The 115,343-nt window shown below is 45.8% G+C and carries 70 protein-coding genes, 2 tRNA genes, 1 pseudogene and 1 other annotated feature (1 of these 74 running past the window's edge); of the genes and pseudogenes, 20 read left to right on the top strand and 53 right to left on the bottom strand.

Annotation, left to right across the window (positions count from 1 at the left end; all coding sequences use genetic code 11):
• On the top strand, positions 1 to 550 hold the 3' portion of the coding sequence (cax, locus tag G9G57_RS08770; protein WP_013371868.1) for a calcium/proton exchanger. 521 nt of this gene lie to the left of the window's left edge; 550 of the gene's 1,071 nt are visible here — the last part of the coding sequence; its start codon lies off the left edge, out of view; its stop codon occupies positions 548 to 550.
• A 228-nt stretch (positions 551 to 778) separates the two neighbouring features.
• On the opposite strand, the gene G9G57_RS08765 is transcribed toward cax, so the two are convergent.
• From G9G57_RS08765 to G9G57_RS08745, 5 genes are all read right to left on the bottom strand, one after another.
• The gene (locus G9G57_RS08765; RefSeq protein ID WP_007431028.1) at positions 779 to 1,069 is read right to left on the bottom strand and encodes a YlaN family protein; all 291 of its coding nucleotides are present in this window, start codon (positions 1,067 to 1,069) and stop codon (positions 779 to 781) included.
• A gap of 140 nt (positions 1,070 to 1,209) precedes the next feature.
• Complete coding sequence (locus G9G57_RS08760) at positions 1,210 to 1,452, bottom strand: HPr family phosphocarrier protein (protein ID WP_013371869.1); 243 nt, start codon at positions 1,450 to 1,452, stop codon at positions 1,210 to 1,212.
• Between the two features lie 91 nt (positions 1,453 to 1,543).
• Positions 1,544 to 2,659, bottom strand: coding sequence for an aminopeptidase (locus tag G9G57_RS08755; RefSeq protein WP_013371870.1), 1,116 nt, complete (start codon positions 2,657 to 2,659; stop codon positions 1,544 to 1,546).
• Positions 2,660 to 2,734: 75 nt separating this feature from the next.
• Positions 2,735 to 3,559, bottom strand: coding sequence for a hypothetical protein (locus G9G57_RS08750; protein ID WP_102999163.1), 825 nt, complete (start codon positions 3,557 to 3,559; stop codon positions 2,735 to 2,737).
• 169 nt (positions 3,560 to 3,728) lie between these two features.
• Positions 3,729 to 5,714 carry a sensor domain-containing diguanylate cyclase gene (locus tag G9G57_RS08745; RefSeq protein ID WP_102999164.1) on the bottom strand — a complete coding sequence of 662 codons (1,986 nt, stop codon included), beginning with the start codon at positions 5,712 to 5,714 and terminating at the stop codon, positions 3,729 to 3,731.
• Positions 5,715 to 6,149: 435 nt separating this feature from the next.
• On the opposite strand from G9G57_RS08745, the gene rpsD reads away from it, so the two are divergent.
• A complete protein-coding gene (rpsD, locus tag G9G57_RS08740; protein ID WP_016822373.1) occupies positions 6,150 to 6,749 on the top strand; it encodes a 30S ribosomal protein S4 in 600 nt (199 codons plus the stop codon).
• A 77-nt stretch (positions 6,750 to 6,826) separates the two neighbouring features.
• Here the strand turns inward: rpsD and G9G57_RS08735 are convergent, their stop codons facing one another.
• Both G9G57_RS08735 and tyrS read right to left on the bottom strand, forming a co-directional pair.
• Positions 6,827 to 7,693, bottom strand: coding sequence for an AraC family transcriptional regulator (locus G9G57_RS08735; protein WP_164964845.1), 867 nt, complete (start codon positions 7,691 to 7,693; stop codon positions 6,827 to 6,829).
• 196 nt (positions 7,694 to 7,889) lie between these two features.
• Positions 7,890 to 9,143, bottom strand: a complete 1,254-nt coding sequence (gene tyrS / locus G9G57_RS08730) for a tyrosine--tRNA ligase (RefSeq protein ID WP_016822375.1) — start codon at positions 9,141 to 9,143, stop codon at positions 7,890 to 7,892.
• A 65-nt stretch (positions 9,144 to 9,208) separates the two neighbouring features.
• Positions 9,209 to 9,475: a binding site (T-box leader), on the bottom strand.
• A 135-nt stretch (positions 9,476 to 9,610) separates the two neighbouring features.
• Here tyrS and G9G57_RS08725 point away from each other — a divergent pair.
• Complete coding sequence (locus G9G57_RS08725) at positions 9,611 to 12,634, top strand: transglycosylase domain-containing protein (RefSeq protein WP_164964844.1); 3,024 nt, start codon at positions 9,611 to 9,613, stop codon at positions 12,632 to 12,634.
• 122 nt (positions 12,635 to 12,756) lie between these two features.
• Here the strand turns inward: G9G57_RS08725 and acsA are convergent, their stop codons facing one another.
• Positions 12,757 to 14,472: an acetate--CoA ligase gene (gene acsA / locus G9G57_RS08720; protein ID WP_164964843.1), complete on the bottom strand. Its 1,716-nt coding sequence runs from the start codon at positions 14,470 to 14,472 to the stop codon at positions 12,757 to 12,759.
• Between the two features lie 246 nt (positions 14,473 to 14,718).
• Here acsA and G9G57_RS08715 point away from each other — a divergent pair, with 246 nt between their 5' ends.
• On the top strand, positions 14,719 to 15,351 hold the full coding sequence (locus tag G9G57_RS08715) for a GNAT family N-acetyltransferase (protein ID WP_016822378.1): 633 nt from the start codon (positions 14,719 to 14,721) through the stop codon (positions 15,349 to 15,351).
• 13 nt (positions 15,352 to 15,364) lie between these two features.
• On the opposite strand, the gene G9G57_RS08710 is transcribed toward G9G57_RS08715, so the two are convergent.
• From G9G57_RS08710 to G9G57_RS08695, 4 genes are all read right to left on the bottom strand, one after another.
• Positions 15,365 to 16,063, bottom strand: coding sequence for a 5'-methylthioadenosine/adenosylhomocysteine nucleosidase (locus G9G57_RS08710; RefSeq protein ID WP_016822379.1), 699 nt, complete (start codon positions 16,061 to 16,063; stop codon positions 15,365 to 15,367).
• Positions 16,064 to 16,176: 113 nt separating this feature from the next.
• Entirely contained in the window at positions 16,177 to 17,184 is a 1,008-nt protein-coding gene (ccpA, locus tag G9G57_RS08705; protein WP_013371881.1) for a catabolite control protein A, read from the bottom strand.
• Between the two features lie 107 nt (positions 17,185 to 17,291).
• The gene (ytxJ, locus tag G9G57_RS08700) at positions 17,292 to 17,633 is read right to left on the bottom strand and encodes a bacillithiol system redox-active protein YtxJ (protein WP_016822380.1); all 342 of its coding nucleotides are present in this window, start codon (positions 17,631 to 17,633) and stop codon (positions 17,292 to 17,294) included.
• Positions 17,634 to 17,734: 101 nt separating this feature from the next.
• Positions 17,735 to 18,181, bottom strand: a complete 447-nt coding sequence (locus G9G57_RS08695; protein ID WP_016822381.1) for a hypothetical protein — start codon at positions 18,179 to 18,181, stop codon at positions 17,735 to 17,737.
• Between the two features lie 337 nt (positions 18,182 to 18,518).
• On the opposite strand from G9G57_RS08695, the gene G9G57_RS08690 reads away from it, so the two are divergent.
• Positions 18,519 to 19,055 (top strand): type 1 glutamine amidotransferase domain-containing protein, encoded by a 537-nt coding sequence (locus tag G9G57_RS08690; protein WP_164964842.1) that lies wholly within the window; start codon positions 18,519 to 18,521, stop codon positions 19,053 to 19,055.
• 139 nt (positions 19,056 to 19,194) lie between these two features.
• Here the strand turns inward: G9G57_RS08690 and ptsP are convergent, their stop codons facing one another.
• The 4 genes from ptsP to aroA form a co-directional block, all read right to left on the bottom strand.
• The gene (ptsP, locus tag G9G57_RS08685; RefSeq protein ID WP_019687966.1) at positions 19,195 to 20,940 is read right to left on the bottom strand and encodes a phosphoenolpyruvate--protein phosphotransferase; all 1,746 of its coding nucleotides are present in this window, start codon (positions 20,938 to 20,940) and stop codon (positions 19,195 to 19,197) included.
• Positions 20,937 to 22,820, bottom strand: coding sequence for a glucose PTS transporter subunit IIA (locus G9G57_RS08680; RefSeq protein ID WP_013371886.1), 1,884 nt, complete (start codon positions 22,818 to 22,820; stop codon positions 20,937 to 20,939). The genes ptsP and G9G57_RS08680 overlap by 4 nt, the downstream gene beginning before the upstream one ends.
• A gap of 303 nt (positions 22,821 to 23,123) precedes the next feature.
• Positions 23,124 to 23,558: a CoA-binding protein gene (locus G9G57_RS08675; protein ID WP_019687968.1), complete on the bottom strand. Its 435-nt coding sequence runs from the start codon at positions 23,556 to 23,558 to the stop codon at positions 23,124 to 23,126.
• A 33-nt stretch (positions 23,559 to 23,591) separates the two neighbouring features.
• A complete protein-coding gene (gene aroA, locus G9G57_RS08670) occupies positions 23,592 to 24,884 on the bottom strand; it encodes a 3-phosphoshikimate 1-carboxyvinyltransferase (RefSeq protein WP_044785281.1) in 1,293 nt (430 codons plus the stop codon).
• 268 nt (positions 24,885 to 25,152) lie between these two features.
• Between aroA and G9G57_RS08665 the strand changes: the two genes are divergently transcribed.
• The gene (locus G9G57_RS08665) at positions 25,153 to 25,458 is read left to right on the top strand and encodes a rhodanese-like domain-containing protein (RefSeq protein ID WP_013371889.1); all 306 of its coding nucleotides are present in this window, start codon (positions 25,153 to 25,155) and stop codon (positions 25,456 to 25,458) included.
• A 245-nt stretch (positions 25,459 to 25,703) separates the two neighbouring features.
• Here G9G57_RS08665 and gndA read toward each other — a convergent pair whose 3' ends face one another.
• Both gndA and G9G57_RS08655 read right to left on the bottom strand, forming a co-directional pair.
• A complete protein-coding gene (gene gndA, locus G9G57_RS08660) occupies positions 25,704 to 27,110 on the bottom strand; it encodes an NADP-dependent phosphogluconate dehydrogenase (RefSeq protein ID WP_013371891.1) in 1,407 nt (468 codons plus the stop codon).
• Positions 27,111 to 27,283: 173 nt separating this feature from the next.
• A complete protein-coding gene (locus tag G9G57_RS08655; protein WP_016822387.1) occupies positions 27,284 to 27,883 on the bottom strand; it encodes a hypothetical protein in 600 nt (199 codons plus the stop codon).
• A 279-nt stretch (positions 27,884 to 28,162) separates the two neighbouring features.
• On the opposite strand from G9G57_RS08655, the gene G9G57_RS08645 reads away from it, so the two are divergent.
• Positions 28,163 to 28,795, top strand: a complete 633-nt coding sequence (locus tag G9G57_RS08645; protein WP_016822389.1) for a YktB family protein — start codon at positions 28,163 to 28,165, stop codon at positions 28,793 to 28,795.
• A gap of 43 nt (positions 28,796 to 28,838) precedes the next feature.
• Here G9G57_RS08645 and G9G57_RS08640 read toward each other — a convergent pair whose 3' ends face one another.
• Positions 28,839 to 30,125 carry an MFS transporter gene (locus tag G9G57_RS08640; RefSeq protein ID WP_044785282.1) on the bottom strand — a complete coding sequence of 429 codons (1,287 nt, stop codon included), beginning with the start codon at positions 30,123 to 30,125 and terminating at the stop codon, positions 28,839 to 28,841.
• 187 nt (positions 30,126 to 30,312) lie between these two features.
• On the opposite strand from G9G57_RS08640, the gene G9G57_RS08635 reads away from it, so the two are divergent.
• Positions 30,313 to 31,788, top strand: coding sequence for an aminotransferase class I/II-fold pyridoxal phosphate-dependent enzyme (locus tag G9G57_RS08635; protein WP_044785283.1), 1,476 nt, complete (start codon positions 30,313 to 30,315; stop codon positions 31,786 to 31,788).
• A gap of 114 nt (positions 31,789 to 31,902) precedes the next feature.
• Here G9G57_RS08635 and G9G57_RS08630 read toward each other — a convergent pair whose 3' ends face one another.
• Together G9G57_RS08630 and G9G57_RS08625 are read right to left on the bottom strand one after the other, a co-directional pair.
• Positions 31,903 to 32,208: a DUF1292 domain-containing protein gene (locus G9G57_RS08630; protein WP_007431055.1), complete on the bottom strand. Its 306-nt coding sequence runs from the start codon at positions 32,206 to 32,208 to the stop codon at positions 31,903 to 31,905.
• 79 nt (positions 32,209 to 32,287) lie between these two features.
• A complete protein-coding gene (locus G9G57_RS08625; RefSeq protein ID WP_013371897.1) occupies positions 32,288 to 32,845 on the bottom strand; it encodes a hypothetical protein in 558 nt (185 codons plus the stop codon).
• A gap of 200 nt (positions 32,846 to 33,045) precedes the next feature.
• Here G9G57_RS08625 and G9G57_RS08620 point away from each other — a divergent pair, with 200 nt between their 5' ends.
• A complete protein-coding gene (locus G9G57_RS08620; protein ID WP_017427816.1) occupies positions 33,046 to 33,804 on the top strand; it encodes an MBL fold metallo-hydrolase in 759 nt (252 codons plus the stop codon).
• A gap of 128 nt (positions 33,805 to 33,932) precedes the next feature.
• Here the strand turns inward: G9G57_RS08620 and G9G57_RS08615 are convergent, their stop codons facing one another.
• Entirely contained in the window at positions 33,933 to 34,169 is a 237-nt protein-coding gene (locus tag G9G57_RS08615; RefSeq protein ID WP_016822393.1) for a DUF3892 domain-containing protein, read from the bottom strand.
• Positions 34,170 to 34,254: 85 nt separating this feature from the next.
• Positions 34,255 to 34,698, bottom strand: coding sequence for a GNAT family N-acetyltransferase (locus tag G9G57_RS08610; protein WP_017427817.1), 444 nt, complete (start codon positions 34,696 to 34,698; stop codon positions 34,255 to 34,257).
• Between the two features lie 140 nt (positions 34,699 to 34,838).
• Here G9G57_RS08610 and G9G57_RS08605 point away from each other — a divergent pair.
• Positions 34,839 to 34,910 (top strand) — tRNA-Val (locus G9G57_RS08605).
• 83 nt (positions 34,911 to 34,993) lie between these two features.
• Here the strand turns inward: G9G57_RS08605 and G9G57_RS08600 are convergent.
• The 3 genes from G9G57_RS08600 to G9G57_RS08590 all read right to left on the bottom strand — a co-directional run bounded on the left by G9G57_RS08600 (position 34,994) and on the right by G9G57_RS08590 (position 36,539).
• Positions 34,994 to 35,236 carry a hypothetical protein gene (locus G9G57_RS08600; RefSeq protein ID WP_016822395.1) on the bottom strand — a complete coding sequence of 81 codons (243 nt, stop codon included), beginning with the start codon at positions 35,234 to 35,236 and terminating at the stop codon, positions 34,994 to 34,996.
• A gap of 551 nt (positions 35,237 to 35,787) precedes the next feature.
• Positions 35,788 to 36,240: a hypothetical protein gene (locus G9G57_RS08595; protein WP_123797368.1), complete on the bottom strand. Its 453-nt coding sequence runs from the start codon at positions 36,238 to 36,240 to the stop codon at positions 35,788 to 35,790.
• 110 nt (positions 36,241 to 36,350) lie between these two features.
• Positions 36,351 to 36,539, bottom strand: coding sequence for a hypothetical protein (locus G9G57_RS08590; RefSeq protein WP_016822397.1), 189 nt, complete (start codon positions 36,537 to 36,539; stop codon positions 36,351 to 36,353).
• Positions 36,540 to 36,633: 94 nt separating this feature from the next.
• On the opposite strand from G9G57_RS08590, the gene G9G57_RS26205 reads away from it, so the two are divergent.
• Positions 36,634 to 36,762, top strand: a complete 129-nt coding sequence (locus G9G57_RS26205) for a hypothetical protein (protein WP_016822398.1) — start codon at positions 36,634 to 36,636, stop codon at positions 36,760 to 36,762.
• Positions 36,763 to 37,187: 425 nt separating this feature from the next.
• Here G9G57_RS26205 and G9G57_RS08585 read toward each other — a convergent pair whose 3' ends face one another.
• From G9G57_RS08585 to nirB (G9G57_RS08560), 6 genes are all read right to left on the bottom strand, one after another.
• Positions 37,188 to 37,472 (bottom strand): hypothetical protein, encoded by a 285-nt coding sequence (locus tag G9G57_RS08585; protein WP_016822400.1) that lies wholly within the window; start codon positions 37,470 to 37,472, stop codon positions 37,188 to 37,190.
• An 82-nt stretch (positions 37,473 to 37,554) separates the two neighbouring features.
• Positions 37,555 to 37,636: transfer RNA gene (locus G9G57_RS08580), tRNA-OTHER, on the bottom strand.
• Positions 37,637 to 37,704: 68 nt separating this feature from the next.
• Complete coding sequence (locus tag G9G57_RS08575; protein ID WP_045244416.1) at positions 37,705 to 38,229, bottom strand: hypothetical protein; 525 nt, start codon at positions 38,227 to 38,229, stop codon at positions 37,705 to 37,707.
• Between the two features lie 237 nt (positions 38,230 to 38,466).
• Complete coding sequence (locus G9G57_RS08570; protein WP_238799276.1) at positions 38,467 to 39,012, bottom strand: hypothetical protein; 546 nt, start codon at positions 39,010 to 39,012, stop codon at positions 38,467 to 38,469.
• Between the two features lie 1,380 nt (positions 39,013 to 40,392).
• Complete coding sequence (gene nirD, locus G9G57_RS08565) at positions 40,393 to 40,722, bottom strand: nitrite reductase small subunit NirD (protein ID WP_019687974.1); 330 nt, start codon at positions 40,720 to 40,722, stop codon at positions 40,393 to 40,395.
• Positions 40,723 to 40,734: 12 nt separating this feature from the next.
• The gene (nirB, locus tag G9G57_RS08560; protein WP_164964841.1) at positions 40,735 to 43,167 is read right to left on the bottom strand and encodes a nitrite reductase large subunit NirB; all 2,433 of its coding nucleotides are present in this window, start codon (positions 43,165 to 43,167) and stop codon (positions 40,735 to 40,737) included.
• A 443-nt stretch (positions 43,168 to 43,610) separates the two neighbouring features.
• Between nirB (G9G57_RS08560) and G9G57_RS08555 the strand changes: the two genes are divergently transcribed.
• The gene (locus G9G57_RS08555; RefSeq protein WP_016822405.1) at positions 43,611 to 44,213 is read left to right on the top strand and encodes an ANTAR domain-containing response regulator; all 603 of its coding nucleotides are present in this window, start codon (positions 43,611 to 43,613) and stop codon (positions 44,211 to 44,213) included.
• A 20-nt stretch (positions 44,214 to 44,233) separates the two neighbouring features.
• The gene (locus G9G57_RS08550; protein WP_044785287.1) at positions 44,234 to 45,307 is read left to right on the top strand and encodes an anthranilate phosphoribosyltransferase; all 1,074 of its coding nucleotides are present in this window, start codon (positions 44,234 to 44,236) and stop codon (positions 45,305 to 45,307) included.
• Between the two features lie 132 nt (positions 45,308 to 45,439).
• Here G9G57_RS08550 and nasC read toward each other — a convergent pair whose 3' ends face one another.
• Positions 45,440 to 47,620: an assimilatory nitrate reductase catalytic subunit NasC gene (gene nasC, locus G9G57_RS08545; RefSeq protein WP_164964840.1), complete on the bottom strand. Its 2,181-nt coding sequence runs from the start codon at positions 47,618 to 47,620 to the stop codon at positions 45,440 to 45,442.
• Positions 47,621 to 47,699: 79 nt separating this feature from the next.
• Positions 47,700 to 49,874 carry a nitrite reductase large subunit NirB gene (gene nirB / locus G9G57_RS08540; protein ID WP_164964839.1) on the bottom strand — a complete coding sequence of 725 codons (2,175 nt, stop codon included), beginning with the start codon at positions 49,872 to 49,874 and terminating at the stop codon, positions 47,700 to 47,702.
• 427 nt (positions 49,875 to 50,301) lie between these two features.
• Here nirB (G9G57_RS08540) and G9G57_RS08535 point away from each other — a divergent pair, with 427 nt between their 5' ends.
• From G9G57_RS08535 to G9G57_RS08520, 4 genes are all read left to right on the top strand, one after another.
• On the top strand, positions 50,302 to 51,543 hold the full coding sequence (locus tag G9G57_RS08535; RefSeq protein ID WP_164964838.1) for a nitrate/nitrite transporter: 1,242 nt from the start codon (positions 50,302 to 50,304) through the stop codon (positions 51,541 to 51,543).
• Between the two features lie 378 nt (positions 51,544 to 51,921).
• A complete protein-coding gene (locus G9G57_RS08530; RefSeq protein ID WP_045244409.1) occupies positions 51,922 to 53,640 on the top strand; it encodes an NAD-dependent malic enzyme in 1,719 nt (572 codons plus the stop codon).
• Between the two features lie 100 nt (positions 53,641 to 53,740).
• On the top strand, positions 53,741 to 54,700 hold the full coding sequence (locus tag G9G57_RS08525; RefSeq protein WP_016822411.1) for an AEC family transporter: 960 nt from the start codon (positions 53,741 to 53,743) through the stop codon (positions 54,698 to 54,700).
• A gap of 324 nt (positions 54,701 to 55,024) precedes the next feature.
• The gene (locus G9G57_RS08520) at positions 55,025 to 56,788 is read left to right on the top strand and encodes a methyl-accepting chemotaxis protein (RefSeq protein WP_019687983.1); all 1,764 of its coding nucleotides are present in this window, start codon (positions 55,025 to 55,027) and stop codon (positions 56,786 to 56,788) included.
• Positions 56,789 to 56,881: 93 nt separating this feature from the next.
• Here the strand turns inward: G9G57_RS08520 and G9G57_RS08515 are convergent, their stop codons facing one another.
• The 7 genes and pseudogenes from G9G57_RS08515 to G9G57_RS08485 form a co-directional block, all read right to left on the bottom strand.
• Complete coding sequence (locus tag G9G57_RS08515) at positions 56,882 to 57,934, bottom strand: glycoside hydrolase family 53 protein (protein ID WP_016822413.1); 1,053 nt, start codon at positions 57,932 to 57,934, stop codon at positions 56,882 to 56,884.
• A 98-nt stretch (positions 57,935 to 58,032) separates the two neighbouring features.
• A complete protein-coding gene (locus G9G57_RS08510) occupies positions 58,033 to 60,120 on the bottom strand; it encodes a beta-galactosidase (RefSeq protein WP_274597697.1) in 2,088 nt (695 codons plus the stop codon).
• A 28-nt stretch (positions 60,121 to 60,148) separates the two neighbouring features.
• Positions 60,149 to 61,027, bottom strand: a complete 879-nt coding sequence (locus G9G57_RS08505; RefSeq protein WP_016822415.1) for a carbohydrate ABC transporter permease — start codon at positions 61,025 to 61,027, stop codon at positions 60,149 to 60,151.
• Between the two features lie 27 nt (positions 61,028 to 61,054).
• Entirely contained in the window at positions 61,055 to 61,945 is an 891-nt protein-coding gene (locus G9G57_RS08500) for an ABC transporter permease (RefSeq protein WP_016822416.1), read from the bottom strand.
• Positions 61,946 to 62,134: 189 nt separating this feature from the next.
• On the bottom strand, positions 62,135 to 63,817 hold the full coding sequence (locus G9G57_RS08495; protein ID WP_025365230.1) for an extracellular solute-binding protein: 1,683 nt from the start codon (positions 63,815 to 63,817) through the stop codon (positions 62,135 to 62,137).
• Between the two features lie 120 nt (positions 63,818 to 63,937).
• The gene (locus G9G57_RS08490) at positions 63,938 to 65,563 is read right to left on the bottom strand and encodes a response regulator transcription factor (protein ID WP_039276118.1); all 1,626 of its coding nucleotides are present in this window, start codon (positions 65,561 to 65,563) and stop codon (positions 63,938 to 63,940) included.
• Positions 65,538 to 67,359 (bottom strand): annotated as a pseudogene (locus G9G57_RS08485) (sensor histidine kinase). Before G9G57_RS08485 ends, G9G57_RS08490 begins: the two are co-directional and overlap by 26 nt.
• Before the next feature lie 114 nt (positions 67,360 to 67,473).
• Between G9G57_RS08485 and G9G57_RS08480 the strand changes: the two are divergent.
• Complete coding sequence (locus G9G57_RS08480) at positions 67,474 to 67,650, top strand: hypothetical protein (RefSeq protein ID WP_016822419.1); 177 nt, start codon at positions 67,474 to 67,476, stop codon at positions 67,648 to 67,650.
• On the opposite strand, the gene G9G57_RS08475 is transcribed toward G9G57_RS08480, so the two are convergent.
• On the bottom strand, positions 67,643 to 68,080 hold the full coding sequence (locus tag G9G57_RS08475; protein WP_102999176.1) for a NucA/NucB deoxyribonuclease domain-containing protein: 438 nt from the start codon (positions 68,078 to 68,080) through the stop codon (positions 67,643 to 67,645). The genes G9G57_RS08480 and G9G57_RS08475 overlap by 8 nt on opposite strands.
• Positions 68,081 to 68,221: 141 nt before the next feature.
• Between G9G57_RS08475 and G9G57_RS08470 the strand changes: the two genes are divergently transcribed.
• Complete coding sequence (locus G9G57_RS08470) at positions 68,222 to 68,416, top strand: hypothetical protein (protein WP_016822421.1); 195 nt, start codon at positions 68,222 to 68,224, stop codon at positions 68,414 to 68,416.
• Positions 68,417 to 68,801: 385 nt separating this feature from the next.
• Entirely contained in the window at positions 68,802 to 69,104 is a 303-nt protein-coding gene (locus G9G57_RS08465) for a hypothetical protein (protein ID WP_013371923.1), read from the top strand.
• A gap of 77 nt (positions 69,105 to 69,181) precedes the next feature.
• Here the strand turns inward: G9G57_RS08465 and G9G57_RS08460 are convergent, their stop codons facing one another.
• The 11 genes from G9G57_RS08460 to G9G57_RS08410 all read right to left on the bottom strand — a co-directional run.
• Positions 69,182 to 71,068: an Ig-like domain-containing protein gene (locus G9G57_RS08460; protein WP_102999177.1), complete on the bottom strand. Its 1,887-nt coding sequence runs from the start codon at positions 71,066 to 71,068 to the stop codon at positions 69,182 to 69,184.
• Positions 71,069 to 71,188: 120 nt separating this feature from the next.
• Positions 71,189 to 71,611: a hypothetical protein gene (locus G9G57_RS08455; RefSeq protein WP_102999178.1), complete on the bottom strand. Its 423-nt coding sequence runs from the start codon at positions 71,609 to 71,611 to the stop codon at positions 71,189 to 71,191.
• A gap of 16 nt (positions 71,612 to 71,627) precedes the next feature.
• Positions 71,628 to 72,296, bottom strand: coding sequence for a uracil-DNA glycosylase (locus tag G9G57_RS08450; RefSeq protein WP_102999179.1), 669 nt, complete (start codon positions 72,294 to 72,296; stop codon positions 71,628 to 71,630).
• A 259-nt stretch (positions 72,297 to 72,555) separates the two neighbouring features.
• A complete protein-coding gene (locus G9G57_RS08445) occupies positions 72,556 to 73,218 on the bottom strand; it encodes an S-layer homology domain-containing protein (RefSeq protein ID WP_102999180.1) in 663 nt (220 codons plus the stop codon).
• Positions 73,219 to 73,443: 225 nt separating this feature from the next.
• Positions 73,444 to 75,213 carry an aspartate--tRNA ligase gene (gene aspS / locus G9G57_RS08440; protein ID WP_164964837.1) on the bottom strand — a complete coding sequence of 590 codons (1,770 nt, stop codon included), beginning with the start codon at positions 75,211 to 75,213 and terminating at the stop codon, positions 73,444 to 73,446.
• Positions 75,214 to 75,378: 165 nt separating this feature from the next.
• Entirely contained in the window at positions 75,379 to 77,733 is a 2,355-nt protein-coding gene (gene fabD / locus G9G57_RS08435; protein WP_102999182.1) for an ACP S-malonyltransferase, read from the bottom strand.
• A gap of 31 nt (positions 77,734 to 77,764) precedes the next feature.
• Positions 77,765 to 78,718 carry an acyltransferase domain-containing protein gene (locus tag G9G57_RS08430; RefSeq protein ID WP_102999183.1) on the bottom strand — a complete coding sequence of 318 codons (954 nt, stop codon included), beginning with the start codon at positions 78,716 to 78,718 and terminating at the stop codon, positions 77,765 to 77,767.
• A gap of 62 nt (positions 78,719 to 78,780) precedes the next feature.
• Positions 78,781 to 79,656, bottom strand: coding sequence for an SDR family NAD(P)-dependent oxidoreductase (locus G9G57_RS08425; RefSeq protein WP_016822429.1), 876 nt, complete (start codon positions 79,654 to 79,656; stop codon positions 78,781 to 78,783).
• Positions 79,657 to 79,715: 59 nt separating this feature from the next.
• On the bottom strand, positions 79,716 to 88,646 hold the full coding sequence (locus tag G9G57_RS08420; RefSeq protein WP_164964836.1) for a hybrid non-ribosomal peptide synthetase/type I polyketide synthase: 8,931 nt from the start codon (positions 88,644 to 88,646) through the stop codon (positions 79,716 to 79,718).
• A gap of 31 nt (positions 88,647 to 88,677) precedes the next feature.
• On the bottom strand, positions 88,678 to 102,084 hold the full coding sequence (locus tag G9G57_RS08415) for an SDR family NAD(P)-dependent oxidoreductase (protein WP_164964835.1): 13,407 nt from the start codon (positions 102,082 to 102,084) through the stop codon (positions 88,678 to 88,680).
• 50 nt (positions 102,085 to 102,134) lie between these two features.
• Positions 102,135 to 115,343 (bottom strand): SDR family NAD(P)-dependent oxidoreductase (locus tag G9G57_RS08410; RefSeq protein WP_164964834.1); only part of this gene is annotated, 13,209 nt, incomplete at its 5' end.

The following is a 115,343-nucleotide window of genomic DNA, read 5'->3' as shown; positions in this document are numbered from 1 at the left end:
GTGGCTTATTTTTTCTATGATTACGCATAAGGACTATTTAGCTGACGTGACCGAACAAAAAGATGAAGAATTGCCGCATGAGCATGCCCCTGTATGGTCTAGAAATAAATCCATTGCCTATTTGGTACTCGCTACCGTTATGGTCGCTTTTGTCAGCGAATGGCTGGTAGGTACACTGGAAGTATTTACGACTCAATTTGGACTCAGCGAATTGTTTGTGGGTGCATTTCTTGTCGCTATTATTGGTAATGCGGCCGAACATAGCGCTGCCATTTTACTAGCCATGAAGAACAAAATCGGTGCATCTGTTGAAATTGCTGTCGGCAGCAGTTTGCAAATTGCCCTATTCGTTGCCCCTGTGCTGATTTTTGTCAGTTACTTTATGGGAAATACGATGAATATCGTTTTCACTACCATTGAATTGGTAGCCATTGCCGTCGCTGTATTTATCGCCAAATCCATCACTCAGGATGGCTCAACCAACTGGTATGAGGGACTCATGCTGCTGGTAGTGTATGTATTGTTGGGGGTATCCTTCTTCCTGGTGTAGCTTCCAAAGTTTAAAATGTAGATTACATTGTAGTGACTTCTTCGCGTTTCATTTATTCTTCTGATCACTAATGCCCTTGAATTTTCAAGACGATATAACCCCTTAAACTGTAAAAATTCAAGGGCAAAGGTGAACGCTATAAGCGACCTCTCGTCCCCTTTTTAAAAAATGGCATCAAAAAAAGCATGCTCTCAAACTTCGCATGCTCTCATCAATTCAACCGTCTTCCTAATTAGCCTTATTATTCATGGCCTCATATAGAATAGCCAGATTGCGTTCCAGCTCACTGACCAGCTGTTTACCTACCATTTCCGGAAGAAGTCCGGCGCGAACCGCAAAATCCACTTCCTTGGAAAATCCGTACATCTGAGTATCCAGCACTTCCTCATAGAGAGGGCAATAACGGGTTGCCAGATTCTCCATCTGTACTTCAATAAGCTTCTTTATTTTATCTGCATCTTCCTGAAGCAGATTAATGGCCTTGATATTCAATTGTTCCTGCAAATCAGATGAAGTCATGGATTCTTCCCCCCTATGTCTCAATGTCGCACAAGACGTCCTAACCTTAATATTAGACCAAATTGCAGGCTAATACAAGAACCTGACAAAAAAAGCATCCCTACAGTTACAGGTAGGGATGCTTTTGCTTCCTCAATAAGTTAGGTGGCTACTGAAATGTGCAGCCCGTGCTTCTGGAACACCTCAATAATCGCTTTTTTGGCTTCCTCGGCGTCAGGCCCGTGAACATGCAGCTCATAACTGTGACTGCTGACCAACGTCGTAAACAAGCCCAGTATACTTTTCACATCAATATACTTATTTTCGGAATGAAGGACGATGGAAGAAGTGAATTTGCTCGCCGTCTGTGCAATTTCAACAACCGCCGCATTATTGTTGGACATAGTAAGATCCCTCGCTTTACTGGATTGTCGTGTATCAATGCTCATTCATTATGATACATTGAAATCGCTTTCTCAGCAAGAACAGATATCGTTATTTCAAGTTTTCAGGATTTAAAGGCTCCAGCTCAGGCAGCACAAAAATGCCATCCTTACGGATTAGAACATCATCAAAATAAATTTCACCGCCACCATATTCTGGACGTTGAATCAATACCAAATCCCAATGAATCGAAGAACGGTTACCGTTATCCGCCGTTTCATAAGCTTGACCTGGTGTAAAGTGCAAGCTGCCTGCAATCTTCTCGTCAAACAGAATATCCTTCATTGGGTGTAAAATGTGTGGGTTAAACCCGATGGCAAACTCGCCAATATAGCGTGCTCCCTCATCGGAATCGAGAATATCATTTAACCGCTTTGTATCGTTGCTTGTCGCTTCCACGATTTTACCATTTTCAAAACGGAATTTAACATTCTCAAAGGTAATTCCATTATACAGGGTTTGTGCATTATAGCTAATAGTTCCGTTAACTGAATCACGTACAGGCGCGCTGTATACTTCGCCATCCGGAATATTGCATTGACCCGAACACTTAATGGCTCCGATTTGCTTGATAGAGAAGCTCAAGTCAGTACCTGGACCGCTGATCCGTACTTTGTCTGTCCGGTTCATCAAGTCTGCCAATGCATCTTGAGCCTTGTCCATTTTTGCGTAATCCAGGTTACATACATCGAAATAAAAATCTTCGAATGCCTCGGTGCTGATATTGGCCAATTGAGCCATGCTGTCATTCGGATAACGCAGCACTACCCATTTTGTGTGTTTCACTCGTTGTTCGCTATGTACCGCATGCTGATAAATTGAATTATACATTTTCATTTTATCTTCCGGTACATCTGACAGATCATTTACATTTTCGCCTGCACGAATTCCGATGTAACAGTGCATTTGTTTCATCCGGTTGAGGTCAATTTCAGCCCAAGTTTCCAGCATTTCCTTTGTCGCATTGCGAAGCATAGCGCTCTGCACCTTACGATCTGTAAGCTGAACAAAAACATTTCCACCCTTTTTACCAACTTCATGAATGATGGCGTTAAGCAAGTCACGCTCTGTACCAATCATTTCGATCAATACATTTTCTCCAGGCTGCACTTCAACAGAGTAACCTACCAGATTTTCCGCCAGCTTAAGTATTCTAGGATCTTTCATGTAGTGTCTCTCCTTCTTTATTCACTCTTTTTGAACAACGGTTAATTCAAATTCCATTGTATCATGCCCGCTCCGTTACTTGTAGTCCTCAAAAACAACTCGGGTGATCAGAGCCTCCTGATGCTGCTCTTCATTCGCAACCTGTCGGGAAATTCGGCATTCCGATGATAGCTTTAAGGGTAAACCCGTTTGGCGATCTATAGTTAAATGGTACACAGTCCGAACATTAGAATGCTCCAGCTGGTTGTTCATATCCTCACAACTCTGCTTCCATACTTGGCTCAGCTTTTGTTGCAGCTCTTGGTTCGTTTCTGTATGCTGCGTTTTTAATATCCTGATTTGAGGATTTAACGTATTCATCTCTTCCATTAAACGTTCTTTTAACCAACGCTTTGCCGAAGCAGGTTCTGGTTCAATCCTCACCACCCAAGTTCCCCGGGCAGCTCCCTTTTCCATACGAATGCTCTTATTCAGTGTATTTAATTCCTCGAGCTCCTGAATCGGATTGAAGCGATTTAACATGCCATTTTGAACCATAGAAGTATCCCCAGATGTAAGCGCAATCCATTTCCCATTTTGACGAAGAAATCGTTCATGTGTAACACCAGGCTCGGACTTATCTTCTTTTAGTGCTACATAGTCGCCTTGCTTACGGAAAGCCTCTGTAGATCCCCAGTGCATGATTAATTCATCGTGATTTCTTAGCTTCCCGCGATATTCAAACTGTTTAGCCGTAGGCAGACCATCGTCAGTTCTGATTCCAGTCTGTCCGCTAAATGTTATCCTCTCTCTGCCAGCCATTCCTGCAACAGCTCTTCTAAAAATCTGCTCAGGAGTATATTGTCGATCCAGTACACAACCGCTTAACACACATATAATTAGAAACACACAGCCCCGCATTACCCATTGCTTTCTCCAATGCATACCATCATCCGTCCTATCCTAAACATGACTATAAATCATGATAAAAATTCTGTTTTAGAACATCCATGTTATAGCTACGCTTAGGATTACCTGTCTACAAACGGTTATGCAAAACAAAAAGAGAACATTCCCTAAGGAATATTCTCTACACATCGCCTATATGATCAATAACTATACGATTACGGCCTTCATTTTTTGCTTCATACAAGGCCATATCAGCCCTATAAAATAAAGATTCGATACTGATCTGCTCGTCCAGCCAGTTCCATTCAGCAATCCCGCAAGAAACAGTCACCTGAGGATTAGTTTCATATTGTACACGGCTACGTATTTTTTCTGCATACCCCAGTGCCTGCTGCACCCCCAGCTGCGGCAAATAAATGGCAAGCTCCTCTCCGCCCCATCTGGCACATACATCCTCATCACGGGTCGCCGAGCGAACAATATTGCTGACGCTTTTCAGAATTTCGTCCCCCGTCTGGTGGCCATACGTATCATTCACCTGCTTGAATTGGTCAATATCGACCAAAATAAGAGAGCCACAGAAATCTTTTTCCTGATGCTCCTGAATGATTCGGTCTACATAATGACGCACATATAAACCTGTTAGCATGTCCATATTAGCGAGACGCCGCACCTCGGCATGCAGCATAGCATTAGTTACGGCCAGTCCGATATGAGGAGCCAGCATTTGCAGCATCTTGTAATTATCGTAAGAAAAAAAGTGTGGAAGCTTGCTCGATAATAATATAACCCCTCTAGGAGTCCCCCTGTTCTTCATAGGCACAGCCATCAAAGACTGAGAGTCCGTCGCATCCATAAACCGAGAGGATATCTTTCCATCCTTCCTATAGTCAGACACAATCACAGGCTCTCCTGTTTTGCATATCAGTCCAGCAAATCCGCCTTCACGAGGGTAACTCTCCAGCTTTAAACTTTCCACATTGCTTGACATCACCCTAAAGCAACTTCCATCCTGATCCAGCTGCACAATACAACAAAAGTCGGCCATGAACATTTTTAATAACTCCTGCACGGCAAACTCAAATATTTCATTTAATTTCAGGCTCTGATTCAAGCGTTGAACCAACTCATTAATGAGCCGCAATTCATGGATAAGTACATTCGATTGCTCCAGCAGCTTCGCATTTTCAAATGCGGTGCCAGCTGTATCTGCCATCATCGCAATCAGCTCTACGTCCACTTTTTCCATACTATCCGCACCTGCCGGAAGAATCATATGGAAAACACCATATACGCCCTGCTTACCACGTAACGGGATACCGATTTCAGTTATTTCATCTTGTGGACCGGAAGGCTCATTCACAGCCATTTGCCCTTTCATAAATGCACGGACACATACATCCTCGTCCCGTTCATGCAGCAACAAAGGCTTGACCTGAGGATTTCGACTGTGCCGATCCTGACTCATATACAACGTGATATCCACATGGGGAAACAAATAGGCGATACTTCCAAATACTTCATCCAGCACGCCTTCCACATCAATCTTGTCATGCATCCGTTTTACAATCTGAAATAAAATAGAGCGGCGTCTGCCCTCACGTTCGCTCCGATTCTGCATCCCTAGGATATCTTCCATAAATATATACTCAAACTTCGAGTAAAAGCAGGATCTAAAATGCAAAGAAGCCACTAACAATGCGTCCTGATTCGAGACAGAATGTTGAGCAGGCCGTGTAAAACGAAGAGCGGCGAAAGGCTCTCTCTTGTAATTGCGGCATAATATGGGGACCATGTATACAAATGCAAGGCTCCCATCTCGAAGTTTACGCTGGCTCACTTCCATCTCTCTAGATATGCAACAACGCTCGACCAACTCTAAATCCTCGTCATCATCCTCTTCCCTACCAGCAACCCGAACACCTGTAAAATTAAAAACAGCAGTATACTCTTCACTGATCCAGGATATACCATTGCTCTGCTGTAACCAATTCCGATATCCTTGGACGAGAAGCTGATTAATATAGGGGTAATCATAGGGTGTCATATCCATGTTCTGGAGCCAGGCAAAAGACGTATATCCTTTATCATCAAACAGCGGAGCACCGCTAGCCTGCACTGTTTTACTGTCAAGCGTTTGCTGATCCGTTGTTGAAAATTCCGACATATTAAGGCGCTCCTTCACAGCAAAATTAGCTGTACCAAGACAGCGGCTATACACCACTATAGCTCATAATATGATCTATTTTACTCTCAACTTTAGAAATTTGCATCCATTTTTCAGAAATTCGTCCCACTTTTTTAGTTCTAAAGCCCTATCGACAAATTTTGACGTTTTCATTCTTTTTCTCTTCTTGACATTGACCCACTATACCATATAATATATATTATTGAAAAAGACTGTACGGCAGAACTATCTACTGTGCGGATCTTAAATTTTGGGCGTAACAGTTTGTGTCACCCTCATCTTATTTGTTGCTGACAGGACAGCGGCTGAACTTTTCTGTCAGTAGTGCGTCTCACCTACTAGGTAGCGCCGAACAAATTGGAGCGCAAAGAGAGCCCCAACTCAAATTTTAATTATGAAGGAGTTAACTCTATAATGGCACGTTACACTGGTCCTAAATTTAAATTGAGCCGTCGTCTCGGTATTTCCCTGAGCGGCACAGGTAAAGAATTGAAACGCCCTTTCCCTCCGGGACAACATGGTGCAAACCAACGGAGAAAAATCAGTAACTACGGTATGCAGCTTCAAGAAAAACAAAAGCTGCGCCACATGTACGGTTTGGGTGAAAAACAATTCCGTACCCTGTTCAACAAAGCTCAACACATGCACGGTATCGCTGGTGAGAACTTCATGTTCTTGCTGGAAAGCCGCCTGGACAACCTTGTATTCCGTCTTGGCTTTGCTAATTCCCGTGCAGGCGCACGTCAATTGGTAGCTCATGGTCACGTTACTGTGAACGGCAAAAAAGTTGACATCGCTTCTTACCAAGTAAGCCTTGGCGACGTGATCGGTCTTCGTGAAAGAAGTCGTTCCCTGTCTTCCATCAAAGAAGCTTTGGAAAACCGTAACCACTTGGCAGCTTACCTGGAGTACAATGACGCAGCTCTGGAAGGTAAATACATTCGTTTGCCTGAGCGTGCTGAATTGTCCCAAGATATCGATGAAAAACAAATCGTCGAATTCTACAACCGCTAATCCTTGCATTAGCACCAAAAAGCACCCGAATTCATTCGGGTGCTTTTTATATTCCCCACACATTAAGCCTGAGAGTTTTATTCAATGGGGATGTACACTTTCATATTCAAATGATCAGGATAGGAATTCATCACGTCCGTAATTTCAAAATCAGGTCCCTCCCTCCGTTCAAAATTAGAATTAGGAAGCCATGTGCCGTAGATAAAATCTCGTATACTCTGAACTCGTCCATTTGAACCTGAAGCGTCAAACTCAGCATACTTGCCTGTTGGAATCTCCATATATATGAAACCCTCAGCCAGTTCTTTTGATTCTTCTTCAACGGCCTCACCCACCACAAATGAAAATGCACCGTTGTCTTCAAATCGACAGGCAATCCCATATGACATTCCCGGTGCGATTTTATTTGGAATACACATAAAATATTCATGTGCGCCAAAGTGTTCATAAAATCCTGGGATTTCTTTATAATGCTGCTCATTATTGAGATTTGTTTTATATTCATATCCTACAATTTTGGTCGTTTCGAGTTGCAGTATCACAGGCTTGTTCACCTCTAATTCCTCCGCTGCGTTTTTTTTGTAATCCAGAAAATTGATTTTACTTTGATCAGAAAGCTCAATATCACAGTTACGATATTTCCCAGGGGTGATCCCAAAACTTTTTTCAAAAGCGCGAGTAAAAGCTTCTTGCGAGTTGTACTGATACTCAATAGCTATGTCCAATACCTTTTGGTTGGATTGCTTTAGCCGTTTTGCCGCCTCGGACAATCTTCTCCTTCTTATATATTGTTGAACTGTAAAACCCGAAATGGCCTGAAAAACCCGCTGGAAATGAAAAGCTGAAAAGTATGCCTGTGAAGCAATCTCGGCAATTTTTAAATCTTCCCGGAGATTCAATTCAATAAACTCAATCGCACACTGAATTCGTTTAAAGTAGTCCATATAATCCTTCCCCACACTTGTTATTTATCTAGCCTTCACCCACATTGGGCAACCCACGTATTCATTATGTAAAACTCTGTATCTATTTGTTTGATTATTTGTGCTAAGTTTACCACGGCTTTTCGCTTGGTAGAAATAAAAAAAGCAGCTCTGAGATACGAGATCAATCTCAATGCTGCTTTTAAATGTATTTTAATTATCCAAGCTTGATTTTAGCAAATTTCCGTTTACCTACCTGTACAATGTCGCCTTCCTGCGGCTTGTATGCTTCGTTCACATCGGTCCACTTCTCTTCATTAATTTTGACCGACCCCTGTTGAATACTACGCTTGGCCTCACCGTTAGATGCTGCAAAGCCTAGATGAGTCAGCAACTGGATCACACGAATGCCACCTTCTTCTAACTGATCTGCTGTTAAGGTGAATTCTTCAATGTCATCAGGAAGCGCGCGTTGTTGGAATACAGTCACAAAATGCTGCTTGGCCGCTTCTGCCGCCTCTTCACCGTGGTACATGCGAACTAATGTTCCGGCCAGTTTCATTTTGGCATCACGTGGATGCACCGAACCCTCCTTAACACCTTTCGCCAGCTCTGCCAGCTCCTCATTGGTAATATCCGTTGCAAGCTCAAAATATTTCAGCATCAACTCATCAGGAACGGACATCGATTTACCATAAATTTCATTTGGCTCCTCATCCACACCAATGTAGTTACCCAAACTTTTACTCATCTTTTGAACGCCATCAAGCCCCTCAAGCAGTGGCAATGTAATGGTTGCCTGCGGTTCTACTCCGTATTCCTTTTGCAGGGTTCTGCCCATCAGCAGATTGAACTTTTGGTCTGTTCCTCCCAATTCTATATCGCTTTGGAGAGCCACAGAGTCCATGCCCTGCATCAGCGGGTAAAAGAACTCATGGATGCTGATCGGCAAGCCGTTTTGGTACCTTTTTGTAAAATCATCCCGCTCCAACATACGGGCAACCGTTACTTTGGCAGACAGAGTTACCACATCCGCAAAAGACATCGGTCCTAACCATTCGGAATTGTAGTATACCTTTGTCTTTTCAGGATCGAGAATCTTAAAAATTTGTTCCTTGTATGTTTGTGCATTACGCTGTACATCTTCCTCAGTCAGTTGCTTGCGGGTCTCCGATTTACCTGTCGGATCACCAATTCTGCCTGTAAAATCTCCGATAATCAGTTGCACTTGATGCCCTAATTCCTGGAACTGGCGCAGTTTGTGCATAACAACCGTATGTCCGATGTGAATATCGGGTGCAGACGGATCTAGACCCAGCTTGATTTTAAGTGGCTCGCCGCTAACAACCGATTTAATAACCTTACGCTTCAGCTCATCCTCAGGTACAATTTCCGCTACTCCACGACGGATCACTTCTAGTTGTCGTTCTACCTCTGCCTGTTGCTCAGGCTTCAATTCTTCCCACTTCATCCTGAATCCCTCCTATTTTCCATCCAATAATTACTATTTAAACAAACCAAAAAGCCCCTTTCATCCCAAGGGACGAGAAGGAGCTACTCGCGTTACCACCCTAATTAAAGAAACGTATGTAAAAAACCAACGTTTCTTTCACTTCATTCCTATAACGGGTTTACACCCGGTACCGGATTACTATGGAGAGCTTCGCAAACCTGCAAAAGCTTCCATTCATCCAGACAGCTCCAGACGGTAATTCAAAGGAGGGACGCTACCGATTCACACCACCCATCGGCTCTCTGCACAACGTGATTCCACCTTCTACTGAAGTCTTTCTCTGCTTTTCACGATATTTACTTTGACCTATTTATAACACACTGTTTTTATGTAGTCAACGACACCAAAAGACAGGCTTTTTAGCATATGGGTTCATTTTGTAATTTTATGCTATAATAATGGCTGTTATAAAGGAGGAAGACTTAATGGTTGAAGAAAAAAACAATGTATCAGAGCCTAAGCCTTCCCGCTTACGGAGAACCATGCGAAGGCTCGGCCGTGTCATAAAGTGGGTCGTCATCATCGGTTTTATGGGGGCACTATTCGCAGGGGGAACCGCCGCTGGCTATGTTGCTTCTATTGTAAAAAACGAGCCCGTGCGTTCCAGATCTACGATTCTACAGGAAGTAGATAAAAATGCAATTACAGGCTTCGCTTATTTTAATGATGGCTCTCCCATCGGGCAGCTTCGGACCGAGGAAGATCGAAGACCTGTTACGTTTAAGGAGATTCCTCAGCTCGTCATTGACGCAGTTATTGCCATTGAAGATAATCATTTTTACGAGCATAAAGGTGTCGATTTGTCGGGAACGCTGCGTGCTGTGAAGCAAAAGGCACTACATGAATCCGTACAAACTGGAGGGAGTACTCTTACCCAGCAGCTTGCACGTCGTGTCTTTTTAAATCTTGATCGTACGGATGACCGCAAGGTCAAAGAAATTTTGCTATCTCTGCGCCTTGAGCGCTTCCTGAGCAAGCAACAAATAATTACAGCCTATCTCAATAAGGTACCTTTCGGTAACGGATCAAGCGGTTACAACGTCTTTGGTATTAAAGCAGCAGCAAAAGGTATTTTTAATGAAAATGATTTGGGCAAGCTTAATGTAGCCCAAGCTGCCTATCTGGCAGGTCTGCCGCAACTCCCTTCTTCTTATTCTGCTTACAACGGTAAAGGTGAGTTTAATGAAGCCGGCTTTAAAAGAGCGATTAACCGCCAGCACCTGGTGCTCAGCCGAATGCTGGAGGAGAGCAAAATCAATAAAGCACAATATGATGAAGCGATGGCTTTTGATATCAAAAAATCTCTAGCACCACGCACTGTTAAGGCTTATAACACCTATCCATATCTTATGATGGAAACAGAGCGGCAAGCTGCTCAGGCACTCATGTCTGTCACCAATCCGAGTCAAGCAGCTAATGCCAGTGCAGATACCAAAACCAAGGATGATAACGACATGCTCAAAGAAGCTGAACAGCAGCTTCGCACAGGCGGCTATATGGTATATACCACCATTGATAAGAGCGTGTACAAATCCATGCGTCAAATTGCAGAAAATAAGGACAACTTCTCTGCTACAAGTAAAACCAAGGGTGACGAGCAAGCGGCGGCCATTCTGATTCAGCATAAAACCGGCGCCATTCTCGGCATGATGGAAGGTCGTGACTTCCAAAAGGAGCAAATGAACTATGCTACCCAGATGGTACGCCAACCGGGTTCAGCCATGAAACCGATTGCTGCTTATCTGCCTGCTTTGGACAGCGGTCTTGTACAGCCTGGCACGATTGTGGATGATGCTCCTATTATTTTGAAAGATGGCAGTAATGGATATCACATCCCGAAAAATGCCAACAACCGCTACCAAGGATTAGTCACAGCGCGTTATGCACTGAATCAATCGCTAAATACGATAGCACTCAAGCTGTTTAACGAAAAGGTAGGGATCAATAAGGCTTGGGCTTTTGCTAAAAAACTGGGTATTACCACCTTGGAACCAAGTGATAACAACGCCCAAACTGGTGTACTCGGCGGCTTGGCCCACGGGGTAACCGTTGAGGAACTAACCAATGCATATGGAGCCATCCCAAATGGCGGTGTGTTTAATGATGCCTACATGATCGAAAAGATCGTGGATTCGCAAGGCAATATTGTATACAAGCATCAGCCTAATCCTGTACAGGCCTTCACACCACAAACCGCCTACCTGATGACAGATATGTTACGTACAGCTGTATCGGAAGGCACAGGCAGACTGGTGAAGCGTAACTTTAATCAATCCGGCAAGATTCCGATCGCCGGCAAGACAGGTACTACGCAATCCTACACCGATGTGTGGTTTGAGGGTTTTACGCCTGACGTCACGCTGGGAGTGTGGGTTGGTTACAAGCAGCCTGTCAATAAGCTTGAAACGAAAGCACAAAAAGAGCGGGCTCGTCGTCTATGGGCTCTAATCATGAATGAAGTAACGGCTAAAGATTCTCAGTTATTCCAAACGGACAGTTTCAAGAGACCTGACGGTATTGTAAGCCGGACAGCGTCCGCCTATGGTTCAGACATTTATAACAGTAAATATTTACCCAAAAACAGTGAAAATGGTGTTACCCGTGCGAAATACATTACCTATCAGGGTGTAAATTACATTCCACGTGATGGTACGCCAGATGATATGTTGTATGAACGGACTGTTAGAAAACGGGAAAAGCCAATCTCAGAATTGATTAAAGAGCTTCAGCAAGCCTTTAGAGTGATGAGACGGCATAATTCGTTGTCCTACTATCTGCCTCAAGATGCAGATAAAGAAGCACCTACTCAGATTGATCCACGCAAGGACGATGGGACAGCTCCTAACGCTCCATCTAGCGTCAGCGTAAGCTATAGTGACGGCAAAGCCATAATTAGCTTTAGCCCAAGCGGAAACAGTGATGTTGTAGGTTACCGTCTATATCGTTCTACAGATGGAGGCAGCTTCCAACGGCTTGGTAAGGTTGTCATGGCTGATGGCTCCAAGGTATTCTCTGATAGCCCTGGTGGAAGCAGCGCAAGTTACTATGTGACCGCCGTTGATGTGGGAGGACATGAATCTGGGCCAAGTACCCAAGCAAGTGCAGCGCCTGTAGTGCCACCTGCAGATTCTGAGTCACCAGATATTCCGGGCGAGGGAGATGGAACAGGTGCGCAGCCTACAGAAGTTCCTACTGCTCCTGGGCAGCCCCAAGCTAAAGCTGCAGGCACGTCCGTAGTCCTCCAATGGAGTGCAGGAAAGCCTGCGGACGCTATAACAGCCTATAACGTATATTACAGTGAAAGCGGTGCGGAGCCTTTTAAAAACATAGGCTCTACCGCAAACACCAGCTTTGAGTATAAACCAGGCCGCAAGCCCAAAGGCTGGTTCCGTGTTACTTCCATGAATACCATGGGGGAATCAGCTCCTTCTGGAGCCGTTCGTCCATAGTTCAAAACAAAAACAAGAAGCGATAGTTTGGGTGAGTGCATGAGTTCACCCTAATAAAAAAGGGAGTCTCCATAGCTATAATAGCTATGGAGACTCCCTTTTTGGTGCAAACATGAATCAATTCAATCCTCAATAGTAGACAAGTCACCTGTAGGAAGGTTAAGCTCCCAAGCTTTCAGCACACGTCTCATAATTTTGCCGGAACGGGTTTTGGGTAACCTTTCCTTAAATTCAATTTCACGCGGAGCAGCATGAGCAGACAGCCCTTCCTTGACGAAGCGGTAAATGTCCTGTTGTAACGCTTCCGACGCGGTATAGCCATCACGCAGGGCGACAAAAGCTTTAATGATCTCTCCTCGTACAGTATCTGGTTTGCCAATGACTCCTGCTTCCGCTACGGCAGGATGCTCCAGAAGCTTGCTCTCCACCTCAAAAGGACCGATGCGCTCTCCAGAGGAGTTAATAACATCATCAATTCTTCCCTGAAACCAGAAATATCCGTCCTCATCCATGTAAGCTGAATCACCGGATACATACCAACCGGAAAAGCGGAAATATTCCTGAAACTTATTGGGGTTGTTCCATATGCGGCTCATCATGGATGGCCATGGTGTACGAATCGCCAAATGTCCCATCCTATTAGGAGGCAACATCTGGCCTCTGTCGTCCAAAATAGCAGCCTGAATACCTGGAAGTGGCTTTCCCATTGAACCCGGCTTAATCGGTAGCTCTGGGTAATTACAGATCAACTGTCCTCCTGTTTCCGTCATCCACCAAGTATCATGAATACGCTGTGTGTATACTTGCCAACCCCATCTCACTACCTCGGGATTCAGTGGCTCTCCAACGGATAATACATGCCGCAAGCTGCTTAGATCATAATTGGCAACTACCTGCTCTCCTGCGCTCATCAACATCCGAAACGCCGTAGGAGCACTATACCAAATAGTCACTTCGTGACGTTCAATCGTGCGGTACCAATCCTCTGGGCTGAAACGTCCTCCACGGATGACATTCGTGGCTCCATTTAGCCAAGGAGCAAAAATACCATATGATGTTCCCGTAACCCAACCAGGGTCCGCAGTACACCAATACACATCATCTTCACGCAGATCCAGTACCACTTTCCCCGTATAGTAATGCTGAATCATTGCATTTTGCACATGATACACGCCTTTGGGCTTGCCCGTTGAGCCTGACGTATAGTGAATAATTAATCCATCTTCACGCCCCAGCCATTCGGGCTCAAGATCTTCTGAGGACGTGAGCATTTCCGTTTCGAAATCAATAATTCCCTGCTCCCGTTCGTCCATATCACCAACCACAAAAATATGACGCAACGCAGGAAGCTCCTCACGTTTCACCCGTGAAAGAAGCGCAGGTGTGGTTACTAGTGCCACCGCCCCGCTATCCTCCAAGCGATCTTTAACCGCCGTTTCCATAAACGCCTCAAATAGTGGACCGACAACAGCCCCTACCTTTAAAACCCCAAGCATGCTAATGACCAGTTCAGGTGAACGCGGCATGAATATAAACACCCGCCCCCCTTTACCAATACCGTATTTGCGCAGCACATTTCCGAACCTGTTGGAGCTGGCACGGAGCTGAGAAAAAGTGTAGGTTTCATGACGGTTTGCGTCGCAATACAAAAGTGCTGCTTTCTCCCCCCGGCCTTCCTCTACATGTCGATCAATCGCCTCATGTGCCATATTCACTTTGCCTGTTTCATACCACGTAAAATGACGTTCTACATCTTCCCACTGAAAGTTGTTGTAAGCTTGTTCATAAGGGCCCATGTTGGATGTGGGAACTACAGCCTGGAGTTCTTCAATCTTCATGCGTTCAGCCTCCTCACAATGGAATAATGAGAATTACACAGAACAAAATAGCGCTTACAAAATTAATGATGCAAATCAAGTCTTTTGATTTGTGGTTTGATTTAAAGCATTTAATTGTGAACAATTCGTGTCTAAATCAGTATATCATAGGTGAGGATGTGACGACCATCCTTTTCATTTATTTGTTTTTTTGTTATAAGTAGGGGATATGAAGAGGTACTGATGGCAAACAAGGAGGTCGCACCCATGCAGCATTTAAAATTGTACCACTTGGACACACTGGATCATAACGGACAAACCATCCATGTAGAAGGACCGGTATCCGCTGATCGATTGCGTTCATTTCAAATGCATACGCAATTGGACGCCTTTCGTAAACCAAAGGAGCAGTTCGACGCGCTGGTGGAAATTTCAGAATTGCCTGAAGGCAGAATCATCATTGCCCATGATGGAGAAACCCTTCTGGGATATGTCACTTTTCACTATCCAGACGAGATGGAACGCTGGTCGGAAGCTGGCATGAAGGATTTACTGGAACTCGGAGCTGTCGAGGTAGCCGATGACTATCGCGGACTGGGCCTGGGTAGCCGAATGATTCGGATTGCCTTTGAAGACGGACAGCTCGAATCCTATATTATTTTTACAACCGAATATTACTGGCACTGGGATTTAAAAGGCAGCGGTCTTTCCGTATGGGAATACCGCCGCATGATGGAACGCCTGATGAAAACCGTAAATATGGTATGGTACGCCACGGATGATCCTGAAATATGCTCACATCCTGCGAACTGTCTGATGGTACGAATGGGAGATGATGTGCCCCTCGAATCACGAGAACAGTTTGACCGTATCCGGTTTGTTCGAAGATTCATGTATTAAAAATATTACACTCTTATCCCAAATGCTTGAGCATGAACTCCACAATACGGTGCGAACGATGTGAGGCTTCTACCGTAAACTCAGCATAATTCACGTGAGCCGATCCATCAGCCTTATCTGACATCGATCGTAGGACAACATAAGGCACAGCGTTCATATGAGCTGTCTGAGCCACTGCGGCGCCTTCCATCTCGGTACAAGCACCGTCCATTTCTTGATGTAATGCTGTTACTATCTCACGATTTGCAACAAATTGATCGCCGGAAAGTACTTTCCCGACAATGTATCGATCGCCAAACGATTTGCAGGCTTGTTCAGCCAGGCGGACAAGCTCGGGATCAGCCGCGAACTCTGAGGTGTCTTGATAAGGAATGACCCCTCTGGCATATCCCAAAGGCGTTACATCCATGTCATGCTGCATACATGTTGATGAGATGACAATGTCCCCAATGTTTAAATCCGGGTGTACCGCCCCTGCCACTCCCGTGAATATAATTTGTTCGACGCCAAAATGATCAATCAAGATTTGTGTTGTTACCGCAGCATTGACTTTACCTACACCGGACTTGCAGACGACTACCCTTTGCCCGTGAATCATTCCGGTAGTGTATGTGATTCCCGTCTTGGTCGTCTTGCTTGCTTCCGTCATTGCCGAGAGCAGCAATTCAATTTCTTCATCCATCGCACCCATTAATCCATATAGTCGGCTCATTACGCATCCCTCGTTTCTTAGTTTGATGATGATGTCACAAGAAGCTATGTATCTACGAAAAAAGCTCCGTCAAAGGAGCTTTCATCGAAGGTGTATCCTATTCGGCACTGTGCCTAGTCTAAATAATTAACTGATAACCGCAAAATAGTCTCGTGCGGCAAAATAACGCGAGAGTTCTCCACGTTTTCCTTCTTCATCAGCTTGGTCAGCAAACGCATGGCTACCGCACCCAAATCGTACATTGGTTGTGCGACGGTTGTCAGCTGAGGACGAACCATGGAGGCCATACGAATGTTGTCAACACTGATTACCGAAAAATCATCAGGGACTTTCAATCCCTCATCCTGAATACTATGAATCGCACCAATTGCCATTTCATCCGTAGCGGCAAAAATAGCACTTGGTTTCTTCTTCAGACCGAGGAAGTATTTCATGGCTTCAACACCGGATTCATAGCGGTAGTTCCCGATTCTCACGAGATCCTCCTGATAATCAATTCCAGCTGTTTCCAATGCTCTCTTGTAACCTTGGAAACGTGCATAGCCGTTTGCAGGGTCTTGAAGCGTACCACTGATCATTGCGATTTGACGGTGTCCATGGCGGATCAACGTGTTAACTGCATCAAAAGCAGCGGCTTCATGGTCAATATCAACTGAAGGATAGCTACCTTTTTCATCACTCGTTGCACATAGAACAATAGGAACTGCAGCTGTATGGAAGGCCTGAATATGCTCGTCCGTTACTGTGCCGCCCATGAACAGCAGTCCATCCACTTGCTTTTCAAGTAATGTGTTGATAACGCGGATCTCTTTTTCTTTACGCTTGTCGGCATTACATAAAATGATGTTATAGTGATACATATTTGCAATATCCTCAATACCGCGTGCAATTTCTGCAAAAATTGAGTTCGATATATCCGGAATAACCACGCCAACAGTCGTTGTCTTCTTGCTGGCCAGACCTCTAGCTACCGCATTCGGGCGATATCCCAATTGTTCAATCGCTTCGTACACCTTCTTGCGGGTCTGAGGTTTTACATTAGGATTATTGTTAACTACGCGGGACACCGTGGCCATTGAGACACCAGCTTCGCGAGCTACATCATAGATCGTTACCGTCACATTCCTTCTCTCCATTGCCAATAAATTTTCAACCGAATCCTAGATCAACTAATTAGAACCATGATACGACAAAATACTACTTTATGCAACGACAGCACTCATTCTATCTATGTGAGATGATCGTGAAGCGCACGGGCTGTAATATTCGAATGGGATGTATGCCAGACAGCCTCCCCGTCCTTGATTAAAATGGCCTGCGGCGATTCATGTTTCACCTGAAGCTTGTCCGCAGCCGCATTGGACACCGGCCGATCTTCTACTACATAAATGATACCGTATTCAATATTTTCGTCGGGAGCACCTTCCAAATAAGACTCCACTTCCTGATATGCACCTGCACTTATCGGACAACGTGTACTGTGCTTAAAGAGGAGTAACGGCTTGTCTGATGACGCTTCCAGAGCCGTATTTAATTGTTGAATAGTAGTCATTTTCGTCATCGTCGCCATTGGATATACATTCCTTTCTGTGTCTTGTCGTATGGCCTATTCTCATCGTAACAAAAAGAACATGTAAAATCCAATGGTGACCATGAAAATTTTCATATTTTTTAGTTTTTCGTATTCGTAAACACCGATTTACTGGTAAAACCGGATAATTGAACCAATCTTTTCTCTACATCATTCATCCAATCTTCATCTCCTAGGCTTCTCGCATAGCGATAAAGATCCAGTAAGAGATTAATTCGAAGCTCCATTCGCTCCTCCAAAGCGGATTGCCAATCCACATTGGGATTATCCGCTTCCTCCAGTACAAGCTTACGAATAATTTCTGCCAGTTCATTGTTGCGTGCAAAAGATATTCGCCGGGGTGCAGGTTTGCTCCCTAGACTTTGTAATAGTTCCTTAATGTCCTTCGTCACATGCTGCAAAACCTCACTGGAAAAGCATGACGGACATGAGAATACAGGGACATGCAAAATTTCAACCTTACTCGCATATATTACCTTTCGCAATTCCAGCCCCATCGGTTCACCACATTGGCATTGCTTATGCATTTTACCACCTCATTACGTAGGATCAAACTTATATGAGGATCTCATCAGAATCCAGATATATCTATTTACTAGTCTATAAAATATTTGTTAACTCAATAAAATCTATCATACCTTTTTTTATTTCGACTTTGGGGCCTCAAATCCTTCCACAGATTGCAGCAATGAACAAATTACCAAAGCTTTGGGGGTCAAAAAATGACGACGATTGTTGTTAAAGAGCGACTCCTAACCCGAGAATCTGCGGAGGAATGGACTTCGGGCGTACTTTTTCTTAAGATGTAAAAGTACAGATTACAAAACAAAGGTGTCATCATGTGACGCACGAAAGGATGGTTGGATGTCAAGACTTACCGGAAAAAAGGTAATTGCCCTGGTAGATGAGGAATTCGAGGATCTGGAATTATGGTACCCGGTGTATCGCGTTCGTGAAGAAGGCGCGGAAGTACATTTAGCCGGTGCTGAAAAGGGTAAAAAGTATATTGGAAAATACGGCGTACCTGCTGAAGCAGAATATGCCTTTGAAGAACTGAATAGCAGCGATTATGACGGAATTCTCGTTCCTGGCGGATGGGCGCCCGATAAACTGCGCCGCTATCCCAAGGTCATTCAACTCGTACAGGAATTTCATGCCGCACATAAACCCATCGGACAAATCTGCCATGCAGGCTGGGTACTGATTTCTGCAAAAATATTGGATGGTGTTACGGTCACCTCCACACCAGGTATTCGTGATGATATGGAAAATGCAGGAGCCATCTGGAAGGATGAAGCTGTGGTGACAGACGGACATATTGTATCCGCTCGTCGACCGCCTGATCTTCCCCCTTACGGAAAAGCGTTCTGCGATGTATTAGCTAATAACGCTCAGAAATAAGATATCCAGTCCGCACATTCAGGACTTGAGTAACCCTTATCTATAGCTATATCGAAAAAGCACCTTCAAAACCACTTTATTCATGGTTTTGAAGGTGCTTTTTTGTACGAGCCTAGCTAAGCTTTCAGATTTTAAAGCATTACTGCCGCCCAGGTCCGGCCGGGGTGCAGCTGATATTAGCTGCAGTCAGCTTGTCTTCGATCGCTGCACCAGTAGACATGCCAAAGCAAGCACGAGCAACTGTCATCGCCTCAGATGCGGTCGTATTCAGCACACGATGCTTGACCCGCAATAAAGATTGGGGGGACATACTGAGCTGATGTATTCCTAGTTCCAGCCAAAGTGGAACGGATCGTTCATCTCCAGCCATCTCACCGCAGACACTCACATCAATTCCGGCTTGATGTGCCGCCTGTGCAGTCATGCGCAGCATTCGAAGTACAGCCGGGTGGTATGGATGGTACATATGCGCAATCTGCTCATTCATACGGTCCACAGCCAGCACATACTGAACTAGATCATTTGTTCCGATACTAAAAAAATCGGTTTCAGCTGCTAATAGATCCGCGATCATCGCCGCAGCCGGAACCTCAATCATAATTCCTCGCTGTATTTTGGGATTATAGGCAAGCCCTCTTGCATCCAGATCCGCCATAGCCTCCTTCAAAAGAACATCTGCCTGACGGACTTCCTCCACGGATGAGATCATCGGGTACATGACCTTGATATTCCCCGTTGCACTGGCTCGCAAAATTGCAGTCAATTGAGTTTTAAACATTTCCTTCCAATCTAAACTAATCCGTATAGCACGATAACCTAGAAAAGGATTTTCTTCCTCTGGGAGTTCAAGATAATCCAACGGCTTGTCGCCGCCGATATCCAATGTACGGATGACTACGGAGTGATTGCCTGCCTTTTCCGCTATTAGCCGATATACTTCATACTGTTCCTCTTCATCAGGAGCAGATTTGCGATCCATATATAAAAATTCCGTGCGGAACAGCCCCACACCTTGAGCTCCATGCTTCAAAGCGGCCTCCAGCTCTTTAACGGAGCTAATATTGGCCGCCAGCCTCAGCGTGGTTCCATCCTTGGTCACAGCTTCTACCGAAGCGAGTACCTGAAGCTGCTCTTTTCTGCGTCGCTGCTCGTCACGCAAAACGATATAGTGGTCTGTTACTGATTTTTCCGGATTTACATACACCCTGCCCAGATCTCCGTCCACAACCATCATATCTCCGGTTTGAACGGGCAAATTCAAATTGCTCTCCAATCCTGAAACGAGTGGGATACCAAGCGCACGGGCCATAATCGCGGAATGCGATGTTTTACCACCATTCATAGTCACAATCCCCAACACGTAGCTGGGATTCAGGTGTGCCGATTGGGATGGCGAAAGCTCCTTGGCTACCAGAATATAGGGCTGTGTGTCGTTGGGAAGAGTCACTTCCGGTGCGCCCAGCAAATGCTTGAGCAGTCGGTTCCCCACATCCTTAATGTCGATTGCCCGCTCCTTCATATATTCATCATCCAGCAAATCAAACATGGTCACAAAATGATCAATAGCTTCCTTCACAGCCACCTCGGCCGCCTTATACTGACGCTGAATAATTCCGCTAATTTCATTCATGAATTCCGGATCTTCCAATATCGCAAGATGAGCATCAAAAATGCTGGATTCCTCCGGTCCCACCATCTCTCGAAACTCATCCTTAATAAACTGGATTTCACTTTTGGATGTACGTATCCCTTCATACAATCGTTCAAATTCCTTCGCTAGATCTACCGTATCCATTTTTTGATCTGGTAAATCCCATTCCCAGCTCGGCAGGACAAATGCCTTCCCGATGGCCACACCTGCTGCGGCGCCGATGCCTTCTATCATGTTTCTACCCCTCCAACATTCCTGTCATGCAGCACAACGGACATTACCGAGGCCTGACCTTTTTTCACTGTTTTAAACGGAGCAAAGCTCCACGACTTGACGCGATCCGGATTCGTGATGACCATAGGAGTCACCAGCGATGGAGCTTGCTCTCGTAGCGCCTGCAAATCAAATTTGATCAGCAATTGCCCCGGTTCCACCGTATCGCCTGCTTCTACCATAGCAGTAAAATTCCCTTTTAGCTGTGAAGTATCAATCCCGATGTGAAGCAGAACCTCAAGTCCTTCTCGTGTGGAGATGCCTAAAGCGTGCATGGTCGGATACAAATGCATCACAGTACCATACACCGGAGACACAAGTTCACCGCGTTCAGGAACAAAAGCAACACCGTCCCCAACCAGCTTCGTTGCAAAAATTTTGTCAGGCACTTCATGAATCGGTAGCATTTTTCCATGTACAGGAGCATTGAACAAAATTTGAGGAAGATCACGTTCCATCAACTTCGCAATTTCCTCACGGATCAGTTCTGAATATGTTCCAAATACGACTTGTAAATTACCCCCGCCCAGATTAATAAGCCCGGCCGATCCCAAAGCCTTCATTGCTCCGGTATCAATCAGCCTGTCATTGTGAACGGTCAGCCGTAAACGGGTAATGCAGGCCTCTACCTGCACAATATTCTCCTTCCCACCGAGTGCTTCCAAAATAAGTGGAGCACTGTAAGGAATATTACCGGCCCAATCCTCCAGAACCGAGCCTTCCTCACGGCCAGGAGTTGGAATCCGGAACCGACGGATCGCCCATCGAAACAGTACATAATACACAAGCCCATATGCCACTCCAACTGGAATTAGTAACCAGGCGTTATGTGACAGGTGGAAATTAAGGACATAATCTATAAAACCCGCCGAATATGAAAAGCCATGATGAATGTCCAGCTCAAAGGTAAGCCACATGGCCAGACCGGACATAACCGCATGAACGAGGAACAAATAAGGAGCAGCAAACAAAAAGGCAAACTCAATCTGTTCCGACACTCCGGTAAAAAAGCAGACCAATGCGGCCGTCAGAAACGTTTTCTGCACCTTTGGCTTCAAATCTTCACGAGCTTCCTGAATGATCGCTAACGCAATCGCAGGGATCGCAAACATCATAATGGGAAACAACCCAGACATGAAATAGCCCGCTGTCGGATCGCCAGCAAAAAACCGGGGCAAATCCCCCTGCACAACGTTGCCAGACGGCGTTTTATATGTACCCAGTTGAAACCAAAATATATTATTAAGCAGATGATGAAGACCAAAAGCTGCCAATAATCGGTATAGAATACCGTAAATAAGCAGTCCAAAACCGCCCAAGCTCGATTCCAGGCCTACTATAAATTCCAGGCCTCGCTGGATCAGCGGAGCAATAATCAACATAAGCCCTGCAAATACAGCAGAGAACAGGCCAATAAGCAGCAGAACAAATCGGGTTCCCCCAAAAAACTGAAGCACTTCGGGCAACTTAATGCTTTTGAAGCGATTATAAGCCAAGCCTGAAATAATCCCCAAAATGATACCAATGAGCGTCGCTGGCTGAATGAGTCCGTTTCCAAATCTCAATGTGACCTGATCATATATAGCCATACCAGCTAATGCAGCCAGTCCCGCCTGACCTGCTTGATTCGACATGCCCAGTGCAACACCCACCGCAAACAAATACGGCAAAAAATAAAAAATCCCGTGTCCCGCCGCATTTGCCATATCAGACACCATAGGAAATCCCCACGTGGCCCAAGGAAGGCTGCCGAGACTTAGCAATATTGCAGCTGCTGGTAGCACCATCGTCGGGAGCATGACAGCACGACCAAGCTGTTGTAAGGATCCGAGCCAATTCATGGCATTCCTCTCCCTTCTATCCCTGATGGTAAGCCGAATAAATACTTTTGTCAAAGCAATGGTTCCGTCAGCCAAAAATATTTATTTACGCTTTTACAGGTCATATAACTTATTACTCAGCGATAACCCTATGAATTTAACTAGACCCTATCATATTCCAAGCATACATACATACATTATATGGATTCCTGAAAGTATAATATACTGTATCATAGTTCTGATTTCACACCAAAAACCTTCAACCCTATGAAATAAGGGAAGAAGGTTTTTTTCATGCTCATATAGCATGATTCAGCGATGTGATTATCCTTTACGTACAGCTTGGGTCACTGAATCCTCCACCTTAATGCAACGATCCATAATAACCGTCATTCCATGCTCCTGCGCAATGTCAGCGGCTTCCTGGCTTATAATTCCCTGTTGCAGCCACAATATCTTAGCTCCAATAGCAGCTGCTTCACGCGCAACCTCTGCGCAGTATTCGCTACGCCGGAATACATTAACCAATTCAACGGGCTCTGGTACTTCAGCAAGACTGGCATAGCAAGTCTCTCCAAGAATCGTTTGTCCTGCGGCCGCAGGGTTTACCGGAATAATCCGGTATCCCCGCTGTTGCATAGCATAAGAAACCATGTATGAGGTGCGGTCTGATTTATCAGACAAACCAACAACCGCAATATTGCCTACTTGTTCCAAAATATTCTTAATCTCTTCTCTGGACGGATTTTCAAAAGCCATTTTTTCTCCTCCTGTCTGCATCTTAACTTACCTTTATTTTACCCATTCTACAGAAGCACCAAGCGTCGTCAGATGGTCGAAATACTGTGGATACGATTTGGCGACATGATGCGCATCCTTGATCACTAGCGGCTTCTGCGCACGCAAACCTACAACCGTCAATGCCATAATGACACGGTGATCAAAATGCGCGTTGATTTCCACACCACCTTCGACACCCTCCGGTCTACCATGCACAATGATTTCCGCTTGACGTTCTTCCACCCGAGCTCCAGCCTTGCTCAATTCATTCAAATAATCGGTAATACGGTCACATTCCTTATACCGTAGATTTTCCACGTTATAGAAACGGGACGTACCTTCGGCAAATACAGCCGCAGCTACCATGGCAAGCACAGCGTCTGTCGCAGCATCACCGTCAAACTCGATGGCTTTCAATCGACCGTTCCCCTTTACGACAACGGTATCGTTCTCATGTGTCAGTGGCACTTCCATCATACGCAGCACGTCTACAATAGCACGTTCTCCCTGTTTGCTCTGTTCTTTAAGACGATGGATGGTTACATCGGAATTCGTTACTGCAGCCGCCGCCAGCACCGCAGCACTCCCTGGATAATCCCCCTGTACAGTATACGTACGTGGCTGATAAGATTGCCGACCCGGTACGCGGAAAGACATGTAGTCATCACTTGCATGAATGGTAATACCAGCCTCTTGCAATACCTCCAGCGTCTGCCCAATGACCACTTTGGATTTCAAATCATGCAGCACTTCAATTTCACTATCTTTCTCCAAAAGAGGTGTAAGGAACAACAGAGCGCTTAAATACTGTGAGCTAACCGAGCCGGACACCTGGATTTTACCGCCCTTCGCCTGACCACCCTGAATACGTATTGGCAACTTGCCTTCACGATGATCTACTTTAATCCCCAGTTGGCCCAGTGCATCAATTAGATCATCATGGGGTCTTTTCCCCAAGGAGTCGGGATATGTATTCACAAATGTAACATCCGGACATAGGGACGCAATTCCCATCAAAAAACGGAGCACTGCTCCTGCATTGCCCACGTTCAGTTCCTTCACAGCTTGAGGATGGCTACCAAAACCTGTAATCACGATTTTTTCATCATCCTCTTCCAGCACTGCTCCCAGATCGGTGATACAACGACGCATAGCATCACTGTCTTCACTATGAGCTGGATAGTAAATAGTACTTTGCCCATCAGCTAGTGCAGCCGTTAGCAGATAACGAGTAGTGTAGTTTTTGGAGGACAAAGCCCCAATCTCTCCTTGCAGGGAAGGGGTAGGTCTAACGATAACATCCATATTATACATGCTCCTTTTCGATTCAAACCATCCTAGTTTACGTTAATTATACAAGTTGTAACGTTCATTTCTCCACCTAAAAAATAAGGAATATTCATCTAGGTCTGTCGAGGTTTAGCAACCTGGTTGACCAATCTTTATTTGATTTTTAGATTTAGGCTAATTGACAGCTTAGAGATCGCTTCGCTATCATACATAGGGAGTGTGACGTTTCTCACACGTCAACAATACAAATAGTACCCATTTACATTAGAAAAGAGGTCCAGCCATGACGCAAATCGCTCTGATTGAACCTTCTGAGCTTCGCGCACGCCTGCAAGCAGGAGAGCAATTGCAATTGATCGACGTCCGTGAAGCGGAAGAAGTAGCGGAAGGTATGATTGAAGGTGCCAAGCACATTCCGCTCGGACAGATTCCGGGCCGCCTTGAGGAAATTGAACGCACCGGTGAAATCATCTTTATTTGCCGGAGCGGTTATCGCAGTGAACGTGCCTGCGAATATTTGCAGCAGTTAGGTTACGAGGGTTGCACCAATATGACTGGTGGCATGCTGCAATGGTCACAGGAGCAGTAAAACAGCTAGTCTATAAAAGAGGCGGGAATCTTCCGTCTCTTTTATTTAAACTCAAAGCTTAGACGCGGTAAAGCATTAAAATTTTGTGTTTCTATCATACCATAGCGTCAAAAGATTATACAATCCTTTAGCGAATTCAACATTGTATCTAAAATACCAAATCAAAAACGGAAGCTTTTTCTACCCAGAGGGCAAAAAAGCTTCCGTTGTGTTACATACTGCATTCTTACATATTCGTCAGTTCATTAGAACCATTGATGATGGAATACGCCTTCTTTGTCCACGCGCTTGAACGTGTGTGCACCAAAGTAGTCACGTTGCGCTTGCAGCAGGTTTGCTGGCAAACGCTCCGTGCGATAGCTGTCATAGTAAGCAAGCGCGCTGGAGAAGCCAGGCACTGGAATACCTTGAGATACAGCCACGGAAATCACTTGACGCCATGCATCTTGATACGTTTCTACTACATTTTTGAAATAAGAGTCCAGCAATAGGTTTTTCAGAGCAGGATCACGGTCATACGCATCCTTGATGTTTTGCAGGAATTGCGAACGGATAATGCAACCACCGCGGAAGATCATTGCAATTTTTCCGTATTTCAAATCCCAATCATATTCATCGGAAGCTGCACGCATTTGAGCGAAACCTTGAGCATAAGACACAATTTTACTTGCGAACAGGGCTTTACGTACGCTTTCGATAAATTCTTTTTTGTCGCCGCTGAAGGATTCAGCTTTAGGACCGCTCAGCACTTTGCTTGCCGCAATACGCTCATCTTTCATAGCAGACAAGAAACGGGAGAATACGGACTCGGTAATCATAGACAATGGCACACCCAGATCCAGCGCGCTTTGGCTTGTCCATTTACCAGTACCTTTTTGACCTGCAGCATCCAAGATCACATCTACCATAGGCTTGCCTGTTTCAGCATCATACTGGGAGAAGATATCAGCTGTAATTTCGATCAGATAGCTGTCCAGTTCACCTTTATTCCATTCAGTAAAGATTTCATGAAGTTCTTCCGCACTCACATTCAGGACTGATTTCAGCAAGTGATATGCTTCACCAATCAATTGCATGTCGCCGTACTCGATACCATTATGCACCATTTTTACATAGTGACCAGCACCGTCGGGACCGATATATGTACAGCATGGGTCGCCGTCCACTTTTGCAGAGATTGCAGTCAGAATCGGCTCTACCAGTTTGTAGGCACTTTCTTGTCCACCTGGCATAATGGCAGGACCATTCAAGGCACCTTCTTCACCACCGGATACGCCTGTACCAATAAAGCGAAGTCCTTTTTCCTCCAGCTCCTTGCTGCGGCGCTGTGTATCAGGGAAGTAGGCATTGCCTCCGTCTATAATAATGTCGCCCTTGTCCAGATGAGGCACAAGCTGTTCAATCGTGGCATCTGTAGCTTTACCAGCTTGAACCATGATCAGGATTTTACGGGGTGATTCCAGTGAGTTCACAAATTCTTCAATGGAGAAAGTACCCGTCAGTTTCTTACCTTCTGCTTCTTTGATAAGATCGTGCGTTTTTTCTGGAGAGCGGTTAAAAACCGAAACGGTGAAGCCTCTGCTCTCAATATTAAGGGCCAAGTTTTTACCCATTACCGCCAGGCCGATCACACCAATTTGCTGTTTTGCCATCTGGTTCCTCATCCTTTGCAACATATTTTGTATTCTATATCGCCGCTTTACCGCATTACACTTTATGTGAATCGGAACACGTGCACTTCTATTTTAACGTTTTTAGTGTCAGAAGTGAACCCCTGTCTAATCACAGATCAAAACACCCCATTTACATGAGGTGTTCCGATGTACTACGCTTCCATCATCAGCAGTTGGTGAGATAGCGTTTGCAGGCGTTTGTGGCAATTCTCGATTTTAATCGTATCTTCCTCGGTCATGGCTGTGAACAGTTTCTCCAATTCATCGTCCACTTCCATTTTGAGCAGCAGCAGCCGGGTTTCCCCTTCATTGGAAGCGTACATATCTTCCATTTCCTGAGCGGACAGCACGGGTCCTTTCTGATAAATAACACGCTGCTTAAAGCCAGTAACCTCGACCAGACGAATGACCTCGCCGAACAAAATATTTTCTACCAAGATATGATGATCCTTGACTCTTTTGACAATGGCATGACCTCGAGTACTTCCAATTAGCTTCTCCAACCACTCAGCCAGCTTGGCATCGCGGATTACATAATCTCCGGCCAGCTTATAGTGTCCTGTGCGCAGTTGTTGAAAACGGAGCTTCACCAGCTTGCGCCCGGTTCTCACCGACAAAACCAGATACGACTCATCCTCGCTCCAGTACAGCGAATACCCTTCCGATATCAAATCCTTGATCAGATTATGGATATGCCGACGGCTAAACCGGAGCTCTAGATTGCAATATTCTACCTCACAGCCCTTGTTCACGGCATTCCCTCCTTTTTCAAGTCCGATTCAAGAAGTCCGGCTACAGCAAGCCTGCGGCTTTCCCGCTTGATCTTCCCTTGCTCTATTTTATACTTCATTTTATGTAAGGGTACTTGGTTATTTGACCTATTTTTATGAGTAACAGCGCACAATCCTACTTTTGCCTTATGTGCTTGTACCGAGCCTGGTCTAAAGACGGTCAAGCCCGCTGACATTATGCTATAATCGGACATAATACGCCACACGATATGGCTTAGCCTAGTTACAGGAGGAATAGGAATGACATTTAGTGGATTTACTGCAAAGGACTTTGATGTTTTTGAGATACCAGGATTGGAACCTCGCATGGAGGTGCTGATTCAGCAGGTTCGGCCCAAGTTGGAGGCGATTGGTGAGGAGATAGCCCCCTTCCTGACGGACTTATGCGGGGAGCCTATGCACGTTCACGTTGCCAAGCATGCACGACGCAAGGTCAATCCCCCGATCGATACATGGGTAGCCTGGGCGGCAAATAAACGCGGGTATAAGGCGTTGCCGCATTTTGAGGTAGGTATGTTCGCTTCCCATATATTCGTCATATTCGCAGTCATTTATGAAAGTCCGAATAAAATCACATTTGCCCAGGCGCTTGAAACCAACCTGAGCGATGTGCGATCTAACATACCAGGTCACTTTTACTGGTCCATGGATCATATGGCTCCACAAGGTACAGAACAGCAGCAAATGGACACTGAAGAGTTTCAAACCATCATTAACAAGCTGCAGCAGGTGAAAAAAGCCGAGGTCATGTGCGGGCTCCGCATTGATCGTAATGATCCTCTCGCTAGTGACGGAGCTGCGCTACTGCAGACAGTGCGTTCCACTTTTGAGCATTTGCTGCCACTGTACCGGATGTCTTTTCCAAAGGAATAGCTTCAGAATAAATGCAGCCCTGACCCGCTTTTGATAGTACCTTTCAAGCCTTAACAACGATTTTTCTCCGTGGATTGCGCGCCAAAGCCAGATGGCAGCCAAACATGAGCAGCATCACGATCCCACTGATGATAAATGGAGCTGTGTGTCCAGCGCGGTCCCATAGCACTCCTGAAACGAGCGGACCAATAACCATGCCAGAGCCTTGGAGTGTTAAAAAAAAGCCCCATACTGTTGCACGCTCGCTTTCCGGAATCAGTTGGGCAAGAAACGTGTTCCATGCAGGCAAAATGAGCGCATATCCCAAGCCAATGATTGCTACGGATACAAACACAAGTGGGATGGTCTGTACTGTTGAAAAGAAAAATAGCGTGGTCCCGGCAAGCAAAAATCCGATGTGCAAAAAGTACTTGGTTCCAAGGCGATCCACCAGCTTGCCACAAGGGATCAATGCCAGCACAGTCACCCCACCGCCGGCAATCAGAAGCACGCTATACAAGTTCGGTGAAATTCCGAGATCCGTCCGCGCGTACAGCGTTAGCACAGGGCTGATCAAACCGATGACAAAGGACTGCAAAAACAGCGCAGGGTAAATTAACGGATTCACATTAAGCTTGGTTTTGAGCGTGCTGATCGTCTCCTGGATACCACTCAGCACTTGCCGCTTCTGCTTGGACTTCCCATCAGAAGATATGAGAGCGCTCTGTTCGAGGTCACCTTTGCCAGCAGACCTGTTCGTTCCAGGCAGCATAAGAGCAACCAGTAGTAATACAATACTGCATCCTATCAAAATCATGAACACCATACCGTAAGAGTGTCCGTAGTGGGATATGGCGAAGTTCATAACGAGTGGACCCAAGCCCGTTCCGCCCATGGACGCAATTTCCAGTGTTCCCATCGCTGCACCATTATTGTTATTAGGTCCGGACATTTCGGTCGTTCCAGTCATCACACAAGGCCAGAGCGGAGATGTCCCCAGTCCTAGTAACAGACACGCGATGACGAGCCACACAGGTTCCGTCAGTGCGCTTAGCATAATGATCGCTACAAGTGTAAACAACAACGCGGTTGACATCGTGCCACGGTAACCGAGCCGTTCAGCCATCCAGCCCGCCGGTGCCCGGAATGCATTGTCTCCGAAATACTGAAGCGAAAAGGCTAAACCGATAATTCCGGCCGACAGCCCCAACGTTTCTCCCATATATACCGGCAGGATCGATACCAGAAGAGATCCCTTCATAAATTCGACCAGAAACACCAGTATCCATAATTTGGCGAAAAAAGGAGTCCACAGCCGCTGCGAAGCTTTTTTTCGTCTAATTTGCTTCATCTATCCCACATCCTCCGCCTTTGTTTTTTGTCTATACATTCGGGGTTCTCCGCCTACTCCACTCTTTCGCAAATAAATGCGCCCTCAATCGCTTGCATTCCTACTTCAAACTGCTATACTCAATTTTGTTCTATTATCAATTGCACAGGATTGTCGAAATCCTGCATGAAAGGTTGTGACAACACTAATGAATCAAAGCAACACCCCGCTTTTTACTGCTTTGAAAAAGCATGCTCAGAGCAACCCGGTTCAATTTCACATCCCAGGTCATAAAAAGGGAGTGGGGGCAGATCGGGAATTTCGCGAATTTATGGGGGATAATGCTTTTTCCATAGATATGATCAATATCGCTCCATTGGACGATCTGCATCAGCCATCAGGCGTCATTGAAGAAGCTCAAAAGCTTGCAGCAGAAGCCTTCGGAGCTGATTATACTTATTACAGTGTACAGGGGACAAGCGGAGCCATTATCACCATGATTATGTCCATTTGTATGCCAGGTGATAAAATTATTGTACCCCGAAATATACACAAATCCATAATGTCTGCCATCATCTTCGCTGGTGCGAAGCCGGTATTCATTTCTCCGGTCAGTGATGAGAATCTCGGTATTCACCACGGGGTTACAACCAAGTCCGTACGCCGGGCATTGGAACGTCACCCTGACGCCAAGGGCGTCCTTGTCATCAACCCGACATATTACGGTGTGTGCGCCGATTTGAAGGAAATTGTAGATCTCGCTCACAGCTATAATGTGCCGGTCCTGGTCGATGAGGCTCACGGAGTACTGATTCATTTTCACGCTGATTTGCCGATGTCCGCCATGGAAGCGGGGGCAGACATGTCAGCTACAAGCGTTCACAAGCTGGGTGGTTCTTTGACTCAAAGCTCGATACTAAATGTAAATACAAAAAACGGATTCGTTAATCCGCAGCGTGTACAAACTATTTTCAGTATGCTGACAACGACGTCCACTTCGTATATTCTGCTGGCTTCGTTGGACACATCCCGACGCAATTTGGCCCTTAATGGCCATGAAATCGCACAACGTGCTCTGAAATTAGCTGAATATTGCCGCGCAGAGGTCAACAAAATCGAAGGGCTATATTGCTTTGGCAGTGAAATTCTTGGCACGGAAGCTACCTATGATTATGATCCGACCAAAGTGACGGTTCATATTCGCCATTTAGGCCTTACCGGATATGATGTGGAAAATTGGCTGAGAGATCACTACAATATCGAAGTTGAGCTTAGCGATATGTATAATATTCTCTGTTTGGTGACCCCTGGTGATACCAAAGAGGAAATTGACATTTTATTAAAAGCATTGCGCGAACTGGCTTCACTGCACTATTCCACAGGTCAGCAGCATGAGCTGGTTGTAAAGATACCGGATATACCGCAGCTCTCCCTCATTCCGAGAGACGCTTTTTACGGAGATACGGAAATCGTACCCTTCAAGGAATCTGCTGGCCGTATCATTGCAGAATTCATTTATGTATATCCACCAGGCATCCCAATCCTATTGCCGGGCGAAGTTATTTCGCAGGACAATATTGATTATATTGTAGATCATGTGGAAGTAGGCCTGCCTGTTAAAGGACCTGAGGATCGAACGGTACATCAGGTGAAGGTAATCGTTGAAACTGACGCTATTTCTTAAACAATGATCTGTTAGCATCTGCATGCAAAAAAATGTTGATGGTCAACAAAAAAAGCCCCCATTTGGGGGCTTTTCTAGTGTTTTGAAGAGCAAGAGCAGTTGCTGTATCCAATCTTATTCGTATTGGGCAACAAGCTCGCTATAAGCTGCTTCTACACGCTTCCACTCATCTTCGTCCTCAATATTGTAAAGCACCATTTCTTCGTTTTCTTCTTCCATACGAAGAATGATACCATCCGCTTCGGGATTGCCACGCTCAAGCAACAGAGCATACACGTGATCTTCTACGTCAAAGGTCTCTACCAGCACCATTTCTACATCTTTGCCATTTTCATCAGTTAGCGTAAGAACCATTTCTTCATGTTCGTGGTCATGATCGTGGTTGCAGGCTTCACCGTGTTCATGTTTGTGATCACTCATGGAAATACCTACCTTCAAATTGTTTTATTTTCCCTCGTATCGTAACATGATCAAGAGTGCAGGTCAATTTGTGGTATGCCTAATTTATCGCTGTAATGACTTTTTCGGATACCAGTGTATAACTACCGTCTTTACTTTCTTTAATGTAGAAACCGACTCGATAGTTCCCTGCTGTTTTGAAATCATACGTAAAGTCGTTCGTACGGAACCAGAAGTTATCCTTTTGCGCTCCTTTGATATCTTGGGACTGAATATCCTTTACATTGCCCGAAGGGTCGGTAATCGCTACTTTCACTCCGGAGATATCTGTTTTCAGGGTATCAATTTGGCTGAAAACATTAAACTTCACTTTGTTACCTTTATTCACGTTACCAAACACAGTATCTCCCTTGAACAGGAACATATGCACGTTTGGCTGGTCGAAGACAACTTTTCCACCAGAGGGATCAAAATTTACAAGCCCGTTAAAGTCACGGATAGGCACATAAGTTTTCCCATCAATGACAACTGCGCCATCTTTTGACACTTCTCCGTTAATAATCAACTGCACTTGGTCCTTGGCGGACTCCGCCGAAATGACGGTCCCTCCCATTATTGAAAAGGCCATCACTAGGGCCATCACTTTTCTCCATTTCATACTACATATCCCTCCATCGTTATCTGTTAAAAACCATCTGTCGTACATTTATACCTAGCTCAGCCGCACAAGTTGCGCTGTGTTTCACAAATTGTCCAAAGTTTTTACATAAGGAGCCAAATCTTTAGTTCCTGCAGCCTAGATGTTAAAATACGATTGTAGAGTGTCTTATAACACATCGTCTGGAGGGTGAATCCATAATGGGCCTAACGATACAGATGCTTGGTACAGGTAGCGCCTTTGCCAAGCATTATTACAACAACAACGCGCTGCTGGATAGCGGGGAAGGCAAGCTGCTGATCGATTGCGGTACAACCGCATCTCTAGCATTACACCAGATGGGTGTCCCTTTGCCTGATATTGACGCTATTTTAATCACACATATTCACGCAGATCATGTCGGAGGCCTAGAGGAATTTGGTTTTCAAATGAATATCCTCCATCGTCGCAAACCTCTGCTTTATATCGCCGAACCATTAATCCACCCTTTATGGGAGCATACGCTCAAGGGCGGCATGTCACAGCAAGGTATGATTGACAAGCTTGAGGATGTATTCGAGGTAAATGTCATAACCCCTGGCGTACCCACCACCTTAGTACCGGGTATCCAGGTAGAGCTGATCCCTACACGGCATATTCCTGGTAAAAACAGTTACTCTTTGTTCATTAATGATCGTCTTTTTTATAGTGCGGACATGGTTTTTGATCCCGATTTACTTCATCATCTGGTGCATGAACGGGGATGTCGAAGCATTTTACATGAGGTTCAATTACAAGGTGCCGGAGAAGTCCATACAACGTTAGATGAGCTGCTAAGCTTGCCAACACCTCTTCAAGAGCAAATTCATCTGATGCACTATAGTGACGATATGGAACAATTTAGAGATAAGGCAGGGATTATGTCCTTTCTGGAGCAGCAACGAGTATATCCGCTAGTAGAATTGGAACGTGCAGAGTAACCGAGCTAAAGGGAGTATTAACAATTAACAAAAAGCCGCCCGACTTTCCTACAAAGGATAGCTAGGCGGCTTGCTGCATATTTTTTGTAAACAATGATAAGCTTGGACGTTAATGTTGCGAGTCAAGGTCAGAACAACGGCAGTTGATCCAGGTTATTAGAAGGATCTCCATCGGCATCCCCTCGAATTCGTTTGCTTCCATCCTTGGCCTTGAACACGTTGACGCCTGCAATTGAACCTGCTTCAATCTCGTTCAACGCTTGGCTATAATCCAAAATCCGTCCAGTAGACGTCTGAAATGACGCAAGATCGCCATCCCCGTTTTTACGTACTGCCGTAATTTGTTCTCGTTCTGTATTAGCCATGCTGCATCGCTCCTTATCCATAGTATAGTGGAGGAACTTTTACTAGCATGCGCATTGTACAGCTTTGTATACACCTGTGCCTCGACTACAACTTTTTACGCATACGTACATGCGGTATTCCCGCATCGTCAAAAGGTTCATCGGAGATCGTTTCATAGCCAAGCTTTTCGTAAAACTTCTCAGCTTGACATTGAGCATCTAACAACGAGTATCTCAGCCCAAGTTCACGTGCACGTTCCTCCAGTGCTAGCAGTAATACACGTCCATAACCTGCTGCACGATGCTCCTTGAGAACGGCAATACGTTGCATTTTAGCTGTCTCTTCATCGTAATATGTCAGCCGACCAGTAGCCACCATTTCCCCATGTTCACAAATTAGCAAATGATGGGCGGTATCTCCCAGCTTGTCATAATGATCAATTTCAAGATCCAGAGGAACCTTCTGCTCTTCGACAAACACTTTGGTACGGATCAATATTGCCTTCTGCAGTTGCTCTTCTGTTGTTACAGTTATAATTTCTGCGGCCATCATCTGTTCCTCCTATCCTTAATTTCAAATGTAAACTCACTAAATTTGAATTATATATATAAATAGTCATGAAGTACAGGCTGATTTCTATTTTTTCACTTTACATATATGGTTAATACATGATATTATCTAGTAACTACAGGACGGTAGCTCAGCGGGAGAGCATTATCTTGACAGGGTAAGGGTCATGGGTTCGATCCCCATCCGTCCTATACCGAACCCCCCTTGATTCATAAGGGGGTTTTCTTATTTTTATAAACTCATATCCGATACGAAATATGGCTCTGATACGAATTTAATACGAATCACTTTTTGATACGAAGAAGCAGCGGCCAAGATCAGCTGCTTTCGTTGTTTTGAAAACATCAAAATTAGCACCATCAAGCCAGTTAAAAAAATACCAATTTGCTAATATATATTTCCCTGCCAGAAACTCGTAGGTCTTTTTTGGGCTCATCTTCATTATTTCCTCAACATGCTTGGGGCGCAGAGTCATAGGGTATTGCGCCCAATCATTAGCCACTTTAATTTCGTTCATTTTCCCACTCTTTCTCTACTCCTTCTCAACAAGAAGGTTCATAATAGAAGCAAACTTATTATATATCTTGTATTTCTCAAGAACTGCCTCTACAGCAGCCTGTGTCCGTTTCCGGTCGATCTCAGGAGAGAGGCTGCGCAGAACAATGGCGGAAAGAGTTTCAGAGCGAATCGAAAATGACGAGCAGTATTCATAAGGTCCAATTCCAAAGCAATACGCGTATCAAATCCACCAAGCTTTTATAATCCAATCTGCTCAACTCCGCTTCTATATTGTTTGGGTACGAGAGATACTAAAATACTTTGTTATTTTCAGTACCAATAATGCTCAATTCCTTCTTGGCTCGACCAAGTTATTCACATCAACCACCAACTCCCGGATCTCTTCCACTTGCATGAGCGGTTCAAGAAACTCCGGTATGTCTCCGACAAAACTACCAAACTGAAATAACCCGCGCGATGGGATCGGCGGGCCAATGTAAATTAATATGCTCTCTTTTATTGTTAACACCTCCTTCCTGGTGGAATAAGGGCAAAGAAAAAAGCTACCTCTCAGCGACCATATAAACTAGAACTCGGTATTTTTAAAACTTGAAAATGAGCCTTGAATATTTCCAATTTTAGACGAACCAATTCATTGTAATTTATTGTTTCAGAAGCGGTTAAATAATCCTCTAATTCACGTAAGAGCAAGTTCAAAGTTATAACATCATTAACAAATAACTCCTTGTTGTGAACCTCAGAAAGTGAACTGAATCTCGGAGCAGTCTTAAGAACTCTCAATAAGTTTGTTTTATCGTAGTTACTGTTGTCTTTAAACAAATCTATTTCGAAATATACTTGCCTTAGAAAGTAAGACATTATCTGTTTCTCTTCTTCAAATTGTTTTATCCAACTTGTCCTTTTATCCTTCTCTCTATAGTATTCTGTCATAACCCACCCTGTACCGATCCCTGTTATAATGGCTATCACAACATCTTTTAAAATATCAAGTATAATCCCCATTGCTTCCTCCTAAGACATCTAAAAAAGCACCACTTAAGGTGCTTATCTTCAAAATTCAAATTTTGCTGGCAAACTTAGCTTGTTCCCCTTCACTTTCTCGTGCTCAACCTTTACCCCATATACTCAGCGGCGAGATCTTCTTTAAAGGGAGTATGAACAATCAGTTCTACTTGATACCACGGTGAATCAGACGATAATGCGAAGAATTCACCTTCAACAGGGACTCTACTAAAGTCAAAATATTGATTCTCCCAGTTGGCTTTCCCCATGTCATGAGTATGAACAAAAACTTTGGGCACTTCAAACACCTCCTTCCTTCGACACAACAATTCGACACATAGGAAGAATATCCCTTTTTATGCGCCGAAAGTAATAGTACGAAAGGAGGTGTTTATGTTGCATATACTTGAAGATATCTGGGACGGTGTCTATGAACGAATAGTTAAGCCCCTTTTACAGAACGTTGCTGCGGTAGCCATTGCACTAACACTTTTAACAGCCGTATCCTACTATTTTTCATAAGGGAGAATAACTATGACAACATACTACGTTACTGGTACAAAGCAATTTACCAGTGAATTGCAAACAAAGCTCATGGAGTTGTCAAATAATGAGTTGAAAACTCCACATCCGTACACTCAGGAACTGGAACTTTTAATGTTCGCAATTACTCGGAGCAGCACTCCTGGCAAAAAAGACTTAGATTCGCGTTTCGGCGAATAATACCAGTTTATTCTGTTGAACGAACATGCGAAGAATTTACTGATAGACTACAAAGTCCCTTTTGAAATACTTGGAACTGTAGAATATGAAGATCCGATCAATGAAGGATTTAGTCTCTTGATCAGAAATACAAGATTCGTTTAAATAAATGGCACCTTGCGGACTCGAACCGCACATTTTCCTTTAGGCGCTTAAAGTCCCCGGAGTTGATCCGGGGATAAACACTATTGCAGCTCTTTGACTACCTTGGCTATATGGACCGGAATCGTAAGGCCCTCGCTCTCAGTCAATGAACCATCTACATGCAGCTTGATAGCCAATTGGTCGTATTCTCCCGTGCCTGTAGGGACTACAGAGTTACCATATGCGTGTGGACCTGCAAAGCTTACTACTCTACCAGTGGGGCTATACTTACGAGCTTCAGCCTCGGTATTTACCACCTTAAAGATATTATCCGAACCAAGATACCCAAATCCGCCGTTACGTACTGCGCTTGCCTCTGTACTCATTACAAAACACTTCCTTTTCTATTATTGTGAAAACAAAAAGAGCGACGCATATATGCCACTCTCATTAGGTCTTTTAATTAGGTGCACGGTGTGGGAATTGAACCCACGCCTTTAGGTCTGTTTTACTCGGGCCCGCCTGTGCTCTACCATTGAGCTAACCGTGCATAATAGTGATATTGAAGAAACTAAAAAGGTCGGCACGATAGCCGACCTCCTCACTGCATTTAAATTATTATTGCAATTCCTCTCTTGTGTTACCTATGCGAACCGACATACCACCCTCCATAGGACCGCCTGGTGAAGTAAGGTTTACATAGAAACTACCAACAGTCCAAGCACTTGAGTTGATTTCATCAAATGTTTCACCTTTCGCTATTCTTCCCTTCATCTTAACCGGACCACTAGCTGACCCCTGAGTTACTGTTATATTAATCGGGGCTTTCCCATCATTATGCACATACACTCTAGCATATCCGTAGTGCGGATCAATGTAGAAACGCTCTGACATGTCAGTGTTCGCAAGAGACTTGTTCAGCACCTTATTTGTGTCTTGAGGAGTAATAACATGATCTCCCGCTTTTGGTGTATTCACATCGGTCGATGTGTTTGCAGATTGGGAAACTGCTGTTGAGCCAGTTGTAGCTGGTGTAGAATCAGTTACAGCATTTGAATCTGCAAAAATCGCATTGGGTACGGCAATAGCTCCCCCAATTAGTCCTAGTGCCAAGGCTGGTGCAATAAAATGTTTTTTCTTCAAAGCTTATTCCTCCTATATTTGTATATTTAACTACCACCTCAGTCTACTAAAAGATTCCATGTTTTTTAATTTTTCTTACAATAAGATCATATTAAGGTAAAGCAAAGAGGGCAGACCATGACGGTTTGCCCTGTGTTTGTGTTGAGTTGGTTTCTGCATACGCACGTATGAAAATAGAGCCGTACAATGAAGCTACGGCTCTTCTCACGTATTTTATGTGTGTATCCTTATAGCTTATTAAAGTTCAGATGTATTATCTGTTGTAAAACCACTAAATGTTACATCTACTGGTTTAGTTCCATCTCCATTCTTTCCACCTCTGAAGGTCACTGTATAGTCACCAGATCGCACACCTTGCTTAACTCCGGGATAACTCTTCCAACTGTCCGAACTTTTTCCGCTCAAGACTTCTTCATAATAATTTTTATTAGTGTCATTATGTGTCACAATTATTTTTACTGGATCACTAGAATTGTTCTTAAAGTTAATTTTAACATACCCATATCCACCAGTCACTTTAAAGGGAGCTGTCGCACTACCTTCGCCAGGTAAGCTTTTCACAGTACTCCCGAATTTATCCTGCTGGTGTTGAGGAGTAATAACATGATCTCCCGCTTTTGGTGTATTCACATCGGTCGATGTGTTTGCAGATTGGGAAACTGCTGTAAAGTCAGTTGTAGCTGGTGCAACATCCGTAGCTGCCGCAGAAGCAGATAAGGGAATTGCAAGAGCTAATGATAAAACAGATACTGCAGAAGCTTTTTTAAGGTTTTTCATACTCATAAGCCTACTTTCTTTGATTTTTTTATCCTGCCAACTCTATCAACCAGCACAGTATGTAAGAAACTATTAGAGCATTCATGATTGATAAAGTTTTTACAGGTATTTATGAACATTTACATTATAAGTCTTTTGTTGTAATTATTCAACAAAAAATGGGTTTTGATTCCATGTTAGCAGAAGCCCGGATTTGAACCAGGACCAGCCAGAAATGAATCCAGTAGCACACCAAGTATTCTGCATGAAACCGCTGGCGGATTCGAACCACCGACACACCCACCCGTTCTTTTTCGCGAGAGGAATCGAACCTTCGTGGATATACCCCACTGCAGTTATGATAATAGATGTGGACATGGCACTTTCACCCTTGCATGCAGCCTTTTTCTAGGTACTTTCTTACGCGACCAGTTGCGCTCCTGATCCACTCTTTAGTGGCTAGGATCACTGTCATGAGGAGTGCGCTTGTCAGACGCACATTAGCAAGAGTGGAGTAGTGAAAACAGAAAGAGCAACATGCCCACTTATCCTACCCTTGCGGCTCTCTGTAGGTCTTATAGCAAGGGGATAACTGGTACCGCTCGTTTTACACCTACCACCGTCAAACAGGCATGTGTTTGTGTGGGGTGCTGCTCTCTCTTTGTTTTCCATGTTACTAATTTACCATGTGTAAAACCTAAAAGATCACAAATATTTTCATTTTACGATCAATTTTTTCGTAATATTTTTTCAATTCAATAGTTTGCTAGAATTACTATTATTGAAAGAGATATAAACAAAGAGGATTTGCGGCTTCAACAGGGAATATCTGCTGCTGCAATGGAAAAGATGAAAATATATCGTTCGAAGTGTTGAATAAGATATGTACGCATTTCGGCGTTAGCAGCATCACACCACGCCACATTCAAGACTTTTATAAGATCAGCAATAACCCTGTTTCGTTAGTCGAACGGCTAAAGCTCGAAAAAAAGGAAATGCAGGTATGGACCTTGGAACAGGCACACGCCTTCCTAGAAGCTTCAAAAGACGATATGTATTATATTGTGCTCCTTCTTACTCTAACTACCGGAGTGCGGAGATATTAGGAATTCGGTAGAAGGACGTGGATTTCGATAAGAAAACTATATCAATCACTCAGATTATGAGTAGTGATGGTAAAGATTTTTAAGTTGGTGCCGAGACGAGAAACTGGCCGTCGTTCAAGATTTAGGCGAAAAAAAAGCCAACCAGAAGTAAGGTTGACTTTTTATATACACCACGCTTAAGCAGCAATGTCTCTTTTTTCAGCAAGATTGAATTCTAGAGAATTGTTCGGCAATACGTATCTCTTCTATTATATAGAAGAACAACTAAGCCCAGCACCCCAAGCAAATAAACCTAATGCCCCTAGATTACGATGTAAACTGCTCCACTCTCACTGTCAATCTCCGTCGGATAAGTGGTCACACATCCAGTATCCGGCTCTTGCACCTGACCAGTGGACAGGTCGACTTTCCAATCATGGAGCGGACAATGGACCACCGATCCACATATCATTCCTTCGGATAGCCGTCCCCCTTTGTGTGGACAACGGTTCTCAAGCGCACGCACGCTGCCGTCACTAAGGCGAAATACGGCTATCTCTGCATTATGAATGCGAACTGTTCTTGCTCCACGTCGGTCAATTTCGTTCAGATCTGCTATCCTGATTCTGCTGGTTATCGTATTGCTCTCCATTTGGTCAGCCTCCTATTCCATTACTGCCTTAAGCTCAGGCAGCTGTACAAAGTTTTTGCGCAGCTCTTCGTCATGAATGATTTCGTGCCACGGATCAGTCGTTGTGCTTAACGTCTCCTCAATTTTGCTTACCAGTTGCTGCCTCGTCTCCGCATTTACCAATACCTGTTTGATCGACTCTACGCCTACCCGCTCTACCCAATGTGCTGTTCGCTCGTTCCAATTCGCCTGCTCACGGTAATACTGTAAATAGGCACCAGTCCATTCCATCACTTCATCCTCGGTTTTTACAGTACACAGCAGTTCTGCTGCCCGCACTTTAATCCCGCCGTTACCTCCAATATAGATCCCCCAGCCACCGTCAATAGCGACAACACCCAAGTCCTTGATCGTCGCTTCTGCGCAGTTACGCGGACAGCCCGACACAGCCAGTTTGACTTTGGATGGCGCATTCAGACGTTCAAATGCCTTTTCCAACCGGATGCCCATGCCCATAGCGTTCTGTGTGCCGAAGCGACAAAAAGTGTTACCGACACACGTCTTGACCGTTCGCAATGTCTTTCCATATGCATATCCAGATGGCATATCCAATTCGGACCAGATTCCCGGTAGATCTTCTTTTTTTACACCAAGCAGGTCAAGACGTTGGCCACCCGTAAATTTAACCAATGGCACATTGTATTTCTCCGCGACAGCAGCAATCTTCTTCAGGTCGGCAGGTGAAGTAACTCCTCCATAAATGCGGGGCACCACAGAGTAGGTGCCATCTTTCTGAATATTGGCATGGAACCTTTCATTCGTAAATCTGGATTCCTTCTCATCCTCATAATCCAGTGGCCACAGCATACCTAGATAATAATTGAGGGCCGGCCGACATTTGGTGCATCCTTCAGCTTCGTTCCAGCCCAGCACGTTCATCACTTCTTTGACGCTCTTCAACCCCATTTCTCGGATACCAGCAATAATCGCTTCCCGATCAAGTGTCGTACAGCCACATATCCCCTCTTTAATCGATTCTCCGGCTTCTGCACCTGCGTACAGCTGTAAGAGCCCCTCCACTAATGGCTTGCAGCCGCCGCATGATGCCGATGCCTTCGTGCAGGCCTTAATTTCCCCAAGACTCTTACAGCCAGCCGCAACCGCCTCTCCAATGTCACCCTTGGATACACCATTACATCCGCATACAATTTCGTCTTCAGGCATCTGCTCCAGCATCATGGTGCCACTACCTTCTGATTGACCAGGATTAAAGCCAAGTAACAACTCTTTCTCTCGACCAACCACCGACTCCCCACTTTTAATCAGAGAAAACAACTTGGCTCCATCAGAGGTATCCCCAAACAGAACGGCACCGATCAGTTTTTCTTCCTTAATGACGATTTTTTTGTAGACGCCATCAATATCATCCTGATACCGCAGTGATCGCGTTCCCGACTCATCCTTGTAATTTCCTGCTGAAAATACATCGACGCCCGATACCTTCAATCTTGTAGAAGTAACGGAACCACTGTAGCCAGGAGTCTCCATTCCCGCGAGTCGCTGAGCCAGGACTCCCCCCTGCTCAAATAATGGGGCAACCAGACCGTAAGTGATTCCCCGGTGTTCTGCACATTCTCCAACGGCATATATGCCAGGAATATTCGTTTCCATGTGATCATTTACGATGACACCGCGGTTTACGGGGATTCCCGCTGACACCGCCAGTTCAATGTCTGGTTTGATACCTACCGCCATAACGATCAAATCCGCTTCCAGTTCGCTGCCATCAGCAAACTTTAGCCCTTCCACGCGACGACGCCCGGTGATAGCCGCCGTCCGCTTATTGACCAGAAAAGTCATTCCCTGTTCCTCCAGCTCGCGCCGTAACATAAGGGAAGCAGCCTCATCCAGCTGCCGATCCATAATATAACCGTTAATATGAATAACTGTAACATCCATTCCCAAATTGAGTAGCCCCCTGGCTGCCTCTAGCCCAAGCAATCCGCCGCCGATAACGGCCGCTTTTTTGTGCGTCTTCGCCGTCTCCATCATCGTCTCGCAGTCACGAATATCCCGGAATCCAATCACACCATCCTTGTCGGCTCCTGGAAGCGGCAAGATGAAGGCTTTAGAACCTGTTGCCAACAACAGTAAATCATAAGAGACGCATACACCGGATCGTGAAGTCACCTGCCGCTTTTCCGTATCGATCGCTGTGACAGGATCATCGGTATACAATCGGATATTATTGTCTTCATACCAATTCCAATCGTTGATGATAATATCCTGCAAACCTGCTCCACCGGCCAGAACAGAGGACAGCATGATCCGATTATAGTTTGGATGGGGCTCGGCCCCAAATACCGTAATCTCATAGGCACCTGGTGCGATCTTCAGCAAATGTTCGAGAGTGCGTATCCCCGCCATTCCGTTGCCGACCAGCACTAATTTTTGGATGTAGTTCATTAGGTCACTCCCTCTCCATTTCTATCCTTAAAACATAAAAAGCCTGCTTCACATACGGGGATGCAAAACATCCCTCCACATGTGAAAACAGGCTCCATTGCCGTTTCATCGAATACGCCGTTGTATCCATCAGAGTATGAATTTAAAGTACTGTAGCCAATATATAACGATTCAAATCACATGTCAATATTCCTTACGCAAAATCTCGTAAAAATAATATTTTATCACTAAGTAACATATTGATGACGTATAAAATATCACTCTTCTACAAAATTAGGATTGATTTTCAGTCCAAAACACGCCAAAATGGTTTAAAAGTCCGTTTCCACTTCATTATGATGGAAAAGCAAACCCATCTCATCAAGTTATATGTCATATTTCTTATCAAGACATATAATCCTCATGCTTATTTACCCTTCATGTTAAAGAGAGGAGGAGCCCGCTTGCGTTCCTTGTTGGTAATTCACTCACATGCTGACCCTGCATCCGAGCAGGCAGACACCATTCCCTCATGGCAGGCAGAACCTGAGCACCTTTTAGAATCCAACGGATACCTGCCTTTGCCCTGCCGCCATGAATCTGAAATCAAACAGCTCATCCATAATGCAGATGCGGCCGTACTAAACATACCTGTCGGCACAATCAGCATGTGGAGTAGCAGGTTGGAGCAAACCAAAGCAATTCCGTTGCTCTGGTGGTGCAGCGCGACATCAGCGCTGTCATCGACGGAGGCTTGTGAAGCAGACGTGACTGTCGACGGTATTCTAACCCCTTCCATGGCAGCCCATGAGCTGAATTGGGCTCTTCATTTTAGCGCCAAACGCTTTTTTGAACGCCAGCATTGGCAAAGTGAACGCAAACAACTGACCGCTCGGCTGGAAGAACGCAAATGGATTGATATGGCGAAGGGGATACTTGGCGAAGTAAACGGCATCCCGGAAGCGGAGGCATATGATCTGCTGCGTAAAAAAGCGATGAATGAGCGCAAACGAATCGTTGATGTGGCCATCTCCATTGTGAAAGCACAGCAAATGCTAAAAGCATAAATCTGAAAGGGGCCTTGAACATGAATATCATTGAAATATTAAAAGAAGTTGGGCGCGGCAAAAGAGGCGCTCGTGATCTGAACTATGCCGAAGCCGAAGCTGCCGCCGAACTGATTATGACCCGGTCAGCAACCCCAGCTCAAATCGGTGCCTTCTTTGCCGCGGAACGCATCAAAATGGAGAGTGTTGCCGAGCTGGAAGCATTCGTTAATGTCTGTCGCAAATATTCCCACCGCTTTCCCATGCAGGAAGGCATTGATTTCGCCGGTCCGTACGACGGTAGGAAGTCATCATTTATTGCTACCTTCGCAACTGCCTTTCTACTTGCCTCATACGGATTACCTGTAACGATGCATGGGAGTGCACCCCTCCCTCCCAAATGGGGGGTTACACTCCCACTTTTGTTGCAGGAGATGGGGGTAGCGACTGCGGACATGTCACACGAAACCGCCATTCATGCTGCGAAGCAGACAGGCGTGCTTTTCGTTGTTTCCGAACAATGGTGCACGCCCCTGCGGGATCTGCGCTCTATTCGCGAAGAGTTGGGGCTTCGCACAGTACTGAACACAGCCGAGAAACTGGTTGATTACGGTTCCTCCCCGTACATTGTATTTGGTGTTTTCCACAACACCGTATTCGACAAGACGGCGAAGGTCATGCAAAATCTGAGTTATCGCAGGGCTTTGATCGTCCAGGGGAGCGAAGGATCGGAGGACCTATTCATCGACCGACCGACCCGGACTTACCTGTTTGCTAATGGTAAGGTGTCCCTCCAGGTTATAGATCCCGAAATGTACGGGCTGGATTCGGTAGTACCAGAACACCACTGGACCCCTGCTGAACAGCTACGCATATCAGAGGAAGTGCTGCAAGGCACAGCTCCTACTGCCTTCTCGAATCAAGTGTTGCTCAACGGCGCGGTACGACTGTTCATTGCAGGGCGAGTCGACTCCATTGAGGAAGGCTTGTACACCTGCAAGCCGCTGCTTGAAAACGGGAACGCCTGGGAGTTGTACTGCCGCTGGCGTGAAGCTATGTTGAGAAAAGAAATAAAAACGGGTGCCAACACATCCGAACCCCATTTTCATTTATAAAACTCGTCTCCTACAGTCCAGCATTTATCGGGACATAAACTGAACTACTCAAAAAGGTCCGCCCCCATGCTCATGCAAAGGGGGCGGGCCTTTTATGCAAGGAAAAAGAAAATGCACTCACACCTTCCTGTTCTAGAACTGTGACCACTCCCCGTTATGTCCACTGGTTGCAGCTACAGCTAGGCGGAGGGGACGGATGCATACAGCTGCCGTCTTGAAGCCGGGCATCCGGCAGAACGGATCAAGGTCTGGACGGGTCGCCCGATTTACATTTTGCGTCCCGCCCCAATGCATGGGCACGAAAAGCGTGTCTTCGCGAATATGTGGCCTGATCCGGCTGCGGACGGTGAAGCTGCCGCGCTGGGATGTTATTTCCACCCACTCCCCGTCCCTGATATACCAGCGCTGCGCAGTACGCGGATGAATTTCTACATAATTCTCAATCTCACGCGCGGCCAGCGAAGGACTTCTGCGTGTTTGCGCGCCAGTCAAATAGTGAGCCAGCACGCGGCCATTCGTCAAAGTAAGCGGATATTCCTCGGATATTTCCTCTCCTGCTCCACAGCTTTCAACCACTGTAAAAACAGCCCTTCGGTTGGAAAGAGCAAAACTTTCCCGAAACATCGTATCCGTACCAGCTTCATCCATAGATGGGCATGGCCAATACACCCCTTCCTCGCGACGCAGCCTGTCATAAGTGATCCCGTAATAATCAGCAAGTCCCCCTCGGCTAGCGAGACGCAGTTCTTCAAAGATATCCTCTGCATCTTTATATGCGAAGTACCTCCCCTTGTTCAACCTTGCAGCTATTTGGCATAAAATGCTCCAGTCATCTCTAGCTTCGCCCGGTGCAAGGCGCACCGCTTCCCGCAGCAAAACGCGGCCTTCCAGATTAGTCATCGTTCCCGTATTCTCCAAATAAGACGTCACAGGCAAAACAACGTCGGCCATTCGTGCCGTTTCAGTGAGAAACATATCCGCCACAATCAACAAATCCAGCTTTTCCAGCGCGTCCTCAACCAACCGTGCATTCGGGTTAGACACAACAGGATTAGAGCCCATCACGAACAGCGCTTGAATTTCTCCCTGATTCACAAGCTCCATCATTTCATAGGCCGATACTCCTTTTCCCGGCAAGCTGCTTGGTTCAACTCCCCACACGGACGCAACATAGGCTCGGTCTGCTTCATTCTCAATCGATCTGTAACCAGGAAGCTGATCAGCCTTTTGACCGTGCTCTCGCCCCCCTTGCCCGTTCCCCTGACCTGTGATGGCACCATACCCACACCCTTCTCTTCCAATCTTTCCGGTGGCCAGCACGAGATTAAGAAATGCACGCACCGCCATATGCCCATCTGTCTGCTGTTCGACACCCCTGGCTGTAAAAACGATGCCAGTCTCCACGCCACCAAAGGCACGTGCTGCCTGCCGGATCATTTCTGCCTCAATTCCGCACAACGCAGCCGATTCGTTCAGATTCACCCCATTCAAATGAGTCAACAACTGGTCATACCCGTTGGTCCGCTTGCGGATAAATTCTTCATTTATCAATCCCTCATCCACGACGACCTTTAGCATGGCATTGGCCAGTACAGCATCCGTACCTGGTCTGATTTGCAGGTGCAGATCGGCTATTGCCGCTGTGGGAGTCGTGCGCGGGTCAATTACGATGATAAACGCGCCATTTTCCTTCGCTTGGTGAAAATAAGGCATTAACGTCGGCTGACATTCAGCGATATTCGTGCCTGCTAGCACAATACAACGAGCCAACGGAATATCAGCCAGCCTACAGGTCAGTCCGCGGTCAACACCAAACACTTTGCTGCCAGCAGATGCTGCCGCCGACATGCAGAAGCGCCCGTTATAATCAATATAGCGCGTACCTATAGCCACTCTGGAAAATTTCCCAAGTAAATAAGCCGTTTCATTCGATAGCGAGCCTCCGCCGTAAATGCCGATTCCGTCAGGGCCCTGCGTGGACAGCAGCGAAGAGAAACTGCTACCTACAGCATCCATCGCTTCCCCCCATTGAACGGGAACAAGCTTGCCCTCTTTGCGCAGTAGGGGCTGTGTCAGCCTTTCTGCATGAGTTGCATGCTGATGCGCATTCATACCCTTGATGCATAACCTACCTTGTGAGGCTGCGTTAGATTTGCCTTCCGCTTTATACACCGTTCGAATGATACCCGCGAGTGTCTCCGTTTCCGTACTAACGGTCATCTTACATTGCACGCTGCAAAATGGGCATTGTGTCTCCACCACAGGGAGGATGAATTGACCGGCTTCCAGTTTGTTTTCTCCTGACTGACACATAAAAGTCACCTTCTCTCTCCATTCGCTGCAATGTTACTGTCCTCGCACACGTATCTATCATTACAACTCCCACAATCCGTTAACCTGTCAGCATGGTGGACCGCAGACTACCGGTCAGTTCACTTCGCAGAGTAGCGTCGAGCACACTTTCCCGCAGCGCCAGAACGCCAGTCCGTTCAATCCATTCCCACATTTTCTCCCCATACCTAGCACTATGCCTGTATATTTGCAAGCAGGTTACAGCCATCAGCACCACTTCTTCTGGATTCTCCTCCAATCCAAGCAGCAACCCCTGACGAACCGGGTGCCCTGCATGCCCACCGGCATAAACCTCCCAACCTGCTGGTGATCGGGATATTCCAATGTCATGGACAAGCACGCCACCGGGATACTCTGAACCCGGACTGACAGCAACCGCAACTGGTGACGGTAATGAAAGACTGCCCCATACTGCCGCCAGCCGCTCTCTTAGCCAGATCACTCCACCACAAGCCTGATCGATCGGGGCAGGATCAACACAATCCCGACGTTCAGCATTCAAATTTGTAAAACTCAGGCCCACAGAACCCACTTCCCCTTCGTACGGTAGGGTGGACTGAACCGCAACGTCTATTCCCAGTTGGTTTGTTGCAGATCCGTTCCGCAAACCTAGAGATTCCAGATAATAAAGTACAGCTGGACGACATAATTCACACCCCTGCTGTCTGGTCCAACCAAGACGGGATACTACTTCCTCTGGAGTTCGACAAACTGCGTCCACCATCGCTGTCTTAAGCGAATCATGATCATAATGCGTACAACCACACACAGAAACAACTTCTTGAGCAGTCGGAGTTACCACAGGTCCAGAAGCTGTTTCTCGGGACAAACCATTTTTGACCAGTGCAGCCACTAGCGGCCGGCAGCCTCCGCAGGAACCGGACGCTTTGGTACGGCTCTTCACCTCTTCGACTGTTTTCAACTTATCCGTGGCAATCGCTCGCAAAATATCCCCCTTGCTCACACCATTGCATGCGCATACCGTCTCTCCTTCGGGCAATGCTTCCGCAGCATCCTCCGCTTTGCTTTTGCTATTATTCTGGGATGTAAGCTCTGTAGTTGGCGCGCCGCGCCGTACCATTCCAAGCAGCGAGGTGCTTTCCGCCGTATCTCCAAACAAAATTGCTCCAGTGATATTGCCGGCGCGCATCATCACTTTTTTGTAAATCTCCTGCATACCGTTATATTCCATGATCGCGATCTCGCTGCCCTCTTCACGAATGTCTCCTGCCGAAAACACATGAATTCCCGCCACCTTGAGCTGTGCATACGGGACCGTCCCTTCATAGGGAGCCGTTTCACGACCACAAATCACCTTTGCCAGCACTTTGGCCTGCTCATATAGCGGCGCCACCAGCCCATATGAAATCCCGCGGTGCTCAGCACATTCGCCAACTGCGTAAATACTAGGAATACTCGTGCGCATATAATCGTCCACGACAATGGCACGGTTTACTGTCAGACCACTGTCCTGAGCCAAACCAATATTCGGCCGGATACCAACCGCCAGCACAACCAAGTCCGTTTCCAATCTGTTCCCGTCCGCAAACATCAATCCTTGTGCCCGGTTGCGACCTATAATGTTGACTGTATCCTTCGCCAAATGAAACCGCATGCCCTGTTGCTCCAACCGTCGTTGTAAAAGTACAGCCGCAGTACGGTCAAGCTGACGATTCATCAGATACTGCGCATTATGAACAACGTCAGTTTCCATCCCCAGATTCAGCAAGCCTTGAGCAGCCTCAAGCCCCAATAACCCTCCTCCGATGACAGTGGCTTTGCGGTACGTCTTAGCATATCTCGCCATGGTTTCACAGTCATTTACATCACGAAAAGCAATTACTCCCTCTTTTCGAACTCCGGGAATGGGTGGCATGAAAGGCAATGAGCCAGTTGCCAGTACGAGAATGTCATAGGGCTCTTGAATACCGGATTCCGTTTCCACCATACCAGTTGCCACATCAATACGACACACACGTTCACCAGCTTGCAACTTTACCCCATTTTCTTCGTACCAGTCCCAGCTATGGGTAACGATATGTTGGAACGTACTCTCCTCCTGAAGCATTTTGGACAGGAGCACACGGTTGTATCCGGGCCGCGGTTCAGCACCAAATATTGTGATTTGGAACCGTTCCGGCTCCAGACTGAGAATTTCCTCCACACATTTGATGCCTGCCATACCATTACCGATGACGACCAGTCTTTTTATCATAATGAATCCAGCCCCATTCTCCGTACTAAAATAAGACAGAAAAAGCCCTTCTCCATTCGATGGAAAAGGGCACCGTTGCCGTAAATGTCGGCACATCGTTGTACCGATATGTACTTAAGATTACTGAATTGTGAGCGTCATGTCAATATTCAATACATGAAACCTGTATTTAAACCTTATTTTAAATTTATTATAATTTTAATGTTATGTATATTGACATATATAGAATGTCTTTTTATAATTTGAATTAAAATCACTACGATGTGATCATATCAAAGCGATGCACAATGAGGTGTGTCAAACACGGCAATGAAGCCGCAAAGCGTTTCCCAGATACGATGTCGGGACGATTTGCGGTTTTTTTATGTTCAACAGAAGATTGAGGACTGAGCTCTACAAACCACAATAAGAAGAGGAGAGATCGAGAATGAAGAAAAAAAGTTTCTGGCAAAGCGGACACAAGCCCACCCTATTGGGCTCCTTTCTGTATTTTGATATTAGCTTTATGATATGGGGAATGATCGGACCGTTGGTCGTTGTCATTGCTAATGACTATCCAATGGACCCTGTACAAAAAGCCAACCTTGTCGCTCTCCCAATACTTAGTGGTTCCCTGCTGCGACTCGTGCTTGGATTCATGTCAGATTATTTCGGTCCGAAGCTCACGGGACAGATCGGTATGCTTGTCACAATCATTCCTCTCCTGCTTGGCTGGCTGTGGGTTGATTCGCTGGAGCAGTTATACGCTGTCGCCCTGCTTCTGGGTGTGGCCGGAGCCTCATTTGCAGCTGCACTGCCGTTGGCTGGCCAATGGTACCCCAAAGAGCATCAAGGGCTGGCCATGGGAATTGCTGGTGCCGGCAACAGTGGGACCGTCCTCGCAACTTTGTTTGCCAACCGCATTGCCCAACATTTTGGCAGTTGGGAGGTCGTGTTTGGATTGGCCATTATCCCAATTTTCATCGTCTTTGTTCTGTTCAGTATTTTTGCCCGCAACAGCCCTCATCGCCCAGTACCAAAAAGTCTGGCGCAATATGCTTCGGTGCTCAAACAGAGGGATGCCTGGGTGTTCTGTGCCTTTTATTGCGTGACGTTCGGTGGGTTCGTCGGCCTTTCTAATTATTTGACCATTTTCTTCAATACCCAATACGGCCTCTCTGCGGTGCATGCCGCTGATTTTGCAACCGTTTGTGTGATTGCCGGAAGCTTCTTTCGTCCTGTAGGTGGCTTTTTGTCTGACCGGATTGGTGGTTCTCGCATGTTAATGTATTTGTATGCCGGGGCCGGGATGATGCTCGCCAGCATTGCATTTTTGCCACCACTTGCCGTAGTCGTAGTTCTGCTGTTCGTAGGCATGATGTGCCTTGGGGCTGGCAACGGCTCCGTATTCCAGCTTGTGCCGCAGCGATTCGGCAACGAAATCGGGCTTATGACCGGCATCGTCGGGGCTGCTGGTGGCATAGGCGGATACTGTCTTCCTCTTATTCTGGGCCATCTGTACAAATTAACGGGTTCTTACATGCCTGGCTTCATCTGTCTAAGTCTGATCACATTCTGTGCTTTTGTCCTCGTCATTATCATGCAATTGAAATGGCGCAACAGCTGGATGCAACGCTCTGCTCCAGGCGCTAATGAAGCCGTTAACCGAATCGGAGAATTAAATATCTGACTATCCACTAAATAGACAGCCACCAAACGTTTAGATTTTAAGCCTCAATTATCCCTTATAATAAAAAATAGCTTAACTTCATTTATAGAAAAATGAAGTTGAGCTATTCCTCTATACACATTCAATCAAATTATAAGAGCTATGAAAAAAGTCACATTTATTGAATATTTACCGAAAATATTATGAAAATTCAATGAATTTTTCATTTGAAAATCATTGAAAACCGCTTTCATTTTCATATTTTTTCTTATGTAAACACTTATATAACCATTTTTCACACAACATACTTGTTCACTTGGTTTAAAATAAGGCGTATACTTGTTCACGAATTGTTCAAGGATTAACCGAATGTATTTTTTTAGAAAGAAGGAATTGGAAATGCGTGCTTTTCATGTTACGGAAAATGGAACTATCGAAACCAAATTAACCGGAAAAGATCTTCTTGCCAACCCACTGCTGAACAAAGGAGTGGCTTTTACGCTAGAAGAACGTCAGCAACTTGGACTTGACGGCCTCCTTCCTCCTACCATACTCACGATTGAGGAACAGGTTCAACGGGTGTATGAGCAATTTCAAAGCCAACCGGATAATTTACGTAAAAACGTTGCATTAAATGATCTTTTTAATCGGAATACTGTCCTTTATTATCGTTTGCTTTCCGAGCACTTGAGCGAGATGCTTCCGATTGTCTATACACCAACAGTCGGTCAGGCTATTCAGGAATACAGTCATGAATATCATAAACCGGGCGGTATGTATCTATCTATTGATAATCTTGCTGGCATCAAAGAAGCTTTTAAAAATTTGAACTTGGGTCCTGATGATATCGATCTGATCGTAGCCACAGATTCTGAAAGTATTTTGGGAATTGGGGACTGGGGAGTTGGCGGTATTAACATCTCTATTGGTAAGCTTGCTGTATATACAGCCGCTGCTGGTATTGATCCTAGCCGGGTACTGGCCGTTGTGCTGGATGCAGGTACAAACAATGAAAAGCTGTTAGAAGATCCTTTATACATGGGGAATCGTCATAAGCGTGTACGTGGAGAACAATATGATCAATTTATTGATACTTATGTTCAAGCTGCACTTTCTTCTTTCCCGAACGCACTGCTGCACTGGGAAGATCTAGGTAACGTCAATGCTCGGAATATTATTAATAAGTACGGAAATAATATCTTAACGTTTAATGATGACATTCAAGGTACCGGTGCAGTTACACTTGCAGGTGTGATGTCTGGTGTCCAATTGTCCGGAATCCCTCTGAGCAAGCATCGGGTTCTAGTGTTTGGTCCAGGAGCTGCCGGAATCGGCAATGCAGACCAAATTAGTGCGGCCATGATGCTGGAAGGATTGTCAGAAGCTGAAGCAAGACGTAACTTCTGGGCATATGATTACCGTGGCCTGCTTACCAATGAAACGGAAGGACTTTTGCCATTCCAGGTCCCTTATGTGCGTGATGCTGCCGAATGCCGTGACTGGGAGCATGCTGAAGATGGCAAAATCCCTCTGCTTGAAGTTATTCGCCGCGTGAAACCGACGATTATGATCGGAACTTCCGGTGTTACTGGAGCATTTAGTGAGGAAATCGTGAAAGAGATGGCCAAGCATACAGAACGCCCTATTATTATGCCAATGTCCAATCCGACTCCTCTGGCGGAGGCAACTCCTGAAGACCTGATCCACTGGACTGAAGGAAAAGCGCTTATTGCAACAGGAAGCCCTTTTGAGCCAGTAATCTACAACAATATTACGTTTGAAATTGGGCAATCCAACAATGCTTTTGTATTCCCGGGTCTTGGTCTTGGAGCAATCGTAGTAAAATCCAAAATTATAACAGATAGTATGTTTGCAGCAGCTGCCCATGCAGTAGCTCAAATGGTTGATTTGTCACAGCCTGGTGCTTCCCTGCTGCCAAAAATCAACGAACTGCGAGAAGTATCTGAAGCTGTAGCAGTGGCTGTCGCCAAGGCAGCCGTTCAAGATGGAGTAGCGCGTCATCAGCCGGATGATATCGTACAAGCGGTTCGGGAATCCATGTGGGAATGCAAATATAAACCCATCAAACAGTATGGACAGGAAGCCGTTCTGGTTTAAAAATAGCGAACAACATCAAAATTTATACATGCTGTAAGCAAAGTGATTATTTAACTGATGTCCGCCATTTTTGGCGGACATCTTTATTGGAGGCGACATCATGGCTACAGGTCATATTTTTATTATTTTAATTCCTATTTTCTTTGTCATTTTAATTGGTTATTTTGCAGGTTTTTTTAAGGCCTTTAACCCAGCTTCTTCTAAGGGACTAAATACACTGGTAACCAAATTTGCTTTACCTGCACACTTGTTTATTGGTATTACGACGACACCACGAGAGACGTTAATCCAAAAGTGGCCCTTTCTTGTTGCTTTGCTGCTTGGGGTGATTGGCTTTTATATTGTATTGCTCATCTTATATCGCTTGATTGCAAAAAAAGGCCTGACAGAATCCTCCATGTTCGCATTGAATTCGACACAGCCCTCTTTTGCATTCATGGGGATTCCCGTTTTGGGAAGCTTGTTCGGAAGTGCGGCAGTCGCCATTCCTATTGCGATTACCGGCATCGTTGTTAATGCGATTCTTGATCCACTTGCAAGTATTTTGGGAACGGTCGGCCAGCGCAAATCAACACAATCTGACGACACAAAAGGCAATTTATTTAAAGTCACTATAAAATCTGTCCTTCATGGACTCAGTGAACCGCTGGCTTGCGTACCCTTGATTGGTGTTGTATTGACTTTATGCGGATTCCAAGCTCCAAAACTTTTGCAATCTATGTTTGACCAAATCGGCAATATTACTGCGGGTACGGCTCTATTTGCTATTGGGGTAACTATTGGCATTAAAAAGATTACGTTCAGTCCAAAAGCACTTAGTATCGCTGTGCTGAAAGCGATCGTAATGCCTATGGTTATGCTCGGTATTGCTGTTCTGATCGGACTGTCCCCTGAGGATGTAACCAAAGCCGTACTGCTTGTCGCATTTCCCGGCTCTGCTGTAGCCGCTATGATCGCGACCCGCTATGAATCACTGGAAACAGAAGCGGCATCTGCATTTGTTATAAGCTCAGTATTATCGCTTATTTCGCTCCCTCTGCTCATTTCACTACTTGTATAATGACAGAAAGCTTTCAACGTTCAGCGAAAGACTGTTATATATAATGATTAAGGGCATTCGTTCGCCCGCATTTATCTTATTTTTTAAATATTGTTCAAACAATAAAGTAATTTAGTTGTATTTGAGTTGAAACCAGCTATCCTGTCTTGCTAGCAAGCGGCGACCTACATTTATTGCATGTGGGTTGCCGCTTTTGTTTTTAGTGAAACCAGTAAGTATATCCCAATTGTAATAATTCGCTAACATTTATAAAGGAAATTGACGAAATATATAAGGGATAGCTGTACTGTAGCATTAAATTAAAATTTAAAGGAGAAGAAACTTGTGAAAAACTTGAAGTGGAGCACTATGTCCTTTTTTGGTAAAAATCTATTAATATCTTTTCTTAACATCGTATTAATAGGTGCTATTCTTATCACATCTAGCTATATACTTCAAAAGAACATTCTCACCACGCAGCTGCAAGATCAGGTTAAAGTGCTGACCAAAAAATGGGCAGAAGATGTTGACAAAACAAAAGTACAACAAGCATTAAGCGAAAAAGATTATAACGGTTCTGTTCAACAGGAATTACGTAAATTTCTAGATTCTATTCACACATTTTATCCTAATGTCGCCCAAGCTTACATATTTGGGACAGAACTAAAAGAAGGAAATCAAACCTCCATTATTGGCGTTCCCACTAATTTGGTTCAAGCTTTCCAAGACTCGAAGATGAACATTGGGGATATGTACACTCTGCCTGACGAAAATGCAGAAGCCGTAAATAAAGTACTTCAATCCAATGAATCAGCATTGAGCAGCTTTTATACGGACGAATATGGCACATGGACTACGATTGTTTACCCGATTACAGATGCAAGTGGTAAAGTCACAAGTGCAATTTACTTTGACGTAGATGCGAGCTCTGTACCTACGGGTCTTCATAAGCTGCTTGTATATGGTGTTTCACTGCTCATTCTGTTTCTTGCTATCTTCTTGACGATTCAATACTTGCTGGTAAAACGCACGCTCTCCCCAATTCGTTCCTTGATGAAGGGAATTGAAGAAGTCAGCGAGGGTAATCTGAATGTAAAAATTAAGACAGGACTAGACGACCTTGGTATTATTAATCAAAAATTTAATTCTATGATCAAGCGCCTTAACGATACAATGGTGAAAGTACAGGATACGACGCAAGAAGTAACGGGATCAGCCCAGGAATTGTTAAGCATCAGCGAGAAAAACAGTACGAATACAAACGTCATTAACAGCAATATCCGGGAAATAACCCAGGGGCTTGAGGCTCAGGATCACGCAGCACTTGAAAGCTCCAGGGCTATGAATGAAATGTCTACAGTGATCCAAACCATCGCTGAAAGCTCCTCTTCTGTTGCGGATCAAGCTTATTCCATGGAAAAGCGCTCCGTTGAAGGCAATCAGGTAGCTCAAAAGCTATCCACTCAGATGGACTCTATCTCCACTACAATGGAAAGTACAGTTGATTCCGTTAATGCATTGCAGAACCGTTCTAACGAAATCAGTAATATTGTAAGCATCATTACCGGTATTGCCAGCCAAACGAATCTGCTTGCCCTCAACGCTTCGATTGAAGCTGCCAGAGTCGGCGAAGAAGGCAAAGGTTTTGCAGTAGTAGCTGGAGAAGTGCGTAATTTGGCTGAACAGTCTCAAGAATCCGCCAAACAAATTGCAGAGCTTATTGAAGAAATTCAAAAAGAGATTGAACAAACTGTAAAAGGCATTAGCCTGGGTACAAAAGAAGTTCACGTCGGACTGGAAGTTACGAAGCAGACAGGCGAAATGTTCTCTGAAATTTTAGAAGCGTCCAACAAAGTGTCGTCACAAATCCAGGAGGTATCCAGTGCAACTGAGCAAATCTCGGCCAGCACGCAGGAAATGTCAGCTACCTCGGACGAGTTGTCTTCCACAGTTAGCAAAACAGTCAACAGCAGCAAACAAATTGAACAAACCATTGGGGAACAGACAGAGTCTATGGCTTCGATTGTCCAAGCTTCGGACAAGCTTACATTGATGTCCGGGGAGCTGGAAGAGCTTATTTCATTCTTCAAGGTAAACCGGGAAGTCTAAACATTATAACTACCCAATCATCATAAAACAAAGAACCTCTAATCTGCATAGAATGCGCATTAGAGGTTCTTTGATATGCTCTTACATCGTTCTTTAGTTTAAAAAGCCTTCCAACGCTGAGGTTGGCTTACCGTCAGCCTGCCAAGCACCTTTGTTATAGCCTTGATTATAACCTGGGGTTGCAGCTGGCTCCCAATAAAATACGCCCACGCCTTTACCGCCTCCGATACTCCGCACCTTCGTTTTGATTGCGGAAATAAATGCCTTGGAAGCAGCAGGTTCATTATATTCCATCCCGATTTCACTGATAACAATGCCTTTACCATATTTCGCAATGAGGCTATTGGCATTGGTAATCGTCTGATCCACCTTACCCTGCCAGTCAGAGGAAGACGGATATAGAGACAGTCCAATAAGGTCAAACTGAGCTCCATTATCAATCAGTCCACCAATGTTCCAGTTTAAAACGGAACTGTTATCCCCGTTAGCTAAATGTACGATCGTCTTGGTGCTGCTGCTTACGGATTTAACAGCGTTATTCCCTGTATTGACGAGCCACGCATAGTTTTTCATATTCACTGAGGCTTTGCCGTCATCCCAGAGCATGCCATTGTTCGTTTCATTGCCGATTTGCACCCAATCCGGTGTCACACCCTTGCTCTTCATCGTGTTCATAACATAGACGGTATGGGACCAGACCGCATCCATAAGTTGTGTAAATGTAAAATTGCGCCATGCGTAAGGCTTATTCTGCTGTCCTGGGTCAGCCCATGAATCGCTATAATGCAGGGTCAGCATAACGCTCATGCCTAACTTTTGAGCTCGCTGCGCAAGTTCTGCTGCCTTCTCGGCATTCATGTATCCGCTTGCATAATCCTTCATGTCAGGATTTACCCACACTCGAATACGAACCGAATTGATCTGATAATCGTCCCGTAAAATTTGCAGCACATCCCGGCGAACCCCTTTTTTATCCTTCCAGGTCATACCTTGGGCTTCCATCCCTGCGACCCAGCTTATATCTGCTCCTTTGGCGAAAGCAGGGGCGGCCGAAGCCGCACCCACTCCCACAGAGCCCAATGGGTACAAAAAGCTGGATAACAAGATCAACATCGCAAATACCATAGTACGTTTACCTGTTTTCATAAGTCATCCCCTATCTAAATTGTATACTCACATTGCCTCTGGCCAATCCACCTGCTCCCTCACTCGGGAATCAGCGGCGATCACATGTATAACGTGTTCTAATTATTGCGCTCTGTCTTTAGAACCTTAACAGCATAGGCACCCATTTGAACGCTGCTGTCTGCTATCACATGATTTTCAAGCATATCCGTATAAGTTCTTCCATCCAGTGTAATCTCTTGCGGCTCATGCGTAAAATTCATTACAAAAATATAATCATGAACTCCATCGGTACGAATCGCTGTGTTCACTCCATGTGGCAACTGCACATCGAGTGCTTTACTGAGACCTGCCTCATCAATTAAACTCTTGTAAAAATGACTATGGAATAGTCCGGTGTTGCGTGATGCGATGTAATAAGCTTTTCCCTGTCCCAAACGGTTCACCGTCAAAGCTGGACGTCCTGCATAAAAGTCTGCCCCGTACTTAGCCAGTACCTCTGCACCCTCCGTATGAATGAGATCACACAATTCAACAGCTTCATATTCCCCTTGTAGATCCAGCTCATTGCCTTCAATCGGTATAATGTAGTTACGATCGTGATCATGTAATCCATCAATTTCTTCCGACCAGATGCCCAGCGTTTTACGAAGCGGCCCTGGAAAGCCTCCAAGGAAACACAAATCATGTTCATCCACAATGCCAGACCAATAGGTTGCTACGAAAATGCCGCCATTTTCGACAAACCTCTGTATGCGCTCCCCTACACCGCTGCGGACCATATACAACATCGGAGCGACCAAAAGTTTATATTTGGAGAAATCTGCATCCATATGAATGACATCTACCGGCACTCCCTGCTCCCACAATGCCAAATAATGTGCTTCAGCTGTCTCCTCATATTTCACGCCTTTGTTCCGCGGTCCCTGTGAATCGTTGATTCCCCAACGGTTCTCCCAGTCAAAAATGACTGCGGCCTCAGCCGGTACGGATGTACCAATCACCTCCTCCAGTTTTTCCAGCGCATGACCGACATCTGTCACATCCCCGAATACCCGAGTATGCTCATGACCAACATGATCGACGACCGCACCATGCAGCTTTTCACTCGAACCGCGACTTTTCCGCCATTGAAAATATTGAACAGTGTCTGAACCGTGCGCCACAGCCTGTAAAGATGATAGCAGATGCATGCCCGGTCGCTTTAGCTTGCTAACGTCTTGCCAGTTTGTCAAACTTGGCGTACTTTCCATGAGCATCCAAGGCTTCCCACCTTTAATGGAGCGAATAATATCGTGCATCATTGCCACTCTTGCAGCCTGCCGGCTATCATCTCCTTCACGGTCATGCCAGGTCGGATAACTATCCCAGGATACAACATCGAGCAGATCAGCAAACTTCCAGTAATTCAATCCTTCGAAAAACTCCATTAAATTGGTTGTGACTGGAATGTCCGGATTTGCAGCCTTAAGCGGCACAATCTCATGCTTGATAAAATCTGCGGTCTGTTCGGTTACAAATCGTCTCCAGTCCAAATTCATGGCATGAACCTGCGTTTCACCATGAGGTGCTGGAGATTCGACTTGGCTCCAATCTGTAACTGTATGACTCCAAAATGTTGTCCACCATGAATGATTAAGCTGATCCAGCGTACCATATTTATCCTGCACCCAAGTGCGAAAAGCCTCCTGACAATAATCACAGTGACAGTCTCCACCAAATTCATTGGAAATGTGCCAGCCAATAACAGCAGGATGATTAGCATATCGCTCAGCCAGCTTCGTATTCATGATACGTACTTTTTCCCGGTATACAGGCGACGTATAACAGTGGTTATGTCGAAACCCGTGCAAGTTACGGACACGGTTAACCCCTACACGCAGCACCTCGGGATATTTTTGCGACATCCAGGCTGGTCTTGCTCCGCTCGGAGTGGCCAAAAACGCATAGATTCCGTTCTCAGCAAACGAATCCAGAATACGATCCAGCCATTCAAACGTAAATACACCTTCCTCAGGCTCCAAGGATACCCATGAGAAAATGCCGACAGACATTACGTTGCATTTGGCTAGTTTCATCAAGCGGATATCCTCCGCTAACACCTCGGGATATTGCTGCCATTGCTCCGGGTTATAGTCTGCTCCATGCAGCATACGCGGAACTCGCTCACTAATGGGAGGGTACTTGGTTATGTTTGGATATGTCACTGTAAATCATCTCCTTGTATTAGTTCTGTTACTCTTTGACGGAACCTAACGTCATACCTTTAACAAAATACTTTTGTAAAAATGGATATACAATAAGAATAGGCGCTGCACCAATGAAAATTTGTGCTGCATTAACCGTCGTCTGAGACAGTAATTCCATCTCTTTGGGACTCATGCTCATGGAGCTCATATCCTTCTGTATAATTACAGTTTGCAGGAACGTCGCCAGCGGATAATCCTTTGCATTGCTCAAATAGAGCAGACCATCAAACCATGAGTTCCAATGAAATACCATACTGAACAGCGCAATCGTCGCAATGGAAGGCATGGATATCGGTAAGAAAATACTAAACAATGTCCGAAAATGCCCTGCTCCGTCGATCAATGCCGCCTCTTCCATCTCTTTGGGGATACCTCTGAAAAAGTTCAGCATAAGAATGACCAGAAATGTATTGACCGCTCCTGGCAATACAAGTACCCAGAAGCTGTCCATAAGATGAATCTTTTGAATAACCATATAAAATGGAACCAGACCACCGTTAAAAATCATACTAAATACAAACAGCCATGAATAAATGTTGCGACTACGGAACACCGTGGTTTCCTTCGAAAGCGGATAAGCAGCTAAAAAGGTAATCAGCAGCGTCAAGCCGGTTCCCAAGACAGTTCGGCAGACGGAAATCCAGATGGAGTGCAGAAAAATTGGGTTATTCATCGTCTTCTTATAGGCTTCTAAAGAAAATTGCACTGGCCACAGTCCAACCAGATTGGCATCTGCTGCTGATTTAGCACTAAACGATACCGCCAACACATGGATCAGTGGAACGATACACATGATAGACAATATCACAAGCAAGCAAATGTTGAACACATTAAAAATGCGGTATGGCGTTGTTTTATGATACATGACTCTCCCTCTTTCAGCCTCGTGGAATCAGAATATGCGGTAACCTGCCCATTTGTAAGCAAGCCGATAAGATATCAGAATGAGAATCATACTGATAACGGATTTGAACAATCCAATGGCGGTAGCAAAGCCCATCTCCCCATTGATCAATGCTGTCCGGTAGACGAATGTGTCAATAATATCGCCTTTTTGGTATACCAGCGGATTATAAAGGTTGAAAATCTGGTCAAAACCAGCATTCAGAACATTACCAAGGGCAAGCGTCCCAACAACGACCACCATCGGAATCAATGATGGTACAGTAATGTGCAGCGTCTGTCTCCATCGGCTCGCTCCATCCATTTCAGAAGCCTCATACAACGAAGGATTGATACCCGCCAGTGCAGCGAGGAATACGATGGTATTGTAGCCAAACTCTTTCCATATGTCCGATACAATGACGGTAAAACGAAACCAGTTGTTATCTCCCAGAAAGAAGATAGGCTGGATTCCTATACTTCCAAGAATCCGGTTCATAAATCCGTCAGTAGCCAACAGATCAATCAGAATGCCACCCAAGATTACCCAGGACAGAAAGTGTGGCAGATACACCAATGTCTGAATGGAGCGCTGAAGTCCGACCTTGCGAATTTCATTCAGCAGGATAGCAAAAACAAACGGAACCAGCAGATTGAAAAACATCTTTAACACAGCAATAATCAGCGTATTCCATACGACCTGAAGACTGTCCTCCCGTTGGAACAAAAAGCGGAAATTATCCAGTCCAACCCATTCAGAACCAGTTATGCCTAGCCAAGGTTTGTAATTTTGAAAGGCCATCACGATGCCGCCCATTGGAATGTAGCTGAATACAATTAAGAAAATGATGGCTGGCAGCAGCATGATATGAAATGGCCACGTACGTTGCAGACTTCTCATTGCAGTTCCTCCTGTAATTCTCATGGTATACCTCAATTATAAAAGCGTTTTCGCAGTCCCAACAGTTCAAAAAACCAACATACATGGCACAAAAGCAATCATTTTTATTTAATCCATATGAAGCTGAAGTAAAAAGGCTGTCCACCTTGGGACAGCCTTTTTCAATCTGTTTTACACCATCGACAACTTTTACTTTTCGACGCTCTTATACCATTCGTTTACTTCCTTTGTAATTTGTTCGCCACCAGCGGCTTTCCACGTCTGTACAAAGGTATCAAAAGCGGAAATCGGCTGTTTGCCATAAATAATTTCATTGAACGTCTGGCTTTCAATCTTATCGAGATAATCCTTTTTAGCCTTCATCGTTGGCGTGGTTGGTCCTGTAAACTGATCTTTCATAGAGATATCCTTTTGTTCCATAAGCACTTTGGCCGCTGCGGGAGTGTCTTTCCCGTAATTCACCATTACATCTTTCTCCAGTCTGGTTTTCGGTTCTGCACCGTCAGCCAAGCTTAACAAAGCCTTCATTTGGGCATCAGGGATACGTGCACCATCACGAACCAGCAAATAACGAATAGAGTTTACATAACCACCCGGTATTTTATCAATAGACACCAGCTTTCCATTGGCATCTAAATCATAATCGTAGCCCTTAAACAGCCCATTCGACAAATCACCGTCCGGTTTGGCATTTGCATAATGATCAAACAAGTAATTTTGATATGTGAAGAAGGCTTCAGGATGCTGCATTTGTTTGTTGATGAGTACGACACCATTGGTGTACTGCGTTCCATGGCGCATAGCTTTGTTGTCAGGTCCGGCTGGAATCTTGATCGGCTTCCATACAGCACTCGGCGCATTTTTAACCGTATCTTGAAGCGGCCATCCGCTCATCCAATATGGCCCAGGAATCATCCCGGCTGTCCCTGCAACTGTAGGTTCTGTCGTTTTATTTTCATCCCATAATGCTGCTTCCTGAGGGATATATCCTTTTTTGAGCCACTCGCTCAGTTTTTGCAGACCCGGCTTCATGCCAGGCTGGACAGAGCCATATTCCAAGCTGCCGTTTGCACCTTTGTTCCACTGCTGGGGTAGTGTGCCATAAGCCCCGAAAATCCAGGATGGGTCACCCATCCAAGTGTTCATGGATGTTTTGAAACCGATGCTGAGCGGGGTCACTTTGTCCGGAGCCAATCCGTCCGGATTTTTATTTTTAAAGGCATCCATCACTTTTTCTAGATCTTCCATCGTCTCAGGAGCCTTCATCCCCAACTTATCCAACCAATCTTGTCGTACCCACAATACATAATCATGGTTATAGGCGAAATCAAGCACAGGGATACCCATTTTTTTACCATCCCGGCTATACTGATTCCATACGTTCGTGTCCTGACTCATGGCCTGCTTCCAAGAATCCGAAGCATATTTATCAAACAACGGGCCAACTTCAGCGAACATACCGGAATCGATCATATCCTGGGCCAGCTGCTCATTCTCCGTCCCCAGTACAACGACATCAGGCATCTCCTGACCGGAGGACATCGCTAACCGCAGCTTGGTAGCAAACGCACCGTTGGTATCCGTGACAGACCAGAGTGATTTTATATTAATACCAAATTTCTCTTTGGCCCATTTCGTCGCAACGTTATTTTCGATAGATTCGCCATTTTTAAATTTTAAGGCGGGATCTACACCCCATACCGTGGATATTGTAACTTCTGGGTTGTATTTTTCTTTGTATACGTTTTCAGTTTTAGCTGTGCTGTCCGCATTCCCATCATTTCCTGCACCTGAGCAGCCCACAAGGCCAACCCCTAATACCATAGTTGCGGCGAGCAACGACAATAGCTTTTTCTTCGAATGAACTCGCATCTTGTTCCCCCTCTAAAAATCATTTTCTACTCTTTTATTATAAGAGGGCTTTTCTTAGCAGCCTATGTCACAAAATAAATATTTCTGCACCTTTCCCAACTGATCTTTACTCATTCGTCTTTACTGGTCCCGAAATTCATGCGGAGTCATTCCATAATGTTTTTTGAACATCTTGCTGAAATATTGGGGATTCTGATAACCGAGTTCAGTTGTTATTTCATATATTTTTTTGTTGGAATATTTGAGCAAATAAAGAGCCCGTTCCATTCTCATTCGGATAATATAATCTCCCAGGCCTTCCCCAGTTTCGGCTTTATAGATTTTGGACAAATAGACGGGATGAAGATAGACCTGATCGGCAATCGTCTTAACAGACAGCTCCTGTCCTTTATCTTGAGCGATCAACTCCTGAACCTGCTTGACCACATAGCTTTTGGCGCTTTGCTCGCTTGCGGACCACTCGGCTTTAAGCTTGTTCATCATGGAAAATATCCACTCTTTGAGGTGGGGAAACGAATGAACCAATTTCTGCGCATGTAACGGATCGAAGCCTACCTGGTCCATTTGTGTAATGAAGCGTCCTTGTTTGTGAGCTGTATACATAAAGGCGCTCGTTACCGAAATAAACAGTTCATACAAATGCTCGCGTGTATAACCTGCCTCTTCCATTTTGCCAAATACACGGCTTACTTTTGCTTCGGCCTCTTCCCATTGCCTGGACTCTAGCAGATGAGTAAGCGTAGGGTGCGTATAAAGCCCTTCCAGCGACTTCACTGAGCTATGTGACTGTTCTGTCTGCTCTTCTATGAATAGCAGTGGATTCGTTTCCTCCTGTTGGTTCCAATATAAGGATCTGATTGCTGTCTGATATAGCTTAGGCAGCTCATCCGGGAAATGAAACCAATTCGTTAATGTGACGTAAATTTCACCTTTCAAGTAATTGCTCACATTTTTTCGAAAGGTCTCAATCGCTGCACGCAAAAAATGATTCTGTTCATCCACAGTCCTTTCAGCAAATAAATCCCAATTCCCTTCAATTAACACGATTAGGCAATCATGTGGCGCTTTGCAATGCCAAACATGAAAATCAGGAGCAAACACTTCTTCTGCAATATTTCCAATCGCATACTCAATTAAGGACACTGAGTGATAATCCATATCAGAAAAATGCTTGCCCAACTGAATAAGCAGCATACTGGCAGGATGTTCTGTACGTAGCTTGATTTCATATTCGGACATTTTGTCCGTTATTTTCTGTACAGTCAAATCACGCCCGAGTAACAAATCGTGCATCAAATGAGTGCGCAGCACACCGAAATCGTTCCTGCGACTGTATTGTAATTGATGAACCTTGTCGAATGCTTCCCATTCTTCCTTTAGCGAATCCATAGCAGCTGACACACATTTGATAAACTCATCATCATCTACCGGCTTTAATATGTAATCAAAAGCCTTAAGCTGGAGCGCTTTTTTAGCGTATTCAAAATCAGCATAGCCTGTCAGTAATAAACTTCGGATGTGCGGCCAACGTTCGTTTACTTCAACAATCAGCTCTAATCCCGTCATGCCAGGCATACGAATGTCCGTAACCAGAATATCAATATCATGCGCTTCCAGCACATCTACTGCTGCCAAGGCTGAAGCTGCTTGATGTACCCTCTCAATTCCCAATGACTCCCACGGTATGGTAGCCGCCAGGCTTTCAGTAACATAACTCTCATCATCGACTAGTAATATCTGAACCATCAGTATCCTCCAATTTAACTATTTCTTGAATTTGATGAAGAATGGATCAACCTGTCTTCCTGCCCTTCTTCAATTGACAGTGGCCATTTTAAAATCACTCTTAATCCTCCCAACGGAGACAACGAGAATTCCAGCCCGGCGTTTTCACCAAAATGTAATCGCATTCGTTGATGCACATTCCATAAACCATAGCCACTTTTCTCCTCTACAGGCTTCTCAAGTGCTAAAGTGAGGGATGTTATATCCTCTTCACTCAAACCGAGTCCGTTATCGTCTACAATCAAGTACATGGATGAGCCGATGCACTCAGTCATAATACGGATGATCCCCTCCTCCGCCTGAGGTTCTATTCCGTGCAGCACTGCATTTTCCACCAGGGGTTGCAATACAAGCGGTGGAACCAGCAGACTATGAGCCTGTGAAGAAATGTCAATAGTGAACGTTAACCGTGGCATACGCATCTGCTGAATTTTCAAATAATATTGCACAAACTCGACTTCATCCGATAAAGGAACCAAATCTCTTTCCTGTCTTGTCGTATAGCGATAATATTTGGACAAATTATGAGCCATAGCCACGACCGCCTCATGATTGCGCAGCTTTGCCATACTCGTAATAAAGGAAAAACAATTATAAAAAAAATGGGGATTGATTTGAGACTGGAGCTGCTTTAGACGAGCTTCCTTTACATGCAGCTTCTCAACGTAAACCTTCTCAAACAGCTCTTGAATCTGTTCGACCATCAGGTTGAATTGACGTGACAGAAATGCAAATTCATGACTACCCTTAGGACTCAAACGAACAGCATAGTCTCCATCCTTTAATCTCCGAAACGCCCGCACAAGCTGGAGAATCGGAACTTGTACCTGTGAGTGAAGAAGATAAGCACCAATGATCCCCACCAGTAGCGAGCCAACAACGGTTATATAAAATAGTCGGTTAGATGAATAAATCGGAGACATCATATCGGACAAGGGCATGTAGTCAATCAAATACCAACCTGTTGTTTGCGAAAGAACGGCGTGAACAAGGTAACTCTCTTCTCCAATTTTCACGGTCAAATTATCAACTTCATGTAATCCCAATTTCTCCAGTTTCGCAATCAGCTGGCTTGACAATTCTTCGTTTGCAGAGCGATTGTAAATCACGCCTACACCTTTTTTATAATAAAAAGGCTCCTTTCGTCCGTCGCCTTTAAAGCGGTCAAGCATGTCCTGAATGTTGCTGCTATCGAATTCCACTTTAATAATCGTGTTAGCGGTTTCTGGATTGGCTAGTGAGGAAAACGGGGATAAGGTATACAATGAAAATATAAATTGATCCTTACCGTACACTCTTTTTTTAGATACCTGCCAGCCGTTTGTAATCGATTGGCTTAATTTCTTCTGATCATAATAACTGGCTCCATTCTCCGATACAACTCGTCCAAGCGAAGGAGAATATATACTCAGCCCTGTTCTCCAGTTCGAAGAGCTTTCCTGAAGCCCAAGCTTGGTTTGAATCCGCTTGACAAGGTTAATTCCATCCAGGTTGAGAGTCTTATCCTTTAAAAAAATTGCTTGGAAACTGGCTACATCAGGATCATGAATCAGCAGATGCGGCCAGGAGGAAATCATTTCAATATTCGTATTCACCTGGTTTTGAAAAAAAGTCAGCTGGTTATAATTGGATTGATTCAGTTCTTCACGTAATACGCCTGTCGTTGTCTGATTAGAGTAGACATACAGAAGCAGCACAGGTATCAGCAATACGATAACGATGGAAACGATTTTAGTATAAAAATTAAATTTAAACATGAGTTTTACACATCCTCTGCACAAAAAACAGGCATACTTAAAAGGTATGCCAGAGCCCTGACCTTCGTTGCCGCCACTACATACTATACATTATTAAGGGTTGGCGGTGATAATATGTTTGACGCTAAGCAAATGGAATGGTTAGATCAACTATCTGCTGAAGACCTGGCCATATTAGGTGCCGGCTTCAATACACTAGGTGATTTTTTTGATTTTTTGGCGCTGATTAAAGCCAAACAGGAAACATCTAAGGAGCTAAAAGGTAAAAACACTAAATCAAAAACTATTTAATAACGAATTTTACACGAGTCCCATCCTCGTACTGATCTAGCTGGTGACTGACCCATGATCCTGCCCCACGATTATCCTTAGGAGCTATGTATTTGATATTTGCACCCTTGCCCCCTTCTGAGCACATAGCCATCGGCCATTCATCACGATCAAACCCTTTACGAGTAGGAACACCCGCAAGTGAATGCTTACGATTTTGCTCGGCTCCTTCCCGGTCAATTGTGCATACTGGTGATTTTCCCGCTTGAATGGCTTCCTTAATATGCTGCGCCGTTTCAGGATAACGACCTGACGGAAATTGCAGCGTTACCTGAGCTGATGAAGGCGGGTTCTCTCCTGTTATTTTCGTAAAAAGATTGTCTCCTTCAAACCAGTACGCTCCCACAGCTAGCAACACTAAGGCTATAAAACTTAGCAACTTTTTCTTCAATTTCCCTCTTCCTTTCAAGCTATTCCAGTAAATGACCTTCAGCTAAGGTAATCCCCAGATTTTATTTTTTGTAACCCCTTACCGACTATAAAAAAAGGTTAAATATCCGACGACAAATAGTATAGAGAGGAGGTTGTACGAATGAACGATGAGATCAAACTGGCCGTGAGCCAAATGCAAGCTGTTGTAATCCGGTTACTGAATGGAAATACCGTAATTGGCTGGCCTAAGCTCCTATCTGACCAAGAAACTCAGCAATTCAAGCTCTACGATGATGAACACGTATATACGATTTCCGTTAATGACGTGGATACAGTCGCAAGAGTTATTGTATAAGATACAGAGAACGACTTAATGAGTCATCCAGCGGACAAGCCCAAACAAGGCGCACCACAGGAGAAGACTAATCAGAATTCCCCAAAATAAACCTTTAAAAAGCTTCATACCATACTGACAACCTTTCCGACTGGGCTTTTTCCCCATTATAGCATGTCAGAAAGACAGCTGTCGCAGCTTGCTCTTACATTGTCTTCGTATCATATATTTTAAATTTTGAAATCACGATACCAAGAAAAAAGCACAAAATTCCGAGATTAGGACTGATCACCATTGAAAATGCAATCATGACATAATAAAAGTCACAATTTAACCGAAATTTAATGAAATTTTTCCGAAAATGATGTATAATTATTGACATAACAAAACGCACGAGGTGATCATCATGGCATTATTAAACAGAGTTAAGGAATTAAAATTACAACTGCCTAACGAGCATCATAGCATTTCACAATACGTGGAGCATGCATTGCATTCGATTGACAGTTTTGTAGAACAACATCGTCAATTTGTAGCTGCTCAAGCTTTATATGGTGAAAAAATCAACGGTACGGAAGAAAGATTATTTCGTGACACAATCGCTGAGATTAAAGCCCAACTAGTAGCTACTCTGGAGAAAACAGTTGAAGATTTCGCGCACAAAGGCGATAAGCACTGGAAAAATCATTATCAGGACGGCGTAGAATAAGCTGAAAATAAAACCCCCGGTCTTTGGACCGGGGGTTTATTTGTTTGGTATACGCCAGATTTGGCAATGTACGTAGACTATTTTAACACTTTGGCAGACGTCGTTACCTTCTTACCACCATAGACTACTTTAATACTGGAGCTTCCGCTATCCAAGGCCTTCACCTGACCAGCTGTAACCTGTACGATCGACGGTTTGGAGGATGTCCACACCGCTGAATTGGTCACATTCGCAGTCGCGCCTGAATCATAAACTGCACTCACGCTAAGCACTTGAGATGAGCCCTTAGGCAGCTTCAGGTTTTTATTGCTCAATACCAGCTTAAGCAACTTAGGTGTAACCTTAATCTCCACGTTAAACGACTTATCCTGGTACGTACCCGTAATGGTTGCTGTTCCAATTCCAACAGCTTTAATGGAAGACCCTTTTACGACCACTACAGAAGCATTCGATGTTGTCCATTTCACTTTACTGCTCAGGGTAACTTTTTTACCATCTGTATAATTGCCGACGACTTTGATGGACTTACTTCCCTTCAAATTCATCTCTGCATTCGAAAAACTTGGTGTCAATGTAGAAATGGCTCCCTCCACAATGACAGGCACTTTCACGTATTTATTCATATACATTGCCTTGATTCCCGAGTTTCCACCACTCACCGCTTTTACTTTGCCATTTCCCACTGTAACTGCGGCTGTTGTAGCTACCCAGCTTACCTGGTTGGTCACATCCAGTACTCCGCCACCAGCCATGTGTGCTTTTACAGTCGGAATACTCGTTTCTTGGCCTGCAACCAATACATATTTTTTCTCAGAAGCCGTCAGCTTAAGAACCTTATATTGTACGGTCACTGGAATGTCCAGCTTGAGCGCACCTACTGTCGCTGTCAATGTTGCACTACCTGGGTTTACTGCTACCAGTTTACCATTTGCAATTTTGACTGCACTCTCACTGCTTAAGCTCCATTTTACATCGGATTGAACTGCTTTTTTGGCTCCATTGACCAAATAAGCAGATATACTCGGAAGAGATGTTTTGCTGCCAGTTTCAAGAGCCAGACTGGCTTTGCTTGAGACCAGTTTTTCGACAGTTGGAAGTACATTAATCTTCAGAGTCTTACTCAAACCATGATAGGAAGCTGTAATCGTCGAATTCCCTACATCCATCGGTGTGATTTTCCCTTGCTCTACAGTGGCAACCAGCGAATTAGAGGAAGTCCATTCTGCTGTGTTGGTCACATCTGTTTTGCCGCCAGTCAGGTTCACATCGGTTGCAGTAACCTGAATGGGGGAGCTACCCATATAGACCGATTTGGAGCCAGTCTCACTCAGTACCAGTGCCTGGGATGAAGAACGAACATACACGATCAATTGTGCATTCAGTCCATCTTTGGCGGCTTTTATATAAGTCACGCCTTTGGCAAGAGGACGTACAAGTCCATTTTCTACGGTAGCAACAGCTTCATTCGTGGATGTCCATTCCACGCCGGACACATTTTCCGTGCCACCTCCGCTAAGCACACCTTGAGCAGTCAGTTGCTTCGATTCTCCGCCAATAGTCAGATTCAGTGGACCCGTCGGATTGAATTGCAGCTTGCTGTAAGGTGATTTTACCGTAATCGTCGTACTTACCGTTTTCTGACCATATGTGGCAACAATCTTAATCTGCCCTTTGGACACTGGGGTAATGAGTCCCTTTTCTACCTTTAAAATACTTGAGTCCCCGGAGATCCATTCAGCTTCTTTGGTTACATCCGTTTTACCAGTCTCCGTCACAGACCACACTTTTAATTGAGCGGGGCTTCCACCCAGATTGATTGTGGTTGGATTTTGACTGTCCCACTGTACTGTGGAGGTCGTTTTCTCCTCAGCCCGGATCAAACCTGCTGGCCATGCTGCGAATACAAACATCAGCAAAGCAAGTAAGAAGGTACTCCGTTTGCTCATACGTTTCATACGCTCCATTCGTTTCTCTCCCTTGGTTTCATTCTATAAAACAGGATATTATTAACAATCCCATTATCTTTTATCGGTAAGCAGCTAACTAAATTGAACCCTTCATCAAAAAAAGGTGAATTATAACAGTTAAAGTTCGCCACGCAGTGACCTCACTACAAATAAATGCTCTGCCTTGGATAAGGTTTGTCCATCCTCAAGAGTCACATGGTCTGCCGAGTGACTAACCAGCTTTACATTATAAGCAATCAGTTGATCATCTCTCCAAATCGTCACCGCCGACTGAAAATGAATGGCATTATCAAACTGTAACGGAACATTCATTACATAACCGAAAGCGTTCAGCCTCGCTGGCTGGCGGCTTTTACGCTCACGTCCCGGAGGAAGCATGGTAATATGCGTAATATTTTCAAAAGGAATAGCCAGCATTTTCGGGCCCAAAATAACGCATTTTCGTACATCATCCCATTTTTCAAGTGTGCCGCGCACCTTCTGGGTATGACCGTTGTTGCCGTGATATAAAATGACCTGACGTCCCTTCCATTGACGCATGTCCTCACCTCCCGTGCTAGCGGTTAGGAATCTCCCACCGAATCGGTTCCATTCCATGCTCTTGCAAAAATGCATTGGTACGTGAAAAAGGCTTGCTGCCAAAAAAACCTCTATGAGCCGCCAATGGACTCGGATGAGCAGATTTCAGCACCAAATGTTTGCTGGTATTCACGAAGCTTGCTTTTTTCTGAGCATGGCTCCCCCACAAAATGAACACTGCCGGCTGTTCACGTTCATTAATCGCTTCAATGACAGCATCCGTGAAACGTTCCCAACCTATTCCCTGATGAGATTGCGGTTGTCCTTCGCGCACGGTCAACACGTTGTTCAGCAGCAGCACACCTTGCTCCGCCCAAGGAACGAGGTATCCCTGATTCGGAATGGGAGTGCCGACATCATCGCGCAGCTCCTTGTATATATTTTGTAGAGACGGCGGTGTACGCACACCGGGTCTAACCGAAAAGCTCAAGCCGTGAGCTTGTCCCTCTCCATGATATGGGTCCTGCCCTAATATAACCGCTTTGGTCAGATGATATGGCGTTAATTTGAGTGCTGAAAACAAATCTTCCTTTGGAGGATATACCTTATGTAACTTGTACTCTCGAGCTAACGTATACCTTAATTCATCAAAGTAAGGCTTTTTGACCTCTTCCCGTAGTACATCATCCCAGTCATTCCCAAACATACTGCTGTCTCCTCTCAATATGTAAATCTGTGAAAGCTGTTAACTTTTGTACAAACAAATAAAGCTGACCCCTCATCCGGAGCCAGCTTATTTATTCGTTACTTGTGTTTCTATGCCGAAGGACCAGAAAAGTATTCTTACGATAGTCAACTACCGCGGGGTCTAAATTCGATTTCCTTATTATAGCATTCACGGTATTGATGTCAAGTAACTGAATGCTTAAATTCCTCAGAAGTAAAGCTCTTTATTGCTGTATTGGTTACGACTTTGGATGAGCATTCAGGTATTCCAATGCATTGTATAACATAACAGCAGCTTCGGCACGTGTAATCGCACTTTTGGGATGGAAATTTCCTTTCCCATCCAGGGCATTGACCTTGTACACTAGCGAGCGTTGAATGCTGCCTTGGTAAGAAGGCTCCAGCTCGCTGTCATCCGCAATATTTGCAGGTGCGATTTTAATCATGGGAAGAGCACCTGCTTTTTCCATGCCCTGAATCAACATGTGAGTGAACTCTTCTTTGGTTAGTGCTTTGGCAGGATTGATTTCTTTTGGAATGTCTACACCGTTATAATACGCGTTAATAAAAGCTTCGGCGTACCAGGCGGTATCCCTAACCTGGGTAAACAGTCCACTCGCCTGCGGCGCCTGGTTCAAATCAATGGCGGCCAAACTAAGCTGAAGTCCGCCCGAGATCAACTGAATGCCTTGGGCAGCGGTTACTTTAGATGAGGGGAGAAACTGCGTGTCAGAGGCACCTTTAAGTAACCCCCGCTCTTTAAGGGATATGATTTTTTCTTTGCCATTTACATGGCCCAAATCCTTGAATTGACTGTCTGCCGCAGACAAATGACCTCCAATCGAGAAGGACAGCAGAGCTATAGTCGTAAGGGCTGCGATTGCACTATTTCTCATGCTCATGTTAAGTTCCACCTTGTAGTTGAATTAGGCCGCTTGGCCGTTAACAACTTCTTGACGTGGTTCACGATAGAAAGGTTGCAGCAGTTGCTACTAACCTAAATTGAACAATCTAAGCTACATAAAAAAACTCTCCTCTGCTTCTAGCAGGGAGAGTTTTTAGCTCACTCAATCGGATTTAATTGCGTGCTGGATTCAGCTTTGCTTGCAGTATCTTGTTGAATCCGTTCATTCTGTTTGTGGCTTGGCATTTGCCAATTTTATATGAACATCTCTCAATTGTTTGTCAGTAACCTCTGAAGGGGCTCCCATTAATACATCCTGTGCTTTACTGTTCATTGGAAAAGCAATAACCTCTCGAATATTCGATTCATTTGCAAGGATCATTACAATCCTATCAATTCCAGGTGCTATACCTGCGTGAGGGGGTGCCCCAAATTGAAAAGCATTAAAGAGTGCAGGAAATTTACTCTTGATCTCTTCATATGTATAACCTGCAATCTCAAAGGCTTTTACCATAATCTCTGTATCGTGGTTACGGACAGCCCCCGAGGACAATTCAATTCCATTACATACAATATCATATTGGTACGCCAGGATATCCAGAGGGTTCATATTTAGCAGCGCCTCCATACCGCCTTGCGGCATTGAAAACGGATTATGGCTAAACTCTATTTTTTGAGTATCAGGGTCCAATTCAAACATGGGGAAATCAACGATCCAGCAAAACCTAAACGTATCCTTTTCCAATAAATCCAGCCTTTTGCCTAATTGGTTTCGGACAGCGCCAGCTATTTTTTCGACATTTTTAAGCTCATCGGCAGCAAAAAACAGTGCATATCCCGGACCAGCTTGCGTTACATTGATCAGTTCGTTCTTTACCTTCTCCGGTATAAACTTTGCAATCGAGCCGCTGAGAGACATATCATCATTAAACTTAATCCATGAAAGACCTTTCGCTCCAGCTTCAGCAGCAAAGTTTACCATGTCGTCGTAAAAGCTTCTTGGCTGCCCTCCACAATCAGGAACAGCAATAACCCTTATCGTCTTATTGTTAAACACTTTAAAATCACTCTCTGCAAAAAGCTCTGTAACATCATGGACAATTAATGGATTCCTTAAATCAGGTTTATCGCTCCCATATTTAAGCATGGCTTCTTGATAGGGAATTCTACTAAAAGGCTTTGAAATTTTAAAATGTGTAAATTCTGAAAAAACTTCATACAGCATATTTTCAACTACATTAAAAACATCTTCCTGTGTAGCAAAAGCCATTTCCAAATCCAGCTGATAAAACTCACCGGGTGATCTGTCTGCTCTTGCATCCTCATCTCTAAAGCACGGAGCAATTTGAAAATATTTATCAAAGCCGGAGACCATTAATAGTTGTTTGAATTGTTGAGGTGCCTGAGGCAAGGCATAAAATTGACCTGGATGCACTCTACTAGGAACTAAATAGTCTCTGGCGCCCTCTGGAGATGAACTTGTCAGAATCGGTGTCTGAATCTCTAAAAAATCCAAATCAATCATCTTTTTTCGGATACTTTGAATGACTTTAGAGCGAAGTACAATATTATCATGTAGATTTTCATTGCGCAGATCCAGGAAACGATACTTTAATCTTAAATCTTCCCGGGCTTCATGTGCTGAAGATACTTCAAAAGGCAATGGGTTCATGACCTTCCCTAACACTTCTATCTCCTTGGCAACGACTTCAATATATCCGGTTTTCATTTGGGGACTGATCGTGCTTGCGGACCTGTGACATACAGTTCCTACGACAGAAATGGTTGATTCCCTGCTGATCTTGGATACGAAATCCTTTAATTCATTAGGATCAGAGACAACGATTTGCGTAACCCCATAATGATCCCTAAGGTCAATAAAAACAATCCCACCGAGGTTACGAATATTTTTAACCCAGCCTGCAATTCTCACGATTTCCCCGACATGCGTCTGATTCAGCTCTCCACAGTTATGAGTTCTATATCTATGCACGAAAACACCCTCTTTCTTTTACCCTAATATCTAAATGGTTTCAATGATGTAACCCATGGTCTGTTGCAGGTATTGTCATTCAATTTTGTATGAATCCCGCCATGGGCTTATTCGGTTAGAACATGCTAACTTTATTATTAGCTTCCCGCCATTACTTGATTTCAACTAGACTGTAAGGAGACTAGCAGTTAATGCTGTAAATCTTTCATTCAGGTGCTCTGCAGTCTCAACCATTATTTTTTGTCCTATATCGTCAACATGTCTATTCTTCCAATTCTCAAGATCTGTCCCCTTAACCCATTGATTAAAAGCGCCGAGGGCTGGCCCGCAGTGTACTTGAAAATCGACCCTATTGTTTTTGTCGCCATTAATGGCAAGTCGAGTAGAATAAGTAAAGTACCATCTAAATATCAAGGCCATCTTCCGTTTCGGGATTCTTTCAGCTTTTTCAATGATTTCAGGCGGGTAATAAGCTTTAATATCTTCGTAGACTTGTTCAATACTCTTCTTAAAATATTTTTCTTCAATATATTGTTTTGTTTCTCTATCAATTTCATCTATGGAATTATAATTACGGTAAAGGTCATATAATTTATTCGCCCTGGCTGGGAAAAACACTCCTTTTTTCATAACCTGAACTTTTGCGCCCATTTCAAACATATCCCCTGCTGGAGCGTAGTCCGTATCCTGAATGTTTAACTGCTGAAGCAAATCTTTTACTTCATCACTCGTCCCTGCTTCAACTGTGCACTGATTGATTGAACCCGTCATGATAAAATCAGCACCCAGTATAAACGCCGCCGCTGCAGCTTGTGGAGTCCCTATTCCCCCGGCTGCCCCTACCCTTATACTTTTATTGTATTTATACTTTCGAATCGCTTCATCCCTCATCTGAAGCATCAGCGGGACCAATACATAAGCAACTGCATGGTCAGTATGCCCACCTGAGTCAGCCTCGACGCACAAATCATCTACCATGGGAATTTCCATCCCCATCATCGCTTCTTCCCGGCTGATCCTATTTTCCGCCAGCAGCTTATTGATAATATTCTGAGGCGCAGGACTCAGGAAGGCTTCAACAACCTCTGGCCTGGATACTTTCGCAATAATTCTGTTCTGTGGCGTAACATTTCCCTGTGCATTCCGTCTCAGCCCCTTCAGCCTGTACCTAACCAAAGAAGGTGTGATACTCATAAACGCAGAGGCTTCAATATTTCTAACACCGTATTTTATGTACAAATCAACGATGTTATTTTCTATGTCTGGGTGGTCCGGCACATGAATCAGATTCATTCCATAGGCTTCGCCATGGTTCAATTGCTTCTGAATATACTTTATGGTTTCCTCCAGAGCATCCATCTTCACTCCCCCAGCTCCAAAAAATGCCATCATTCCTGCCTTTCCTGCTGTTACGACCATCTCTTTTGAAGAGATTCCCTTGTACATAGAGCCTATAAGATACGCATACTTAATTCCGTAATCTTGTTTAAATTCGCTATGCCCAAGAGACTCTGCCGTAAATCGTTTGCTGGATTCCAGTACGTCATGACCGGATTTTGTTCTGGGAGCCAGTCGCTTTTCGAATATCGATTCATCATTTCTCAACGTATCCTTCGACATCCTCTTCTGTACCTGTTCGTTTCGGTCTTCAACCTCTGTCACGATCAATGGCTCGGCTTCTCGTTGTATGGCATTAACCAATCCTGCCACAACATTTCCAGGCCCGATTTGGATAAACTGGGTTACACTTTTACCCATCAGATACCGTATACTCTCCGACCACTTGACCGGGCTTACAATCTGGTTGATCAGCGTGCTTCTTAAGTCCTGCTGCTTGTAGGGTCTGGCATGGACATTGGAAATAACGGGTATTTTGATGTTCGAGAATTCAAATGGCGCCGCATAGGCCTCAAATTTCTGTTTGGCATTTTCCATATACCTGGAGTGAAATGCTCCACTTACATTCAAAACCACATAATTTCGGGCTCCTGCATCTTCAAAAATCGGTTTCGCCTGCTCAATCAGTTCCTTTGGCCCTGAAATGACAATCTGGCTGGGCGAATTATAGTTGGCAACATCGAGCTCTATTAATTTATTTTTCTCCATTACTTCCCGAAACACTTCTTCTTTCAAGCCTAAAACTGCCGCCATTCCGCCACCAGTAGCCCGAGCCATCAGCTCTCCTCTTTTTTGGACCAGCTTCAAGCCGGTTTCAAAATCAAACGCTTCCGCGGCAAATAAAGCATTATATTCACCCAAGCTATGTCCTGCAACATAATCGGGTTTTCTTCCGGTCTCTCTTATTTTTTTCAGATAGCTTAAAGCGTTTACGACGAATAGGGCTGGCTGGGTAAAATCCGTTTGCCCGAGCTGGTTGGCAGGGTCTTCAAGGCACAGCTTCTGGATAGAATAACCAAGAACTGCATCCGCTTTGGCAACCAATTCTGGAAATTCATCAAACAGTCCTTCGCCCATACCTTTTACTTGAGCTCCTTGTCCAGGGAACAGATATGCGATCATTGATTTCCTCCTTGTTAGTAATGGATGCATATTAGGCAAATATTTCGAACAGACGATCCAAATTTTTTATGTCCTGTTGAAAAGGGGAGAGAATAGAACAGACGCTTGCCTTTTTCTTGGGGCCAAAATTATACTGTACAAAATTAGCAAGCGTGCCCGAGGGACCGAGATCAATATAGACAACCCCGTCCCTGTCTCCCAGACACTTTAGAGCGCTCTGAAATTGCATAGGCTTTCTAGTAACATCCCAAAGAAAACGGTTGTCAAGCCATGTCGTCTTCCCGCCGTACATAGATGAAACCATATTTATTTTAGGGCTTCTTATGGTCATGAGCTTTAAAAATTCCGTATATTCCAATGCGATTGGGTCCATTAAGGAAGCATGAAAAGCATAGTGTACTGGCAGTCTTTGACAGATCATCTCATTTGCCTTCAAATAGTGTTCAATCTCTGACAGACCCTCGCAGCTGCCTGAAATAACAAAATGCGAGTCAAAGTTGATGGATGCCAGCTCTGAGTTGGTATTCAATATGGGTACTTCATCATACAGACCGGGATCGCCAATGACGGCCATCATGCCCCCTTTCGGACAGTACGTCTCCACCAGCTGTGCTTGCTTGATAATGCATTGAAGTGTGTCCTCATAGCTCATGCAGTCAGCCACAGCAACAGAAACAGACTCACCCAGGCTAGAGCCTAAAACATAATCAGGGTAAATTCCCTTTACCAATAACACCTGTGTGAGCGCATATTCAACCATAAAAATGGCAGGATGAGTATATAGCAGGTTGTCAAACTCTTCTCCCCTGCGACGCGTGTCATCGTACAGCGTTTTTAATACAGACCTGCCTGTAACATCCATATGAATCTCATCCAACCTGGTCATCCATGTTCGGAAAACCGGGTTGGACATATATAATTCCTTTCCCATACCGTAGTATTGCGAACCTTGACCTGAAAACATAAAAACCACTGATCTGTCCATCCGAGTAACCCCCACAACGTATTGATCAGACTCGCCTAAGCAGTTCCTCTATCATTCACAGTTCATAACAAATTGCGCACTAATTGCATTTGGGATGCCGTAGGATTACTTTCATTAAGGACATTCTCCATATGCTGCCTGATTGCAGGTTTGAATTTCGGTTCTGTGATGATATATAGCTGCCCTTTTCGGATGCCCTCAAAAATTTGATGGGCCACATCCTCTGGAAGTATGCCATTTTGGACAGCCTTGCGAGCCAATTCGGTAATGACTTGTCTTTCGGGCGGAAGATTTCCACTCCCATCTGGCTTACGCAGCTCTGTCGGGCGGTTTCGCTCTGCGTCCATAATTTGAGTACGGACGAATCCCGGACACACAACCGACACTCCCACATTAGAACCGATCAATCTTAGCTCTTGGTATAGCGTTTCAGACAGGCTTAAAACGGCATGCTTTGACGCGCTGTATATTCCATTTCCAGGACCGGACAGCAGACCAGCAATCGATGCTGTATTTACAATATGGCATGGAGTTTTTTGTTTCACCATAATAGGAACAAAAATTTCGGTAGCAAACAGAATTCCCCAAATGTTTACGTTAATTACCCACTGCCAATCTGCCACAGTATTCTCCCATAATAAGCGGCCTGTGCCGGCATCCACACCTGCATTATTGAACAAAAGATGCACAGCACCAAAGGTCTGAACTGTTTTTTGCGCTAATAAACGAATATCAGCTTCTTTGGAAATATCGGTCACAACAGATAGTGTAGCTGCGCCCATTTCTTGCAATTCTCGTTCAGTCCTTAGAAGAGCCCCCTCCTCAATATCCGCCAGAACAACCTTCATCCCTTCATTGACACATCGGTCTGCAATAGCTCGGCCAATTCCGCTGGCAGCTCCCGTAATCACAGCTACCTTATCTTTAAACTCCCTCATGTTTACCTCCGGAATATTCGTATTTTTCGTTAGACAGGGTTTTGTTCCCCAATGTGTGCTCAGAAAGGAGAAGTCGGTAAGGGAATTCTACGAACAGTGTGTCCCTCATGGAGCGCCTCCCACGTAATCCTGCCTCCCTGGGTCCAATACATCGCAATATTTTCCAGATTTCTCTCCTCTAGAAGTATTTGAGAAACTTTCTCGCCTACTTTTCCTGACAGAAGTGCACTTGTATTTGAATCTTCTCCGCCTTCTCCGATAAATACTGGAATAGATGCTCTCTCCGGCTCGTTGCCCTGGCCGACTGACTCGATAAGCTCTCTAAGACCAGTTCGCAATTCCTCCCGTGAGCTCGCTACGATTGCCGCCCGGCACTTCATCGCTTCACGGCCTGTCTGAAGGGTGAAAGCAATATCATGTAAGGAAAGCTCGTGCTGCTGCTCTACATATTCAAGTAATTGACTCGCAAGCGCATTTAGTCGCTCCCAGTTTATGTCTGAGAGAATCACTACTTCTGTCTGATCTGCCCCTTGCAACTGGACAGCTTCTTTTGGCGAAGGGATGTATTCTTCCAGAATAAAATGAACATTCGATCCCCCAGCACCGAAGGAGCTTACTGTTGCCCGTAGCGGAAATTCCCGCTCTTCTCCCTCCAGCTCTATTACAGGCCGCTTCCATTCCTGAAGCTCCCGCTGCAAATAAAATGGAGTATTGCTGAACGTAAGATTAGGATTCAGCTTTTCCGCTTTAATGGTGGGAACCAGCTTTCGATGCCACAATTGCAATATGGTCTTGGTAAGCTGCGATATCCCTGAGGCCGCTTCTGCATGGCCTATATTGGATTTAACCGAACCCATGGCACAAAAGTGCTGCTCATCCGTAAATTTCTGGAAAGATTTTTTCAAGGCGACTAGCTCAATTGGGTCTCCCAATGTAGATCCATTGGCTGCTGCCTCTACATAGCTGACTGTCCGAGGATGAATGCCAGCTTTCAAAAAGTTCTCTTCAACAAGTTGTGCCTGTGCATTGGGATTGGGGACCGTGTACCCATTGCTGTGTCCTCCATGATTAGTGGCCGTAGATTTGATGACTGCTAAAATGCAGTCTCCATCCTCCTCTGCCTTATGAAGCGGCTTTAAGAGAACTGCCCCAACACCTTCAGCAGGAAGATATCCGTCTCCATCCGCAAAGCTTCGACTTTCTTCATGGCTTCCGATCAATTGGTTCTGGCTGGATTCAATATACTTTTTGGGGCTTGTCAACAGATTCCCACCGCCAGCTACTGCGATTTGACACTCACCTCTGATCAGGCTTTCACATGCCATATGGACAGCCACAGCAGAGGAAGAGCTCATCGTATCAATGGATATGCTCGGTCCCTGGAAATTGAAATAATGCGACATGGGGTTGGCGACGGCAACAGAACCAAAGGATGTGATCCGAGGGGCATCCGTATTTGTATCACAGGTGCAGTATTTATGATACGTAGCACCAACGTAGACCCCAACCTTGGATTGGTGTTTTTTCTGTAGCATCTCTCGCGTATATCCCGCACTTTCCAGCAGGCTCCATATCATTTCCAGGAAAAGCTGTTCCATAGGGTCCATCAAACTCACCTCATAAGGAGTGAGGTGAAAGAAAGAAGAATCCAACGGATTTATTCTGTTTAGGAAGCCCCCCCACTTGCAGTAGGTTTTTCCCGGTTTATTTCTTTCTTTATCAAAGTAAAGATCGTGATCCCAGCGATCTTTGGGAACTTCGGTAATGCAGTCCTTGCCCTCTTGGAGATTTCTCCAGAATTCTTGAATATTTTCCGCTCCAGGATATTTTCCAGACATCCCGATGACAGCAATGTCCATCGCTCCTGTTTCTGTTTTTGTTTCTATTTTTGTTTCTATTTTTGTTTCCGTTTCTTTTGCCTCCTCCTTAGGCTCTACTCGCACTGACGAAATAGGTGAGTGCCGAAATAAAGGAGAGGGCGCTTTTGCATGTTCTACGATGCCGATGGATTTCGTGCTAGCTGCCGCGACTAGCTCTTGCTCAGCACCAAACAAAGCGTTCAATTCGTCCCGATGAGATTCCAAGAAGTAATCCGTTAAACTCTGGATATTCGGATATTCAAACAGTAAGGTTCTGGACAGTGATCCAAACGTTTCTTCCAACTGATCGGTTATTTCCATAGACTTTATGGAGTCAACCCCATAGTTTTCTAAGTTTTTATCCTCTTCAATGCGCTGTTCCGGCAGTCCAGTGGATGAGGAAAGTAAGCCCTTTAGATAACCTGTTATCTGATCACGCAACCGCTCTTCTCCAACCAGGGATTTTGTCTCATTGGCTACGGAAGCCGTGTCAGCTATTGCACTTACAGTCGCTACCTGATCCAGACCAAACAAAGTGCTTAATTCGTCTCGGTGAGATTCTAGAAAATATTCGGTTAAGCTTCGGATATTCGGATATTCAAACAGTAAGGTTCTGGACAGCGATCCAAACGTTTCTTCCAGCTGATCGGTTATTTCCATAGACTTTATGGAGTCAACTCCATAGTTTTCCAGATTTTTATCCTCTTCAATGCGCTGTTCCGGCAGTCCGGTAGACGAAGAAAGCAAGCCTTTTAGATAACTTGTCACCTGATCACGCAACTGTTCTTCTCCTGGTCGAAGTTCTGTATCCATTGCTGTCGTAGCGGTGGTGGCTTTTACACCTACAGTTACTGCCTGCTCCAGACCAAACAGAGCGATTAATTCGTCTCGATGAGATTCCAGAAAATACTCGGTTAAGCTCCGGATATTCGGATATTCAAAAAATATCGTCTTCGACACCTGATCGAACGTTTTCTCCAACTGGTCAGTCAGTTCCATGGACTTGATAGAATCCACCCCGTAATTTTCCAACGGCGCATCCTCTTCAATTCGATATGCAGGCAGTTCGATTGACGAAGACAACAAAGTCTTCAAGTAATGGGCCGTCTTTTCACGCAGCAGATGTTCATCTTGGACGGACACTGTCTTATTTTCTGAGAAAGGAGCGATGTTGTCTTCTGATCCGAGTCTCTGATCTCGGGCTGCTTCTCCGCTGTCTTCAAGCTGTCCTTCCATAACCATCATTCTGCTGATCAGTTCAATGTCTCCTTCTACCACCATCGCTTGATTCGATATGCAGGCTATACTTTGATACAACGCACGAATACCAGTCTCTGTCCTCATCGCATACATGCCTACATTCTGCAAAGCTTTTTCCGTCTCCTGGTCAGGTCGCATTCCGCCGTCTTTCCATAACGGCCAATTGATCGACAGCGTTTTGCCCATACGCTCCCAGGAGGATACCAAAGTATTACGATACCAAGCATAGGCATCCATGAACGCATTCGCGGTGGCATAGTCAGACTGACCCGCATTTCCGCCCACTCCGGCAGCTGATGAGAAAAGAATAAAGAAATCTAGGGGCATGTCCTTACTGGCCTGATCCAAATTGGCTAGTCCGACCACCTTCGGTGCCAGAACTTCCCTGAATTCTGCGCTCGTCTTTTTGATAATATAGTTATCTTTGTTGATTCCAGCACTGTGCAGAATGCCGTTAATTCCGCCGTATGCCATTTGGATGTCCTCAATCAGGCCAACCACCGCTGCCTTCTGCGTGACATCCACCTGTCTGTATTCCACCTTGGCGCCCAAAGCCTTCAATTCTTCCAATTGGGCCAGCTTGTCCTCGGTCAGCAGGGACCGCCCAGTCAGAATCAAGGTTGCTTCCCTGGTCTGGCGCGCAATTTCTTTGGCAAAAATTAGACCCAGGCCCTTGGCACCTCCAGTAAGCAGGTAAACCCCATGATCTTTCCATGGAATTTGTGGTGTCGCTGGCATTTCAACCTTGTTCCAGGCAGGAATCCAACGTTTACCTTCTACAAAACGGATGCGGCTGTCCTCTGGACGCTGACTGCTCGACCTTAATATTTCAATGAGTCCTTCATTTTTTTCCGTTTCCCCTACTTCAATCAGTTGCCCATAGAACTTTGGATTTTCCTTATGAGCCGTTTTGAGTATGCCGCACAGCCCGGAGAAAAGTAGCTTCTCATTTCCAGACATCGTTACCATTTGTACCAGCACTTTGCCTTTAGGCTTGTCAATTAGGATGCCTTGTATTTTCTCAAAAACCTGAACGGCATATGTTTCAAAGCGTCGGTCGACCTCTTCCATGCGGGCCTGTAGGGTGATGCATTCCACGCCTGTCAAGGAGGCCTCGACATGTACCGCAGCTATGGCATCTGTCTCACAAAGTATGACCACATGCCGTTCGTAGTCGGTTGCTATGGTTTCCTTATTAGCCGCCTGTTCTTTCCAGAATGGCTGTAGCATCATTGCACCGAGCGGTTGCTCACAAGTCTCCGCTTCCTTATAGGAGACCCCTTTTATGCGCACACAGATTCTGCCTGCCTCGTCGCACAAATCAATATCATACTTGTGCATCTTATGATTAATCTGATTTCCTCTTCCATGCCTTACTAACGCCCACATTTTGCTCGGACATTCCTGAAATATTTGAAGCTTATCTATCGCAGTCGGCAGTATTTTTTTCCGAGAATCAATGCCATTGAACTGCATAACATTTTCATTATTCGAAAGCAGGTATAACGGCAATTGCAGGGCAGCACTTGTCATGAAGGGATGCACAACAAATAGGCCCCCAGTATTCGCAATACCGGAAGGCAGTGATAGCTTGGCCAACACCAAACCCTGACCTATATAAACTTGCTCAGCGGACTGGAATTCCGAATCGTAGTTGGCTCCAGTCGTGCGCAGTGCTTCATCGTCTCTCCTAAGTGAAATATGATCAATGCACTCCATCTGCAAAGCCTGAATATCTAATGTTTCCGTTCTATTTAAAGCCTCCAGCTCGGCACTTCCCTCGCTGTGTAAGACAGGATCTCCTGCTTCGGTTCGTATGCTGTAAATTTTGAAGCCAATTCCACCTTGATCTCCCGGAAAGAGTCCTATATGTATTTCCGGCTGATCTCCTATGACAGGAGCATGTGTCCATACCATGTCTGTGAGTGTGATGCCTGCCTGACCCTTCTCCTGAACTGTTAACGATTGTTCAACCGCTGCCCGCGCCATTTCAAGACATGCTCCATCCGACAGGACAAGTCTTCCATCAACGCCGGAGTTATTCAGATAAAACTCCTGACCGTTGAAGATTGAGCTGAATCTTTGCTCAGAAAGAACGGAGGTATTGTGATGCAGTAAGGGGTGCAGATATGCCGGAGTGACGCCAGCGGGCTTTTCTTCATCTACTGATATCCAGTAGCGTTCCCTAGCAAAGGGATACGTGGGCAAACTGATGCGGAAAGGCTGGACATCACTGTAAAGTCTGTTCCAGTCAATGTGCACACCCTTGACCCACAATTCCGAAAGCCTGCCGTATTTCTCTGCTAGATTCCAGGCATCAGAGGATTCATCCAGCGCTTCTTCCTGCTTAACGACATCTAAACTCTCCTTATCTCGTTTAGCCTGTCCCCGATAAAGCTGTACAATATTCTGCCTTCCCCCAATAAATTCCTGCAGCTTGTTTCTAAGTTCCTCCACTGACTGAACGACCACGGCAAGGCGCTCTTCCATCGCCTCACGCCCTATCTGCAAGGTGTAAGCCACATTTATCAGGTCATTATCCGCGAAGTCATTTTTATCCATTGCAGCAGTCAATTGAACAGCCTGCTCTTTCAATGCTTCATTACTTTTTGCCGACAATACGATGACAACTGGCCTTTGTCGAGTAGAGGCAGCCTGTTCTGCTGGAATGTATTCTTCAAGAACGATATGGGCATTAGATCCTCCGGCTCCAAAGGAAGATATTCCTGCAATTCTCGGGTATTCCCGTTGCTCGCCGTTTTCCTCCAGAATCGGACGTTTCCATTCAGCAAGTCCCTGCTGAACTGTAAATGGCGTTTTGGAAAAATTTATATTGGGATTCAATACTTTGGCATGCAGACTTGGGACAATTTTCTGATTTTTCATTTGCAGAATAATTTTAGCGACACCCGCAATCCCTGCGGCCGCCTCCAAATGGCCTATGTTTGATTTTACCGAGCCAATCGCACAGAACCCTGTATCCTGTGTATCCTTCTTGAAAGCCTGGGTAAGTCCGGTAATTTCAATAGGATCACCAAGCTCTGTCCCTGTTCCGTGGGCTTCAATATAACTGACTGTTCGAGCATTAACGCCTGCTTTATCCAAAGCCTCTCGGATCAATTCTCCTTGTGCTACCGGATTAGGAACGGTATACCCGTTTGTTTTTCCGCCATGATTGATACTAGTTGCGCGAATAACTGCATAAATATGGTCCTTGTCGGCAATGGCCCGAGATAAAGGTTTGAGCAGCACAACGCCCGCACCTTCACCAGGGACAAATCCATTCCCCCCTTCGCCAAAGCTCTTGCACCGTCCCTCTGGCGATAGCATTCGCATTGTGCTTAGAAAAACATAGTTGGAAGGATGAAGATATAAGTTAACTCCACCTGCAATGGCAATCTCGCATTCTCCGTTATGAATATGCTCACAGGCCTCATGGATTGCAGTTAATGACGAGGAGCACATGGTATCGACCGAAAAGCTCGGCCCCTTCAAATTCAAGAGATACGATATTCGATTGGCTACCGAACTGAACGATGTGCGAGGAAAGATCGGTTTGCCTTGCTCCCACAGCTTGGGCCCGTATAAATTGAAGCCTGTTGCGGTAATGCCTGCAAAGACGCCGATTCGCCCATTGTATTGCACTGCAAGCTGATCTCTGCTATATCCAGCATCCTCGAAGGTCTTCCAGCATTCTTCCAGGAATATCCGTTCCTGAGGGTCCATACTCATCGCTTCCCGGGGCGATATATTGAAGAAAAGAGGATCAAAATCTGCGAAATCCTCTACAAATCCCCCATATTTGCTATAGCTTTTGCCCTTCTCCACAGCTTCCTTGATGTCAGGAGAATAAAATCCTTCCCTCTTCCAGCGATCCGCAGGGACCTCTGTAATACAATCTTTGCCCTGTTGTAAATTGCTCCAGTATTCTTCCATATTTTTTGCTTGTGGAAATCGTCCGCTCATGCCAATAATGGCTATTTGCTCGTGTTTCGCACTGCCTGTGTCTATAGCTGCGCTGCTGATACGTTGGTTTTCTTCCTTTGGCAGAGTCGGCAATGATAATTCGCTATTAACATGCAAGGATGCAGGGACGAAGTTTTCTTCCGGCTCCAGCCGTCTGCCAAGTCCTGTCCACCGTACGCATTCCTCATAGTAGTCAGCAATAAAATATTTCGCTACCGCTTCCAACGTCTGATATTCAAAAAACAGGGTCATCGAGATTTCACCAAAAACTCCCTGAAGCTTTTGATTGAGCCTTGTAATCATGATGGAGTCTATGCCGTAGCTCTCCAAAGGCTCACTGACATCAATCTTTTCAATGCTCAGCTTAGTCACTTCTCCAAACAACACTTTAAGCTGGTACAAGGTTTTTTCCAGAAGTAGCTCAGGCTTTATTGGTGAAGAAGCTATTTCTTCAACGTATACTTTCTCCTGTGGCTGAGGCTCCAATAGATGCTTCCGCAATCTGGACAAATCCCCCTCTATCACCAGCACCTGCTTCTGGCCAGAGGCCAAACTGTCATATAAAGCCTTAACGCCGTTTGAAGTTTGCATGGCCACCATGCCAATACTTTGCCAAACCCTCTCCGTTTCAGCATCCGCATGCATTCCTCCCTCCTTCCAGAGAGGCCAATTGACAGACAGCGTCTGCCCTTTGCGCTCCTTGGAAGAGACGAGGCTGTTTCGATATAAGGCATAGGCATCCATAAACGCATTTGCTGCGGCATAGTCGGCCTGACCAGGATTGCCCATAATCCCTGCGATGGAAGAGAAGAAAATGAAGAAATCAAGATCTAGCTCCTTCGTCGCCTGATCCAAGTTGACCACCCCGGCTACTTTGGGCGCCATTACTTCCTTGAACTCTTCCTGTGTCTTATGAATCATAAAACGATCCTGTATCACCCCTGCGCTATGGAGGATGCCATCAAGCCCCCCGTGCTCCTCTCGGATCTTTAGGAGCAGTTGCGAGACCTCTTCCTTTCGGGATACATCCGCTCGTTTGTACTCTACGCGGGCTCCCAGCGCCTTCAACTCCTCCAGTATGACCTGCTTGCCTTCATCAAGCATGGAACGTCCTACAAGGACTAGCGTAGCTTCTCGGACTCGCCGGGCGATATCTCTCGCCAAAACAAGCCCTAAACCTCCTGCACCGCCCGTAATCAAATAAATCCCCTGATCCTTCCAGGGCACTCTTCCCGGAGTTTCAGGGGCTTTCATTTCATTCCAGCTGAGAATCAGACGTTTACCGTTCTCATACCGTATCCTTTTGTCTTTGGGGTATTGACTGTTCTCTTTCAATTTCTCAACGATCTCTTCCAAACCTGTAGCTTCCAATTCAACAAATTGCCCTACGATTTTTGGATTTTCTTTTTCGGCTGTTTGCAGCAATCCCAAAAGCCCAGCAAAGAGCTGCTGCCCGGTTTGTGAAGAAGCAGCAATCTGTACCAACACGCTGTCTCTCAAGTTCTCTTTGAGGAGCATTTGCACTTCTGCAAGCAGTTGAAGGGCATAGCCCTGAAAGCGTTCATCCATGCCGGTCAAACCGGCATGGAGCTTGATGCATCGGGTTCCTTTCATGAGCGCTTCAATACTTCGCTCTGAGATATGATCAAGTTCACAAAGCACCACCAGGTGCTGGCTACATTCATGAAGAGTCGCTTTTTGGAGCGCAGCTTGCTCTTTCCATGAAGGCTCAAGCATAAGGACTCCTGTATCGGCCAGAGCCCCCTCCGTGTTCCCTGCTCTGCTGTGCAGAGTTCCATCTGAAGCCATTTGAGCTTGTATTTGGCGTATTCTGAGGAGAGCCTCCTCTTTCTGCATCCGTCCGCTTTTTACCTCACCCAGAATAGTTTGAAAAAAGTCCTTCATCTTCGATTGCCTCCCAGCATGTAGAAACTTCTCATTTACGTATGAATATATTGAAGATTTCATTGGCGGCCTCATCAACAGACATGGCGTCGTTCATCATTTCATCCAAGAGTCTGCCGCACAATTGATCATCAAAATCTACATTGCTTTCATTTTGCGACAGTAATGCGTGGGCTTTTAATTGATCCTTGCTATCCGAAGTCCAATAATGCTCTTTTGCAAATGGGTAGGTTGGCAGGCTGATACGGTGAGGTACCTTCCCCGTATAAACTTTTTCCCAATCCAAATTTAGCCCTTTGGCCCACAGCTCCAGAAGCTTTGTATATTTCCTTTTGGAAATCCAATGTTCAATCAGTTGTTGCAGGTCTTCGTCCCCCGTAAAAATGGACAACGCTTCTTTGTTTCGTTTTACTTGACCTCTATACAGGTTGAGCATGCTGTGGCGTCCGTCCACAAATTCCTTTAATTTCTCCTCAAGATCTGTGATCGAATCCACGAGCATGGCTAGACGCTCCTCCATCGGTTCGCGTCCCACCTGGAGCGTATAGGCAATATCCAATATGCTGGCCGAGGATAGCTGACCCTGAAGAGCCTCAAGCAGCTGTCGTCCTTTTTCCTTAAGCTGCTCCTCACTCTTGGCTGATAGCACGATCATCGCAGGTCCCTGAGAAGCAGGTTCTATTCCTGATGGCCCCTGAACCTCGGGAATATACTCTTCAATCACGATATGAGCGTTGGCCCCACCTGCACCGAAAGACGATATTCCAGCCCGTCTCGGACACTCCTGAGTGATTCCATCGGTTGTAATTACCGGTCTCTTCCATTCTTCTAGATTCTGCTGGACGACAAAAGGAGTATTGCTGAAATGAATTTCAGGATTCAACTTCCTAGAATGTAAGGACGGTACTAACTGGCGATGCTTAAGCTGCAGCAATATTTTAGTTACTCCTGCAATGCCTGCTGCGCTCTCGGTGTGACCAATATTGGATTTGACCGAACCTATGGCGCAGAACTGCTTGTCTTGTGTGAATTTCTCAAAAGCCCTGGTCAATCCGGCAATTTCAATAGGGTCTCCCAAAGCCGTGCCGGTTCCATGGGCTTCAATATAACTGATGGTTCTTGCATCAACATTCGAACGCCGTAGCGCATCCTCAATCAGTTGAGATTGAGCTTGAGGGCTAGGCACGGTATAACCACTGGTTTTACCTGAAGCATTGAGCATGCTCCCTTTGATGACACCATAAATATGGTCACCGTCTGCAATAGCCTTCTCCAGCGGCTTTAACACGATAGCGCCGACGCCCTCCCCATCAACGAATCCATCTGCTTGGTCTCCAAACGACTTACATTCGCCAGTTTTCGAAAGCATCGTCATTGCCGACAGCTTGATATAGTGGATTGGGTCTACGATCAAATTGACCCCTCCGACAATAGCGCACTCGCTGATACCGCTATACAGACTTTCCAAAGCTAGATGGATAGCCGTCAATGAGGAGGAACAAGCGGTATCGATGGTCATACTTGGACCTTGGAAATCCAAATGATAGGATATCCGATTGGAAATGGAATTGTATTGAGGTCCCAAACCGTAATTTCCATTCATCACGCCTGCGAATACGCCCACTTTACGACTCTCACAAAGATTGGCAGGGGTATATCCGGCATCCTCTATACTTGCGTATGCAGCTTCCAGAAAGAGCCGTTCCTGCGGGTCCATAGTTTCGGCTTCTGCAGGAGAAATCTTGAAAAATAGCGGATCAAATAAATCGATTCCCTCGATAAAGCCGCCTGATTTCGTATAGATGGTACCTCGTTTTCCTTTTTCTTCGTCAAAGTAGGTCTTCCAATCCCAACGATCTTTCGGAATTTCAGTGATGCAGTTTTTACCCTTTTTTAGGTTGTTCCAATATTCCTCTACATTACGAGCTCCTGGATAGCGCCCGGACAAGCCCACAATCGCAATATCTCTGATATTAGAGGAGTGCTCCTGCGGCTTCTCACCTTTACTGGCAGACGGCTTAAGAAAGCGTCCTTCCTGTGCAAACCTCATCGGGGCAATATCGACTACCTGTGGAGCAGGGACTTCTTCCACTCTGGAAGTTTCTTCGCTCATCTCTGTCTCCTTCATACCTACCAGCTTCTTCAACGAATCCTTTTGCGTTTGAAGCAGGTACGCTACCAGATCATCTATGGTGTTGTACTCAAAAAACAGGGTGCTGGCAAAATCCTCGATCACTTCACGCAAAACATTGGTGATTTGCACAACCAATATCGAGTCGATCCCGTACTCTTCCAGGGCAACCGTAGAGTCGATGCTTCCCGGTTCCATTTTTAGGGTTTCGCCAAGTAAATTTTTAAAGTAGGCCGTACTTTTGCTGCGCAGCACATTTTCTGATTCCGCTGATTCCGCCTGTACTGCCTCTCTTTTGGGCTGAGCTGATTGTTTTATTGATCCTGCTTCAACGGTTCTATTCTCTACCGATAGGGATTTCTGCTTTGGCTGTCGCTTTTGCCGAACCAAGCCATCGCTTTGGGCTGCAACGATCTGCTGGCCCCAATCATGCGCCTCCTGCGCCGGGAAAAACGCTGTGTGAAAGCCTTCTTTGGCCAATACGCTTTTCCATACGTGAGGATAAAGTCCAGGGCAGCCGGGAATACGCAATTCCGAATCCTCATAAGCCCACCAGCCATCCAGCAATCCGAAGGTAAGGTGGGTAAACACGCTGCTGCCCATGAGTTCATTTAATAGAAGCAGGCCGTTGCTTTTCAAAGCCGCTTTCGCATTACGCAATGCCTGACGAATATCTTTTGCCGTATGAAGTACATTGGCAGCAATGACAACGTCATATTTACCCGCATCAATACCTTGTCCAGCAATAGGTTCTTCCACATTAAAGATTCGATAACTAAGATACGGATTGTCTGGCCCGTACTCTTTTTCCGCATGCATCAAAAAGGCCTTCGAAATATCGGTATAACAATATTCCTGAATGTGTTTGCGATATGGCCGTAATTTGAGGAATACGGTGTTGCTGGTTCCTCCGGTGCCTGCTCCGATTTCGAGAATTCTGATTTCTGCAGCGGAGTTGCTCATAATTCTCTGCTGAACATAGGCGGCGATCGTATCGGAAAGAACTTCATTAAAATAGTCAGCTACCAGACTGTCTTTATAAATCCCTTCCACTAATTCCATCGAGGAATTGGGGAACATGATTTCCGTTGCAGGACATTGGCCGGTAATAATTTCAGGCAACGCCCGCAGCGTTGTCTCAGCCAAATGTACCCTCGCCCGCATCTGCGGATATTTTTGCCATGTATGCTTGTGCTCTTCCCATTCCTGCCAGACATCCTCTCGATAAGTCGAGCTGGAGCCATTTCCATCTGTAAGGGCATCATTCAGCCGTGCCAAAATCTTTACACTCTCACCTAGCCATTTGCCGTATAACTCAGGCAGTCCATGCTTATGTTTGAACTCGTCAACAGACTGACGATCTGTCCCTGACAGCCCCATGGACCAAAGCTGCTCCTGCAACAGCTTGCCCAGAAGGTGTTCCAATTCCTCTTCCTGGAGGCTACCAGCATCCTCTGCCGCATAGTCCTCGGCAAACTGGTCTTTTGATTTGATTACTGCAGCCATACTTTCTTGTATATCCCGAAGATCGGGATCCGTGTTGTGCGGATATAGGCCAATGGCTTCCGCCGGATTAGTCCCTTCCAAATCTAAATGTTTTGTTGTCTTCATCAGCCCTACTTGATTCAATGGTGAAGCAAGCAACGTCTCAAGTGCCTCCATCCCCTCTTGAGGCTCAATAAGTCCGACGCCGATCTGCGCTAGTCTTGAGTAATTTTCCACCTCTTGCTGCCTGTCTTGGGAAGCATTGTTCTCGTCGTTCCCCCAGTATCCCCAGTTCATGACTTTCACCGGGCAATGCCATTCCTGTGAAAGCCGCTGCGCAAACGCATCCTTAAAGGTACATCCGGCAGCATAGCTGCTTTGTCCCGGATTTTTTACATAGGCAATAATGGAAGAGAAAAACAACACGAAATCCAGCGGTTCATTTTGAAAAACCTGAGCCATACGCACACTGACATTGACCTTTGCCGAAAGCCCGGACCGGAGCTCTTCCTCCGTCAAATCTTCCAAACCCTTCTCCAAAAAGGCAATGGCAGAGTGGACTACGCCGTTGATCTTGGAGTAGCGCTGCTTTATCTCCTCATATGCCCCCTGCAGCGACCTTTCATCTGCTGCATCTGCCGTAATATAGTATGGAACAGGTCCGTGGCCTTTAAATTCGTCCAATTTAGCCTGGATGGACGCGTCCTTTGGCCTTCTGCCTATCCACACCATCTGGGCCTGATAGGTCGAAGCCATATACTTGCTCCACGCCACTCCGATGTTGCCTGCACCACCGATAACCACATAGATGCCTCCGGTTTTGTACAGCGTCTGTCCTTTTGAGCCTGGAGTCTGCTTAAACGGAATCAGCTGCTGGCGATACCACTGACCGCCTCTGAAAACCCACATCCGTCCCTGACGGTCTGAAGGCAGAGTAAATAGTTCGGATAACGGCCAGTCATAGTCGGATTGCAGGTCTATGATACGAACCTTCCAGTTCGGATATTCTTTGGCCATCGTGCCTACCAACCCATGGAAACTTGCGTGGGCCGGGTGGACTGTATCGTCCTGATCGATCGACTGAGCCTGGGTGGTTATGGTTGTCCAGCCTAGCTTTTTCGTCCCATACCCCAGCAGGAGCAGCGCCTTGACCATTCTAAAGAAGAGCAAGACTCCGGGCTCCTGTTCCTCAATCAAGGATTCAGCAGTGACCGATCCGACAGAAATCGTAGGTGCAATCCACAGTATATGGTCAACGGCTCCATATTCTTCAACCTTTGAGGCAACCGTTTCTATGGAATCCTGCGCCTGCAGCTCCAAAAAATGCGCCTTCGGATAATATTCCCAGATGGCCTGTCTATCTTTGTCCGTACCACCTGCAATGACCATTCGGTCTGTCGACGATGGGAAAGCTGATTCTTTTTTAAGCGTAACCGGGTCCCATTTGGGGATGAGCATAACGGCTCCTACAAGCGGATCTGCGGCATGATCTCCTGCAACTACGCCTTGTGCATGCTCAGTGCGGATATCTCCGTCCAGCGCTCGGGTGGATAGTCCCGTTATTCTGACACAAACGTTCCCTTCCTCATCACATAAGTCGATATTGAGCTTCTGTACCTTGTCCTCTCTCTTGCTGCCCTCGCTGTATTGAATCAACGACCACATATTCTGGGTGCATGCCCCATGGATTTCGATCTCTTGAAGGGCGAATGGCATAGAAGGCGTATTGGGTACTGTGCTGTCCGGCAGCTCTCCATCTTGACCCATGATTAATCCAATGGATGCATGCAAGGCCGCATCCATTAGGCTAGGGTGAAGAACAAAGCTGTCAGCCGAATCGGAGAGCACGGAGGGCAATGCCAGCTTGGCCAGCACCTTTCCCAGACGTGTATACACTTTCTCCACACACCTGAAGGCTGGGCCGTAATCCATGCCAATTTTTTGGAAGATATCGTAGCAACGCTCCCCCTCAAATCCGTGTAGATCAAATTCTGCCTGTAATGCCTCTAGGTTAAGCACTGGCTTTTGTTCCACGTTAAACTGCACCGCATTGCCCTGGCTGTGCACGGTATGTCCGATATCGCTTCCTGCTTGCTTACTATATACCTCAAAGCTGATTTTTCCCGCGTCTTCCAAAAATAGGCCTGTGTGTACTGGGAATGGCTGATCTTCGACCACAATTGGCCGAATCCAGTTTACATTTTTCAACCGGATTCCTGTTGTGCAGTTGTCCTCATCTCCTATAGAGCGTTCCACAGCCGCCCGCACCATCTCAAGATAAGCGACGCCTGGTAGAATCCGTTGGCCTTTTACCGTATGATCTCTGAGGAAAAATTCCTCGCCTGTAAACGTTGAGCTGAACCGCTGCTTCAAGAAGTTTGAAGTGTTGTGGTGCAGTAAAGGCGACAAAAATGCAGACTGGCCTAGGGTGGCTGTCATACCATCGTTCTTTACCTGGTTTACGGGCACCCAATAGCTTTCTCTGGCAAAAGGATAGGTTGGCAAACTAATCCTGCGAGGCTTCTTTTCCCCATAAAGCCTATTCCAGTCCAACAGCAGTCCTGTCACCCAAAGCTCGGCGAGCTTTGCATATTTACCTTTGCTCACCCATGCACCCACCATTTTAGCCATATCCTCATCGATTTCCTGAGTGACCAATACTCCTTTGTTGCGCTTTACCTGTCCTCTATACAGTTCTTCTATACCTTCCTTTTCCAGCAGGAAGCTTTCCAATTTCCATTCCAGCTCTTGGATGGATGTGGCGATGATCGCAAGCCGTTCTTCCATCGCTTCTCGTCCGATCTGCAGCGTGTAGGCGATATCTGCGAGACCTCTACGCGGGTCATTCAGCTCTCTAATGGCAGATAGCAATCTTTGCGCCTGCTCGTTCAGCCTTTCCCTGTTCTTGGCCGATAGCACAATCATGGCAGGATGAAGAGACGCAGGAGCAGCTTGCAGCTGACCAGTCTCTGCTGGAATGTACTCTTCAATTACCACATGCGCGTTAGACCCACCTGCCCCGAAGGCCGAGACTCCTGCCAACCTTGGATATTCCTTCATTTCACCATCCATGGATACGACAGGTCTTTTCCATTCCTCTAATGTCTGCTGTACTTTAAAAGGACTATCACTAAAATCGATGTTGGGATTTAACTTGCTTGAATGCAGTGAAGGCACCAATTGTTTATATTTCAACTGCAACAGCACCTTTGTCACCGCAGCAATACCGGCTGCGCTCTCACAATGTCCGATATTAGACTTGGCAGACCCAATTGAACAGAACTGCTTGTCTCTGGTATATTCCCGGAACACCTTTTGTAAGCCCGCAATTTCAATCGGATCACCCAGAGGAGTTCCTGTCCCATGCGCCTCTATATAGCTAATGGTTCTAGGGTTGATTCCCGCCTCCTGAATAGCCTGCCCAATCACGCTAGCCTGTGCGTTGGGGTTGGGTACGGTATATCCATTGGTTTTTCCTCCGTGATTCACTGCAGTACCTTTTATGACGCCATATATCCGGTCTCCATCTGCTATAGCTTTGGCCAGCGGCTTGAGCAGCAAAGCCCCGACTCCTTCTCCTGGCACATATCCGTCACCCTGTCCGAAGCTTTCACACCGCCCATTGCTTGATGCAAAGCTTCCCTGTCCGAGTAATAGATATTTGTTAGGATGGACGGAAACGTTGACTCCCCCTGCAACCGCCAGTTCACATTCTCCATGCTGCAGTCCGTGACAGGCCATATGGATTGCTGTCAGTGACGAAGAGCACATCGTATCCACAGCGATACTTGGTCCATGAAAATTACAAAAATACGATACACGGTTGGCAACCGCCGAAGCATTCCCGAGAAGCCCGAGCATATTCCCTTTGGCTTGTTCCTGGGCTCCATAAAGCTGATATTCGTGATACATTACTCCGACATAAACGCCAACATTGCCTTCCATGCCGCCAAGTCCCCGGTCTGCACCAAGAGTTTCGCGCGTATAGCCCGCATCCTCTATGGTTTCATACACACATTCCAGGAATAGGCGCTCTTGAGGGTCCATCGTTTCCGCTTCTCTTGGCGAAATGTTGAAAAACAACGGGTCAAACCAGTCCACCCCATCGATGAACCCTCCCCACTTGCTGTAGGTTTTCCCGGGCTTCCCTTTAGTTTCATTAAAGTACAGGCTGTGGTCCCAACGCTCCTTGGGAATCTCAGTGATGGAGTCCTTCCCATCCCTTAGATTTTTCCAGAACTCCTGGATACCTGCTGCCCCCGGATATCTTCCCGATATCCCTATAATGGCAATGTCCAAGCCCTTCTCTTCCTGATGGGGCTGCGTACCTGTCGGGAAAGGCCATGGACGTCTGCGACTCGCAGCGATCGGAGCCAAAGGCTCTATTGCTGCTTTTGCAGGTTCGTTCGCCACTTTATGAGGAGCCGCATTCTTCTCCTGCGCTTTTAAAACGTCTACCAGCCGGCCATGGTGCGATTCAAGGAAATATCCAGTTAATGAGCGGAGATTATGATATTCAAAAAATAATGTCTTCGGCAGTGAGCCAAACGTTTTTTCCAATTCATTTGTGAGCTGCATGACCAATATGGAATCAATCCCATACCTGTCCATAGGCGCATTTACATTTATACTTTCAGCTGGCAGCTTGATTACAGCCGAAAGCAATGTTTTCAAATAGTCTTCAGCTTTTTCTCTTAGCCATTCTTCGCCGATAATCGAGGCTTCCCCATCTTCCATTCTGGAACGGCCTGAAATCTCTGTTCCTGAAGGCTGTCCCAGAATGACCGTCTTAATCGTTTGAGGATACCCTTCGATAACCATAACCTGGCTTTTACCGGAAGATAAGCTTTGATACAAAGCCTTTATTCCACTCTCTGTTTCCATGGCAATCATGCCCAGACCTTGCATTGCCTTTTCCGTTTCCCCATCGACATGCATCCCACCGTCCTTCCACAACGGCCAGTTGATCGACAGCGTGTGCCCCTGGTGTTGCTTGCCTGCCGCCAAAGCATTTCGATAAGAAGCATAAGCATCCATAAAGCCATTGGCAGCAGAGTAGTCAACCTGTCCTACATTGCCAACACTTCCGGCGCCGGAAGAAAACAGGATAAAGAAATCCAGAGGCAGGGAGTTGCTGGCCTGATCCAGATGGATCAACCCTGAGACTTTGGGAGTCAGCACTTCTCTAACTTCTTCTATCGTCTTTTTGATGATGAAGTTGTCCCGTATCACTCCTGCTGTGTGTAAAATACCGTTAAGACCGCCATATTGCTCGACGATGCCATGAATTAACTCGGTGACCGCTTCCTTTTGACCCACGTCCACCTGTCTGTACTCTATATGACCTTCCAGCGCTTCCAATTCGCTTAACAAGGTCTGTTTATCCGCTGACAGAGGTGATCGTCCTACCAGTACGACGGTGGAGTTTTTCACTTTGCACAGGATGTCTCTGGCAAAAATCAGTCCCAGGCCGCCTAGACCGCCAGTGATGAGATAGGTCCCTCCATCTTTCCATGGCTGGGCTGCATCTTCATGCAAGGTTTCAATTTCTTGCCACTTTAAAGCCTGTCGCTTGTCGCCATGATATCGTATTCGTTCGCCGTACTGGCCGTAACGGTTCTCTTGTAATTTTGCAATAATCCCCTCAGGGCCATCCTTGGCATCAAGCTCTAGCAGTTGACCCATGACATTCGGGTTTTCTTTCTGGGCGGTTTGCAACATGGCAAAGAACCCGGAATAAACCTGTTGGTCATTTCGGGCAGGGACTGCAATTTGCAGCAAAGTTTTTTGTTTGTGTATATCCAGCATTATATTTTGCAATTCTTCAAATATCTGAATAGTGTAGTCTTCAAACCGCGCATCCAAGTCATTACTCGATGACTGTAAAACAATGCAGCGAGTACCATCCATACGAGCTGCAATATCCTTTCTGGAAATACCTTCAAATTCGCACAGGATCACAATATGCCGTATATCTTTGAACGCGTTCTCTCCTGCAAGGACTGCCTCCTCCTCCCAGACCGGCTCCAGCATGAGTGTGCCCACATTCTCGACGAAATCTGCTTGCCCTGCTCCTTTTTCCAGTTCTCTGGATGAGAGCCCTTTGAGCTGCACACAAATCTTTCCGGTCTCGTCGCAGAGATCGATATGTACTATGCTCAATCCATTTAGTGTCTCCTCACTCGCTTGTCTGGAAATCCGTGCCCACATCACAGAAGTGCATTTTTCGAATATTTTCAGTTCCTGCAAGGCAAAGGGTACCGAGAGGTTGCCTTCAGACACATGTTCCTCCCGATCCATCACCAAGCCGATTGTGGCCTGCAAGGCTGAATCCATTACAGCCGGATGCAATACAAATTCACTTTGGGTATGAGATACATTGGATGGAAGGGACAGCTTTGCCAGCACGAAATCCTTTCCCCGTAAGATGGTCTCGATCCCCTGGTGTCCCGGGCCATAGTCTATTCCCATAGCTCTGAAAGCTTCATAGCATTGGCTTGAAGATAGTGAACTGTGAATACATTCTGCCTGTAAAACATTCAGGTCCAGGTACTGCGGCTCACTGTTTCTCTCCAACACAGCTATCCCCTGGCTGTGTATAATATCTTCGGCGTTTTCTTCCACGCCGCTGTATATTTCAAACGCAATCGCTCCATCGTCCTGAGGATATAGGCTGGTGTGTACCCTGATCGGATTGTTAGCTACAACGATGGGCTGAGCCCATACTACATTTCTCAGTTGAATACGGGTCTCACCCTCCATGACATCTCCTGCTGCTTCTTCTACGGCCGCTCGCACCATTTCAAGGTAAGCCACCCCAGGTAATGTCGGTTGGCCCATGACTCGGTGATCTGCTAGGAAAAATTCCCGGCCTGTAAAGGTGGAGTCGTAGCGCTGCCCGGAGAGATCGGAAGTATTTTGATGCAACAAAGGGTGAATTTGGGCGGTCATAGCCGGGTTTATATTCTCCTGCTCCATGTCTGTCTCAGACAACCAATAGTGTTCCCTCTCGAAAGGATAGGTCGGCAGACTGATTCGCTGGGGCTTGGTTGCTCCATAAAGTGCATCCCATTCAACAGTTGCGCCATTAGTCCATAATTTGGCTACTTTATCAAGTCTTTTATTTTGAAGCCAGGTCCGAACGAGGGTTCCAGTATCTTCGTCAGAATCAAAAAGTTCAATTTCGCCTCTAGCATCGTCCACTTGTCCAATTAACACCTTGTCCGATGAGTTGCCATTCACAAAATGTTCCAGCTCATGGATCAGATTTTCTCTTGAATCTGTCAAAAACGCGAGGCGCCAGTTCATAGCCTCTCTGCCCACTTGCAGGGTATAAGTCAGGTCTGACAGTTTAGTGCTTTCGTGCAATTTAACAAATTCCATCATGTCGGCGGCATAGGATTTCAGGGCTTGTTCACTTTTGGCAGAAAGTACAAATAGCACTGGGTTATCTTGATCGACTGGGTTCAGCTTCACCTCAGAGGCTACAGGCACATATTCTTCAATAACCATATGCGCATTAGTACCGCTAAACCCGAAAGCACTGACGCTTGCACGTCGAGGTATCCCCGGTTTGGACTCCCACTTTTGTAGCCCAGTGTTAATGTAAAACGGGCTTTCCTCCAAAGAAATATGTTCATTTAGGGATTCAAAATTGATGGTTGGCGGCAATTGCCGATGTTTCATGGCGAGGAGCACTTTCATTATGCCAGCTACTCCGGCCGCTGTTAGCATATGTCCCATATTGCTTTTCAGCGATCCCAGCGCGCAATAGCCCTTTTTGTTCGTATAGGATCGGAAAGCTTCGGTAAGCCCTTCCACTTCGATCGGATCGCCCAGTTTGGTACCTGTCCCATGGGCCTCTACCATAGAGATCGTTTCAGGATTAATATTGAACCGCTGGTAAACCTCACTTTCAAGCGAAATCTGTGAATTTACACTTGGAGCAGTAATGCCGTTGGTTTTCCCATCCTGGTTCATTCCCCATCCCCGGATAACTCCATAGATGGAGTCCTTGTCCCTGATTGCATCAGAGAGCCGTTTTAATAAAATAACGCCAACCCCTTCTCCAGGGACAAACCCGTTTGCACGGGCGTCAAAAGTAAAGCATCGTCCATCCTTGGACAGCATTCCTGCTTTGCTGGTCATGACATGCATCCCTGGCCCTGCCATGATCATTACTCCGCCCGCCAAAGCAAGATCGCTTGTTTCTAAAACAAGGCTGTTGCAAGCTTCAGCTATAGCTACCAGAGAGGAAGAGCATGCGGTATCAATCGCCAGAGAAGGGCCCTTCAAATTCAGCAAATACGAAATCCGAGCCGATAAAATGGAAGGCGCTCCTCCCATAAGAACCTGCGCATTCAATCCCTGTCCGCTCATGGACCTTCCATAATCACTAGCTGCACAACCTACAAAAACACCGCAACGGCTCCCTGACAGTGAGGCTGGATTCAATCCAGCATCTTCAATGCATTTCCAGCTACTTTCCAGAAATAGACGCTGTTGAGGGTCCATCATCTCTGCTTCCGCAGGAGATATATTAAAGAACAACGGGTCAAATCGATCTATATCCTCTAGCACACCCATCCACTTGCTATAGGTTTTCCCCTCAGCCTTGGGATCAGTATCATAATATTCGTCAATGGACCAGCGTGTTGAAGGAATTTCCGATATACAATCCCTGCCCTGAGCCAGGTTATCCCAGAACTCAGCCAATGTCTTGGATTTGGGAAACTGCCCCGCCATGCCAATAACTGCGATAGAATCCTTCTCCTGACCATGCGGCATACTGGGCACAGATTTTTTCATATCCGCCTGCTTGAGCGGTTTGTGCGTACCATCGCTATTCGGAAGTTGTCCGTAGGCCGTCTGAATCCGTTCCTTGACCTCTTGCTGATTCACAAACGTTTTGTCCTGCATTTTTATTTCTTTCTCAATCGTAGCCGCCAGCTTTTCTCTAATCGGCTGAGCCATATGGTTTTTCAGCTCAATCAATGACTCTCTTGGCGACTCGGACAGTTTCCTTGCCAGCTGCATTGCGTACGGCACCACTTCATTTCTCGGCAGAACAGGAAAAGGAGTCCCTTTGGACTCCAGTTCTGAACCGCTATATCTAGTACCAGTGAATAAAATTTCTTGCGCCATGCTAACTCCGAATTTTTCAGGAAAAATGAGGGTTGAGCCCGCACCGGGAGTAAAGCCGTATTTCATAAAATTAGTGGTGTAGATGCTTTCTCTACTCATCACGATAAAATCGCAAAACATCCCCATGCACCAGCCTGCGCCAATTCCATGTCCCTGCATAGCAGCAATGACTGGCAGCTTGCAATCCAGTGCAATCTTGTAAACATTGGTATCGCTATATTTCGCCTTTCCCTCATGAATGGCTAGCAATCCCTCCTGCGTACCCCCTGTGGCAAAATAGGTGTCATATCCCGTCAGAATCACGACTTTATAGTTCTCGTTAGCCTGCACCGTAGCGAACGCCTGGTTCAGGCCCACAATCAGTTCATCGGAAAATGTATTTTTGTGCACGGTATCCTTCATTGTTAACAGGACAATGCCATGCTCAAATTCCTGCAATTGAACCACAGGCGGCACTTCCGTTTCGCCGTTGCTCTCCTTCTCCGGTCCGTGAAAGCTGTCCAATGGCTGTAGCGAAAGAGACAATTCCTCTGAAGTTGATTCCTGTGACCGGACTTCCAATGATTCTTCCAAAGATTCATCCGAAAGCCCGCCCATCAATTGGCGCAATCGTGCTTCGGCATCTTCAGAATTTATTTCCCCTGTTTGTACCGCACGAAAAATATCTTTTGGATCCATAAAAATGCCCTCCTAGCCGTATGAAATAGGACGAATATCGTGTCGGCAATTTACGAGTGTAATTGCTTGAACAACTGATCGGCCTGCTCAACATTTAATTCACCTTGCAGCACCTTCTGGATCAACGCTTGCATGGGCTGCGTAGAAGTTGACTCTACAGGTACTTGGTTTGAGGCTCCCGCCGATTTGCTTAATTCCTTTGCTAAATATTTGGAAAATTCTTTGATGTTAGGATAGTCATATACTCTGGTTGCTGAAATAGCCGTTCCAAACCGTTTATTCACGTCCTGTACCCACTCTACGCCTATAATAGAATCCAGTCCCATATCGATAAATTTATCGTCTCGGCCAATATCCTTTTCATCCATACTCAAGGATTTAGCGAGACTTTTAATTAGTTCCTTCTCCAATGCATCCACCCGTACAGCCGTAGGTCCGTTAGCAGGTCGCTTGGCCTCATCCCTGACAGCGGGCTGCGGTGTAGAATTGATAGGTTTAGGCTGCGGGGGAGCAGGCTTCAATTCTGCAGGCTTAGCTGCCTTTTTGGGTGCGTCGGCTACCTTCTCGATATCAGAGACTGAGCGCAGCAAAATACCCTGCGGCTTTTCAGGTACCTTTGCCAATGTCTGTACCTGCACATTAGCGTTGGCAGTAGGAGGGCTGAAAACAACGGGCTCTTGTTTTTGTGCTGGAATATCAACTACAGGGAGCTCCGTCTTGACTTCCTTGGACTGGCTTCCAAACGTAGAGATCCAATAGCTTTCCTTGGCAAATGGATAGGTTGGCAGACTCATCCGATGAGGTCTAACCTTTCCGTAAAGCCTGTTCCAATCGATTAGTAGTCCCTGAACCCACAGCTCTGCCAGCTTTGTATACTTGCTCTTGCTTATCCAGATATCCACCAATTGTTCCATGTCCTCGTCTGCTTCAAGAACCATCAGAATATCTTTATTTTTCTTTGCCTGACCCGAATAGAGTCCGTCGATTTCCTCGTTCCCCGCTAGGAAGCTCTCCAGCTTTCCTTCAAGCTCCGCCGTAGACTTAGCTATGACTGCTAACCGTTCCTCCATAGCTTCCCGTCCCACCTGAAGGGTAAATGCTATATCCTCCAAACTGGCCTCCGCGTATTCCGGTGTTCTGAGTGCAGAAAGCAATCTTTGCACCTGCTCGTACAATCGCTCCTGATTTTTGGCTGACAGCACGACTATGGCCGGGTTTTGCAATATCATAGGAGCTTGTCTAGTCTCCTGTACCTCAGGGATGTATTCCTCAATAAGCACATGGGCGTTGGAGCCTCCGGCGCCGAAAGAGGAAATACCTGCAATTCTCGGGTATTCAACGGTCTTCCCATTTATCGTGACGACCGGTCTTTTCCACTCTTCAAGCTCCTGCTGAACTAAAAAAGGACTATTGCTAAAGTCGATATTCGGGTTGAGTGTGCTTGAATGCAGCGAAGGTGCGATCTGTCCGTATTTGAGCTGCAGGAGCACCTTAGTCACTCCTGCAATCCCTGCTGCACTCTCGCAATGCCCTATATTGGATTTTGCCGAACCAATGGCGCAGAACTGGGTGTCTTCCGTGTATTCCTGGAAAACCTTTTGCAATCCAGCGATTTCAATGGGATCACCTAAAGATGTCCCGGTGCCGTGTGCTTCAATGTAACTGATTGTTCTGGGGTTTATACCAGCTTTCTTAAAGACCCTTCCAATTACACTAGCCTGCGCCTTAGGATTTGGAACTGAAAAGCCATTGGTCTTCCCGCCGTGATTCACAGCGGTTCCCTTGATGACCCCGTATATGTGATCGCCGTCTGCTATTGCTTTGGTCAGCGGTTTGAGCAACACGGCCCCTACGCCTTCACCCGGCACATACCCATCTCCGCCTTCTCCGAAGCTTTCGCATCGTCCCTTGCTTGATACGAATCTTCCCTGCCCAAGCATCAGGTATTTGTTCGGATGAATGGAGACATTGACACCGCCAGCAACGGCAAGCTCACACTCGTCTTGCTGTAAGCTCTGGCAGGCAAGATGTATGGTCGTCAATGAGGATGAGCACATCGTATCCACAGCCATGCTTGGTCCGTGGAAATTACAGAAATAAGAAACACGGTTTGCAATGGAGGCCGGATTCCCCGGAACGGCAATCATTTTGCCTCTAGCCTGCTCCTGCGCCCCGTAAAGCTGATATTCTTCGTACATAACGCCGACAAAAACGCCTACATTCCTTTCCAGTCCAAGCCCTTCCCGTGTATAACCTGCATCCTCGATCGTTTCATAGACGCATTTCAGAAACAAGCGCTCCTGTGGATCGATGATTTCTGCTTCCCTAGGAGAAATGTTGAAAAACTTCGGATCAAATTGATCCACGCCTTTGATAAAGCCTCCCCACTTGCTGTAAGCTTTTCCAGACTTGCTCCCTTCCTCGTCAAAGTATATGCTGTGATCCCAGCGCTGATTGGGAATTTCCGTAATGCAGTCCTTTCCATTACGCAGATTGTTCCAGAATTCCTCAACATTCTCGGCCTCAGGATACATGCCTGACAAGCCGATAATAGCAATATCCCCCGTACCACCTGCTGCTTCCGGCTGCGGTTGGAGTTTTTTCTGATCCAGCAATTTTGCCTGAGCCGGCATTTCACGAGCTTGTCTTCGGCTGCTGGAAAGCGGCCTTTCCGAGTTCTCTTTCACAGTGGAAGACGTAAACGCTTGGACGGCGTTGACCTCTTCCTCCATTCCAAGCAGTTGAATCAGCTGCTTCTGGTGAACTTCAAGAAAATATTGGGTCAGCTCCCGGATACTCTGGTATTCAAAAAACAACGTTTTGGGTAATGTGCCGAATGTTTTCTCCAATTCACGTGTCAGCTGTCTGATCATAATAGAGTCAATTCCATACTTCTCCATAGGGGCATCGGCTTCAATCTGCCTTGCTGGCAGTCTGATGGATGTTGCGAGCAATTGCTTTAAATAATTTGCAGCTTTTTCGACAAGCAGGTCTTGAGCGATTTCAGGCTCCTTTCTGCTCTCCATGATCATAGAGGAGGCATCTTCAACCTGATTCAGGGATGGCTGCTGCAGGAGCGTTTCTCTAAGCTGGCTGGCATGCCCTTCCAATACCATGACTTGATCTTTTCCAGAAGCCAGACTCTGGTATAAAGCCCGCATTCCTGTGTCGGTCCCCATAGCGAACATCCCCATTTCCTCCATGATTTGTTCCGTTTCACTATCAATACGCATTCCGCCTTCCTTCCAGAGCGGCCAGTTGATTGAAAGCGTCTGCCCATAACGTTGCTTCTGTTCTACAAGTGTATTGCGATATCTGGCATAGGCATCCATAAAGGCATTGGCAGCAGCATAGTCAGCCTGTCCTATATTCCCAAGACTGCCTGCAACAGATGAAAACAGAATGAAAAAGTCCAGCGGAATATCCTTGCAGGCCTGGTCCAGATTCGTTAACCCTGTAACCTTTGGCGCCAATACTTTCTGCAATTCCTCTTCTGTTTTTTTAATCATAAAATTATCGCTGGTTACTCCTGCACCGTGAATAATCCCGTCCAGTTTCCCAAACTCTTCCCGAATATCCCGAACCAAATCCTCAACCGCTCTGTTATCGTCGACATCGGCCTGTCGAAATACGACTCTTGCTCCTAGAGCCTCTATTTCCTCAATCCTTGCTTTGATGTGACCACGGAGTATAGATCGTCCGACGAGAATTAACGCGACATCTTTAGCCTGTCGTGCCATTTCTTCAGCCAGAATCAAACCAAGGCTGCCGGTTCCGCCAGTAATCAAATAAACCCCTTTGTCCTTCCAAGGAATACGGTTCACTTCCTGCGAGGATTTGATTTCCGTCCATGCGGCAGCATATCGTCTGCCCCACTGGTAGCGGATATGTGAACTCATGAAGTTGCGGCTATTTTCTTGCAGGATATTTATAATACCTGCTGCATCTTCCTCCATATCCACTTCGATCAGTTGGCCCACTAGTGTGGGATTCTCAAGCTGTGCTGTTTGTAAGAGTCCGTAAAGTCCAGAGAATACCTGTCTGTGATCCTGTACCGGAATGATAAGTTGAATCAATGTTTTGTGTTTGGATTGGGTTTTAAGCACCTGTTGAATTTGCTCAAACACTTGTGCTGCATAAGTTCTAAAGCGTGCATCCATGCTTTCCTCGTCGGATTGCAGGATAAGACAATGCACCCCGTTCATCTGTGATTCAATCATTTCCCCGGAAATATGAGCTGGTTCACATAAAATGACCAAATGCTGCCGATATTCAGGTGCTGTTCCTCCCGGGACAAGGGCTTGTTCCTCCCATACAGGCTCAAGCATCAAAGTCTCAGGTATCGTCCATTCATCTGATCCCCCTGTTCCTCCTTCTGCAATTCGTGATGAGAAGCACTTCATGCTTACACAAACATTCCCCTGCATGTCGCACAAATCAATATCCAGTTTTTGCACTGGACCATCCTGTCTGCTACCTTCACGATTACGGACCCAAGCCCACATCTCTGATGTGCATCCACTAAACACCTCAAGCTCTTCCACAGCAAACGGTAAAGCCGGCTTTATTAAAACTTTACCGTCAGACATGGCAGCGCCGTATGTGTCCATCATCAGGCCTATGGACGCCTGCAAAGCGGAATCCATCAAGCTAGGATGCATCACAAACTGTCCCATGGTCTGGTAAACAGAGGTAGGCAAGGACAATTTGGCAAGTACCTGGTCCACGCCAGTGTAGATCTTTTCAATTGCTTGATGCCCTGGCCCATAGGAAACCTGCATGGCTGCAAACGCCTCATAACACTGCTGGGATGAATAGGTACCCAGATTGCACTGCTCCAGCAGAGCTTCAATATCTATGGCAGGAATCTCAGCCAACGGAGCAATTGCTGCGCTGCCTTCGCTATGCACAACTATCTCTGTATCCACTGATTCAGACTTGCTGTAGATTTCATAGGCAATTTCTCCGCCGTCTTGCGGGTAGAGCCCGATATTTATAGCAATCGGCCGCTCCCCAGCTACCACAGGTCGGAGCCATAATACATCTTTTAAACGAACACAAATCCGACTTTCTTCCGAAGATGTAGCGACTTGCTCTACTGCCGCTCGCGCCATTTCAAGGTAGACCACTCCAGGCAAAAGCTTCTGTCCCTTGATCACATGGTCAGCGAGGAAAAATTCTCTTCCCGTAAATGTGGAGCTGAACTGAAGTCCATAAATATCGGACGTATTGCGCTGAAGCAAAGGATGAATGATGGCTGACTTCTCCTGCTTTGGCCCAATATCGTTTGCTCCACTCAGGTTATTGGTATCGGTTACGCAATATCGTTCTTTGGCAAAAGGATAGGTAGGCAGGCTGATACGGTTTGGCTTATGCTTTTCGTACAGCACGTCCCAGTCAAAAAATGCGCCTTTTACCCAAAGATGTGCGATTTGGGCGTAGTCGCTTTCACTAGCCAGCGACTCAATCGTCTCGGCCGCGCCCGCTCTTGTTTCCTGTTCTCTATAGCGTTTTGCCTGCCCTACATATAAGCTAGGGATGCCTTCTCGCCCTTCAACAAATCCCTTTAGCTTCTCCTCTAACTCAGAGAGAGACACCGCAGTGAAGGCCAAACGTTCTTCCATCGCTTCGCGCCCCATCTGCAGGGTATATGCTATATCTCCCAGACTGCCGTCTGTGAACTGGCGTTCCTGGATTGCAGCCAGCAATTGCCGTGCCTGATCTTGCAGCTGTCCTTCAGTCTTGGCTGACAGTACGACAATAGCCGGCTTTTCGGTTGCGAAGGTTACCGGATCTTTCTCCTGATTTTCCGGAACATATTCCTCGATGATCAAATGAGCATTGACGCCGCCGAATCCAAAAGAGCTGACACCTGCTCTCCGAGGAATATTGTGCCCAGAAGCATCTTGCTGCTGCTTCCATTCACTCGTCTCCTGGACGATATAGAAAGGACTGTCTTCAAGTTTGATATAGGGATTAATGGCATCGCAATGAAGGCTTTTAACAAGCTTTTTATGCTTCAACTGAAGCAGAACTTTGATGACACCAGCGATTCCGGCAGCCAGCTCCAGATGTCCAACATTGGTCTTCACCGAACCTAGGCCACAATGGGGCTCTTTGATCCCGGGTCCCTTTGTACTCTCATATAGCTCTTTAAAGGCTGCTTTCAGTCCGTTGATTTCAATAGGATCACCCAACTCGGTGCCTGTCCCATGGGCCTCAATGTAAGAGACTGTTCTTGGGTCGATACCAGCCTTTGTATATGCATTTACCAGTAAATCCGCCTGTGCCCTCGGATTAGGTGCTGTCAGGGAATTAGCCCGGCCACCATGATTGACAGCTGTGCCTCGGATTACGCCGTAAATATGGTCTCCAGCCTTTTCTGCGTCCTTCAGCTTTTTCAGGAAAACCATGCCTGCCCCTTCACCACGCACATAACCGTTGGCTTGATCAGAGAAGGTTTTGCACCGGCCATCCTCACACAGCATCCCTGCTTTATTGAAACTGATATGAAGCTCAGGTGTGATAATCACATTGACACCACCTGCAATGGCCATTTCGCAGCTTCCATCTTCTATAGCCTTTACGGCCCGGTGAATGGCCACCAGCGAACTGGAGCAGGCAGTTTCGACAGGCTCGCTCGGACCATGAATATTAAGGAAATAGCTCATACGATTGGGTCCTACCGACGGCGCCATTCCGCTAGAGGAATACGCCTCCACACCCACATCTCCCTGATAGATCATTCCGCTGTAGCCGCTGTTTGCGGTTCCTGCAAAGATACCTGTATGGGTTCCAGATAACCCTGCTGCCGGAATCCCAGCATCTTCAATTGCCTTCCAAATATAAGTCATCAACAGACGCTGCTGCGGGTCCATGAGTGCAGCTTCCCTCGGTGAAATTCCAAAAAATAAAGGGTCAAACTCATAGATCCCGTCAATAAACCCGCCCCACTTGATGTTTGTTTTATTGGTCTCTTCCGCAGGGTCACCGTAATACGCCTTCCAATCCCAGCGATCTTCAGGTATTTCAGTGATACAATCCCTGCCTTCCTCAAGATTTTTCCAAAACTCATCTACATCCCGGGCCATGGGAAAGACACCGCTTATGCCTACAATTGCAATAGGTTCAGAACCAGCCTGGGTCTGTTGCGGCATAGCTAGCACATTCTCGTTTGCAAATCGGGAACGCTGGCTTCTACTGCGGATGCTGTCTTCCCTATCATCCTCTTCATTCTGCACGGCAGGCTCAGTCCGGGTCTGGACGACAAACTGCTCACCAAGCAAGGTGGCATATTCGTCCACTAAATACCTGCAGAAGTCATGAAGTGTAGTGTATTCAAAGAATACGGCAGGAGTCAGCTCAAGCCGATACAAGTGATTGATGTTGTTGGCAAATTGCGTGAGCAAGATCGAATCGAAGCCATACTCACTCAGTTCGACATAGGCATCAATATCTTCAAGCTTGACTTTCAGCAATTTCGATACCGCCTGCATCATGGCGATTTGCACCTTGTCCTGCAGGTCCGGCGCGGCATTTCCGTCAGTCGTGGAAATGGCTGAAATAATTGCTGAAGCACCCGTCGCCTTTTCAAACTGTCTGGTTTCGGGAATCTCTAAGCCTATTGCTCTTTTCATTTTTTCGAGATTGCCTTCCAGCACCATAACCTGATCAGCACCCGTAAGCATGGCACGGTACAAGGCCTGAATGCCGGAAGAAGTTGAAATACTGCCCATGCCTGTGTGCTGCTTTACCAGCTTCTCTGTCTCCTCATCAATATGCATCCCGCCTTCTTTCCATAGTGGCCAATTGATAGATATCGTTTGCCCCTGGCGCTGTTGCGATCCTGTCAATGTGTTCCGGTATCTGGCGTAAGCATCCATAAACGCGTTAGCGGTAGAATAGTCCGCCTGTCCCTGATTGCCCAGCCCCCCAGCAACCGACGAAAACAGAATGAAGAAGTCAAGAGGCAGGTGCTTGCTCGCCTGATCCAAATTCACTACCCCTAGAACTTTGGGTGCAAGAACCTCCAGCATTTCCCCGCTATTTTTTTGAAGTATGCGGTTGTCACGAATGACTCCTGCACTATGAATGATGCCATTCAGGCTTCCGAATTCTGCCCCTATTTCCCGAATTAAATCAGCCACCGCCTGCTCCCGGGTCACATCGGCCTGCTTATATGCTATTCGTGCTCCTAATGACTCCAATTTCTTTATCTCTGCCCGCTTGCCCTCATCCAGCGCGGAACGGCCCGTTAAAATCAACGCGACATTTTGTACTTTATTTACAATCTCTTTGGCAAAAATAAGTCCCAAGCCACCGGCACCGCCGGTAATGAGATATACTCCGTTCTCCTTCCACGGAATGTCCGCCGTTTCCAGAGAAAATGGAATCTCGTTCCAGCTGAAAATCCACCGTTTACCTTTCCCATACCGGATCTGGATGTCTCCAGGACTCCAGCTGTTTTCTTTTAAAATATCTATGATTGTATTCGGGGCCTTATCCTGTTCAAGTTCTATCAACTGCCCCACCAGTTTTGGATGTTCTATTCTGGAGGTTTTTAAAAGACCTGAGAGCCCTGATACAAGCTGCTGCTCCTCCTGGTCGTTAGTAACAATCTGGATTAACACCTTGCCATGGTTTTTTTCTCTAAAAATTCTTTGTATTAGCTCAAGTATCTGAACGGCGTAATACTGAAACTGTTCCCCGATTCCGTTTTGATCAGGTTGCAATATTATGCACTTTGCGCCGCTTATTTGAGCTTCTACTTGTTCACGAGAAATCTGGGACGGCTGGCAAAGGATCACGACATGGCGATCATATATAGGTAAATCACCCTCTATGCTAACTCCCTGCTCTTTCCACACGGGTTCAAGCATCAAGGTACCAGAATTGGACTGCGCGTCTGTGGGAATAGAGTCTATATCCAGAATTCTTGATGAATAACCCTTTATCCTCACGCAGATCTCTCCGGTTTCGTCGCTCAGGTCAATATCTAGTTTCTGTGCCTTATCTCCTGCTGTACCATCTGCACTGTATCGAATCAGCGCCCACATGGTGGAGCTGCAATGTTTTATAATTTCAACTTCCTGAATGGCATACGGCAGAGCGGGCTTAATCTCACGAGAGCCCAGCGTCAAGCCTATGGATGCCTGGAAAGCTGAATCAATCATGCTTGGATGCAGGACAAATTGGCCTTGATTGTCAGAGACTGAGGAGGGCAAGGATAGCTTCACCAGCACTTGACCCTCTCCGGCATATACCATCTCAATCCCCTGATGCCCAGGACCATAATCAATCCCCAGCTCTCTGAAAAGGTTATACAATGCTGCCGGATGGAAGCTTCTGCTGCATGTATCCTGCAAATCTTTAATATTCAATGCAGGAACCTCCACCGCTGATCTCCGAACCGCATTGCCGAAGCTATATACCATAAGCTCTGTATCATCGGCTCCGTTATTTCCATAAATCTCATATGAAATTTCTTGATCTTCATTCTGGAAAAGCCCGATATGCAGCTGTATTGGGCCATCCTCTACGGCAATAGGCCGTGCCCAAACCACGTTTTTAAGGCACATTCCGACCAGGCCGCCCTCATCCGTCCCTAGTGACTGCTCCACTGCCGCCCGGGCCATTTCAAGGGATGCGGCCCCAGACAGCACCTTGCGCCCATTCACCACATGATCCTTCAGGAAAAACTCCTGGCCTGTAAAGCTAGAACTGAATCGCTGCTCCGAAAAATCGGAGGTGTTTTGGTGCAGCAAAGGATGAATCGTTGCAGCCATGACAGAAGTTGTACCTTTGCCAACCTTACTGTCTAGCTCGGGCGCCCAGCACCGTTCTTTTGCAAAAGGATAGGTGGGCAGACTCATCCGGCGAGGCTTGATGTTCCCATACAGCTTGTTCCAGTCCATCGTTAGCCCCTGTACCCACAGCTCTGCAATTTTTTCTAATTTTCTCTTCTTGATCCAGGTTTCAAGCAAGGATTTGGCATCTTCATCTGCCTCAAAGAGCACGATCCCGTCCTTGCCTTTTTTCACCTGAGCCGTCAGGACTCCAGCTGGCCGTTGGTGATGAACCAAGCCATCCAGCGCTTGTAGTAGATTCTCTTTTGAATCTGCCACAAAAGCCAGACGGTGGTTCATCGGCTCACGGCTTACTTGCAGCGTATACCCCATATCTGTCAAGTTAAGGTTGGGCTGAGTGGCAATAAAGTTTCTCATGTTTTCGGCATAAGTTACTAGTTGCTGCTCATTTTTGGCAGACAATACGAAAAGAACGGGACTATGTGACTCGTCGTCTGCTGGTGAAATTGCAGCCTCTGGACGATATTCTTCAATAATAAGATGGGCATTTGTACCGCTAAAACCAAAAGAGCTCACAGCAGCCCGCCTTTTGTTACCTTGAGAAGGTTGCCAGTCCTTCAATTGTGTATTTACATAAAATGGAGAATCATCGAAATCAAAATGTTCATTCGGGTTCTTGAAATTCAGTGTCGGTACCAGTTTCTTATGCTTCATGCATAACAGCACCTTTTGCATGCTTGCTACGCCTGCTGCTGCCGAAGTATGCCCGATATTACTCTTTACCGAGCCTATGGCACAGAAATTCTTCTGATCTGTTTTTTCTTTGAAAGCTGTGCATAAAGCCTCCAATTCAATAGGATCGCCCAGCTTGGTGCCTGTCCCATGCATTTCAACATAGCTAATACTTTCGGGTTCAATCTGATACTTATTGTATATCTCCTGCTCAAGCTCTATTTGGCTGTTCGTGCTTGGAGCGGTAATTCCGTTGGTTTTTCCATCCTGATTAATCCCAGTTCCGATAATAACCCCATAGATGTGATCCCGGTCAGCTTCCGCATCCTTTAGCCGCTTCAGAACCAGCACCCCTGCTCCTTCGCCTGGAACAAAGCCGTTGGCACTATTGTCAAATGTCTTACACTGACCATCTGGTGACAACATTCCGGATGCAGACATACCTATATAGGATTCAGGAGTCAGGTATAAGGACACACCGCCGACCAGCGCCATTTCAATCTCTTTATTTGATAAAGCCTGGCAAGCAAGGTGAGTTGCCACCAGCGATGAGGAGCATGCCGTATCTACGGATATGGCGGGTCCTTTCAAATTAAGGAAATAGGAAATACGAGCCGCTGCAATAGCGTTGCTGTTCCCGGTAGTATTGCTGAACTGTGCTTCATTTTTGTAGCGCATCATACTGTACTCATTATTTAAAATGCCAAGATAAACACCGCATTTTTTATTTCCCAACTGTGAGCCGCTATAACCTGCATCCTCAAAGGCTTTATAGGCTTCCTGCAAAAAGATGCGCTGCTGCGGGTCCATCCCTTCCGCCTCGGTAGGAGATATATTAAAAAATAACGGATCAAAATATTCTATATCCTTCAAGGCACCCAGCCACTTGCAATTTACTTTCCCCTCTTGTGCCGGACGCGGATCATACAACGGGTCTACGTCCCAGCGGTTCTTCGGGATTTCAACAATGGAGTTTTGACCTTGAGCGAGATTTTTCCAATATTGCTGTACATCTTCGGCACCAGGATATCTTCCCGAAATCCCAACAATTGCAATTGCATCTTGATTTTCCGAAGTTGCTGGCACTGATTCCTCTTCTGCTTTTACCCGACGCAATGGCACCGTTTCCTCCTTAGGGAGCTGCGCTGGAGAGCATTGGATCGTCTCTGGTCGCGGTAAATGGACTTCTGCTATAGGTTTGACCGTGTCCGAGACTGTGTTCAAGGGCTGCTGAACGAAGCTTTTCTTGCCCCCGTGCTTATTGATTTCTTGTGCCAAAAACTCGGTAAATTGCAGAATAGTCGGATAGTCGTAGACCTTGGTAGCTGCAATGGATGTGCCGTAGCGCTTATTCAAATTTCGAATCCATTCTACGCCTATAATCGAATCCAAACCGATGTCTATAAAGTTTCTATCTGCCTCAATCTCGCTTTGCTCCATGTACAAGGCTTCAGCTAGGCTTGCCGTCAGTTCTTTCCGTAATTGCTCTGTAGAGACACCAGACGGAATCGTGCCGAATTGCGGCTGCTTTTCAGGCGATATCGGCATTAAATTAATCTGAAGTGAGGCCTCTGTCTGCTTATCCGTTTCCAATGATACGAGCGGCGGTAAATGCTTTGCAGGCGCCTGATCCAGAATAGACGCAGCAGAAGACGGCATGATTAATTGGGCTACACGATTGCCCAATTCCTTTTCTAAAAATTTGCTAAACTCCCGTATAGTTGGATAATCGTAGACTTTTGTCGCTGTTATGGATGTGTCGTAATGTTTATTAATGTTTCGAATCCACTCTACGCCTATAATGGAATCCAATCCAAGATCAACAAAGTTTTTATCCTCATCGATCTCGTCCCGATCTATATATAAAGCTTGCGCCAGACTTGTTGTCAGCTCCTCCTGCAATATTTCTGACGATATGGATAGGGCAGGACTAGCAGGCACCTGCTCTTCCGTCTCGTTGTCATTATCTGACGTGTGCATTACCCCTTCCGGGGAAGTTAAAATAATCGGTGCTGTCTGCTGATTGGCAGACTTGCTAAGCTGCGGCTGACTGTCTGACAAATTCCGTAAAGAAATCCCGCTTGGTTTTTCAGAACTACTCGAAAAACTGGATGGCATTAAAGCTTCAGGAGGAGCAGACTGCATTACTTGAGACTGAACAAGAACTGCTTTTTCCTGAGATTCCATTGGAATTTTTTCTACAGATGGGATCGTAATATCTGTGACCCAATACCGCTCCTTTGCAAAAGGATAGGCTGGCAGGCTCATTCGCTGCGGCTTGGCATCTCCGTAAAGCATGCTCCAGTCCATCGCCAGTCCCTTCACCCACAGATCCACTATCTTCGCGTATTTCCGTTTCCCGATCCAGGCAGCGATTGTTTTCCCCATGTCTTCATCTTCTACCAGTGCGGATAGCGCATCTTTGTTTCGCTTGACCTGTCCTCGATACAGCTCGGAGATCCCCGTCTGGTCTTTCACGAATCCTTCCAGCTTTTCCACCAGCGCTGGCATCGATTCGGCAATGACTGCCAGGCGTTCTTCCATCGCTTCGCGCCCAACCTGAAGCGTGTAGGCTGCATCCGCCAGATTGCTTTCTGTGACCTCTCCTTTCTCGATCACGGACAGCAATCTCTCGACCTGCTGCTTCAGCCGTTCCTCATTTTTGGCTGACAATACGATAATCACAGGATTGTGAGCTGTCACACAGATTGGCGCCTGCTC

Source organism: Paenibacillus sp. EKM211P (assembly GCF_011066175.1).
Lineage (GTDB): Bacteria > Bacillota > Bacilli > Paenibacillales > Paenibacillaceae > Paenibacillus > Paenibacillus polymyxa.
Note: the sequence above shows the minus strand (reverse complement) of the source record. Positions and strands in the feature narration are given on the sequence as shown.

Excerpts from the sequence above, each read along its gene's own strand:
- G9G57_RS08765 (WP_007431028.1), bottom strand. The coding sequence starts at position 1,069 with ATGACTTCATCTGATTTGCAGGAACAATTGAATATCAAGGCCATTAAT.
- G9G57_RS08760 (WP_013371869.1), bottom strand. The coding sequence starts at position 1,452 with ATGTCCAACAATAATGCGGCGGTTGTTGAAATTGCACAGACGGCGAGC.
- G9G57_RS08755 (WP_013371870.1), bottom strand. The coding sequence starts at position 2,659 with ATGAAAGATCCTAGAATACTTAAGCTGGCGGAAAATCTGGTAGGTTAC.
- G9G57_RS08750 (WP_102999163.1), bottom strand. The coding sequence starts at position 3,559 with ATGCGGGGCTGTGTGTTTCTAATTATATGTGTGTTAAGCGGTTGTGTA.
- G9G57_RS08745 (WP_102999164.1), bottom strand. The coding sequence starts at position 5,714 with ATGTCGGAATTTTCAACAACGGATCAGCAAACGCTTGACAGTAAAACA.
- rpsD (WP_016822373.1), top strand. The coding sequence starts at position 6,150 with ATGGCACGTTACACTGGTCCTAAATTTAAATTGAGCCGTCGTCTCGGT.
- G9G57_RS08735 (WP_164964845.1), bottom strand. The coding sequence starts at position 7,693 with ATGGACTACTTTAAACGAATTCAGTGTGCGATTGAGTTTATTGAATTG.
- tyrS (WP_016822375.1), bottom strand. The coding sequence starts at position 9,143 with ATGAAGTGGGAAGAATTGAAGCCTGAGCAACAGGCAGAGGTAGAACGA.
- G9G57_RS08725 (WP_164964844.1), top strand. The coding sequence starts at position 9,611 with ATGGTTGAAGAAAAAAACAATGTATCAGAGCCTAAGCCTTCCCGCTTA.
- acsA (WP_164964843.1), bottom strand. The coding sequence starts at position 14,472 with ATGAAGATTGAAGAACTCCAGGCTGTAGTTCCCACATCCAACATGGGC.
- G9G57_RS08715 (WP_016822378.1), top strand. The coding sequence starts at position 14,719 with ATGCAGCATTTAAAATTGTACCACTTGGACACACTGGATCATAACGGA.
- G9G57_RS08710 (WP_016822379.1), bottom strand. The coding sequence starts at position 16,063 with ATGAGCCGACTATATGGATTAATGGGTGCGATGGATGAAGAAATTGAA.
- ytxJ (WP_016822380.1), bottom strand. The coding sequence starts at position 17,633 with ATGGCGACGATGACGAAAATGACTACTATTCAACAATTAAATACGGCT.
- G9G57_RS08695 (WP_016822381.1), bottom strand. The coding sequence starts at position 18,181 with ATGCATAAGCAATGCCAATGTGGTGAACCGATGGGGCTGGAATTGCGA.
- G9G57_RS08690 (WP_164964842.1), top strand. The coding sequence starts at position 18,519 with ATGTCAAGACTTACCGGAAAAAAGGTAATTGCCCTGGTAGATGAGGAA.
- ptsP (WP_019687966.1), bottom strand. The coding sequence starts at position 20,940 with ATGATAGAAGGCATCGGCGCCGCAGCAGGTGTGGCCATCGGGAAGGCA.
- G9G57_RS08680 (WP_013371886.1), bottom strand. The coding sequence starts at position 22,820 with ATGAATTGGCTCGGATCCTTACAACAGCTTGGTCGTGCTGTCATGCTC.
- G9G57_RS08675 (WP_019687968.1), bottom strand. The coding sequence starts at position 23,558 with ATGGCTTTTGAAAATCCGTCCAGAGAAGAGATTAAGAATATTTTGGAA.
- aroA (WP_044785281.1), bottom strand. The coding sequence starts at position 24,884 with ATGGATGTTATCGTTAGACCTACCCCTTCCCTGCAAGGAGAGATTGGG.
- G9G57_RS08665 (WP_013371889.1), top strand. The coding sequence starts at position 25,153 with ATGACGCAAATCGCTCTGATTGAACCTTCTGAGCTTCGCGCACGCCTG.
- gndA (WP_013371891.1), bottom strand. The coding sequence starts at position 27,110 with ATGGCAAAACAGCAAATTGGTGTGATCGGCCTGGCGGTAATGGGTAAA.
- G9G57_RS08645 (WP_016822389.1), top strand. The coding sequence starts at position 28,163 with ATGACATTTAGTGGATTTACTGCAAAGGACTTTGATGTTTTTGAGATA.
- G9G57_RS08640 (WP_044785282.1), bottom strand. The coding sequence starts at position 30,125 with ATGAAGCAAATTAGACGAAAAAAAGCTTCGCAGCGGCTGTGGACTCCT.
- G9G57_RS08635 (WP_044785283.1), top strand. The coding sequence starts at position 30,313 with ATGAATCAAAGCAACACCCCGCTTTTTACTGCTTTGAAAAAGCATGCT.
- G9G57_RS08630 (WP_007431055.1), bottom strand. The coding sequence starts at position 32,208 with ATGAGTGATCACAAACATGAACACGGTGAAGCCTGCAACCACGATCAT.
- G9G57_RS08625 (WP_013371897.1), bottom strand. The coding sequence starts at position 32,845 with ATGAAATGGAGAAAAGTGATGGCCCTAGTGATGGCCTTTTCAATAATG.
- G9G57_RS08620 (WP_017427816.1), top strand. The coding sequence starts at position 33,046 with ATGGGCCTAACGATACAGATGCTTGGTACAGGTAGCGCCTTTGCCAAG.
- G9G57_RS08615 (WP_016822393.1), bottom strand. The coding sequence starts at position 34,169 with ATGGCTAATACAGAACGAGAACAAATTACGGCAGTACGTAAAAACGGG.
- G9G57_RS08610 (WP_017427817.1), bottom strand. The coding sequence starts at position 34,698 with ATGGCCGCAGAAATTATAACTGTAACAACAGAAGAGCAACTGCAGAAG.
- G9G57_RS08600 (WP_016822395.1), bottom strand. The coding sequence starts at position 35,236 with ATGAACGAAATTAAAGTGGCTAATGATTGGGCGCAATACCCTATGACT.
- G9G57_RS08595 (WP_123797368.1), bottom strand. The coding sequence starts at position 36,240 with ATGGGGATTATACTTGATATTTTAAAAGATGTTGTGATAGCCATTATA.
- G9G57_RS26205 (WP_016822398.1), top strand. The coding sequence starts at position 36,634 with ATGTTGCATATACTTGAAGATATCTGGGACGGTGTCTATGAACGAATA.
- G9G57_RS08585 (WP_016822400.1), bottom strand. The coding sequence starts at position 37,472 with ATGAGTACAGAGGCAAGCGCAGTACGTAACGGCGGATTTGGGTATCTT.
- G9G57_RS08570 (WP_238799276.1), bottom strand. The coding sequence starts at position 39,012 with ATGAGTATGAAAAACCTTAAAAAAGCTTCTGCAGTATCTGTTTTATCA.
- nirD (WP_019687974.1), bottom strand. The coding sequence starts at position 40,722 with ATGGAGAGCAATACGATAACCAGCAGAATCAGGATAGCAGATCTGAAC.
- nirB (WP_164964841.1), bottom strand. The coding sequence starts at position 43,167 with ATGAACTACATCCAAAAATTAGTGCTGGTCGGCAACGGAATGGCGGGG.
- G9G57_RS08550 (WP_044785287.1), top strand. The coding sequence starts at position 44,234 with ATGAATATCATTGAAATATTAAAAGAAGTTGGGCGCGGCAAAAGAGGC.
- nasC (WP_164964840.1), bottom strand. The coding sequence starts at position 47,620 with ATGTGTCAGTCAGGAGAAAACAAACTGGAAGCCGGTCAATTCATCCTC.
- nirB (WP_164964839.1), bottom strand. The coding sequence starts at position 49,874 with ATGATAAAAAGACTGGTCGTCATCGGTAATGGTATGGCAGGCATCAAA.
- G9G57_RS08535 (WP_164964838.1), top strand. The coding sequence starts at position 50,302 with ATGAAGAAAAAAAGTTTCTGGCAAAGCGGACACAAGCCCACCCTATTG.
- G9G57_RS08530 (WP_045244409.1), top strand. The coding sequence starts at position 51,922 with ATGCGTGCTTTTCATGTTACGGAAAATGGAACTATCGAAACCAAATTA.
- G9G57_RS08525 (WP_016822411.1), top strand. The coding sequence starts at position 53,741 with ATGGCTACAGGTCATATTTTTATTATTTTAATTCCTATTTTCTTTGTC.
- G9G57_RS08515 (WP_016822413.1), bottom strand. The coding sequence starts at position 57,934 with ATGAAAACAGGTAAACGTACTATGGTATTTGCGATGTTGATCTTGTTA.
- G9G57_RS08505 (WP_016822415.1), bottom strand. The coding sequence starts at position 61,027 with ATGTATCATAAAACAACGCCATACCGCATTTTTAATGTGTTCAACATT.
- G9G57_RS08500 (WP_016822416.1), bottom strand. The coding sequence starts at position 61,945 with ATGAGAAGTCTGCAACGTACGTGGCCATTTCATATCATGCTGCTGCCA.
- G9G57_RS08495 (WP_025365230.1), bottom strand. The coding sequence starts at position 63,817 with ATGCGAGTTCATTCGAAGAAAAAGCTATTGTCGTTGCTCGCCGCAACT.
- G9G57_RS08490 (WP_039276118.1), bottom strand. The coding sequence starts at position 65,563 with ATGGTTCAGATATTACTAGTCGATGATGAGAGTTATGTTACTGAAAGC.
- G9G57_RS08480 (WP_016822419.1), top strand. The coding sequence starts at position 67,474 with ATGTTTGACGCTAAGCAAATGGAATGGTTAGATCAACTATCTGCTGAA.
- G9G57_RS08470 (WP_016822421.1), top strand. The coding sequence starts at position 68,222 with ATGAACGATGAGATCAAACTGGCCGTGAGCCAAATGCAAGCTGTTGTA.
- G9G57_RS08465 (WP_013371923.1), top strand. The coding sequence starts at position 68,802 with ATGGCATTATTAAACAGAGTTAAGGAATTAAAATTACAACTGCCTAAC.
- G9G57_RS08460 (WP_102999177.1), bottom strand. The coding sequence starts at position 71,068 with ATGGAGCGTATGAAACGTATGAGCAAACGGAGTACCTTCTTACTTGCT.
- G9G57_RS08455 (WP_102999178.1), bottom strand. The coding sequence starts at position 71,611 with ATGCGTCAATGGAAGGGACGTCAGGTCATTTTATATCACGGCAACAAC.
- G9G57_RS08450 (WP_102999179.1), bottom strand. The coding sequence starts at position 72,296 with ATGTTTGGGAATGACTGGGATGATGTACTACGGGAAGAGGTCAAAAAG.
- G9G57_RS08445 (WP_102999180.1), bottom strand. The coding sequence starts at position 73,218 with ATGAGCATGAGAAATAGTGCAATCGCAGCCCTTACGACTATAGCTCTG.
- fabD (WP_102999182.1), bottom strand. The coding sequence starts at position 77,733 with ATGATCGCATATCTGTTCCCTGGACAAGGAGCTCAAGTAAAAGGTATG.
- G9G57_RS08430 (WP_102999183.1), bottom strand. The coding sequence starts at position 78,718 with ATGGACAGATCAGTGGTTTTTATGTTTTCAGGTCAAGGTTCGCAATAC.
- G9G57_RS08425 (WP_016822429.1), bottom strand. The coding sequence starts at position 79,656 with ATGAGGGAGTTTAAAGATAAGGTAGCTGTGATTACGGGAGCTGCCAGC.
- G9G57_RS08420 (WP_164964836.1), bottom strand. The coding sequence starts at position 88,646 with ATGAAGGACTTTTTTCAAACTATTCTGGGTGAGGTAAAAAGCGGACGG.
- G9G57_RS08415 (WP_164964835.1), bottom strand. The coding sequence starts at position 102,084 with ATGGATCCAAAAGATATTTTTCGTGCGGTACAAACAGGGGAAATAAAT.